Raw genomic sequence first — 115,343 nt, 5'->3', positions numbered from 1 at the left:
CATGCGGTTGCTCAGGGCCTAAATTACCTGCATAGGCAGAATGTATTAATTCTTCCAGATTTTTTCGAATTTTGATATCTTGTTGAAAATAGAATTCCACAGTAACCAGTCCCACGAGAACTCACAAAATTTTCCAATGAACTTTTTATATATGTTTCGGATTTAGCCCTTTGAGTAAATGTTAGCCATGAAAAGTCCAATGAGCAGGGTAAGGAATTATGGAACTCCCAACAAGTCTTCAACAATTCCTTCTAAAGTGTTTTCACAATCACTAAATTTACTTTCTAAATCCTTATTATTCTCGCAGACTCTTTCTTTCTGCCAAGAAACAAACAATGGAATAAACCAAAACCAACGATACAAATTCTCTGTTAATCTGAGTTTCTTTCTTATTGATTTTGATGCTTTTCAGTATCCCTAATGTTCTAAGATATGCTTCCTCATCAAAAATCCCTTGACGTAAGAGGTAAAAAAAACATTACCTACATCCCACTCTTTACCAATTGGCTCTACTGCCTCAGCTGGTGTCATCTACTTTTACTCAATTTGTAATTAGCATATTATTACTTTGGATGGTCTTCTGTTCGCGCTGACCCGTTTCATGGTTAAACGCCAGTCAAAAGAGTGTTTCGGAAAATATGAATCATTGTTGTTTATGATCGAACTTACAATTTTACATTTTCTTTTATTTCAAATGACTCTGCTGTAATTTTTACATTATGTCTCTCGTCTAGAAGAGCGATCCCTTCTCGACTCGATTCTAATTCAATTGTTTTTAAAATGATGCAGGAATCTTCCCATGTTGTCGGCCCACAAATATATTCAGGTCCAAGACAAGCTATAACCAGATTTTGACCATAACTATCACCGTGAATGACAACACTAAGAGAAGAATGACTACTGTTAAGTTCGTAGATTGTTGCTAAATGCCCTTGCCACCGTTTGAGCATCGACGCAGTTTTGTGAATTTCAGTATCAAGGTAAGTCATATTATCTGGCTTAGAAGGGTGAACTAACTTTTTCTCCCAATCTATAAAATGTAGTTTTGAGTAATAATTCTGGATTTCTTGAGAGACATTCTAATTCAGCATGAAGTATATTACCGTAAATATTTCATACTTTATTTTGAATTGTCTTCTTTCGCGATAAAACGATTTCTGTTTTAAAAGGCGAAGAATCGATAATAATCTTTTTGCTAATAGGAATATAATGATCATTATTTATTTCTTGTAGAATATTTGTAATTCTCAATGCATTTTCAGGATAATACTCGCCAATCTTCTTGATTCTTTTTTGTAACAAATTCTTATCTTCAACAACTGCCTCAATATTTCCATCAAATTCGTCTAATTGAAACTTGTAGTCCATCAAGAAAGTGTTTTGTGATTCTTTTAGTTCATTACGGACTTGTTCAAGGGAAATGGTAATTTGGCCTTCAATCGATGTAGTTTGTGTTATTGGGAGGCAGTTATGACGACCGAAATAAAAAGTAACCAAACAAAACAAGTTTTTGACAGGAACCCCTGCCTCATCTTTAAAACTGATGCGCAAAGAGTCTGGTATTTTCATCAGTTTGCTCCAATAAGTTTAACCAAAGATTTGGGATCTACTAAAATAGAATCAGCGGTAATCGCTTCATTTCCTCCACCAATTCCCCATTGAGGGTTATCACCTCTTCCCACTCTTCTTAATCTTGATATCCCAGTAACATTTTTGGATCTATTTAAATTTGAGATTTAGGTTTATTCGGGAGCTGAAGATGTGTTTTCGCTTTACCTGCTGTTTTATAATACCGAGAAGTAACATAAATATCTTTTGGATCATCACTTCCATCAGTATTGGGGATGTCTTCGGTGAAAATTAGAAATCTGAAGCTTATTCATTCTATTTATCATAAGAGAGGATTGGGATCGAACGCATCGATCATCATTTGAATATTGTTTTTCCAGTTTCTGTAATCTTCTCCCGAATCTGACCAGATATTATTTAACTCGGAATCTTCTGACAACACTCGTTTGAGGGAGTGAATACAATTTGACTTTAAATCGTTCACTGGAAGATCCTGATTTTTTTGAATCCACTCCTTAAACTCTTCAGGCGGATTGTCCCGGACCTGAAACAGTAATGAGAAAACCGTTTCTGCTGCTCCCAAAACTTTAGAGCAGTCAAGATCATCCAGAAAACCATCGCTTTGCCCAGGATTGAGGGATGAAAGCAGGAAACTATGGGGATCCTCGGCTTCATACAAATCATAGAGCCAGTCGCATGTGGTATCGTCTTCAAAAGTTTTGTATCCCCAGGATCCCATGACCAATACTACCTTCTTTATTCCTCGTTTATGGGTTTATAAAACTTACAATAACCAGTTTAAAAAACTATTGCCGTATAGACATATTCATGAATAGTCTAGCCATTTTTTTTTATTAATACTCGTTCTTCAAACAGAGCAAATTCTGTATTCGCTGCTTCCAGAACTGCTTCACGATATTTCGCTGGGATCTTTTTGTATACCGCATCATACCATTTTTCGAACGCTGCTTTGGTTTCTTCAAATTCTGATCTTCCAAAGCTTACACTTACACATTTTGGAAATTCTTGAGCAAGCAACCGAATACACTGAAGAGAAGCAATCATCGATTGTTCGGGATGTGGTTTGTCAATGACGACATCCACCGATTGAAACATGCGTTCTTTAATAAGATATATGTATGAACCAATCTGGTCAAAAGCGAAATCATTATCGATTGGCCTATTTCCCCAGTATGACATTTAGTATTCTCCTGATTTATTTAGTTTCCACCTAGAGTGCGTATGTTAAATGACTCACCTAATTCCTTTAGGAAATCTTTAGGATCAACGTCTATCCAGCGGCTTGGATCTGGGGGACCGCGGGGTATAATATTGGTAACTGTTGTGATACCGCTTAAACTCTGAAGCTGTTCGCCAATAGTCAGGATGTCTGCTCTGACGAACGCTTGTCGGTCGACTCTACTACTTCCTCGACTGAATTGTCTGAACTGCTTCAGCGAGTAGTCGCCAATTTGGGTCTAGTGATTCGTCTGATCTAGGCGATCGACAACGATCTTTTCTTTGTTCAGTACTTGCACCAAACAAAACGAAGTTAGCTTGTGCCTCTGACACCATCATCCCTTTATTTGCTGGAGACCTTTTGTCTTGTTCATCAATTACCAGCACATCGTCCTCCCAACAGCACACAGGACAAATATCCCAGTCACACCGTTTATCAAGTGTCCTATGCCCACAAACAAAACAGGTTACACGTCTATTCGTAGTCAAATTATTTTCTATTATTGAAGTCACGAACTGTAAGCAAAGCCAAATTTCAAACAAACTTATCGTGCGTCTGAATATTTTGACTAACGGGAAGTCTATTGGAAACTCTCACAACAAATGGATCAAATTAAGGGGAGCATGTCATCTATTAGATATTACTTATTATTTTCATCTTTTTGAGAAGCACTAATTACCTTGTCATATTTGTTTTTATATGAAGCAAGCCTATCAATTATATATTCCAAACCTTCGCAAACGTCTTCACTCCCTGTAAGTAATCTACATTCTTCAAGTGCTTCATTGAGATCGTCAATTAGAATATGTAATGTGTCTCCCTGGATTAGAACTCCAGGATATTGTCTATTAGGTAACTTCAAGACAGCCCCATTTTTTTGATCTGTATATAATTCCACAGTAATCTTTTTCATATTTCACTCTGGATAAAAAGTAATATGTGGTAAGTGTTCTTTAAGTGGTCCTTTAAAGAGATCTTGATTCCAAGCCTCGCCTCTTTGGATTGACTTTCCTCCTGGGAGTGAACGAGATGCACTTCTTCTGATTTTATTATTTGCTTCAATCACAAAATCCCAATCAGAATCAATTCTTGGCAGTTTGCTTCCTCCTGCACGGCTGCCTACAAGGTGAATGGGTTTACGGATACGATTTGCTGCATTCTGAATTCGACGAGCTTCATCCGACGTCATATTTTGTAATGCTCGGTTTATGTCAGCCCCACCACCAGCAGAACAAGGCGCTCTATTATGAACCAGCACACCAGTATCGGCAACATAGTAGGTATGTTTGACTTGAACTTCGAGGTTATAAACGGGTTCAGGAGGACCACGAGGGCTGATTTTAGTGATGGTCGTGATGCCCTTTAGGGTTTGCAAATGCTCTCCCACAGTCAGGCTATCTGCTCTCACAAATTCTTGGCGGTCGACACTCCAGAAGGGGTGGTTTGGCGTAGTGCCGATCGGTTTTGATTCGCCTTCGACGTTGATATCCAGAATCTTGGCAGCTTGATGTTGGAAGGTACCTGTGACGACCTGGAAACCGGGTCCGGGGTTGGCGGCGATGGGCGGACAGGCTTTAATTGCCAGCACTGTGGCGTTGCCGTCGATGCCACACTCAGGGACAGAGATATAAACGGTTCCGCCAACCTTAGCCGACTGTTGAGCTAGCCACTGTTCGGGGCGTAACAGACTGACGTCGGCGAGCGTACCATCCAGCTTGGGCGCTTTGAGCTTCAGGAGTTTCCAGGTGGCTGGATCAACATGTTTACCAAACTCCGTATCGTCTTCTTCGACAGGATTATCGGCTTTGACCCATTGGTGGGTTGGATGTCTTACTTGATATAGAGATGAGAAAAAAAGATCATTTGTTTTTTTCTACAAACTCGAGCATATATGGTGCAAGTAAATCAACAATTCGAAGAATCAATGTTTCAGATTCTGTACCACTATGCAGCTGAGACGAATATTCAAAAATAATTTGAGGGTCTGAAATAGATCCATATCCTAAGAAACCTTCAGATAAGTCGATGTCTGTGTCAAGCTCTTTATTTATTTTTGCTATTTGATTCACAAGTTCTCGAATACTTACGCTGTCTTGAGTAGAAAGTCTCCCATCAACAAGAATAATTCTATTATTTCCATGTTCACGAATTTTTACTTCTCCGTAGAATGAACCATCAGAACAAATACCACGGATATACCACGAAATGTTTTTATTAAAGTCTGGTATTGTTCCAGACCATCGTAATATTATATTTTCATCTATTATTTTCATCTATTATTCTTGAACCACTAATATGGAAGTAAAAGTGCCTTTGCAAGGTCCCCTAAAGGAATGTGAAACGCTGTGCATTCAGCACCATGATAAAAAGAATCATACTGTGACATCGAGCCATTTATTCTAACCTTAGCAATAACAAGGTTTTTCTCTCCAGATTTTTCCAAGAATTTCTTCCATTTCTCTGCTGAAGCCTTATTATCCCAAAACCATTTTTTACCTGCTTCGGCAGGGTCACCTTTTACTAGTTTACTGTCAGCCCACTTACCTTTACTAGCGTCCTTAAACTCATCCGGTGACATAACTCGATAACCAGTACACGTATTATGCGCTAAAACCGGTGGTCCGCGATAGCCATTTGCGGCGACGAAGTAGTTGTGTGGGCCTTTTACCTCAACGTTGTAGACGGTAATACCTTCGGGGTGAGGTTCGTAGTGGTTGGATTTGACGGTGATGAAGTGGCCGTTAGCTCCTTCCAGTTTCGTGCCGGGTTTCAAGGATTTGGCTTCAATGTAATCGTTGGCGGCAGTTGACCAGAAGGGATGTTCGTTCGTGGTTTTGATGGTTTGCGTCGAACCATCCTCGGCTTCGACTTCCAGAATGCAAAGATGATCGACTTGTCGTTTAAAGGTCTGAGTAACGGTCTTTTGTTCGCGCTGGCCGGTTTCATGATTGAAGGCCATGATGGTGTCGCCGACTTTGTAATCGGCCACCGACTTGAGCTTGAACTGTGGCTGCGGTGATTGCTCACTCGTAGCCGACATCGCGACCGCCGGCTGCTCGATTGACTGGCCGATGCCGGACTTAAACAGGCAAAACCCGCCTATCGAAAAGCAGAGCAAGATTGAGAAGACACTCATCATGCGTGACAGTGGTTTGGATCGTTTTTCTGGATGTATCATTGGTTCTCCTTTATTCGGAGTGGTTTTTGGTTGGTTGTGTGAATGGTCGTTGCGTATCATCGAGTGCTGTGGGCGCAAATTTGTGCGCTCATTGACGGGTAGGTGCAAAGAGAAAAGTTGGGGCTGCTTTGGATTGCAGTCTTGAGGCTTAAACAGAATCTCATCCATTACGCGGTGATCACTGAAAATATGATCGTGAGAGTTAGTCAGCACAGGCTGGAAGCGATTCGTTGATTTCTTCCTGAGACGGCGGACCTGCATCACGCCAAAACCAGTCAGAGTTAAACCGACGGCTAACCAGCACATGCCGACTTCTTCTTCCGAATGACTGGTGAGTTCTGTGGACCAGCCTGCATCAATAGCTACAACGGGACCTTCGTTAAAGTATATGTCTTCGATGAAAATCAGAAATCAGAAGTGAATCAATTCTATTGATCATAAGAGAGGATTGGGGTCGAACGCATCGATCATCATTTGAATATTGTTTTTCCAGTTTCTGTAATCTTCTCCCGAATCTGACCAGATATTATTTAACTCGGAATCTTCTGACAACACTCGTTTGAGGGAGTGAATACAATTTGACTTTAAATCGTTCACTGGAAGATCCTGATTTTTTTGAATCCACTCCTTAAACTCTTCAGGCGGATTGTCCCGGACCTGAAACAGTAATGAGAAAACCGTTTCTGCTGCTCCCAAAACTTTAGAGCAGTCAAGATCATCCAGAAAACCATCGCTTTGCCCAGGATTGAGGGATGAAAGCAGGAAACTATGGGGATCCTCGGCTTCATACAAATCATAGAGCCAGTCGCATGTGGTATCGTCTTCAAAAGTTTTGTATCCCCAGGATCCCATGACCAATACTACCTTCTTTATTCCTCGTTTATGGGTTTATAAAACTTACAATAACCAGTTTAAAAAACTATTGCCGTATAGACATATTCATGAATAGTCTAGCCATTTTTTTTTATTAATACTCGTTCTTCAAACAGAGCAAATTCTGTATTCGCTGCTTCCAGAACTGCTTCACGATATTTCGCTGGGATCTTTTTGTATACCGCATCATACCATTTTTCGAACGCTGCTTTGGTTTCTTCAAATTCTGATCTTCCAAAGCTTACGCTTACACACTTCGGAAATTCCTCAGCAAGCAACCGAATACACTGAAGAGAAGCAATCATTGATTGTTCGGGATGTGATTTCTCAATGACTGCGTCCATTTCCTCAAACATACGTTCCTTAATAAAATAGATATATGATCCAATACCATCAAAAGCGAAATCATTGTCGATGGCATTTTTCCCCCAGTATGACATCAAGTATTCTCCTGATTTATTTAGTTTCCACCTAAAGTGCGTATGTTAAATGACTCACCTAATTCCTTTAGGAAATCTTTAGGATCCACGTCTATCCAGCGGCTTGGATCACGTCCGCGGTTTTTATTCAACAATCCTGCTTTTTTCAGCTGTTCTGCAACCGGCTCAAATCCATTGATTAATCCTTTGGTACGTGCAGCGCGTAGCCTCTGTCGAATCAGCTTTGCCTCAATTGTTCTTGCTTGGTCATGTGTTAATTTATTGGTAATGGGTTTCATCGTCGTACCAGTTTTTGAGGCATCGAGTCGATGTGCACCAGATCGAGTTTTTAAATTGTTGGTAATACCAATGTAATTCACATTTCCGGCGTCGTCGGTATGTTGATACACACTTTCGCCAACACCACAATTTTTCCCATTATGAACCAGCACACCGGAATCAGCAACGTAGTAGGTGTGTTTGACTTGGACTTCGAGGTTATAAACCGGTTCGGGCGGGCCGCGGGGACTTATTTTCATGACGGTTGTAATACCGTTTAATGATTGCAAACGCTCACCTACTGTCAGGCTGTCTGCTCGCACGAATTCTTGGCGATCGACACTCCAGAAGGGGTGGTTTGGCGTGGTGCTGATCGGTTTTGATTCGCCTTCGACGGCGATATCCAGTATCTTGGCAGCCTGATGTTGGAACGTACCGGTAACGACCTGGAAACCGGGGCCGGGGTTGGCAGCAATGGGCGGACAGGCTTCAATGGAAAGCACTGTGGCGTTGCCATCAATGCCGCATTCGGGGACGGAGATATAAACGGTGCCGCCAACAGTGGCCGACTGTTGGGTTAACCAGTGGTTGGGGCGTAACAGGCTGACGTTGGCCAAAGTACCATCCAGCTTGGGTGCTTTGAGCTTCAGAAGTTTCCAGGTGGCTGGATCAACATGTTTACCAAACTCGGTGTCGTCTTCTTCGACAGGATTATCGGCTTTGACCCATTGGCCGGGTTGAATATCCTGAATTCGTTTGTGGGTTAAGGGAACGGTTGCTGAGGCAACGACGGGTGTCTTTGGTTCTGCCTTGGGAGCCGCCAGCCAGAACAGACTGCCTGAAACAAGAAACGTCCCCAGTAAGCAAAGTAAGCCAACAACGCTGATACCACCGGCCAGATGAGATCGGTTTTGTTTTTGGACAACATTATTTTGTAAATGCGGTCTGTGCATTTCAGTCTGCTTTCTAAGCTGATGCTGTGGTTCTTTGATTTTAGCAAATGACAATTCCTGGTTCGATAACAATTCGGTTTGTGAGCCTCGATTCACTGGAAAATACTGAGATCGACCATTTCGTGGAACATCCGATTGGGGATGCCAAAGTTCATGGAAATCATTCTCGGCGAAAAGATGATCCAATTTGGCAAACGGCTGTTGTTTCTTTTTCTTCTTTTCCAGTAACCCAAAACCAGTCAGGCCAACAGGGACTGAGATTGCTGCGAGCAACATCGTGGAAAAGTTCCACTCTGAATCTCGTTCGGGATCAGAGGCTAACCCCGCCACTTCAGATTGGAAGTTCATATGATCGGGAACGACCACCAGTGTGTCACCGACAAAACAAGCGCCTAATGCATTTTTCAAGCCGCCGACGGAGAGGACCGCTCCGGCGATATTGACCGCGTCTGAGAGACCAAAGTTTCCACTGGAAATGGATTTTCCTGCGGTTGCCAAACCACCAACGATGTCGGCGCCTTCATAAGCAATCAGGGCTTTCTGGCCCCAGGAACCACATTGGACCAAACCAGGTCCGAATACGGAAGCAGTGAGCACGATCGCCGTTCCACCGGCGGCACCGATGGCGTAGGCAGCGTCATAATCATCCTGATTACCGAATAGCGCTCCGATATCGGGGACGCTGATCAAGTCGTTAAATGGATTAACCGAATCGAGCATGCCATCGATGGATGCGGTAAACCGGTCAAACAGAGAGCCATCTTCAAAGTCATTTACGAGTTGATCGATGACATTGTTGATGGAGACGCAACCGGGCGCAAAACTCCCCCGGCTTTTTCACACGTCACTTGTTTCAACTGAACTTGTCATCCCCATTGACTGTTCAGGAATACGTGACCACCTCCAGCGGGTCACACGCGGCCGCTACCCAGTGCGGACATGGAAAACATCACAACAAGGCGCAGATTAAGACTGTGTGGCCTTTGGTGATGTAATGTGGTCGATGAAATCCCGACCATAGATAAAACAGCGGCGGCCTACTTTACGAACTCTGAGGCCATTTTTTCGGGCAGTATCGAGGGCGAATCGTTTCAGCCCTGTTACTTCCATAAAGCGTTCAATCTAATAAACTTTGTTGTGGTCGATCTCCCCCTCTGTTTTCATACAGCAGAATCCTCCATTGAAATTGAGTATATGCGCATCTTGCGTTTGAGATAAACCCAATATAGCGTATAAATAGACGCAGTCCATACTAAATATACAATATGTAGTGCTTTTGCAAGAATTTATATCACTGAAAAATAGAAGTGCATTAATGGCAACATCTTAGGCCGCAAACTTTTACGGATAGTGAGAGGTCAGCACTAAAATAAACAAAATGGATAGAATATATTGAATCTATTCTGTCCATCTTCGTAATCGAATGTCGGACTTAGCCTCTTCAATTTTCTCATCTACTTTTATTAATAAATCGTTCATAATTTTTTCAGAAATTTCTTTAGACGTATAGTCATTTAGCGAAGTCTCAATTTCTAGACGCACAGCATCTAAATTATTTGTGTAGGTTTTAATGTGGGTGTTTGCCCAACGATAAATTGTAATTAATCCTGTTGCAACTGAAACAGCAGAAAAGATTACTGTAGCTACAATACCAAGAATCCAATTGTTTATCATATTTGCTTGAGAAGCAATACTATCAATCTGCTTTTCTGTAGCAGTATCAACTCCATCAATCTGCTTTCCTAAAGTAGTCTCAACACCATCGATCTGCTTTGCTAAAGCTGTCTCAATGGTATCAATCTGCTTTGCTAAAGTTCTCTCAATGGTAGTGATATTTCTTTTATAACTGCCCAATCTAAAATCAACTGAATCCTTATAAGTTTTACGATCTTTTATTTCTTTCATTAAATTGAAGCTTGTTAATACTCGGTCTAGTTCTTCAGGATTAAGATTTTTAGACAACCTTGTGAATCTTTCCTGTAGGATTTTTAAATCTTCGACAAATTGAATAAACTGCTCAGACTCTTTAGACTTTGACCCGATTGTTTCAGTGACGACTTGATTCAATGCATCTACTCGACCTTGCAACTTTTCTGTTTTATCAGAAATTAAAATAGTTAATTTTTTCTCAATTTGGGCGGCCCTTGGATTGTTACCTGTGATTACATTTGTTTTTGCCACTGCTTCTAATTCTTGAACTCTGTGTCGTAGCTGATCGATCTGTATTTGTGGACCTGTAGTTCGAGGAGCCGGGCCTCCTTTAGAAAAGTCGATACATAGAAAACAAAAAGTAGCGAAAAGAATGACTGCAAGAATTCTCATGATTTCCCTCGTCTGTAATAAATCTCTTCAGTACTTAGAATTTGAGTATCAAAACGTAAATACTGAATGGGAGTTAAGCCTCAATGCTGTTAAAGAGGACTCTCTCCATTTATTCCGGATTGTTTGGTATAACAATAATATATGCACTGGTTCATCATATCCGACATTGCTAGTAATTATGGGAGAGTGGATTCCACACTCAAAATTTTCATTCTCGTTGTTGAGCATAGTAACTGTTTTTTATAGCTTTTTAGTGTTATTTTCTCATGAATCCCAAAACGGCTATACTCTCAACGCCAAACCGAATTGTTAATGCACGCCTGCTACAAATCATGCTACCAAGTGCGCACAGGCAGTCAATGATAATGCTGAGTGAGCGAGAGTAATTTAGCAAAGCGATTGCTACTCGGAAGATTGAGGCTGCACAGTGGGAGCACTAATAATTACGCTCTATCTTTCTTTAAATAGGACTTCCATACCGGTTCACCAAACTCATTCACAAACCCTAGGAATCCCCGCTCGTCTGAAGCCCTTCTAAACGTCGCTGTATCTGATACATTTCGTCTTTTAGTTCAGAAACTACTGACTGACCGGAGAATTCAATGTCCAAAAACTGTTTTCGTACTTCCGCCATAGCAGGTTTATCTAGGATTGTTGTTATCCGTTCCAGGTGAAACAGCTCCACGCCAATCGAATTTTCTTTAAGTGATTGAAGTTCTTCTCTTTCTGAAAGCCTTAGCTCTTGATTGGTTACAAATGCTAAACCTTGCGATGAATTTTTTGACACTCCTGCGAAATCCGCGATGAACTTTGCTTTTATTTCAGAGAACTCTTTTTGACCTCTTGGAAAGTAAACAGCCATTATCCAGCGTTCACTACCTTTTTGGCCAACTGCATCCTTACCACCATCTTTTCCGCCTAAGGGATGGCTTGGGTCGATAGATTTATAACCATCATCCAATAGAATTTGTGCCGTCAATCTTTCTGAATTTGCAGAACCATTTGTCCATTCACGTAGTCTGTGCCAAGTTTCGTCCCAACGATTTGTCATAGGAAGTTATTCCGAATTTCTAATTTTCTGTTGCCTTGATCGTTCGTAATTGCAGCATTAACTGTTCTCCCTTCGGGGTCAATGACCAAAAAAGAGCCATTTCCCCCTGGGTGGCTTTTTTGTATTCGACATTAATAAGTCCATAAGTAGATAGCTGAACTCTCACAGTCTCAAAATCTTCTTTTTCGACTTCTATGTGAAATGGAATACTCGAATCCTTTCGTTCTTTTTTGTACATGCCTTCTGCAAGAATACTGCTAACCTTTTGATCGAATGGATGTTCCATCAAGCTAGGAGCAATTATTGAAAAAAGTGTGGACCAACTAACCTTAAACGTTTCACTCCCTGCATATGTCCCTGACCACGAAACCCTGATTTCATAAAACTCATCCATTGACGCCAAATTTAATTCAGGTGGTGGTTCTACTGATTGGAGGTTTTTGAGCTTAAGTTTTAATGCATCATTTTCTTTTCTCATCGTATTCACATCAACAAGCAAATCTTCACTTGCGATATTATTTGCGCGTACCCATCCAATTGCTGGATAAAGTTTTATTGTTTTAGATAGGCTTAGTGAAACTAATCCAGGAAGTTCAGTCGCATGACTCCAAAATTTTACCAATCGACTATCTGAAACTTTTGTTCGAAAATCATCCAGCTTTTCACGCAATGCTTGATCGATCTCTGATTTACCAACGGGTATCTCCTCTGGTTTTTCATGCACAAAAGCTAAAACCTTTAATCCGATGGAGACGGCATACTCATATTCTTTTTCTGTGTAACTAATTCCTTCTGAAGTAAGGGAGCCGTATCTTCCCCCAATAATTAAAAGGTAATAATCACAGTCATCAATTATTCGTTTGATAAACTCAAATTGTTCTTCATCTGCAGCGGGGAACAATTCCATTCCCGCAGGGATACAATCCATTTCCATTAATGTTTGGATGACTTTTTGCCGTTCTTCTTTTAGATCTGCATATGTAGAACTGACAAAGATTTGAAATCTTTTTTGCATTTTGAATGCCTGCTATAAATTACGATTATTGACACACTTATCTTGCATCTTTGAGTCTTCCCAAGGAAAAGTGTATATATACGCTTAGACAATCCTTATTGTTGCAATAGAGGTAATACAATCATAAAAGTGTACATAACACAATTGTGAACCGTACTTATAAACAGTAAATTATCACTTCTATCTTAAAAATTTTAATCTTATTTTTGCAACTTGGATTTTCTAGGAATAGAAAAAGTAATGGATATTACGACTTCATTGGGACTCATTGCCTCTGGGATAGCTGTCACAACTGCGATCTACGGTGTTTGCAAATACATCAGAAACTTGATTATGTATTTGTCATTGCCTGATTATTTAACGGGATTATACACTGGCTTTTATATTCAAAACCAAACTTCAAAGATAAATTTTGACGTTGTTGAAATCAAAAAAAAGATCGGTGGATTGATGGGTAGAACAATATATGCACATAGTTTAAACTTTGACTATCATTTCACAGCGTACAAACTTCAAGGAACTAAAAACGTGTACGAGGGGAAATGGCATAACCAGCATACAAAAAAATATATGGGGTCATTTCAGTTCAGAATAATAAAAGAAGGAAGCAACGTACTCATTGTGGGTGGATGGATTGGTCCAAATGAAGAAGAGAGAATAAAATTTGGAGACTGGAAGCTTAGAAAATCTGAGATTCAAGAGCTGCCTAAAAAACTAGAGCCAAAAAAGAAAAACGAGCGAATTCTTGAGGATATTATAAGAAGACATGAGTCAGAGCCTGAATGCGTAGAAAGAATTAAAAATCTTAGATTCTCAATACCTAAAGGAGTATTCAATCCAATCAGAGGAAAGATAAGTATACCTCTTATGGAAAAAGTTAAAGATCAAGTAGGTTTTCCTGATTTAGTTCTCGACCTAGGTTGTGGGTGTGGGTTGTATGCACTTTATTTTGCTCAATATGGGGAGGCTACTCATGTTTTTGCTTCTGATTCAAATAGAGCTTCATTGAATGCAGCAAAATTAAATGCAAGCTATAATAGAGTTGAAGATAAAATCACATTCATAGAATCTAGGTCAGACCAAATTTATCATGGTATCCCTAAAGATAAAAAATTTGACCTTATAATTGCTAACCTACCTTTTACCGCAAAAGAAAACTGCATCAAATATGAAAACAGTCCTTACTTTCACTGCTTTTCCGCAGATAGTAAGCTTTACTTTAATCTTGTACTAGGGGCGCAGTTTCATCTTAAAGATAACGGTTTTCTTTTTTTTACTTTCGGAGAAAGTGGATATGAAGATGAATTGCATGATTTTTTAGGATTGGCAAATCTTCAGTATACCATTGTTGAAAGGAGAGTTGAAAAGGATGACGTGTTCCTCATTTATAAGGCGTGGATAAAAGAAAGTCTTTCTAAAAGATGGTCTTAATTTCAAAAGCAATCATCTACAATCTTTAATGTGGCGAATGGAGTCACCAAAAACGTCACCAACTCCCGCATCCAAACACCAATCAAACACTCATTGACAACCGGTCAAACAAAAAGAAAAAACACCAAACGCCTTAATGCATAGCGTTTGGTGTTTAGTGAATTATCGATGAGTGTTTTTACTCTCATTCGTAATGCGTAGGTCAGGAGTTCGACTCTCCTCGGCGGCTCTCTTCACTTGTTTCATGTCCTCTGTTTCTTCAGCCTTTTGCACTTTGTTCATCAGTCATTGATTTGGGAATAGAGGATTTCTCTTGACAAATTCGAGTCTCTTCCAGGTCCGTAGAAGCCTATTATTCCTGCTCATATCTGCAGCTTGACACAGCCGCGCCGTTCCCGAAACTCCGTGATCTGTCTCGCGCGCGAGGCAACGTTTTTCTGTGAGTAAATACTTTGTCACCTGCCGAAGAGAGCACTATAAAACCCACTAGGAATAGACGACTTTTACAGACTGACGGCAAAACTACTTCGCTGTGTGCAGTCTTGTTAGACCCTTTTCGGATCATTTTCAAAACAAAACGGAGCATTTTTGATTGTCGTTTTGCCATATCCGAGACACTAAGGCGCATAAGTCTTGGCTTGACCGGTATACGCCCCTGGCGATGATGGTGCGAAGTCACAAGGTACTTCTTTGAGATGTTAAGGCAATACACATACCAGAATATCATAAATAACAGTCTCCAATGACATACAAGCAATTCAGGACCACTCGGCAGAAAGAATGAGCCGATTGCACGCGAGTATTCTCCCGCCCGTAAACTCACATTCTACCTGATCTCAAAGATCAATTCAGAGATGAAAATCCGGAAGTAGAATAACCGGGGCGACATGATTGTAAAGACAGAAAAGGAGGTAGACCTGGCATCTTTTTCTTCCCGCCAGCAAACTGCAAGCAAGCTGCCTAATTATCACAGTAATTGTAGTTCACCAGTGATGGCATCGATTTTCTCGGCATCATCAGGACCGATTGCCAGACAGGTTTGCGTCGGCTCTCCATGGAATTCGGTCTTGCCACTGTCTGTGATGAGATGAACTTCCAGGTTAGCTTCGACGGCGCTGTCGTGAATGGCTATCAATTCTTCCTTGCTGTTCACCCGGCAGCAAACTTTTGCGAAGGATCCATTCATCCAGCCTTGTTCAACCTCTGAGAAATCGTCCATCGAGAATGAATCGCGCTGCTTTAATCGATGACAAATAAACGACATCGAAGCGTGCGAACCTTGGGCAATCTGTTTGCCTCGACGCATCTTCAAGTCGTGCCGCATGACGAGGACCTGTTTGGTTTGTCCAGATCGTTTCGCCGTCTGAAGGTGACCAGGATATGTCTTGTGCCCCGACAGTAGTGCAAGCTCTCGCCACTTCCAATTGCAATCCACGTCTTCAAAGCCAATCTCTTTCAGCCATCGCAATTGTGTTTCTACATCCAACAGTTTATTCGACGGGTCTTCGTCCTCGGGCGTCATGCCCATCTCTTGGAGGAATCGGTCGTGAACTCGCTGGGTCGGGGAAGAGACGTGTTCGAGGTTGCAAAATACGCCTCCTGCTTCCAACGATGAAAAGACCTCTTTATAAAGCTCCCGTTTCCGCTGATGTGAGCAGTGATGGATGGCGAAACTCGAAACAATGCAGTCGAATTCTCCGAGATCAAGTAGCTGGTCGTCCATGTTGTGCTCAACAAGCATGACTCGATCACTATTCCCGAAGCGTTGTCGAGCTTGCTCCAACATCGCCGTTGAAAAGTCAAGACCAACGCCGATTGCGTTCGGACAACGAGAGAGGATTAACGACATCAAATGACCGTCTCCACAGCCGAGGTCCAGTACCCGTTTCGTCTCCTTGGGGATTTCTGAGAGCAATGTTGCCTCTCCTTCGGTTCGATGGGGTATGCACTTCATATGGGCCAGATATGCTTCAACGTATTCCGGCTTTGTCCATTCGTTGGTCATTTGTGCTCATCCCTTCAATTTCTGCTAAAAGATCCCACCCGTTTGTACTGAAATGAGCAAACCTTGGATGCTCATTCCCCAAAACTAACGATGCGGGTTTACGCCATAAAAGGCAGTCTTTTTGCGACAATACTTCATGAGGTGTTTGCCGGAACCATATGGGCAGACACTTCCTCCCAACGCCGGATTACCGATCCAACAAGGTGACACCGGGATGATCATAAGGTTCATTTACTTTTGCTACGTCTTGAAAAAACAAAGCTGCCCTAATTAGGGTGGCTTATCTAGTAGATACCCAGGACTCATCAACTTTCTTTGACATCAATCATCCAGTTGGCACAGATCTCCGCGATCTTCTTCCATTCGGGTTCTAGAGTCAGATAATGGCCAAAACTCTCGGCCTCATAGAAGGTTGCCCGCGAACCATGTCGTTCGGCAATGAGGCGAGCTGTTGAGGGAGGAATTGCCAAGTCATCAGAGCCGGACACCATCAAGACAGGACAAGTAACTCCGTCGTAATCAATCTTTGTGGTCTGATTCTCATCGAACATCCAAAAGAATAGCTCGAACATTACGCGGCCTGATTCCGGTATCAAGCGATCGAAAACCCGTCGTTGCTCGGTCGAATCCAGCTTGTTGAGACCAAATTTGGCCATGGTATCGAAATCGGGCAGCAAAGTGTTTTCCCAGAATGAGCCCGCCGACATAAACATCTTGCCAAGTTCGCGCTCCTGCCTGGTCGTTGGAAGAACACCCCAATTAACGCTGCCATTCAGCAGCACTATGGCGCGGGCAAGGCCGATGGCCGCCAACTTTTGTGCGATCAATCCTCCTAGTGAATGCCCGACGAGGATCGGTGTCGTGTTCAAAGTCTTCACGAATCCAATAATGTCTTCAACATAATCCGCTATGCTCGTTCCGGCGAGAATCGCTGAGGAATCGTCCGAATGTGGTCTATCGTGATGGCGGTAAGCCGGGCTATGGCAACGAAATCCTCTTTGCTCGAAATACTCAGAGAAATTCGACATTGTCCAAGGCCCTGCGTTGGTGCCGTGAATCAGAACAATATGCTTTTCGATGATAGATCTCCTAACTCAAGTGAAATTCGTGAATTGTGGTAGCAAAGCCACTAACGCTGGCGTTTCTTATCCCAACTCAAAGTGCAAATCAATCGCCCGTTTCCCCAGCACTCTCCTACTGGCTTAACGCTTCAGCTTTTCGAAAAGTACAATTATCGTAAAAGTAACTGGTGGAACAGCATAAATAATGATGAAAGGCCAGAATACGTAAGACGCCCATCGCAAGAGTCGTTCATCGTTCAAAAGGAAGCCTGATAACAAAAGACCAGCGTTAGGTATCAGGAGTAACCAGACGGTCCACTTCCAAACTTTTACTGGATTTACAGGTCTTTTCATGTCTACCCTAACTCAAAATGCATCTTAATTGCCCGTTTTCCCAGCACTACCTCTGTTCTGACAGATCGTCGTATGAATCCCATTTTTCATCTGTGAAGAATGATTTCATTACTTTGATGCCTTCGACAAAATGAGAATCTAATTTCCCATCTATTACAACGTGTGCATACCAATCATCATCAGTTGAATACGCCGCCTCATCTAAAACGAACAATCTGCTATTCCTTACAATAAATGAAAATGCATTATGACTTATATACTCTGATAGCAATCTCATATTTATTTCGCAGTTTTCTTCTGTGGTAACCTGTGGGATCAGATAGATTAGTTCACTTGGGGTGTAGTCGTAATCATCCAATATTTTCAGAAGTTGCCTCAGATCATAAACACCTTTGAACGGTTCAAAAGACTCGCGCATATTAAAATGATTAAACAGTTTCATTTGTTTTAACCCAACTCAAAGTGTAATTCTACTGCCCGCTTCCCCAGCACTGTAGCTACTAGCTTTGCCTGTTCTGTGGTGGGTTCTTTTGTGGTGGCAAGGATCTTGTGAGCTGGTGAATCATACGGCAGGTCAAGCTTTGCTGACAGCTCACAGAGCCGATGGTAATACTCGTTTTTGCGATAGCCGTCTCTTCGCAAAAACGAGTGCGAGTAGCACGTAGTTGTAAACGTCCCAGTTGGGTTCAGTCACGATACCACTCCACCAAACCGCATTCGAATATCATTAATCATATCTGATCGCCAATAAACACCGGCTCCACTGCATTAGAAACACATCTTATCTGATACATCGCAGATATCATTATATTATTGAATCTCGTGCAATTTTAGCTTGAGATCGTAGATTACGATGTAGAGAAACCCGGAAATATGAGTGAAGGAAATGTTCCTCCAGTTGCGTCTATAAAACCACCGCCCGAAATTGTTCCATCCCAATGAAGCCTCCAAACACCCTGCTGACATGAAATAGACCACCATGAGCCATCTGGAAGAGCGAACCATTCTCCAATTTGATGGTTCAATGTTATTTCATCTCCATAGTAACCGCTAGATCCTTCTATATTTCCATATAAGGTGATGCTTGGAAATAATTTTGACAAAATTGGTTCATCTGCGGGATCACAATTTACATCACTTGGTGGCTGACAAGCAGGGTTTGAATTTGGCATTTTCGAATCCTTTCAAAATGGAATCTGAAAATAATAAATTGGCTCCATTTTATATCTGATATTAATGGCGAAGGTAATTCAAAAAATGTAATTTTCGGTGTTGGCACAGAACATGTGCTGACTGATATTCCAGAACATATGTCAAAAAACTACCTCAATTTATATCTGCTCACCAAAAAACACTGGCTCTATGTAGTAGACTTGACAGTTTGGTTGTAAGTTAAAAGATGTTCAAAGCGTACCATGTACCCCAAATGATAAAGAGAATCAATCCACCATAAATCAAGCAATTTAACCAGAGTGGTTTTGCTGCCTCAAGTATTTTCAGACCTATCGCTTCAAAAATACATGCGACAATAAATAGCAAAACAGCAACTGCACCCAATGCGATATATTGCCAAGTTGTCACGATACCACCCCACCAAACCACATTCGAAGATTATCAATCATATCTGCTCACCCAAAAACACAGGTCAATCTTGCATAATCTCTTTATACTTCGGCACCGCTAACCGCTTGTATTTCACTGTTCGCCAGATTTAAGCCGAGCATCCCGGGACACAACTCGACGATACTTCACCCCAGGGCTCAGCCGCTGAATATTATCACCCAATATATGATTTTCCCCAAGCGTGATAACGACCACCCCGCTACCTTTCAAAAGGTTCCGTACAATCGCGTCTTCTCGCTTCTCGTCAGCCTTCTTATCAAAGACAACCTTTCCATCAGACCGAACCGGATTTGCCGCTTCAAAGGCTTCTGAGTCCTCTGCAGGTAGCAATGTTTCAAGCTCTCCATTCACAACTAACCGACCAGCAGCACCAAGCTCTAGTAAATCGATTTTATTCTGTGCTTCCACCAATCTGTCGAAGTCACTTTCAGGCGGTGTCTTGGTCTTGTCATACTTCTTAAGCGTTTCTATAAACCGCATCGTGTCTTTGTAATTCTTCTCAGTCAGACCTTCGATGTAGACTGATTTTAACTTGTATCTTTTGATTAAGCGTCTGAGCAGCTTTACCTGCTCTTTCTGAAGCGATCCCCCTCTTTTCAGAAATTCAAAGTACTGCTTGTCAATTTGCTCCTGGGTAATCGTGCTGTCCTGGTCTTTCAAATCGGCTGCGAAGACTTCAGGTGAGACGTAATGATAGTTCAGAATGTGGATTATCGTTTTGGGTTCTGCATATAGGGGAGCCGGAAGCAGTGCGAAAAGAATTATTAGTCGACTCATTTTGTATTCCTTCTGCGGGATACATCCCAGTTGGTCGACGAACTAAAATTCGCCGTGAAATTGAAAATGTTGTATTTCTTGATGTGACCTGATGTAGTCAATTAACCCATCGACTACACTCAGAAACAGATCACTCATTTTATTCGCTGGATTTTTAACCAACTTGCGTCTGCACTGCTTGAGTTTCTTGAACTCCTCCCATGTGAGGATTAAGGCATCCCCGATAATATCTACATTTTGTTGCGGATGCTTGACATCAATCAGCTCGAATGATTCGTCATCCGGTGAAATAGGACTGACCAGATAATACTTTCCTATACCAAAAGAGACATGGATTTCCTGGAGTACTGATGGTGCGTAGTTACACATCACATGTTCGAAACAACCATCTTGAGTGTAGCAGTAAATAGCTCTACTCATCACCGAACTCCCGCTCGCCAATAAAAACTACAGGCAATAGACTTGTCAGTTGGGTTCAGTCATCTGAAAATTAGCCAATAAACAAAAAAATTAAAAGTGCAAGTAACCCGAACACCAAAAAGTTATTTCCAAGTAGCTTAGGAAAAATTAAATGATATTATTAATTGCTTATTTTACAGCTTTCCTCATTCCTTTAATATTCCACAGCTATGCACTGATCTACCGCAAACAAAAAAAAGCTGAGTTTAATAATATATTGGTACTTTCGTTACCTTTAGCAATTTCAGCAGAAGTCATGGCTGTGTATGGATATTCGCTAAGATTCGTAACACTAACCTGGGCAGCCTGGATACTCATTGCATGGGCATTCGTCCTTTTATCGATTGCGGTTGATGAATATTGTTATGCAGATGTGGTTGCAGGTATCAGGATTAAATTTGGGCTTTATCGAGATCAATCTAAAATTACTAATGCAGTGAAAAAGAAAGGTATAACCTATCGTCTATTTATAACACTTATCGCAATTTATTTGGTTTATTTAGCTCTCTACTTCTCGACAATGTTAATGTCCCGATGAGCATTCACCTGTAGAAGATTTTTACCATCAAAAACTACAGATGAACTGACAACAGTAGCACGTAGTTGTAAACGCCCCAATTGGGTTCTACATCATTTATTGGTTTGTGGTCTTCAATAAGAGCAGAAATAATGCAGTCGTGATTTCTTGTCGCCATAGAAAATACATAACACAGACCCCAACGACAAAAACGCAAGGCAACCAACGTTTTTTCTTTCGCGATACTAAAATGGTAAGCATGGTGCCTAAAACGATCAGTATATCAATAAGAATAATGATATAAATCGCTTGCATGACTGTCACGACACCACTCCACCAGAAAGTACAGACTAATATTCCATAATCTCTTCATACTTCGGCACTGCAACCCGCTTGTATTTCACACTCTTAGCAAGCCGTTTCAGGAGCTTGACGAGTTAGAAATTAATCCTTGTCGTTCTTAGTCTTGTCCCATTATTCGACTCCATCTTTCAGTCATTGCGTGAAACATCTCTGCTACATACTCCTCAGTCTCATGCTCGAAGGTCTTTTTAGCCCAATAGTAGTAGTCACTGAACCCCTCTTTGCCCCAATGAATTTTCTGGTATTCAACTTTTGCTGAATAGTTCTCATCACGTTCCAGATAAGAGAGACATGCCCTAATGTGATCTACGGCACAGTGCTCAATTTTATGGTCCTCGCAGAACTTCAACATTGCACGTGTTGTTTTCGTTTTAAGCTCATTATCCCATTGAGGTGTCATGTCCAACCAATTTCGTATCTTTGTAAACATCTCTTCTAATCCCAATCATTCACACTTCCCAACTTTTCGAATTTTAATCCGCGGACCGTCTCCATGCTGAACTGGTGCGACTCATTTGGTATTCCTAATGCGGTAATCGTCCCAGTTGAGTTCAGTCGTAAAACCATACCGCATTTTTCATTTTAGACATCTTACTGTGTGTCAACTATCAGGTTGTGATTTGATGAAAATGCTCTTTTTGATTAGGGACCGAAAATATCTGTCATCTAGTTTTTTCTGATCTTTAAGGATGCCATTTGGGGTACTGACCGGGTATCGAAAAACGGGGATAAGTTCAGGATATTCATAAACACTCCATACATCCTTTTCTGGGGGCTCTGCATATAGGGATGTTGGGATCAGTGCGAAAAGAATTAGTAATCGGCTCATTTTATACTCCTTATGTTGTATATGTCCCAATTGGGTTTAGGATTATTCATCCAAGCATCCGCTTCATATTCCATATCGCCCAAGCAATATATGTGACACCGGAACTGATTATCAATGCGTTTACCCACCGGTTTCTTCTTTGTAATACAGCAATATCAATGGTGGCGTAAACAATAACAATCACCACAAGAATAACACCGAAAATTATGACTTGAAACACCGTCACGACACCACTCCACCAAACTTCGTAATAACCATCTATTCGTCTTTTTGCTTTCTCCAAGTGATACACGACTTGTACTTTTCTGGGAGTGCACAACGGGTAAGCCACAAATAAATTGCCGCAAATAATGAGACAGAGAGACATGACCCAATTTGATATGTCACCCTTTGCCAAGTATGTAAATCAATATCTGATCTTAACGGAGCGATTTCAGCAAATATATAGTCACTCTCTGTTCCACCTGTTCTCCAGATACTGAAATTTGTTACTCCAATATATTGATTAATGAAGAATGTCGCTATTAATATACAAACCACAAGATCCCCAATTGAAATATTTAATTGCCGTTCCTCGTCTTGCCCTTTTTTAAAAGTCGCCTTTTTGTAATGGATTTCACATGCATTAATAAGTATGTAAAAGCCAATCATGAAATTTACAAAAAGAAACACAGCTCCTAGGGTCCATAAGTTAATCACGACACCACTCCACTAAACTGCATTCGAAGATTGTCAATCATATCTGCTCACCCCAAAACACAGGCTCCAAGTGATAGCCTGTCATCACTTGATAATAATGTGATGCAGGTTCTAAAAGCAAATACACGTATGGATTCTCGTTCTGATCTCCCACGACAATACCACGAATCCCTTGCGACACCTGATACCACACACCGCGCTCTATTGCGAATGTCACAAGTACCTCAGCCGGTTCTGCAGTGGGGGCTTTGGTGGTGGATAGAATCTTGTGGACTGGTGAATCTGGCTAAACTTTCTAACAATTCGCTCAGCGAAAATCGAATTCCATTTAGAGCGAGTCGGTAAATACTTCGATGCCAAGTTGTTTTGCATCTTGTTTGGCTCGGTGACGATCAATCTTATACTTTCGGGGAGCGTTAATTTCTAGCTCAGTGCGATTAACGGAGAATTGGCAGTTCATTGCCTGTTGATGAACCCATTTCAATGCACGCTCGATACCGTCCGGATAACCTCGAAACGTTTTTTCGACCTCATCGCCACCACGAAACTTTCCCCAAGCCCCAGTGATACCCGCGGCGAGCGTCTCCTTTTTGCCGCTTCGACTGGTCAACTCCTGCGGAGGATGAATACAGATGGCCCCAAGGAACGAAGTTCCCTTTCGGTCAAATAGAAATGCAAGCGTCCACGAATCGGCCTTTTCCAGTTGATTGACAAAACCACCCAACAACTCCTTGTCAATTTGGAACTTCTTGGAAACAGCAGAACTCTTGTTCGCTCTTTTGCTAGACGACTTCGCGTCAATGGGTTCCGTGTCAGTCAACTCAAGCACTGCGGCAGCTTGGAGGCCAGGTTTCAGATCTAATGGATTCTTTCGTGATTCTTTAATGATTTCAAAGTAGACATGGTCGCCAGCCACCCTCGTATGAGCAAGGTTATCCACTTTTCGTTTCAGTCGATCAATGCCAGGCCAAGTCTTTGGGTCAAATCCTTTTTCTGGTGCAATGATCACGTGTAAACTCTGCCTGGCCTTGCCTTCTCCAATTGTCAAAACCATAACTCGGCCCTCTTCGAAACCAAAACATTTTCGATCTTTGGGTTTCATCATGATTTGCAGCATACCAATCGAATCGACGTAGTTGATGGTCGTCTCGCAACGCCCTTGTTTCACCTTGAAACTTGGCTTCTGATCAGGAGGATCTGGCACGCCATGGATTCTCCGCTTCAGCTTTGCTAAATCCTGTTCAGGCGGATGAATGGGAACCGTCGTCGCTGTCGGTTGAAACGGGTGCTGCAACAACTCTGACTTCGTCAAATAGATGGCCAGATCGGGAATCTCCATTTTCTCACCACCGGGAAACGCAGAATCAAAAACACGTGTGAACACCGAAAGTTTGTAAAACCCTGGCAACAATTTGAGGCACTCTGTCTCGCCAAGCGCACCGCGCGCAAAAATTGTTTCGTCGTATGCGACACACAGCTTTCCACTTGGCAGCGACACAACGGCTTCGATGGGGTCATACCAAAAGCCGTCCTTTGGAGGCTTCTTTCGCAAAGATCGACAGGTGACAAAATCGACGCCCGGTACTCCGTCCGAATCAACAATTTCGGGTTCGTGATCAATACCCACTAACCAACCTTTTGATGCAAGCGTCGTCAACTGCTTTTTGCTTGTTTGTTGATTTGGATCTCCAAGAAACTTTTCGATATGCTTGCCATGAGCTTGCAGCATCTCAAAATAGGATTCATCAAAAAGCCAAGTTTTGATTCCTGGCTCCATTGAGCGGACACTTTTTGCTTTCGGATCGACTGCCGCAATCCGGATCTTCTTGGCACGAGGCATGTTGACACGTAGATGTTGAATTAAGAATTAGCGCGGTATTCCCCATTTGGATTGGTCCTGAAACGGTTTCAGGCATCGACTTTGTAGATTATAGCAAACATTCTTCACTGAGTTCCAGAACGGAGTGATTTTGGGCAGGGCAATCCAGACTTACTGTCATCAACGAACGAACTCGAAACGTCTTTCCACAGTTCATCGAAAGTCATGGCCATTGTTGTTGCTACCTTTTTTGTTCGGCTTATTATTTCTTACTGACGTTCGAATCCTCTTCAATAATGCCTGAAAACTGGAGTTGAATTGCTCTTTCTGTGATCGCGATGTTCTTGTTGACGAGTGCCTCCCGCTCTTGTGACACATTCTCAATCTCGATTCCTTCCAAAGGACGAACTGTATAGTCTTTCTTTGTCTCGTCCTTGTACTGTTTCATTACCCTCAAGGCTTTGTGTAAGGCTTTTCTCTGCGCTTTTGCTTGTTGGATTTCACTCTCTATCGCATCTCCAAATACCGCTCTCATACGTGCAAGCTGTAGATTATACGAATTCACAAACTCTTCTTCATAAGAATGATAATCAGCTGGTCTTGCGTGTTCGGCTACTACATTAACATGTTTTGTATATGCATCGCTCTTAACGATAAAGTCGTCGAGAATACCAACACGTTGTTCGAACATCTTGCCTTTGATTTGATTACCAAGTTCGAGCTCTAACTGTTTTATAGAATCTTGCAACTCATGTGGTTTAAAAATATAGAGGGTAGCCAGTGCGATGAAACTCCAGAAGACCACAGAGCGAAGAGACTCCCATTTAAACTTGTGATTGAAAACGCGAATATCTTCATCGGCTCTTTCTTTCTCCGACATGTTTCTTACTCCTGGTGATTGAAGCAAAGTGATAAACTTAAACTGGCATTTAACGTATCAAGTTTTGATTTTTCCAGGTCTGACCTTTTCTCCGTGGCATACTTAACCCCTCATTCTGTACAAGAGACATGAAAGAGGATTATTTCACGACGGGAAACTGTTTCATCAGATGAGAAGCTGCTTTTTTTGTCTCTTTCCAGTCGCCCGTTTCGTTGGGGACTGCTTTTACTATTACTGTGAAGTCCAGCTTCTCTCCCTTTTCAAATGACTGTCCGCTGTTATGACGGAGATAGTATTTGTGATATCGATCGAGGTCCCAAATGTGGCTGGCACTACGGTTACCTGCGATGACTTTGGGAGTATAACATAAAAGACCGAGTTGATTTTCCGGATCGTATTGAGCAACCCAACTCGTGTTTTTGCTGACTGCCATTTTCTTTGAATGTGACAACTCCCCTGTTTCGAATGATTCATCCGGGAGTTGGGCAATCCAGTTTGTTGTCGAGGGAGGGAAGCAGTGCATGAAATAGTAAAGTAAATCGGTCTTGCAATTTTCCAGAGCTTCCATCTCTGTTTGTTCTTCAACGAAGTCATTAGTAAGAATCACTTTGGCGCGGACTTTAAATTTCCAGATAGTCGATTCTTTGATGAATTGAATCCGTTTACCGGTAATGGTCTCTCCCGTTTTTGTGATGGGAACATTCTGACCATCCACAATCAGTGTTAATCGATGGACGACTTCTCGCCCCCCTTCTTTGTGTCCTGTTCCCCACCACTGCCCTCCTTGGGGCTTCAATACGGTTCCATAATGGCCGTTATTCAGACTAAAGAGGTGATCGCGATAGAACATCTTCTCAATCGTCCAACCGCTGGCAGCGTCTAAGGGAACCGTGTAGTTCTCTGTTTTGAGAGTCAGAAAACCAGTCTCTGGCACTCCCGCATCGTAGAGAGGCTGCGCAGTCTCTTTTTTGTTTGTGATTTCAGGATTGGCAGCAAGTCCTGCGTTTGCAGAAAAAAACACAACAGCAAGCCAACTGGCAAGAATCAGTTTGGTCATCGTCTGGAAATGGTTTCTGTTATGAATGGAGATGTTGGATATCAAAAGTGACAGAATTTTAAAGTCATAGGAATTTGATGGCTTAAAACGGCCAGTGAATTTACCCGTCGGGATTGCCTTGTTGAATCCCAAGATAGTAATATTTTCCCTCTTTGTGTTGATACATATGCCAGCCTCTCAAACCCATTGTGTCTCGGATCATTTTTTCTCCTGGCTTGAAAATATGCTCAGCCAGACCAATGGCAGGAAAATAGGCTTGCTGCCCGACAAATGTTTTAATGTTTCCATCCAATGGACCGCCGACACACTCAATTTGTTCTACCATCGGCTCACTTTTTTAACAAATACTTAAAGGAGGAGAAAGGATCAATGACTGCTACATCATAGTTTACACAGAAAACCCTTAGAAATGAGGAGCTTTTTGGAGCGTTTCAATTTTGGTAAGTGCATCCTTGATCTCTTGGTCTTCTGGCATTGTTTTTTGGAGCGTGAGATAGTTTGCTTCTGCTTCAGGAATTTTGTGGTAGAAGAGCTGGTACTTTGCCAGTAACTTTAATACCTCCAAATTTTCGGGAGCCAATTCATGCGCTTGAGCCAATAGTTTCAACGCCTTTCCGGGCACACCCTCTGCTTGATAAATAGAAACTAATTGAAAGAGGGAATCAAGTTGTCTCTGGTCTAGCAGTTGGCCTATTTCAAACAGAGAGGCAATCGATTTTTCGAGTTTGATCATATCGAGTAATCTGTTTGCTTCTTGATTCTCTGTGGATTGGATTCGATTTAGCTCTTCCAGTGCCTGTGCCGTACGCCCATTGATTAAATGAAGTCGAGCCATTAAGAGATGCGCTTTTTCAATTTCTACTTTGCTTGCATTATCTGAATCTAAAACTTTTTGTGTATATTCATGTGCCTTATCGAAGTGTGCCAGCTTCCAATACTCTTCCGCAATTCGCAGATTGTTCTTGGGAGTTTCTGATGGTGCTAATTCACCAGAACCATTTTTGTCAGCCAGCCGTTTTTCTGAGAGCATCATTCCACGCCGGATAGATTGACTAATTAATCTTTGTCCTGGCATCCGTGTCGCTTTGGTAAACTCTTGTAGAGCTTGTTTAAATTGGTGTTTACCGACATAAGCCCATCCCAGAAAATTGACGATTCGGACATCACTAACTTCGGGCAGTTCCTTAACAAATGAAATGGCTGCGTCATATTTTTCCGCCTGCAGTAACTGTTGAAGATAGTTTACCTGTGACGAAAGTCGATTGGGAAATTTGTCGAACGCTTCCCTGGCAATGTCCATTGGTTCGTCTTTCTGCCAGTATTGATGACGGATTGTTCCTTCATAATTCGGTTGTATTTCAATGATCACGACTCCTTTTTTTTCGTAAACCGGAGTCAGGCGGTAGACAAGATCATGATCCAGTAAGTGCCATGGGAACGCGCCTACTGTTGTTTTATCAAAGCTCACCAGATATTGCGGTGCGAATGTTTGAATTGCTGTATGCAACTCGTTTGGTCTTTTTTGTTCAAAGTGAATCTGTTTCTGGAATCGATGGCCGGTCGTGGCAACATCGTTTCGGCGTGTGAGAACTCGTGCATTCGCAGCAGTATTATTTTTGATCCAATTACCCGCTGCTACAAAATCGCTGTAGTGATTTGAAGGGAATTCAGTTTCATAAAATTCATCACCTTGGAAAATGAGCTTCTGATTTGCGTAAATCATACTATAGTCTGTTTTAGCCTGAGAGACGAATAGTCCGATACCGAGTAGCACCACGAGACCCATTATGACCTTTTTAGCTGTTTCGTTTTGTTTAGAAAGACGATTGACAATACACACAAACCCTACGGGGAGAAAAGCCAGAATGACTGGTAACAGCGGGAAGATATAGCGCGCTTGCATCCAAGGCCATATAGAGAGAATACCGAATGTAATGCACATATAGAAAAAACTGACCGCACCTCCTCGATTCCAGCATTTCAGCATACCATAAATGGCGATCGAAATAATGAAGATGCTGCCAAGATAATAGATGAATTGAGGCCCTGGTAAAACATGATTGCCATCGAGCACAAATCGTTCATAACTGGGGATCACTCCTGGCATACTGGGAAATAATTTTTGACACAAGCTTTCAAAGTGAATGAGTGATCGATTCAGCATGGAGAGAAACGTACCGAGAACACCCATCGATTTCATTTCTCCCATTGTTGCCGCAGAGTAAACATCGGATTTGAAAGAGTTGTTTCGCAGCATCCATAAGCCTGTTACTGCGAATGAACAGATTACACTTATCAGATAAGGCCAACGTTTCCGCTTCACGATGGCCCACATCCCCAGGGCCAGAACTAAGGCAACACCAATTGTACGAATCAATGGGAGGAACATTACTAAGCAGGTTAAGAGAACAAGCTTTCGTTTGTTGACCTGCTCTTCATCATGAGAAATGAGATACAGAATGGCGATGGTAAAAGCCATAAAAGGGATTTCACTCATGATGAGTGTGGAAAAGAGTAAAATATAAGGATTGGTCGCTAGAAGTAGAATGATAAACAAGGCTGGCCAGTGGAGAGATTGCTTTGTCTTGGGAGACGCTTCGCCTGCAAAATTCTGCAGTCGACACATAAATAGATAAAGCAGAGTCAGCATGATAATGGAGGTAAAAATGACCGTCACCTTAGCAAGGATTGCATTGTAAGGGGCGATCAAAGCAGCCGGGATGAGTAGCACAGACATTCCCGGAGGCCGCACTGTGAAATAAGGCTCTCCAGGAAAATCGAATTGGCGATACTCGAAGCTGGTACTCAGCCCTCGTGCCATTAAGATGTAGTCACCACTATCTGGAGAGACGAGATAAATATGATTTAATCGTGCACCAGTAAGAATGGCGAAACAAATCAAAATTGCAATCAGCAAGGTCCGTGAATGATGATTGTTTGATTGCAAAGCTTCGTTCATGATCATTCCAGATTCAATGACTGTGGTTTGGGTCCGTTGCGTAAATTTGTCTAAATCAGTGTTTTAAAACAGATTCTCAAGAATGGATCATAAAAGAGAACTACAGGCGCTCGCGAAGCTTTTTCCTTAGATTCTTGCCAATGATCCGATTCTTGAATCAGAGATTTATGGTTTTACTGGTTGTGAATTGGGTGAGGAAAGCAAAGTGTTTAAATGTGCACTTTCTTGGCTGGTTTCGCTGTGGTGACTAAATCAAAACGAGTCATTGAAATCGGCTCCCAGCGTCAGGATGCCCCTGAGCCCCGCTATGACAGACTGATTATTTTTATGTCAACCAAGGTAGTAGTGCTTGTGCGAATGACAGTACAAGGAAGAATCCGCACATGTCAGTTAGTGTGGTTAGTATTGGCCCAGAAGCCAATGCTGGATCGAGTTTGAAGCCTTTTAGTATCAACGGAATGACTGCACCCAGGCAGACCGCCATGAGCGTATTGAGCGCTAATGCTCCCCCCACGACGAGCCCCAATGCCGGTATGCCTTTCCAGAGATAGGCAACAGTTCCCAGCAAAACACCCAGAGCGATGCCATTCACCATACCGAGTACGAATTCTTTGCGGAAGATATAGAACCAGTCTCTCGGTCGAATCACCCCCAGCACGAGTTCGCGTGTACTGACAGCAATGGATTGATTTCCAGAGCAACCACTCATGTCAGAGACAATCGGCAAAAAGACAGCCAGTGCAATCACGCTGGCGAGAATGTCCTCATACATGGCGATCACACTGGCGGCGACCACGTTCAATACGATGTTAATACTGAGCCATGAGAGCCGCCGCGCGCTACGCGTTTTGAGCGGAAGGCTGCGAAGTTCTTCACCACCCATAATTCCGGCAAAACGGAGAAAGGTTCGACCGGCCTGTTCTTCTCCCGCTTGTTCCACGTCTTCACGACGAATGACTCCCACAAGTTTGTTATTTTTATCGACAACCGGAAGACCAAATAAAGGATGAGCGTCAAAGAAATGTTGCAGATCCTGCAGTCCCGTAGAATCCAATACGCTGGTTGGATTGGTAATCATCATTTTTGATATCTGCCGCTGAGGTGGTGCGAGTAACAGATCTCGCAAACGCAGTACTCCAGTCAATTGGAGCTCAGAGTTGATGACATAGATGTATTGGACATTATACGCGCCGTACTTCTCTGCATTTTGACGCAAATTAGAGACGACATCATCGACTGACTCTGATTCTTCAAACGCAAGCAACTCTGTAATCATCAGTCCGCCAGCAGAGAGTTGATCGTACTGTGCCAGAAAACGGACATTCTCTGCCGCTGTGGGGTCCATCTCCTCAAGGATGGCTGCGGACTGTGATTTCGGAAGCTGATCAAGCAGATCGACCTGTTCATCACTATGCATCTCGTCGAATATCGGTGCAGCCTGCTCTGGAGGTAAAGCTGAAAGCAATTGCCCTGCTTGCAGCTCTGGTAGCGACTCCATCAGGCGAGCGGCGTTTTCATCAGAGATCAGCGTAATGAATTCCTGCTGTTCGGAATCTGACAATTGAGCCATTACCCGCGCATCTTCACCGGGAGGCAGCTCCTTCAAAAAGTCGTGAGCGGCTTCGGGATCCCCGGCTGCAACAATCTGATCGATCTGTTCCCAGGCATCCTGACTTTCTTTGACGACACCCTCTGTCGTTTCGGGCGATTCTTCCATGTCGTATTTTCCGTTGTAGGATAATAGCCATTTTTAACGAGTTACTAACAATCCTAAAATAAATATTATCAATATGTCGCAGAAGGCAATAAAATGGCGAATTCTAAATGGTGATGTTTATGTTCTACTATTGTTGCCGCAAATCAATCAAGTTCTAACTCGATTTTATTCTGGAATCCCTCCATGTCATGGTTTTCTAGGCAATTTGTTTTTATGGGTAGTATACTGGCCCTCTGGATTGATCTCCCCGATACAGCCTCGGCACAGTCAGCGTCCACTTTACGCCCTGATTCTAATGGCTATCAAAAAGTCGTCGCCCCATTTTTAAAGCGGTATTGTCTGAAGTGCCATCAAAAAGGAATCGAGGACAATGAATTTCGTGTGGATTCCAGTCTCGAAAACAATTTTTTAAAACCTGTTGCAAAAGGGAAATGGGGTGAGATCGTGAACGTTCTCAACGGGCACGAAATGCCGCCTGACGGAGAACGAAAGCCGACGACAACAGAAGTTGCAAAAGTAGTTGACTGGATCACCAGTCAAATGGTCAAAGCCGAATTAGCCAATCGCGATTCGGCGATTGTGCTGCGTCGACTGAATCGAGCCGAATATCGAAATACGATTCGCGATTTGATCGGGCTCGATTTCGATACCTCCGGTTTCCCACAGGATCCGCCAGCGGGAGGCTTTGACAATAACGGGGGGGCCTTGACGCTCTCTCCGCTGCATCTGGAACTTTATCTGGAAGCCGCGCGTAAGATTTTGGATAAAGCACTGGTTCAAACAAACGCACCACCGACTTTGAAATGGCGTATTCAACCCGATTCAGGAGATTCCGATCGAAATCGAGTTGTCTATGATGGGCAACGAATGATTGTGAATGGGGGGAAAAACAAAGTTGAAAATGGTTTTAAAGTGATCCACCACGCCAATTGGGACAAAAAACTAAATGCGCGGGACTTTCGCATGCCTCATGCGGGTAACTATATCATACGAATTCGCGCAGCGGGGAAAGTGCCGGCAAGAACAGCTGTCGTCGCATCTGCCAAGCTGGCACTGCAGCACAGAATGGATCGGCAGAACCGTAAGAATCCTCGTGGGGCAAAATGGACGAAACAACAGTTCGAACGGGACCTCAAACATTTTCAAACCGATTCGATGTATGACTATGGGTTTCCTCGTTTGAAGTTCACCCAACATTTGGGAGGACAACCCAAAGTCCTGGCTGAGCTCGACATTGATGCTCCGCTCTCTAAGCCTCAAATTTATGAGTTCCAGGGATTTTTCTCGACACAAAAAGCGGGGGTCACCATTGAATATGCTTATGATATTCCCCGTGTTCTGGAAAATTTCTGGATGCAGACAGGAGACCAGTTTGCGCGTCCCGAACTCTATGTGGACTGGATCGAACTGGAAGGCCCCTACTATGTGTCCTGGCCTCCCCCCAGTCACAAACTGATTATGGGCAGTATTAAAGCGAACCCACATAACGAACGTCAGGCTGCCACAGAAATTATTTCGCGAATGATGAGTCGCGCCTATCGTCGTCCCGTTACACAACAGGAAATTGACAGCAAGCTAAAGCTGTTCCGTCAGGTGCGTAAGGATGCCTCTTCTTTTATAGAAGCCATCAAAACTCCTCTGACAGCGATTCTGGTTTCACCTCATTTTCTTTATCTTACCGAAGCCCCTCGCACAATGACGACTGGTTCCAGTAGTCAATCAACCTCGCGAAAATTGAATGACTATGAACTCGCCTCGCGACTGTCTTACTTTCTTTGGTCCAGTATGCCCGATGAAGAACTCATGGAAGTCGCGAAAAATAAAAAACTAAGCCAGTCATCGGAACTCACGAAACAAGTTGACCGGATGTTGGCTGATCCCAAAGCCGGCGCCTTGACGAAAAATTTTGCCGGTCAATGGCTCGGGTTACGTGAAGTGGGTGCCAACCCACCTGCAGCCGATTTATATCCCCGATATGATCGACATCTGGAAATCTCAATAGTCAAAGAATCTGAAGCGTTCTTTGCAGAAATTTTACAGAATGACTTAAATGTGATGAATCTGGTGAAATCTGATTTCGTGGTCATTAACGAACGTTTGGCTCGCTTTTATGGAATTTCGGGAGTGAAAGGCGACCATTTCAGAAAAGTGAGTGTTCCCGCCGGTGTGCACCGTGGTGGGATTGTGACCCAGGCGTCCGTTCTCACAATCACATCCAATGGAACCCGGACTTCACCCGTAAAACGAGGGACATGGGTGATGAAAAATCTGCTGGGTATTGACCCCGGATTGCCCGTCGCCAATGTTGGTGACATTGCCCCAAAGGTTCCCGGTATCGATAAAGCGACGGTCCGAAAGCGATTAGAAATTCATCGGGAATTACCTCAGTGTGCCCGTTGCCATAATAAAATCGATCCCCTTGGTTTTGCTCTGGAAAACTTTAATGCTGCTGGAGAATGGCGCGTGCAGGAAGGATTTGGCTATAAAGGCCGTATTGGTCCCAACGATCCGAAAATCGATGCTTCTGCCAGCATGCCAGACGGAACACGTTTCACCGGTGTGGATGGTTTGCGTAATTCTCTGATGAAACAGGAAACGCTGTTTCTGAAATGCCTCAGCGGTAAAATGCTCACTTATGCTTTAGGGCGGGAATTGGGCATCGCCGATAATCCGACCATTGACCTGGCGGTTACGGAAATGAAGAAAAACAATTATACATTGAGATCATTGATTAAATTTGTTGTGCTCTCAGAGCCGTTTCAATCAAAATAAAATAACAACACAGTTGATCAAACCATAGAGGTGCTGTGATGACTTCCTTTCCGAAACAACCACTCTCTCGAAGACACATGCTCAAAGGGCTTGGTGTCTGTCTCAGTTTGCCTATGCTGGAGGCAATGATTCCTTCTGCTTCGGCCCGGCCTTCGACATTTAAAGCCTGGAATCGCTCGGCCGGTCAGCATCCCCGCATGATTTGCTGTTATGTTCCCAATGGCGTGAATATTTTAGAGTGGGTTCCCCAAACCGCAGGAAAGTCATATCAACTGTCACAGACACTTTTGGCGCTCAAAGCACATCAGCGGGATTTTACAGTTGTTTCCGGAATCGGACATCCCGCTTCCAAAGGAGGTCACTCGGGCGCTGATACCTGGTTAACGGGCGCAGATTTATCGGCGGTTCCGGGAAGTGACTATGCAAATACGATTTCTGCCGATCAGATCGTCGCCGAATATCATGGCAAAAAGACACGGTTCTCTTCACTGCAAATTTCTGACTCTTCAGGCACAGGAGGCGCGGGGCATAGTCATACTCTCTCATTTGATCGCAGTGGTACTCCCATTCCTGCTGAGAATTCTCCACAGCGACTGTTCGAACGATTGTTTGTACCTGAAACGAACGCAGGAAAACAAGCGACATTAAAACGCTATGCAGAAAGAAAGTCGATTCTTGACAGTGTACTGCAGGATGCAACGACTCTGAACAAAAAACTGGGAAAGAAAGATCAACAAAAACTAGATGAATATCTAAACTCCGTCAGAGAAACCGAGCAACGTGTAACACGCCTGGAATCATGGATTGATGTTCCCAAACCAAAAGTAGATCCTATAGGGTTACAACTGGCAAGCCAACCACACAACGCGCATGATCGACCGATGTGGATCGATGTGATGCTGGAAATTTCTTATCTGGCGTTTGCGACCGACGCCACGCGTGTCATCACGTTTGAATGGTCACGAGAAGCGGGAGGCTTTGGTGGAGGAGGTGAAAATCATCACGAACTTTCGCATCATGGTGGCGATGCCAGTATGTTGAAAAAGTTGGCAGTCATAGATCGCTTCCATCTCTCCAAGCTCGCACGGTTCATGGATTTGCTCAAATCAACAACAGAGGACAATGGTAACATGCTCGACCACACGATTGTGCTATATGGTTCTGGTATGAACTCAGGAAAGGGAGGAGAACATTCTCCCAAAAACCTGCCGACGCTGATTGCAGGTGGACACAAACTAGGTTTGAAACAGGGGCAACACCTCGCATTTGATGTTGAGAAGCATCCACCACTCAGTAACTTATTATTGTCAATCATACAGGCGATGGGAGTGGAAGCTCCCAGGTTTCAGGATTCGACTTCGACGTTAACAGGACTCGTCTAACTCTACTTCATGGAGCAACTGCTTTTTAGACAATTAGGATGTAAAAACGGATCGAACCTGATATTTTTGTCGTTTTGGGGAAATCACTCGTGTGATAACAAAGTTTGAACAATCAATGTCGGGATCGAAATATAGAAATTCTAAAAAGATCATTTAAAGAGAAAACAAACATGCAACTGACTTCTGTTGTCACTCCATTCACAGAGGAAAACCTGCAATTACTCTCTCAGATTGGAGTCACCCATGTCACAATCCGTTATCCGGGCAAGGGGCAAGATCGGCTGGAATCTATCAAAAAACAGGTACAATTATTTGGTTTAAAGATAGCTGCGATAGAAGGAAATCTTCCCATCGAAAACATTAAGCTGGGAAATCAGCACTTCGATGCTGAGATTCTTGAAATGAAACAGTTGCTACAGAATATGCACAGGGTCGGCATCCCGTTTCTCTGTTATAATTTTATGGCAGGAACCGACTGGGTACGCACAAAACTGGATGAACGTGAACGGGGTGGTGCGTTAGTGACTCGATTTGACGTCGATCAGGCTGAGCAAGCCGTCTCCCTTTCTGAAACAACCCCACAGCAAGATTCAAACACGATTTCAAGTGAGCAACTTTGGAATAATCTGGAGCGATTCCTTGAAGAACTGGTTCCTGTTGCTGAGGACTGTCAAGTAACATTGGCCATGCACCCTGATGATCCACCTCTTGATTCTTTTATGGGAAAAGCACGGATCATGAACTGCGTGGAGAGTTTTGAAAAGCTAATGAAAATGGTACCCAGTCCAGCGAATGCAATCTGCTTTTGCCAGGGAACCTTCGCTGAAATGGGTGTTGATATCCCGGGTACGATTCATCAACTGGGCCAACATATCAAATATGTGCACTTCCGTGACATTAAAGGCACGCGCGAGCATTTTGTCGAAACGTTCCACGATAATGGGGCAACCGATATGTACTCTGCTATCAAGGCATATCAGCAGGTCGGTTTTACAGGTCCGATCCGTCCTGATCACGTTCCCCAATTTGTGGGAGAAGAAGCAGGAGAACCCGGTTATACCATGTTGGGGCGGTTACATGCCTTTGGATACATGCAGGGACTCATACAGGCAGCCAGTCATGAATGAGATGGTTCAATTCCCGCCGGACATCGGAAAACAAGTACTTATCACAAGTCATTGATTTGTATTTCGATAGTGTCCATTTTAACCATAGCGGCTTCTACACTATAATACTTGGCTCCAATGCCTTGATGACGCTGCAATCAACCTGAAGAACCAGCTAGTAAAAAACTTTAACTAGCCGGTAGATCTAGGGTGCATTCCTTGTATAATCGTTATTAACGGTGCAACTTACCCAAGCGGATATTGAAACTGGTGACTCGCAGGGAAGTCGAAGTTGGAATCAGCCCATTGCTGATGGTCAGGCAGGATGTCTTGTTGCTGGCGGTTGAGTTGTATTGCTGAGAGTGGCTTACTCTCACTTTGTTCCAAATACGATTTCCCACTCTTTAGGAGTCAGTCCCATGCGTGTCCGATTAATGTTAGCAGGAGTAGCCGTTGTCGCTAGCCTGTTCCTGATGTCCAATGTTTCCGAAGCAGGTGAGCGCATTGTCACTCGTTACCGTAATCCGTTTCCTTATGTAGGCCCCGCACCAGTTTATGCTGTCCCTGCTCCGGTAACCACGACGATGTACTATGCACCAGCTTATGTGCCTGCTCCTGTGGTGACTCCGGTTTATTATCAGCCCGCTCCTGTTGTGGTACAGCCAGTTACAACCTACTATGCGCCAGTGACACCCTATTATTATTCTCCTCGCAGGGTCGTTTATAAAACGCGGGGACCAGGATTATTTTCTCCCTATTATCGGTCTGTGGTCAGATATCGATAATAGACCTGAAACGAAAACAGCCTGCTGAATCTAAGATACAGAATTCAGCAGGCTGTTTTTATTTGTCGAGAAGCAACCTTCTCTAAGCCTCTTTTAAAGCGTCCAGCCTTTGCGGTATTCGCGTTTGACGTACTGGGCCGCTTCGGGAACATTGGTCACTTTGAGATTTTCGGCATCCCACTCCAGTTTCTTTTGTCCCACTCGATAAGAGACATTGCCCAGGAGCACTGTTTCGGTCAAAGGACCCGCGTATCCGAAGTTACTACCGGTTGGGGTTCCGTTTCTGATCGCGTCCAGCCATTCAATGTGGTGGCTCTTGGGTCGTGTCAGGAATGGTTTGACTGGATTCGCATCTTTACCGGCTTCCATAAATAATTTATTCGTTCCATAGTCAGCCAGTAAGCGACCATCGTCACCTTCAAACAAGACGGCACTCCCTTTTTCATAAACTTCTGCCCCTTTGGGCTTCCAGCCACCGTGGTACCAGGTCATATGCACGGGCGGCAGGTCCTCACGCGCTCCGAATTCGTAATCCACTCGCATCTGACTGGGGCAATCGTTCTCTCCGGCATGCCCTTTTTTGCCGACAGCGACGACGGTTTTGGGATACTTCAATTTTAAGGCCCAAAAGGGAAGATCCATATAGTGACAACCAAAGTCACCGAGTTGGCCATTCCCAAAGTCCCACCAGTAACGCCAATTGAAATGAAAGTGAGATTCATCATAGGGACGGAAGGGAGCGGGACCGATCCATTGATCATAGTTAACGTGTGCGGGAGGATGATTTTCCTTTGCCCTCTTGCCTTCAATACGAACTCCACCACCCAACCAGACATGCACTCGTCGAACAGGGCCGATCACACCAGACTGCACCGTTTCGACTACCGTACGATAGTTATCTGTGGCATGAATCTGATTCCCCATCTGAGTCGCAACACCAGCTTTGGCTGCCAGGTCGGTCAGTACACGGGCTTCATAGACTGAGTGTGTTAATGGTTTTTCACAATAGACAGGCAAACCTTTTCGCAGAGCCGCTGCGACCGCCGGAGCATGCATATGATCGGGCGTACTCACCAACACAGCGTCCAGATCATTTCGATCGAAGACTTTTCGATAGTCATCATAGGTATCGGCGTGAGGAAACTCTTGAGCCGCTTTTTCCAGCCGCTTTGAATCGATGTCGCATAAGGCCACAAAATTTTCTGATTTTGTTCCTTTAATATTGGAATACGCGCGGGCAGCGACTCCGATGGTTGCCAGATTTAATTTTTCGTTAGGTCCCTTCTTTTTCGTTTCATTTTCAGCAGTAGCAAACGGCAAGGAAGTCGCTAAAGCGGGCACAGCGGTTCCTGCGATCAACGCTTTTTTGAGAAACTCACGACGGTCGACAGAATTTGACATCAAAATTCTCCTTAGAGGTAATTCAAGATGCTTGAGGAATGATTTATCAAAAATTTTGGCTAGCAAGCAGTGAATAATGGAAAATAGACCCCATCATTTTTTGGTTGCAGATCAAGGTGGGTGAATTTATCTCAAATATATAAACTTTTCTTAATATATCGCATCCTAAAACGCAAATCGAGCTAATTGTGAGAAAAGATGGGAGATGTTCGGAGATAGTGATCGTTGCGAATCACCACAGAAACAAGGGGAATGGGGGATCAATACTTTGTGATTGAGATTGCGTTCACAAGCAAACAGTTTTGTTTTCATGCTGGAAATGAAAAGAGCCACTTCTCTCAAGTAATATTATGAACTTGAAAGAAGTGGCTTATGAAAATACGGAGAGAACGGGATTCGAACCCGTGGAACCGTTTACACGGCTCACCGGTTTAGCAAACCGGCGCATTCGGCCTCTCTGCCATCTCTCCAAGTCTTAAGTGATCCACAGATTGAGTGGGCCATCAAGAACTCTTTATGCTGATTTTTGCATGGAATGTCAACGGAGTAAAGCTCTGATTATGCAGAGACTTCGGTAAATTCACTCCATGCCGGAAAGGGAGTGTATCAAACCAAAATCTCAGCTGCAATGGTTTCCTCATTTTGAATTGTGAATGTCCGAGACCAAAGAGGTGAAACGTTGAAATCACAGAATAATCCAAGTGACTTTTCTACTGTATCATCATTTTTGCCTGATAGTTATTCGCTTATAAGTCGTTTTCATATAAATGCTTATGGCGATATAAAAAACTATGATTCCAAATAGGTTTGCAAAGCCTCTTTCCAATGCGGAAGTGAAAAGCCAGTTACTTTTTTGAACTGAGCACAATCCAGCACGCTGAATCGAGGGCGTTCAGCGGGCGCGTTATATTGTTCCGTTAAGATGGGGTTCATTTTCACAGTTAGTCCGGCGAAATCGAAAATGGTTTGAGCGAATTCGAACCAGGTGGTTTGACCCTCGTTAGTGACATGGTATAAGCCCAAGCGATCAGTCTGAATCAGATTTTTGATTGCCGCTGATAGATCAAGAGTGGACGTGGGCGTGCAATATTGATCGTTAATGATAGAGAGTTCATCTCGTTCCTGACCCAGGCGTAACATGGTTTCGACGAAATTGCCATTTCCAGATTTACCCGCTGTTCCATAGAGCCCGCAAGTACGGATCACAAAATGTTGAGCGCAAATCGCACGTACAAAGTATTCACCCGCTAATTTACTTTGTCCGTAGACACTTATGGGACCGGGCAGATCCGTTTCACGATATGCTGACTTGCGTGTTGAATCGAACCCAAACACATAATCAGTGCTGATATGCACTAACCGGATTTTGTGTTTCTGGCAATACAATGCCAGATTACGCGGACCCAGTGCATTCGTAGCAAAGGCCACTTCCGGAGTTGATTCTGCCTGATCGACTTTGTTATAGGCGGCCGTATTGATTATCAGTTCGGGCTGACTCTCGGTAAGGGCAGATTCCACACTGTCAGCATCTTCAATTGTTATTTGTTGATGTGTCAGACCTGTGAGTTGATGTCTATCTGAACTCAGAGTCGACATCAGATCGCATCCCAGTTGTCCTTGAGAGCCGATGACAGTGATGCGCATTTGCTATGAACCTGACTGAAAGTAATAAATTGAACCAAGACCTTGTTCTGTTCTCGCACAAAGGTAATCGCAGAAAGTAATCAGGGGGACGTTGTCTCTTACAGAATTGGTTTTAGCGGTTGGTCTTTTCAGAATCAACAGCGAATCCAATTGGTTTTGGGGGCGGGATATACGCATTCAATCTATCTCTCTTCTCACTCAGAGTTTTAAACAATTTATCTGTGACACTTATCTGAGATACGAGTATTAGATACCGAGTGTTTTAAGGGTAAATGTGTACCTTTAGTAGGTATGAACAAAAAGAAACTCTCCTATTTCATCAGAGTTTGCGCGTACTTGTCTATAAAAAATATGTTTTTGAAACACAGCAATTCATGAAGCGAACTAAGGCATTTCTGGTCGAATCGTGGTCTGAAATATTTTGATAATATTAACATAATAATCATTTTGTTTTTGACACGTTAATGTCCAGTAAATATCATAAGTTTGTTAATTAAATTAATATCTAACCTTAATTAATTGAGCGTTCGAATATGCCCCCGTGGTATTTCATACGGCTTTCTAAGCTTTAGATTCTCGTGGTGATGTATTGCTTCCGGCTGATGGGTTGGAATTTTTAAATTCTGTTTCATAACTTTCTACCACAGGAGAAGACCATGAAAAGTAACCGTCGTGGATTTACACTCATTGAACTGTTAGTGGTGATTGCAATCATCGCAATTTTGATCGCTTTACTGCTTCCGGCTGTTCAGCAGGCGCGTGAAGCAGCCAGACGCAGCACTTGTAAAAATAATTTGAAGCAAATGGGATTAGCCTTACATAATTACCATGATACACATCGTGTTTTTCCAGCTTCCGTTTATAACAAAGGAGTTTGTGGCACCGCCTATACTGCGCCTGGGCATGGTAACTGTCTGGTGATGAATACAAACGGTTTGCTGATGCTACTTCCCTTTATTGATCAAACTGCCCTCTACAACCAATACAACTTTAACTCTGCGATGGGAGAAGCAGTTGCTTCAACACCAGGCTACTCGGCACAAACGGGGCCTTCGGGTAGTTGTTCACAAACTGTCTTAGGTAACCCGGCCACTAATGGAAACGGCGCACTTCATCAAACAAAAATCGACGTATTGCATTGTCCTTCGCAACCTAAGACCGAGGAGCTTACAGCAGACACTCCGACGTACAGAGCTGCCAGTGGCGTAGTCGGTCGAAAGACCAACTACGATTTCATTGTGTATGCGAACTACAGACATGCAAATTGCAATGATTGGCGAACTTCCGCTTTGACTGCGTTCACGAATCGTAGAATGTTTGGTGACAACAGCTATTGTTCTCTTGCTGACATCATCGATGGGTCGAGTAATACCCTGGCGATGGGTGAAACAAAATACGATGTTTACAATGGAAGCGCTGCACCCTGGGGTTACCGGGGGTGGTTACAGGCTGGTATTGATCCCCATTTCGGAATTAACAACCATATTTATTCTGGAGTCGATAGATCACCAAAACTCGCCAGTTGGAGTTACGCGGGAAGCTACCACGAAGGGGGGGCACATTTTCTGCTGGGAGATGGCGCTGTTCGTTTCCTGAGTGAGAATCTGGACCGGACTCTGGTCCTAAATCTGGCCCGCATTTCCGATGGGCAGGTTGTAGGCGAGTTTTAAACCTAAGTCCTTCAGGAAGTGCGAATTGAAGGCAACAACACTGAGTATTTTACTTTCCGCCGGATCAATTTCAGATTGATCCGGCGAAGGTTAGCTTTGTGATTTTAACATTTCATGAAATTCCGAATCACCGTTTCACCTCTACTTATTCAAATACACCATCAAAAAGAGATTTATCAAATGTATATTAATCAACTTATCTGGATCGTAATTTTGAGTTTCATGACTTTCACCGGTTGTAGCGGTGGACAGGATATCGCAAAGTTCAAGGAAGGTCTTGTCCCAGTGAAAGGGATCATCAACATTGATGATAAACCGGTGGAAGGGACTCAAATTACTTTCACACCTGAAGAGACTGGGGCTGGGCGGTTTGCGATTGGGGTTACCGACGAGACAGGAAAGTATCATATGATGTCACCACCAGGAGGTTCCAATATAAAGCCTGAAGATTTTCCAGGTGTCAAACCAGGTAAATATCGTGTTACATTCAGTCGCTTTTTACTGGAAAATGGTTCGGTGTGGGATTCTCGGAATTCGGAAGAGGGACCCATGAATGTTGGTGCCAAAGAAACGATTCCTGTGAAGTTCACTAATGCAAATACAACATCATTTACTGCGGATATCAGCCCGACTGGGAATGAAGCTTTAGATTTCAGAGTGAAATCAATGGCGAAACGTTAAGTGTATCGCAGAATCTTAATCAGCGAGTTCAATTGGTAAAAGACTAATTTTCATCTGTGGAAGATGTTGAAAGCGGGGCCACGAAGTGAACCTGCTTGACGATTTCTTTGAAACCAAGTGATGTATAAAGGTGGTTGCCAATTGCGTTTTGTTCCAGTGTTTCGATTTTCGCAAGCGAAAGATTTAACTTGCGAAAATGATCGAGCGCGAATTCAAGCAGCTTACGTCCCATGCCCTGCCCGCGGCATTCGGGAACAAACGCCATATTAGGAATATAGCCAATACTCTCTTCGGGGTCATGCCACGTCGAGATATATCCGACGATTTTCCCTTCCCATTCTGCAACGAAGATGCCTTCCGGTTCGCGGCAGGCGTCTGCTTCCACATGCCGTGCTTTTCGCCATTTCCAGTCATGGTCGTTAATGATTCCAAATTCTTTTTCGATACCATGGTCTATGGAAACACCTTGAAACGCTTCCACGGTGATTTCTTTCAATACCGCGAGATCATCTGGATGGTAGGGGCGAATTTTCATGGCAGTAAATCAATTGTGATTGCTGGAGGGAAACATCGGATGAGACTGACGAGCGAACCGGCTGTATGCTATGATGTTTGCATGGAAAAATAAAGGAGTGTTAACAAAACCTGCTTTAGGGCGGTTTTAAATTAATATAAGTGTACGTTGATGGGAGAGTGGATGGCTGAATCACCAATTTACACCGCCGAACAATTTTTAGAAGCCCGGCTTGAATTGCCTGATGCAGGTCGCTGGACTGAGCTCGTCCAGGGAAAAATTGTAACGCTGGACCCTCCCGATATTGAACATGGGACGATTGTGCTTAATTTGTCGAAAGTGCTCTCTCTCTATTTGCATCAAGTCGATCAAGGGTACGCTTGCTTTGAGTTAGGGCTGCTGGTCAATCGCGGACCCGATACAGTACGTTTTCCACCGGCTGCTATTTTTAACAGTGGGAATCGATTTGAAGAGACTGACAAAGTCATTTCAGAGCGAAAACCCACGGTGATTGTGGAAATTGCATCAACTCATCAGCGGCGTCAGTTAATGAGTGACCATGTCAATGACTATGTTCAATGGGGTGTTGACCTGATTTGGGTGATCGATCCCCCCAAGCAGGAAGTTCTCGAATATGTGGCTGGAAGTGAGAGCCAGGTGATTGATATTAATGGAAAAATGACTGGAGGCACAGTATTGCCTGGATTTGCTATGAAGTTAAAGGACTTGTTTGCAGAACCGGTATGGTGGTAATTTATTGTTTTCGTAATTTTTAATCGTAGTTTTAAATTCATCACATGTTTGCTGAGAAATGGTTGCTCGTTTCAGTTGTGTTTGATGAAAAGAAATCAAGGAAACTTCAGGGATGTCTGATTTACATTTTAATGTCGCAGTGATCGGAACCGGCCCCGGCGGCGAAGGGGCGGCGATGCAAGCCATCAAACAGAACAAATCTGTGATCGCGATTGAGAAATTTTATGAAATTGGTGGGAATTGCACACATACTGCAACGATTCCCAGTAAGGCACTCCGGTATGCCATTCTGCGAATGTCGGAAGTCAATAACTACATGCGTCAGATGAGTCGTCCCGGTATGACGATTGACTTAGAGTTTCCGGAACTTCGAAAGTCTGCGGCCTCGGTGATTCAAAAGCAGGTTGCCATGCGACGTACGTTTTATGAGCGGAATGGCGTGGAACTGATTGAAGGGGCTGCCCGGTTTATAGACCCACATCGCATGCGTATCGATACGCCCAACGGTCTGACCGAAGAGATCACGTTTGATTATGCTGTCATTGCCACTGGTTCTCGACCTTATCGGCCCGATGATATTGATTTCAGTCATCCTCGTGTCTTTTGTAGCGATACGATTCTCAATCTCGATTTCACGCCACGCTCCATCACAGTCTACGGAGCTGGGGTGATTGGTTGTGAGTATGCTTCAATGCTGCGAACGATGGGTATGAAAGTCAATTTAGTGAATACTCGCGATTCCCTCCTGGATTTTTTAGATGATGAAATCAGTGATGCGCTAAGTTATCATATGCGCGAAAGCGGCGTCTTACTGCGACATCGTGAATATTATGAATCGATTGCAGGAACCAACGATGGTGTGATTACGGCACTTCAATCGGGGAAGAAACTGAAGACGGATATTTTGCTGTTTGCCGCTGGTCGGACTGGAAACTCGGAAGATCTGGGATTGGACACGTTAGACATCGAACCAAACTCCCGTGGACAGATTGAAGTGAATGATGATTTCCAAACGAATTTGCCACACATCTATGCTGTGGGAGATATCATCGGTTATCCCTCACTCGCCAGTGCTGCGTATGTGCAGGGACGCTACGCAGCCAGCCATCTGGATAATGGTGAATGTGAACGCGCTCTGATTCGCGACATTCCGACAGGTATTTATACCAGCCCCGAAATCAGTTCACTGGGAAAGACCGAGCGAGAATTGACAGAGGCAAAAATTCCTTACGAAGTAGGGCATTCCATGTTCAAGCATCTGGCACGAGCACAGATTGTGAACTGTCCGACAGGAATGTTGAAGCTATTATTTCATCGCGATACGCTGGAGATTCTGGGGATTCATTGTTTTGGACCAAATGCCTCCGAAATTATCCACATCGGTCAGGCGATTATGTCGCAACCGGGTGAAGCGAATACACTGCTGTATTTCATCAATACGACATTTAATTATCCCACAATGGCAGAAGCATATCGCGTGGCTGCGTTGAATGGTTATAATCGATTGTTCTAATAAAATTTTTTAGATCGGTGAAAATACACATGTATGAGCTGCCGTGATCCCGTATTCGGATCGAGGCTAGTAAAAGACTTTAGGAGAGGGATAGGAAATGCATTTCCGAGAAATCTTTCGTAAGCGTCTTTTCTGGGCCTTTGCATTATTCTTTCTGCTGTTTGCAGGGCTTATGTTTCTGATCACCCGGGTACAAAAAGCCCAACAAGCCGCATACGATTCAATGGTGATGGGGCAACTAAGCTATCTTTCTATCTCAGCCTTGAATTACAAAGATCTAAAAGGAAGTTCAGTTTTTAACGATGCCCAGAAGCAGGGAGTGAGCTGGCGAGTTTTGCTTGCTGAAGCATTGGGTAAAGAACTATTAGAGGGGGTTCAGGGGAGTGGTAACGATCGTACTACTCCTAATTTTCTTCGAGACCGTGAGAAACCCGGATTGTTGCGATTGTTGACTGGAAGTTCTTCTTCTGCTCGCCTCACAAGTTTTCGGGCTGTGAAATTGAATGCGGAAAGTAATCAAAGAGACCGCAATGAGTCGGCCTGGATGTTTGCTTATTTACCGATGAAACAAGATCATTGGCTCTCAACGACAGTCATCCCTCAAGCGGAGCTCGAAGGATTAATCATGCTTGATAACGGGCAGGCTATTTTATGTAAGATACCTGAAGAACGTATGTCAATGCGGGGGGCTCAGTTTTTAAATCGTGTTAAAGCAGATACATCAATCAAGTAAGTCAAAAATCATACTGTTTGCATTTAATTTCTTTTGAAGAACCTCTCAAACCACATATAATCGACAATTTCTGAAAATGTGCACTTAATTAAAAACTCAGGAGAGCTAATTAATGAGCCGTTCGATCATTGGTATCTTGTTTTTTCTGTTCGTGGCAATCGGTTTGGATACAGATGATTGCCAAGCAGAAACAGAACGGCTGAATGTTCTGTTCATCGCCGTCGATGATTTAAATGACTGGATTAGTTGTCTGGGAGGTCACCCCGATTGCAAGACTCCTAATATTGATCGTCTGGCTGCCCGAGGGACCTTGTTTACGAATGCGCATTGTGCCGCACCTGCGTGCAATCCTTCACGGGTTGCTCTCATGACGGGAATTCGTCCCTCTAATTCGGGTGTCTATTTGAACTCGCAACCCTGGCGACCCGTCATGCAGAAAGCAGTGACGCTGCCCCAGCATTTTCGTAAACATGGTTACCATGCCATTGGATCAGGAAAAATATTTCATGGTCGATATACTGATCCAGATTCGTGGGATGACTATTTAAAACAGACCGGTGATCCCAAACCAACGTTAGCTGTTTTGAACGATCCGCACAGTCGTGCGGGGTCAATCATCTGGGGAGTGCTCGATGTCAAAGATCAGGAAATGAGCGATTTCAAAATGGCTAATTACGCCATCGACTATCTTGGCAAAAAACATGAGAAACCATTCTTTTTGGCGTGTGGAATCTATCGGCCGCATATGCCCTGGCAGGTACCTCGCAAATATTACGACAGGTATCCCCTAGATCAAATTCAACTTCCCAAGGTGCTGGAAAACGATCTGAAAGATATCCCTGATGCGGGTGTGCGAATGGCTAAACCGGGTGGTGATCATGCCAGGATTTTGAAAACTGACAACTGGCGTCATGCTGTGCAGGCATATTTAGCAAGTATGGCCTTTGCTGATGTGCAGGTGGGGCGTGTTCTGGATGCATTGGATGCCAGCCCTCATGCCAAAAATACGATTGTGATTCTATGGGGAGACCATGGCTGGCATTTAGGGGAAAAGCATCATTGGCGCAAGTTTTCACTCTGGGAAGAAGCCACCCGTGCGCCCTTGGTGATGTTCGTACCGGGAGTCACTAAGGCAGGATCGCGTTGCGGACAGGCCATTGATTTCATGAACATTTACCCGACGCTCTGTGAATTATGTTCGCTTCCTGTAGGAGAACATCTGGATGGCATCAGTTTGGTGCCTTTATTGAAAGATCCTGCCAAGACGTGGGATCGCCTGGCGTTAACGACACATGGACGACTTAATCACGCCGTGCGTAGTAATCGATATCGTTTGATCCGCTACAAAGATGGAAGTGAAGAACTCTATGACCATCGCAAAGATCCGATGGAATGGAAGAATCTCGCAGACGACCCCGCATATGCAGAAGTCAAGCAACAGCTTGCCAAAGGATTCCCACGTAAAAACGCAGTCGATGCACCACACGATCAATCCCGTAGAGGTAAACAGAAGAAGAACCAGAAAAGGAAAGCGAAAAATAAAAGGAACAACTCGACAAAATAGATATGCTGTTACGAAATGGGAATCGATTCCCATTTCAAATTCAGTGCAAGCCTTATTCTAATTCGCGCACAACGCGGAAACCGACGTTGTCGCCGCAGCTTGTCAGTGGAAGTTTGGAGCGATAGGCAGACCGAACGTATTCAGGGAAGAGATACCACGAGCCGCCACGCACAACATGTGTAGAGCCAGACTGAGGTCCCTGGGGATCTATCGCTGGCTTTCCTGCAAATTGATCGTAATAGCTTTCCTTGTAAAAGTCGCTGCACCACTCTGAAACGTTTCCATGCATATCGAACAGCCCCCAGTTGTTGGCTCGATAATTTCCCACAGGAGACGTAAAAGCAAAGCCATCTTCCGTTAAAATACCAGTCACTTCCGGGTAGTTTGTCTTGAATGTTTCTTTGGCGGTTCCATCCCAGATATTTCCAATTTCAGATAATTTTTTCGGATCATTTCCATGATAATACAACGTGTTCGTTCCTGCGCGACAGGCATATTCCCATTCGGCTTCAGTGGGCAAGCGGTACTGCACTCCCTCCTGACGACTGAGCCATGCGCAAAAAATCGTCGCATCGTTCCAGGTAACATTCAATACCGGATGGTAACGAGTACTCCTCCAGCCTGAGTCTCTCCAGCTGAATTTGGGTGAAACGGAGACAAAGGTTTCAGTCGATTCGTTCCAGCCAAAACCACCTTTACGAGTTCGTTCAACGTCGGTCTTGTAACCCGTCATTTTTACAAATTTTTGAAATTGCTCATATGAGACTTCATGTACGCCCATATAAAACGATTTTGAAATTTGTACCCGATGTTGAGGAAATTCATCGCTGTGATCATCATCGTATAACTTGAACTGTTTCGCGCTTACAACCTCGGATTTACTGCTTCCCATCAAAAATTCTCCTTCAGGAATCAATGCCAATTCCATTCCGAGTGAATTCTTGATGCGAATTTTTTTATTGAGCTTCTTCGCCAATTCATTCTGTCGATGTTTGACTTCATGCTCTGTAAGAATTGTGGGACCGGGCTGAGTCTTCTTCATTTCTCCTGCCATCTGAATCAGCAATTTATGAACTTGGCCTGATTGACACCCGAGAATCAACGTTCTGTTATCGGGGCTAATCGTGATATCTCGAGCGATATCGTCAATAATATAAGTAGTAAGCAACTTTCCTTTATGAAGGTTCCACAGTTTGAGAGTATTACCTCTGGCAATGGAAACAGCCCACTTTGCATCCGGTGAAACGGCCAAGCAATTAATATCTTGAGTATGACCTTTCAGTGAGTGAAGAATGTTTCCATTGGTAAGATCCCAGACTTTAATATCATGTGTTCTGTTTCTCACTGTGCTTGTCAGGGCTCGCTTTCCATCTTGCGATAATGCCAGACAATGAATGTTTCCGATTTGTTTTTCAAACGTGCGGAGCAGCTTTCCACTAGTCAGATCCCAAACTTTCAATTCATTGGGAGCTCCTGAAAAAACTTGCTTTCCATCTGCAGATACATCCAGACAAGTAACTCTTTTTTCATGGCCTTCAAGTGTATGGAGCAGTTTGTTTGTGGTGAGATCCCACACTTTTAATTCATCCCGTGTTGTCCGTTTGTTTTTTGAACTCACAATACATTGTGTTCCATCTGGTATTACTGCCACAATCCCGAAGGCAATCTCAGGTAGGAATTCGTGGCTTATCTTACCTGTCGTCAAATCCCAGCCTAGCAACTGGGAGTATGATTTTGAAATCACATATCTTTTATCTGGCATATATGAAAGCCAGTTATCGTTAGAAAACCCAACTCCTTTATTGAGATCTTTAGATAATGTATCGTTAACAAGATCCCAGACCTTCAGTTCATGAACGGCACCTGAAATTGCTTCTTTCCCGTCGGAAGAAACGACCACGCATTTTACTTCATGTGAATGCATTCCTGGCATCTGGATTTGACTGCTCACTTCAGACGCCCAGAGTTTCAATGTTTTGTCCCTCGATCCTGAAATGATCTGTTTCCCATCGGGTGATATCGCGACACAATTTACTCCTTCGATATGCTTTTTGATCGTTCGAATCAATTTACCGCTGATGAAATCCCATACACAAATTTCTCGATTCGACCCGGCAATAATTTGCTTTCCATCCGATGAAACTGTGAGACAAGAAACATAATCAGAAGGTTTTTCAAGAGTCCGAAGAAGTTTGCCACTAGAGAGATCCCAGATCTTGGGTTCACCACCACCCGAAATGGCATATTGTCCGTCAGGTGTCATTACAACCTGATCGAAGTCATATGATCTGCTTTTAATAACTCGCATCTGTTTGCCAGTTTTAAAGTGATTTAATACGATGCTGTACCCTGATCCGGAAAGAATCCGCTCTCCGTCCGATGAGATCGTAATAGATTTAACACTATGTTTGTGCCCCTTTATTGTTTTAACAATTTTCCCCGAAGCGAGTTCCCAGATTTTGACAGTCTTGTCTCTTGATCCTGAAACAACATGCTTCCCATTCGGGGACACTGCGATACTGAAAATGGAACCAACATGTCCTTTGAATGTTTGAATCAGTTTTCCAGTAGCAAGTTCCCATATTTTCAATGTTTTATCATCCGATCCTGAAACGACATATTTTGCATCCGGTGTCACTGCTACGCAGAAAACAGCACGGGAATGTCCTTTCAGTGTATGGAGCGGTCTGCCAGTAGAGAGGTCCCAAATTTTTAATAACCTATCGCGTGCCCCGGAAACGGCATGCTTTCCGTCATGAGTCATAGCCACACAAGAAATACTTTGTAAATGTCCCGAGAACGTTCGTATGAGTGTCCCGCCTGCTTGATTAAATGTGGGCCATTCAGAACGAACTCGGATACGCTGTTTGGGGAGTACCTGGAACTTTGCTAAGGTTGGTTCCTGTCGATTTAGCAACCGAGCCTGCAATTGTTCCCGTAATGCTTCGGGATGATCGCGCAGAATATGTCGAGACAAATCGAGCGCAGAATAAACGGCTTGAATATCTGGGGCCTTAACGTTCTGGTATTCTTCGATCATTTTATCGATGCCAACTTGTTCCAAACGCTGCTCAAGCCACTCCGGATTTAAATATTCTGGCTCGACTGCGACAGGAATCGTCAGGGTATGCGACAGTTCATTCGGAAAGCCGTCCAGCCTGCGTTCCCAGCTTTCATTGTCCTTTGTTAACTTGACTAGAAATCTTCCTGTTTGTTCTTTCGGTGTTAACTTCACCTCTAATTGTCCCTGCCCCTTATCGTCTGTTTTTATCGTCCCCAGGACAAACCGTTCGTTTTTATCGCGGCCCGGTTGGTATATCACATCAACGGTGACATCCTCCAGTTGTTTCCCCATCTCTTTTTTGATGGAATCCGCTCGTACTGTAAATTGTCCCGTAAACGCTTTGGCTGCTGAAGGGATTTCTGCTTTGGGTTCCACAATCGCTTGCATTTGTTTTTTAGCTTGCTTCCTGTTTTCACGAGCAGAATTTTGTTGCTGAGCTTTAGTCTCCTGATACGTTTGAACTGAATTCGTTTCTGGTTTTGCTGGTTGTTTCGTGTCTGCAACTTGAGATTGGGGACTGGATTCTTCTCTGCCACCCATAAAGAGCGCATAGAACATGATCGTGAGAGACAAGAGACTAACAATACCCGCAATTGCCCACCGAGTACTGAAATGGAGCCCCAACAGCTTTAGTTGGGACTGATTTTTTCTTGTTTGTATTGAAGATGTGATAGACGGTGATTCCACCTGGATTGCCTGCGAATTTTCAGGCATTTGTGATTGTAACGTTCTCTGTTTGTGGTTTGCCTGTTGTATCTGTTTTTCTGTGGTATCAATCTCTGACGTAGAAATCCCCAGTTTGGCTTTCAGCTTTTTGTCATATTTTGCTTTGTGAGGGGGAGACAACAGGTATGCGGAGACTTTCTCAATATTTTCCAGCAACTTTTGTGACTGTTGCAATTCTTCACCAAAGGCATTTTGCTGGATGAACGCGATGGCATTCTCGGCAGCTGCTTTAATGACTTCGGGGTCGTCTTCAAACAATTCCAGACCCAGCAGGCGATAAAAGTGGGGAGGCTGATCTTGAGGTGGAATACCAAGCCATCTTTGATAAGGATCAAATTTTGTCATTGCACTGGTTACGGAAGGATCCTAGGGAGCTCAATAGCAATTTTAGCTATTTGTCTGGTCTGGCGATGTGGGTAGTGCCCCCCCGCATCATGAGGACATCAATACTAATCAGTATTCAAACCTCTAATCAACCGAAATTAATCTAAATTGACCAAATGTTTTAAAGGATCCTTTATCAAAACCACAGTGCATGCTGTGTTATTAAGAAGAGCGCAGAAAGGGATGCTGAGTGCTTATAGGTGAAAGCACCAACTAATCCTTTTTCTTGGTTTGAGATTTTTCGATCATCGTGGCGAGTTCATCGACGGTCACGATGGCGTCTTTATCTTGATCTGCTTTAAAGAAGAGGGGAAGTTCGCGCAGTGGAACTTCAGACTGTTCCAATTTGCCATTGGAATTTTTATCGCGGCGGCGAACGAGTTTGAAGGCAACAGACTTGTATTCACTTTCGACTGTTGCATTTTCGATAGGAATTGCCACGTTGAAATATCCGATCATCATTTCGTTCCAGGTTTGATCGCCCCAGGAGACCGCTTCGTTCGGATTTGGATTTGAAAGATTACTGTCTGAATTGTTAAAGTGCGCTACACAGTGGATGTAATCACCAACTTCAAGTGGAATTGGTTTCTGAATTTTGTAAGCTGTTTGCCAGTTGAAGTCGAAGGCAGGGATGTCAATCAATACTTCGCCGGGCTGATCAGGAGTTTTTCGGAGTTCATAACGAAACGACTTTCCCCGCAGGTGCATGTGCGGCATAAAGCCCAGGAGCAGCGCATTACGATCATTGGCGGGAGAGGTTCCTTCAATTTTAAAATGATCATCATTGGCGGGAATCGAAAATTTGCGACGCACAAATTGTTCATTAATCACTTGTGCCGTCACGACTTGATGTGTGACCTTGGATTTGTCAGTAAAGACCAGACCAACTTTACTGCGATCTAATTGTTCGGTACCAATGGGGGTGTAATGCATTTGAAACACTAATTTAGAACCCGCGGGTACTTTTTTAGCCATACCTTTGGGTAGCATGACTTCTCGGGAACCGGGAACATAACCAACGAGGAACTGGTCACCTTCGCCAAAGACACGTACGCGTTTACCTTTTGGAGCGCGGGCGAATACGAGAATATGGTGTACGACAGCACGATTGCCGGGCAGCGCTTCGGCGCCTGCCAACCATTTATCTTCCGTAAACCCAGGATCAACGGTGAAGTATTTATATTTCACACCACGTTTACCTGCCTGTGCAGGAACGGTGAAAGGCTTATCGTCCATATAATAAACTTCATCTGGTTCCTGGGGTAGTTTCCAACCAGAAACGAATGTTCGTGGCTCTGGCAGGTCTTTCGGATTCCCTTCCGGAGAACCATGTTCAACCCATTGATAGATGAGTTCTTTTTCTGCTTTACTCAAACTGCGATCATTTGCGAATGTTCCATGTTTAGGACTTGCATGCCAGGGAGGCATTCTCTGGTCACGAACGACCTCTGCAATGGTTTCCGACCAGCCAGCGACTTCCTGATAATCGGTGAGCTCAAAAGGGGCAATTTCACCTGCGCGATGGCACTCCACGCAATGTTTCTGAAAGATACGGGCAATTTGATTCGAATAAGTGACTTTGCTGTTGGCATCCGGTTCTCGAACGCGCCCAATAAAACAGCCAACAGGTTCCGTTGATGCCACACTGACGGGTTTTCCTGCGAGTAACTCAGTCAGCGCCTGCTTCAGATCTTCACGTTTCGGTTCATCTCTGATGTAACCAACACCATACTGGTCATCAACTCGACCGTGATATCGGATTTTGCGGTCTTGGTCCAGGACAAATATTTCGGGTGTCCGTTTCGCACCGATTTGATCCGCGACACGGTTACCAGCGTCTTTCAGTACAGAGTATGTAATTTTATGTTTCCGCGCATAGGCGGCAATTTCCGTGAGCGAATCCTGCTGGTTGGACATGATGGCGATGAACGTGACGCCTTGTTTAGAATAAGCAGCGGAAAGTTTTTGTAACCGACCACCGTAGAGTTTCGCTAGTGGGCATTCTGTTCCCATAAAGGCGATCACGACAAGTTTCTGGTCTTTCGTGTCACTCAGTTGAACGGTTTTACCTCGAAAATCCTTGAGACTAAAGTTCTCTACTTTTTTTCCGAGAAGAGAATCAGTTGATTCGGCCAATACCGTTCCTGTGAACAGAATGGCGGACATGAAACCCAGAATTAGATAACAGAAGCGTTGCATTCGACCTTGAACTCCTCTTTCAACTCATATTTAATGACATTCTCTCATTTTATGTCGAAACGGTTTCTCCACACTAGAGGAAAGTACCCTAGTAGTAGTACCTATGTTTCAAGTTTCATATAAAATTTAAAAAGAACTACACATGGGCGAAAACTTATGTGTTCAGAGGTAAGTGTGCACCAGTGATCGTGGGATTGGGGACAGATATCATCGAGATTTCACGTATCGGTCAAATGATTGAGCGTCATGGCGATACATTTCTCAATCGGGTGTTCACTGAGGTCGAAAACGAATACTGTGGCTCCAAGAAAAATAAAGAGCAACATTATGCGGGACGTTGGGCTGCGAAAGAAGCGGTGATGAAGACGCTGGGAACCGGCTTCATTAAGGGGATTGGCTGGAAAGAAATCGAAGTCATTAATCTGAAAAGTGGCAAACCAACGATCGTCATTTCAGGGGGCGTAGAGCGTCAAGCTGAGGAAATGGGGGTCGATGAAATTCTAATTACGATTTCACACAGTCGTGAATTTGCGACCGCCACGGCTATCGCTCTAGGCAAGATGAGTTAGATCCCACCAGTTGAGATTAGATTTGTTCGGGGTCGAGGAATTTTTCAATCACGGGAAGTTGATGCCGTTCCAAATGATCGATCAACGTTTCGGCAGTTTCATTGGCAATGATCAATTCCCGGTATTTGGGTTTGATAAATTCCGTTTCGATACAATGTTCAACCATAGTTAATAAAGGGTCGTAGAAGCCGGCAATGTTAAGTATGCCCATCGGTTTAGAATAAATTCCCAATTGCACCCAGGAGACCACTTCGAACAGTTCTTCCAATGTGCCAAAGCCGCCAGGCATGGCAATGAAGGCGTCTGAGCACTCTGACATCTTCGCTTTGCGGGTATGCATATCTTCGACAACCAACATTTCTTCCACGCCTGGATGAAGTAGTTCTTTGGTTGCCAATTGTCGGGGAATCACACCGATCACGTTGCCACCAGATTCCAGAACGGCATCGGCAATCACGCCCATTAAACCAATGCTCCCCCCTCCGTAGACCAGCGTGATGTTCCGCTGTGCCATGCTGCGGCCCAGTTCGATTGCTGCCTGCTGATACAGCTGGTCATTTCCCGATTTTGAACCACAAAAGACACAGATGCTTTTCAGCGTGCTCATGCTCCGGTTCCATCGGCTGACTGGTCATTCTCGGCCTGAGGTTCTTCGTTCTCCTGATCATCGCCCGTTTTTCCCTCGGGTGCATTTTCCACAAAGGTACCGGGTTTAATCTGAGGTCCACGTTGGTGTTCTTGCAGAATGGACTGAAGCTGCTCCATGTCCATCACTTCGCATTCCAGTAACTCTCGGGTGAGATGTTCTAATAACTCACGGCGTTCGTCCAGAATTTCATAAGCGGTTTTGGAGCATTGATCTATAATGCGTCTGATTTCCAGGTCGATCTCACGTAAGGTATTTTCACTGTGTACGCTTTCCGCTGATGACTGTGAATCTCCGAGGAACGGGGATCGACGGGTTTCGCTATAATGCACGCGGCCCAATTTGGGGCTCATTCCAAACTCCGTCACCATACGACGGGCCATATCTGTGGCGCGTTGTAAATCGTTCTGGGCTCCTGTGGAGGTTTCTTCATAAATAATTTCTTCCGCGGCAATACCACCCAAAAGCACGCAAATACGGCTTTCCAGCTCACTTTGCGTGACAAGCTGCTTCTCCTCTTCAGGGCGCTGTAATGTATAACCCAGTGCACCCAAACCACGGGGAACAATGGAAATTTTATGAACCGGATCAACGTTTGGTAACGAACAGGCAACCAGAGCATGTCCACATTCGTGATAGGCAACACGGTTTTTCTCATCTTCATGAATCAGTCTGGTTGATTTCTCCAGACCGGCCACGACTCGTTCGACTCCTTCTTCACATTCGAGCATCGAGACGGCGTCTTTGTTGTTTCGGGCAGCCAGCAAGGCTGCTTCGTTGATGAGATTAGCGAGGTCTGCGCCCACGAACCCAGGTGTGATTTTGGCAATGTGTTGCAGGTTAACCGTTTCATCCATTTTCACTTTGACACTGTGAACTTTAAGGATGGCTTCGCGACCTCGCACATCGGGCCGATCGACGAGTACATGTCGATCAAATCGACCCGGACGCATTAAGGCGGGATCTAATGTTTCCGGACGGTTAGTCGCGCCCATGACGATAACACTCTGATCGGAACCAAACCCGTCCATTTCAACTAATAGGGCATTGAGTGTTTGTTCTCGTTCATCATGGCCGCCCGGCATTCCACTGCCACGTGTTTTGCCAAGCGCGTCTAACTCGTCAATGAAAATAATGGCCGGTGATTTCTGAGCGGCTTGCTGGAACATGTCTCGCACGCGGGCAGCGCCCACACCGACGAACATTTCCACAAAGTCAGAACCTGACAAGCCAAAAAAGGGAACACCCGCTTCGCCGGCAACCGCTTTGGCAAGCATGGTCTTACCGGTGCCGGGGGGCCCTACTAATAAAACACCTTTGGGAATCCGACCGCCGAGTGCCTGATACTTGGCAGGTGTTTTTAAAAACTCAACGACTTCACGTAGTTCCTCGACAGCTTCCTCGATGCCTGCGACATCATTGAAGGTAACTTCGATATCTTCCTGTGCATACATGCGGCCACGGCTGCGGCCGAAGGACATGGGAGAACCGGCGCCCCCCATACGTCGAAACAGATAGATCACAAAAATTAAAAGTACGATGGGAAAGAATAAAACCGCAATCAGTGATTCCCATTCCGATGGACGGCTTTCAGAATCGACAATGATATTCTTGGCTTCGAGTTTCGATTGCAGTTGGGCACGGACTTCGGAAGGAATCCCCCAGACAGGAATGTAAAACTTCTTTGTGGTTTCCGGTAATGAACTTTTATCAGGAGACTCTGGTTTAGGCTGATCCTGAAATACGATATAGTCACTGCCGAATTTCAATTCATGAACGTTGGTCTTGTTATATTTGCCATCGTCAAGCCCTTTGACGAAGTCTCCAAATTTGATTTTATCTCCTTTCGTGTTATTCGAAACCACCGAAAGGGTAATCACCAGAATCAATCCACCTACAACCAGATACCAGAGCACATTATTTTTGGCCCCTTTGGGTTCAGGTCGGCGACCATCACCTTTAGGAGGCTGGTCAGATGAGGAAGGACGTTCTTTTCTGTTCTGATTGTCGGAATCCATGTTTGGCATAGAAAAAGTTCTTTTCTGAGTAGTGCGTTCGTCTCGTGATTTATCTTAAATACGCACGTAACAAAAAGTTAGGTAACGAAATCCCTGGAAAGAAACCGTATCTGAAGCAGCACGATTCTTCATATGGAATGCATCTTAGCTTTATAGTTAATGTATGTCGTTTCGCCAGAGGGGTCAATCACACGTTTTTACGAGAAATCCAGGTTCAGCTCAAATCACTATCTGAAAAGGGCCTCTTGAGTGAGGAATGCCCCTTGTCATGTTTAATTATTACGCCTAAAATGCGGATTCGTTGGTGGTTAGGCAAAATATCGAACCGAAGAATGTCTTTTTTCCGCTCTCTAATAAAATCGATGAAACAGTCAATTTAACCGACTGAAGATGAGAAAACAGGGTCGAATGAAGCGAATAGCCGTTCTTGGGTCTACCGGTTCGATTGGTACGAATACTCTCGATGTCATTGCCTCCCACTCAGAGGAAATGCAATTAACGGCGATTACTGCCCATAGCAGTTGGCAGCAGTTAGCTAAGCAGTCCCAACAATTTCACCCACGGTGGACTGTAATCAGCGATCCCAAGTTGAGTTCGGTCGTGACGCGAGATTCTTTTTCTAATGCAACCGAAGTTCTCTTCGGTGCTGATGAGATTGAACGAGCCTCATCTTCAGATGACGTGGATATTGTGATCTGTGGAATTGTGGGAGCGGCTGGTTTAAGAGGAGCCTGGGCAGCAGTCGAGGCGGGTAAAACTGTAGGTATTGCGAATAAAGAGACGTTAGTGGTTGCAGGACCATTGATTATGGAGCTTGCAAGACAAAATCAGGCGACGTTAATACCAGTAGATAGTGAACATAATGCAATTTTCCAGGCGTTGCAGGCAGGAAATCCTAAAGATGTGAAACGAGTGGTTTTGACAGCCAGTGGGGGCCCTTTTCGAGGGGCGACTCCAGCGGAGCTAAAAGAAGTCACGCCTGCAAAAGCGCTCGCACATCCTACCTGGAATATGGGGCCGAAAATCAGTGTCGATTCTGCGACGATGATGAACAAAGCTTTGGAGATTATTGAGGCAAAGTGGCTATTTAATCTGTCAGCAGAGCAGATTTCAGTTGTTGTGCACCCTCAATCGGTTGTGCATTCGATGGTGGAATTTGTGGATGGTTCGGTGATCGCTCAGCTTTCGCCACCTGATATGAGGCTTCCCATTCAGTACGCACTTACGTATCCTGATAGGAGAGAAGGCTTAAATATTCCGATGGACTGGAGTCAGTCTTTTGAACTAACCTTTGAACCGCCCGACAGGGAAGCGTTTCCTGCATTGCAACTCGGATACGAAGTTGCAGAAAAGGGGGGAACCTGTGGTGCGGTATTAAATGCGGCTAATGAAGCGGCGGTTGAACGTTTTTTGGCGGGCGAATTGCATTTTTGCAATATTGCGATCTCTTGCCAACAAGTTTTAGAGTCCCATCAATTCGATCCCAATCCAACTCTGGAAGAACTGTTTCTGCTGGATGAGTGGGCTCGCAAGGAGATAAAAAAGTGGAAGTAGAGCTAAGCAGCCTGTTGTTAGGAACATTTACAAGCAAAATTATCAACATCGCCATGGTTGCTTTGGGGCTGGGTCTGGTGATTTTCTTTCACGAGTTAGGGCACTTCGCCGTTGCCAAGTGGTGCAATGTAAAAGTCGAGCGGTTCAGTATTGGCTTTGGACCGATTATTTACAGCTTCAAATATGGCGAGACCGAGTATGCACTGTCCATCATTCCCTTTGGTGGGTATGTCAAAATGCTGGGGCAGGACGATGTTGATCCGAGTCAGTTAACCAGTGAAGAAATTGCCCTCGATCCTCGTTCGTATTCCGCCAAACCCGTTTATCAAAGGATGGGGATCATTTCAGCGGGCGTCATCATGAATATTGTAACTGGGATGTTGTTCTTTGCATTCGCTTTTCGGATGGGTGTGGAATCGATGCCGAGCGTCATCGGCGCCGCTATTCCCGGAATGCCTGCCTGGGAATCGGGGATTCAGCCAGGAGATGTCATCGAAGAAATTGATGGTAAAAAAACGAGTTCTTACATGGATATCATCCGTAGTAGTGCGTTTAGCGATGGTGATATCACGATGGCGGGCACGCACCTGGATGGTCAAAAGTTTGATATCAAAATTACTCCGGATCAAACGGGAACACGGCCGCAAATAGGTACGATTCCTTCTAATAGTCTGCGTATTCCCGTCTTTCAGGACCCGGCACAAAGTGTGGCCAGTAAAGGGACCGCAGCCGCCAAAGCAGAACCGGGTTTCTTGGGAGGTGACACCTTCAAAACCATTGATGGCAAAGCGATTAAAAACTATGCCGAACTTCAAAGGACATTTGCAGCAAAAAGCAACCAGACATTAAAAATTGGTGTCAATCGGAAAGGAACGCCGCCCACAGAGATTGTTGAAATTTCGGTTGGAAATAATCCTTTCCGTACATTAGGACTCCAGATGGATATTGGACCGATTGAATCGATCCAACAGGGGTCACCTGCGGAACGGGCTGGCTTGAAAGTGGGGGACAAGATCACACACATTGATAATCAAGATGTCGGACAAGCTTTGAATCCATTGAAGTTGCCCAACTATTTTTCAGGCAAAGTAGGTGAAACTATTCCGATCGTAGTGAAGCGGCAAGAAGCCGGAAGTGATCCTACCGAAGTGAACTTGAATGTTGTTCCCATCGATAATCCTGCCTGGCTCGAACATCCTTATAAAACGGATACACCTTTAGCCGTTGGATCGATTGGAATTGCCTTTCATGTGATTCCAACGGTTTTGAAAGTAGAAGAAGGGAGCCCCGCTGCTAAAGCAGGAATCAAGGTGAATGAGCGGATCAAAAAGATCAAAATCATGCTACCGGGCAAAGACACGGCCGCTGATTGGAATAATATTCCGGAAGTGACTTATGAATTCGATGATAAAGACAAAAAAATGAACTGGGCCAGTGCGTTCTGGGAGATGCAGGTGCGTCCGGGTTGGCCTGTGGAATTGACCGTCAGTAATAAACGTCAACTACGAGAAGTCAAAATGACGCCCTGGGTCAATCCCAATCAAGAAAAGGGAGAACAATGGTCATTGCCTGTTCGAGGAATCAGGTTAGAGTTATTGCGGGAAACACAAAAGGCCGACAGCATGGGACAGGCGCTGGGAATGGGTGTCAGATACACTTCGAACTCAGCCAAAGATATTTATCTGACCTTGAAAAGTTTGTTTACCGGGCGCGTTTCCCCTCTCGAATTGAGTGGCCCCGTCACGATTGCGACTGTTGCCTATGAAGTCGCCCATCAGGGATACTCCGAATTATTATTATTCCTTGGTTTTCTGAGCGTGAATCTTGCGGTTTTGAACTTTTTGCCGATTCCTGTCCTGGATGGCGGACATATGGTGTTCTTGTGCTGGGAAGGGATTACTCGCAAGCGTCCCAATGAAAAAGTACTGGCCGCAGCCACTTATGTCGGAATGATTTTTGTGTTAGGTCTGATGCTGTTTGTACTTTATCTAGACATTTTCCTGCGAGCTTTGTCTTGATTTTTTCCATCTCGCAGATTTCGTTTTGCCCTCGCCGATGATTTTGTTATTCTAGTATTATGGCTTTACCTGTTGGATGATGTGTCTGCATTCAAGTTTGTTTGGTGCGACACAACATTTTGGAAATCGTTTTTTCCATTTAGACTGAAACAGGTAGTACTGCGGAGAACTCATTCATGGCAGCAGGACGATCCCCTCATAATTCGGGAGATCAGGCTTCAGCCTGGCTAGCGACGGTGTTTACACTCGTCGGGGGATTGTTAGCGTGCGCTTTTGTGGTTGTTACCAGTGGTGAGCCACCTGGAAAACCAATGATGATCGCCTTGGGTGTCATCACTGTGCTCTTACTAACGCTATGGCTGCTTCGTGAAAAACCACCTGAGACTCAACAGCAATCACTCCGTTTATGGTACTGGTGGAAAAAAGAAGACTCAGACCAGGTTGAGTATCAACCCCGACCTAGAAAACGTTCCAGCTTCGTTGATTATGGGAAGCAAAAGCCACCCACTCTGGATTCGATTCGCGAGATCGTTGATGAACAACGAACCTGGGTTCCTTCGGTCAGGAATCTCAAAGAGGCCCCCAAAGAGTCTAAAGATAAAGACTCCTCAGAATAAACCTCTCGTCAGTCTGTTATCGAAATCGAGAGAACGAACGACGACGTGCTTGTCGGGACCGATATTGATTTGAGTTGTTCTGGTACTGCTGGTATCGTGACTGATTATTATATTGAGCCGCTTTCTGTTGTTGCTGATTCAAAAACTGTTGTGAGTAACCAGGAATCGGAGTCGAAGGTTCCGGCTTTGCAAAGTTTCTTTGTTTTGCCAGCAAGTCAAGCTCTTCGGCGTATTGAGGACGGCTGCGTTCGCGATAAATGACGAGTGAGTCAATCGCATGATACATTCCACCCGGTTCCAGTGGCTGCTTTTTGTGATCGATCAGATCTCTGGCAATACGGGTCACGGCATTTCTAACCCATTGTTCATTCAATCTATTTTGTGGTAAGCCTTCCATAATGAATTCCAGAGTATGGCCGGTTGTTGAGACTCGCTTATTAACATCGTTTGAGTATTCAGGTCCGGCAAAGTAATTCGCAGAGAAGGATCCATCCCGGTTTTGCATTGAGCGAGCATATTCAATATATTGACGAACTCGCATATTCGCTTCGAGCCAGGTGCCTCTTAAGTGTTTTTGATCCTTCACATAATTATTCACGGCACTCGCTAATGCAAACAAACCATGTGTGCCTCCGCAAGCAGACTTGGTAGGCTCTGATTGCATTTGCACACGAACGAGAGTTTCCATACTCCATTGTTCGCCTCTGTCACTAACCCATTCGGTATTCCAGGGCAGGTAGCGAGAAAAGGCCCACAGAGTCCAGGTAATTTCTTCGTCCGTATTCACTTCTGCTTTGGCATTGCGAATCATGTCTGCAATGGTAATGGTTTTTTCACCAGCTTTAAATTTGTGATCCAGAGGAATACCCGCCATTCCGTAGAAAGCGAGGAACTGATTCGGGTGTCCTTCAAATGCATAAGGTTCAGTGAAAGGGTGACCTTTGCCACCTTTGGGAGTGGTAATAAACCAGGGACGACCACGAAAATTGGGTCCGGTGGAAATCCAGTCGATTGCTCTGACTTGTTTCTTGTTTTGATAGAGCGTGTATTCCCAGCGAAGCGCCAGAATTCCATGTGCGATTTGCCACGGAGTATGCACATTGGTTGAAAGCATGCGGCGATGAGAAACTTCAATTGCTTCATCGACAAGTCGGTCAAGTGGATCGACAATTTCAGGTACTTTTGGTGCCATAGGTTTTTTCATGGGAGCCGTTGGATTTTTAGCGATTCCCGGAAATGGTTTTGGCTCGGGTGTTCCCTTCATTTTTGTTTTTTGATCGGGTGCGATGTTTTTTGAATCTTCGACTATCAAATTTGGTTTACGGGCCTCTATGCCTAGATTTGGTTTGCGAGCGACCAGTGGTGCTTCCGCTTGCAGTTGTGTTTTTTTCTTTTGAAGAATACGAACAGGTTGACTACTTAAGTTTGGTTGAAGTAATTTCGGTCCAGGGTCTGCATGAACCTCACAAGCAGCTTGGATAGCGGTTGTGAATACAATGAGTGTTGAACATCTAATCCAAAGATGGTGGGTCAGCCTTGAATTCATTCCAGTATTCTTTCCAAATCAAGATGTATGCTGATTAGTTCAGGAAACGATTTTGAGGCTTAGTGTTTCCTTGTATAACGATCGAAATTTCTATCTGTCCGTAGGGAGAAAGAAGCTTCCAAACGCGAAACGAGGGCATAATCTCCATCTGCATCGCTTTGATATTGGGACCGTATAGATAGTCTCAATAATCACTTCTTTTTAGACTCTTTCGAATACGAGGAGATGGAGTTTTGGGAGAATTGATTCGTATCCGAAGAAGTTTGAGGGATTCTCATATTTGAGATATATAGATTATCGGTAGATGTAATTAGATCAGTTAACCGGGGTTTTTGAGAAAGCAGGATCTCGACGAATTTTTGGAATTGACAGATACTAATTACGTAAAATGGTGCATGTTTTTTTGATCCGAATATAATTATGATGCTGTGAATTAATATGGTTGTATTTTTGCGCCTGCTTTTTCGGATTTATTGTACTAAGGGAATTGTGCAAAATGATCAGATCTGTACTCTTTGCATAAAGTTGATACAGTAGAATTAAAAATATTTGATGCTGGAAATACCTCCTCTGTGTCGAAGGGAAGTCCCGAACAGTTCGGCTCACATAAAACCAGTCTCATAAAACAAGAGATACGATAGATCGACCTTTTACAATGCAACTGATGTTAGAATATTCCGCGAGTATCAACTGGTGGGTTTTGGAGGTTTTTACTGCGGTCTGGTGCTTCGTCTTGGGATCGGTCATTGGTAGTTTTTTAAACGTTGTGATTTATCGGATGCCGTTGGGTCTGAGTCTTTCCAAACCCAAGTCCCGTTGTCCAATGTGTGAAACACCGATTTCTACTCGAGATAACCTTCCTATTCTGGGTTGGCTATTACTCAAGGGAAGGTGCCGAAATTGTCAGGCACCAATTTCGATTCGCTATCCGATTGTGGAAGTCCTGGTTGGCGTTTTTTTTCTGCTACTTTATTGGTCGTTAGTATATTCGGGAGGTCGCTTTTTGCCTTATCGATTTCCCAACCGTGAGTGGGGCGCGTATCAAATCATCATGGGACGGACCTGGGATCTGATCGCCCTTTATGTTTATTACTGTTATTTGTTTGTCGTTGTACTTGCTGCTGCTTATATTCAGTTTGATCGCCAGACCATTCCGCGTCGACTGTTGCTGTGGTGTTTCTTATTTGGCATATTGATTGGCGCGTTCATTCCAGAATTGCATCCGGTTCCTGCTGTGATCTCGGTACAACCTGATTCCGTTTCTGTAGTTCTTAATGAGGTAGTTCTCACAAAGACAACATATCACAGTTCTTTGCACTGGGGCGTTGAAAAGCAGACGCTCATCACTCTAGGGTGTGGGCTCGTATATGGGATGATTATCGGTTTTTTGTTTACCTGGCCTTTTCTGTTGCAAAAAGAAAAATCAAAGTGCGTTTTTCAACCAAAGACGTTTTTTCTATTAATTTTGATCGGGCTCTACTTAGGTTGGCAGCAGGTGATAACGGTCGGCTTTCTGGCCGCTTTCTGTTTAGCCTGTTCTGAGTTATTCAGCAGGAACCAGCGTTCGGAATATTACAGGTTGCCTGCCTCCACTTTTCTTGTGGTTGCATTAGCAATGCAAATGTTATTGGGGAAATATCTCACAGTGCTTTCACATGATATGGAAACTTCGTTTTACCTCATTTTTATGGGAGCACAGATTACTGCGATTCCAATTCTGACTGGTTTTGCGCAACACATTTATCACAACCGAGAATTCCAAGAGACTTTACAGGATCCAATTCCATTCGATGAAACATCGACCATCACATCTTGAGTCAACATTACCGACTGAGGTGATCCAAGCACTTAAAGACGGTGCCTGCATTCAGTTGATTTTGAGTAAACCAGTCGAGAAAAATTCGTCTGCCTGGAAAAAGTTATCAGTACGTCCTGTCACCATTAAAGAGAAGCCTCATTTTCAAGTCGCTCTTTCCAGAGGGCAGCAGGAAGTACACGAGAATCTGCTTCTCGCTGAGATGATTCAGCGAGTTACAGAACTATGGTCAAATCAGTTTCGGGAAGGTTATCTCTATACGCAAGCAGCCGACTATCATTTTCAAAAATCTGCCAAGGGAACGATTCGTCTGAAAAAACAGGCGCCCACGAAAGCCGACCTCATACAAGCTGCAGCCCATGATCGGACCAAACATTATTTGATTCCTGAGGGAACTCCCTGTGATTTTCTAGAAGCGATTGGTGTGATGACACCCGCAGGGAAAGTGAAATCTGCTCAATACCGAAAGTTTCGACAAATCAACCGTTATCTCGAATTCGTCAATGATATTGTTCCAGCTCTTCCCGCAACGGGCAAATTGAATGTTCTGGATTTTGGTTGTGGTAAAAGTTATCTCACATTTGCAACACACTATCTATTGAGGGAAGTCTTGCAGCGTGATGTCAACATTCTCGGCTTGGACCTGAAGCAATCTGTGGTTGAAGATTGTCAGAATATCGCCGATCAATTGCACTGTCAGGGACTTTCGTTCCAAACGGGTGATATATCCCAGTTTGACGCTGGTGCCAGCAAATGCGACCTTTCCATTTCGCTTCATGCTTGTGACACAGCCACCGATGCTGCCCTTGCGAATGCGATCAGGTCAGAGGCTTCCGTGATTATGGCGGTTCCCTGTTGCCAGCATGAAATCTTCCAACAGATCGCTAACACACGCATCGACTCATTACTGCAACATGGAATCCTGAAAGAAAAAACAGCCGCGCTGGTTACAGATGCTTTACGGGCACAGGTGTTAGAAATTTGCGGATATCGGACTCAGGTGATAGAATTCATCGATACCGAACATACGCCTAAAAATATTCTGATCAAAGCAGTCAAACGTCACGCGGCATTAAGTCAGGTTGAGTTTTTGAAAGCGGTGGAGCAGTATCAGGCATTAAAGGCGCAATTTGGAATTCACTCATTTTACCTTGAACAAACTTTGGGAAAACCGTTTCAGGAATTGTGTACAACGTCAAGGAAAGACGGGACCGATTAAATGATCTCAGAGGAATCTGAAAACCATAGTCGAAGAGTGAGACGAATCAAACCGGGAGTTGTGCTGGTTGTTTTTATCATAACAGTCTCAGCGTTCCTGATTTACAAGATTCAAAATCGTTCACAACGCGCCGCGCAGTCCAGAAGTGAACAGTCGGGTGAGTTGAGACAACCACATCATTCATCAGCTCAAGCTCATGATGCAGAATGGCTTAAAGAGACTCCGATTCCTGTTTTGGATCCAGTAACGCCTCAACCTGATACAGAACTCGTGCTCACACAAACCGTGAATCGACGGCCACTTTTGCCCGATGTAAAAACAGTCGAGGAAGGCGAGCTCACATCCACGAGTTGGCAAAATCCATTTTATAAATTGTTCTGGAAAAATAAGGGCTGGCAGTTTAAGGAAGACGGAATGAGTTCCACTGCCAATCAATTTTCTGCTGCAACGTTTTTGCGTCCGTATAAAAGAATTAGTGTCAGTTTTCGTGTGGAAGTAGAAAACAAATTCCCCGCTTTCACTTTACAGCTGCTCACGAGAGATCCGACAGATCCCGACAAAGTTCTCGTAACCAGCGCGATTCATTTTCAAGCTGATGCTGTGGAAGCTTCTGCAGTCGTAAAGGATGCATTCCAAAAACTCAAATCCGCAAAGTTGATTTTGGACAAGTCAAAGCCAGAATCAGTGGATATCCGACTTGTTGGCACCGGCAATCGATTCGTGGTGAGTGTCGGGAAACAACGTGTCTTAACCTGCGCGCAACCAGCCCAACAGTCCGGAAAAGAATGCTTTTTGAGTTTTCTTGCGCACTCTGATCAGGTTCAGATTTCCGCCTTACGCATTGAGGGCGAATAACGCGAAGCTCACAAAAAAGAGCGGTTCGCATTTCTGGTATAATTGGTCTGTTTTCTGCTGCGTTTTCAACAAAAACTTGCAAACTGACCCACCTGTTGGTAACTTAATAATTAAGATACTTTTAAAAATCAGGACCTTCCGAGCTTCTTCAGCATACCTGCTTTCTAGTATCGTGATCGATAGGTAACACGCTATAGATTGATGATCGCACCAACTCGGCTGACTTTTGATTCAGGTTGACCAATGTGGAATAGTTCAAGACACCTCATGACCGTTGTATTTGCCATGCTGGCGATTGTGCAGACTGGTATCGCCGCTGAAAAAGAGAAGGACATCAATTTTGAAAAACAGATTCGTCCTTTGCTGAAACAGCATTGTTATGATTGTCATTCACAGGGTGGCGAAGAATCCGGCCTGCGTCTGGACTACGGGGCTAATATTCTTAAGGGAGGCGATCGTGGACCAGCGGTGATTCCCGGAAAGAGTATAGAAAGCCCTCTCTTTTTGAGCCTTTCGGGTCAGGGAAACATTCCGCAAATGCCGCATGACTTGCCAGCCTTGAAGCAAGCGGAAATAGCGCTGATTCAAAAATGGATCGATCAGGGAGCGAAAATTCCAGAAGCAGAGCAGACTTTAAAAGTCACTCAGAAAACTTCAGATCATTGGGCATTTCATCCAATCAAGCAACCGAAGCTGCCGGTCGTCAAGCAACAAAAGTGGGTCAGAAACTCGATTGATAGATTTATTCTAAGCCGCCTTGAACAGAAACAATTAAAACCTTCTCAAGAAGCGGAACGCAGCACGTTAATTCGTCGTTTGAGTCTGGATCTGACAGGTCTGCCTCCCTCTCTTAAAGAAGTGCAAACATTTCTAGCTGATAAACGGCCAGATGCTTACGAGCGACTAGTGGATCGGCTTCTGGCTTCTCCTCATTATGGAGAACGTTGGGCACGGCATTGGTTAGATGTTGCGCGATACGCCGATTCGAACGGTTTTACCATTGATGGTCCGCGTTCCATTTGGAAGTACCGTGATTGGGTTATCAAGTCCGTCAATGAGAATATGCCCTTTGATCAATTCGTGACTGAGCAACTAGCCGGCGATTTATTACCAAACCCCACTACCGATCAGTTAATCGCCACTGGTTTTCACCGAAATACATTGATTAATCAGGAAGGGGGGACCAATCCCGAACAGTTTCGTGTGGAAGCGGTCGTGGATCGTGTGAATACGACGGGAGCGGCATTCCTCGGTTTAACGGTAGGGTGCGCACAATGTCATAAGCATAAATATGATCCGATTACACAGCGAGACTTCTACCAGCTCTATGCGATCTTCAACAGTACCGCAGACATCAACAGTGCCTCACCAACGTTGCCACTACCCACGGCGAAACAAAAAGTGAAGCAGCAGGATCTTAAAAAAGAAGTTGCTGATTTTACGAAACAGTTGGCAGGGCGTAAAAAATCATTGAAATCGGAGTTCCAGCAATGGAAGCAGGAAATCCAGCAAAGTTTGCAATCTAAAAATCAACATTGGTCGAATCTCAAAACACGCACTACAACATCGCAGAATGGAGCAACGATTACCGTGTTGGAAGATCGTTCGTTATTGGTGGGAGGCAAGATTCCTAAGAATGATACCTATGTCATCGAAACAGCTGCCATTCCATCGGGCACGACAGGCCTGCGGCTGGAAGTCCTCACACATGACAGCCTTCCCAAAATGGGGCCTGGCTGGGCTGCAAATGGTAATTTTGTGTTAGATGAAGTAACAGTCGATGTCACTCGCCAGACAAAGTCTGGTTGGTCAAAGTTTGAATCCGTTGGTTTGTCTCACGCATCCGCGGATCACTCTCAGGAGAAATTTCCTGCCAGTTATCTGGTTGACGGCGATCTCAAAACGGGCTGGGCCATTAACGTCAAAAAAGGCAATATGAATGTGAATCGTCATGCCATTATCAGATTGAAAGAGCCATTAACTTCTTCAGGGCCAATGAGATTACGGGTGATGTTAAAACAGACCCGTGATTCGAAATATAATGTTGGTCGTTTCCGTCTTTCAACGACGACGGTGCATCCGCGCGTTTTGAATATTGACACTGCTGTGGCGGCGATTTTGAAGCAGCCGGAAGAAAAATGGAATGCAAAACAGAAGACGACTTTAGAACAAGCATTTTATCAGTCGGATGCCCAATGGTCTGATCTGAATCAACAACTGACAAAGCTAAAATCAGAACAGACGAAGTTGAATAAGAGTATCGTGACAACGATGGTGATGAAGGAGTTACCCAAACCACGCGAAACGTTTATTCTCTTGCGAGGAAATTTCCTGTCGCCGGGAGCACGAGTGACACCTGGCGTTCCTGCAGTATTACCGCCGATGCCTCCGGCTGTAAAATCACCAACGCGCCTTGACTTTGCAAAATGGCTCACCAGTAAGCAGCAACCGCTGACGGCCCGTGTCACTGTGAATCGTTATTGGCAACGTTTCTTTGGTAAGGGACTTGTGGAAACGGAAAATGATTTTGGGACTCAAGGTACAATGCCTTCGCATCCACAGCTTCTCGATTGGTTGGCACATGAATTTATGCGGGCCGATTGGAATGTAAAAGGCTTACATCGGTTGATTGTCACATCAGCCGCCTATCGTCAGACCTCAGACTTTAATCAAGAATATCAAAAACGAGATCCTCGTAATCTCTTACTATCCAGACAGAATCGATTTCGGCTGGAAGCAGAATCAATTCGAGACCTTTTTCTGGCCAGTAGTGGTTTATTAACCAGGAAAATTGGAGGTCCTAGTGTTTATCCACCGCAACCAGAGGGAATCTATGTTTTAACTCAAAACAAAAAGAGTTGGCCAGAGGAGAAAGGTGAGAATCGATATCGTCGTGGCATGTATACCTATTTTTGGCGATCAAGTCCGTATCCCATGTTGCCAACGTTCGATGCACCTAATAGCAATACGACATGCACACGTCGGGTCCGTTCAAATACTCCTTTGCAGGCCCTCACGTTAGCCAATGATCAATCACTGTTTGAACTGATTCAAGGATTCGCTGTTCGCATACTGCAGGAAGGTCCTGGTTATGATGAAGGCCGACTTCGTCAGGCGTTCCAAATTTGTTTAGCGAGAACACCTACAGATCACGAACTGGAAGTTCTGGTACGATATCTCTCAGAACAGAGAACGTATTTTGAGAAATCAAAACAGGAAGCCGCAGAGGTTGCTGCAAAGAAGTTACCGAAAAAAGTCACTGTCGCAGAACTCGCCAGTTGGACGGCTGTGGCGCGCGTCTTAATGAATTTGGATGAATATATCACCCGCGAATAATCAATTCCTCAGAGTGAATGTGGTCAAGAAAACAGAGATCAGCATTCAAGGAGAATCGGATGAGTTTTAATAACTGGGCATTACGCGACCAGACACGTCGTCACTTTTTTGAAAATTGTGCTGTCGGCGCTGGTGCCATCGGGTTGGCAACTTTAATGCAGTCTGAGCAAAGAGCAGTGGCGAACTCTCCCGCACTGGAAAAAACGCATCACCCAGCCAAAGCCAAGAATGTCATTTATCTCTTTATGGCAGGGGGACCGAGCCAGTTAGAGATGTTCGACTTTAAGCCGAAACTGCAAGAGCTGGAAGGCAATGTCATTCCGGAATCTTATGTCGAAGGCAAGCAGTTTGCGTTTCTCAAAAAAGATGCCAAGTTGTTAGGCACCCGGCGTAAATTTAAAAAATATGGCGAATGTGGCGCCCAGATTTCGGATGTTCTGCCTCACCTTGCTACGGTCGTTGATGACATCACGATCTTAAAGAGTATGAAGACTGATGTTTTTAATCATGGACCAGCCAAACTATTTATGAATACGGGAACTCAGCAGTTTGGGCGACCCAGTATGGGCGCTTGGATCACATATGGAATTGGTAGTGAATCGCAAAACTTGCCCGGCTTTGTGGTGCTGCAGTCAGGACCGCGCGGTCCCCGTGGAGGAGCCCCTTTGTGGGGAAGTGGCTTTTTGCCAACAACGTACCAGGGAGTTCCCTTCCTGAACGGTGCTGATCCCATTTTGAACCTGTCGAGTCCCAAAGGGATTAATTCCGAACGGCAGTCGGACTTCATCAACACGGTAAATCAACTCAACGAGCTACGTTTAGAGAAAACGAGAGACCCTGAAATTTCTACGCGGATTTCCGCCTATGAAATGGCCTACCGAATGCAATCCAGTGCACCAGAATTGATGGATCTTTCTGGTGAGACCAAAGAGACCCTCGATCTCTATGGCGTGGATCCTGCAAAGCCTTCTTTTGCTCGCAATTGTCTCTTAGCGCGACGATTAATCGAAAAAGGTTCTCGCTTTGTACAACTTTATCATACGGACTGGGATCATCATGGGAATAAAGGGACTGATTTGGAAGAATCGCTGGGAGCACGCTGTCTGGAGACAGATCAGGCATCTGCCGCTCTTGTGAAAGATCTTAAGCAGCGTGGACTCCTGGAAGATACGCTGGTTATCTGGGGAGGCGAATTTGGGCGTACACCACAGGGAGAGCCTCGTGATCTGATTGGACGTGACCATCACATCGATGCATTCTCAATGTGGGTTGCCGGGGGAGGTTCCAAGCCTGGTGTCACAATAGGTGAAACTGATGAATTGGGATATTATTCTGTCAAAGACACGATTCATGTCCGAGACTTTCATGCGACCGTATTACACCTGTTAGGCATCGATCACCATGAGCTTTCCTATTTTTACCAGGGGCTGGATTTTCGCTTAACGGGCGTCGAAGAAGCTCATCTTGTAAAGAAAATGCTGGCTTGAATGGGAGGTGTCGGCTGCTACTGGAGAAAACTTGAATGAAATATTAAGAAATCCTCTGGACAGAATTTAAAGATTTCATTATCACTCGCCTCACTCTCTCTCACATCTCAGAATCCCAATAGTTCACTTCACTACCTTTCTGTAATTCCTACTCACTTCCTTCACTACATAGAACACGGAGGCATGGATGCCACCGGAGTCCAAAACCGGTCTAGCCGGGATGTTGATGCGCAATACCGGACTGATCTTCCCACTAATTATAGTGAGTTCAGTTCTGGTAATCATTGCGCCATTGCCTCCCTTCGTGATGGACTTTTTGCTGTCGTGCAATATTACCGTTTCAGTCGTGATTTTGCTGACGACGATCTACGTCAAACGCCCTCTTGAATTTAGCGTCTTTCCTGCAATTCTGCTGGGTACAACATTAGCGCGGCTGGTTCTGAATGTTGCCAGTACACGGCTTATTTTACTGAATGGTGCCAGCGATGGAACTGCTGCCGCAGGGGGCGTGATTGAAGCCTTCGGTCAATTTGTAGCTGGTGGCCACTTGGTTGTGGGTTTAATTCTCTTTGTGATTTTGGTGACCATTCAGTTTATGGTCATTACCAAAGGGGCGACTCGTATCAGTGAAGTTGCCGCTCGTTTTGCTCTGGATAGTATGCCAGGTAAGCAGATGGCAATCGACGCCGATCTCAACGCGGGACTGATCAGTTCTGAAGAAGCCAAAGCCCGTCGTATGGAGGTCACCGAACAAGCGGACTTCTATGGAGCGATGGATGGTGCCAGTAAGTTCGTCCGTGGCGACTCGATTGCCAGTATCATCATAATTCTCATCAATGTGGTCGGTGGTTTGTATGTGGGCATGGTCGATCACGGCATGGAAATGGGGAAGGCGGCGTTAGTTTTTACCACACTGACAATTGGCGATGGTCTGGTGACTCAGGTTCCCGGCTTTTTGATCTCATTGGCCGCTGGTTTGATCGTGACACGTACTTCAGTTGACAGTGACCTGCCTCGTGATGTTGTGAAACAATTTTCAGGGCACCCAGAAGCGATGTTCCTGGCATCCACATTCTTGTTTGCTCTAGCGTTTACAGGTTTGCCAGCAGGACCAATGATTGCATTGGCTACGGGATGTACGGTTACCGGCATGATGCGAAAAAAAGGACAAGAAATCGCCGAAGTGCAAAAACAAACCGAAGCAGAAAAACAACAAACTCAAAACCGTCCGGAGCCCAAGCCAGAAGATCATCTGTTTGTCGATCCCCTCGAATTGGAATTGGGTGTTGGTTTACTGCGATTGGCTGATCCGGCAACAGGTGGCGATTTACTGGATCGGGTGACTCGTATCAGACACAAAATTGCTCAGGAACTCGGCCTCATTCTGCCCAAGGTTCGCATTCGGGATAATATTCGACTGGGACAACGCGATTATCAGATTAAGATTCGCGATGTTGCCGTTGCCTGGGGTTCTCTCCATCCCGATGGATTACTGGCTATAGATACTGGTGCCGTTAGCGGCGAAATTCCCGGAATCGATACGGTAGAACCCGCGTTTGGACGACCGGCAAAATGGATCGAGTTCGGACAAAAAGAACGCGCGGAACTCATGGGATATAATGTAGTCGAACCTTCGGCTGTTGTTATTACTCATCTCACTGAAGTCGTTCGTGAACACAGCAGCGAATTGTTAACGAGAGAGCAGGTACATGCCCTCGTTGAGAATTTGAAAGAGAACTCTCCGAAAGTCGTCGAAGAACTCATTCCAGATGTTTTGAAAATTTCACAAGTACAGCACGTGCTTTCGAACTTGTTACGTGAACGCGTTCCCATTCGTGATCTGGAAACGATTTTGCAATCATTAGGTGACTATGCAGATCGAACGAAGGAACCAATGATTCTGACCGAGTATGTTCGAAACGGCCTGGCACGTACGATTTGCCAGCAGTACCGAGACAATAAGCGGTTAATGCGAGTCGTGACTCTCGATCCCGAATTGGAAGATGTCCTCATGTCAGGCATCGACTACAACGAGCATGGTTTAGTCATCAAGCTGGCGCCACAGACAGGCGAAATGATTACACAGGCGATTGCCGATCACATCGAATCTCTGGTTGAAGCAGGCGGACATCCGATTGTTTTATGTAACCCACAAATCAGAGCCGGTTTGAAACAGATCACAGCACCCTTATTACCACGTCTGGTAGTCTTAAGTCTAAATGAAGTAACCCGCGATACCGATGTTGAGGCTATCGGACAAGTTTCCGCGAGCCATCTCAAAACAGAAGCAGCCGTGGGAGCAGCCTGAACAAAGAAATAACACAAACAATAACAAACGTAATTTAAAACTGAGACTTTGAGTCTAATAATCATAAAACGAGATACGTACTGATAAGTTAAGTAGAGGAAACGTGAATTATGTCAGATGTTCGCACTTTTAAAGCGGAATCAATGCAGGACGCTTTGAACCTTGTTCGCCAAGAGATGGGCAGTGATGCTGTCATTTTGCAAACCAAACAGATTCCGGGGCGAAAAAGTCTACTGCCCTGGTCGAAATCTAAGGAAGAGTATGAAATCACAGCTGGGCTGGGTATTAATGTGCGGACACCTTCTGCAGTTCAGAAAAAGACGCGCTCTGCTGGAGTACGACACCGGGCATCTAATCTGAAACCGGTACAAAGTCATTCTGAATCGGCTGCGTTACCAGAAACCTCTTATCAGAATGCACCCTCTGTCCACCAGAATGAAACGCCAAATACTCGACATGAGCGTAATAGTTTTGCACCACGCAGGCAGTTTGATCAGCGGGCTCATCAGAATCCAGCGACTCACAACAAGTTTGAACAGATTCAACAAAGAAGAACAGAATATGAACCCTACGACCCCACAAAACAATTTGAAGAAAAGCTGAATGCAATTCAAGAGATGCTGGAATCATTAGATCGACGTACCCGCTCTCAGCCTCAGCTTTCAACAGACGTGCCTGCCGAGCTATTCCAGATTTATACAGACTTGATTGATTCAGAGGTTGATGAGAATATTGCCCATCAATTGATTTCAAGGCTCAAAGAGAATTCGACTCTTGAACAATTAAAGGATGTGTCTGCCAGTAAATCGCTTTTGGCAGCCATGATTGAAGCACAGTTAGTATGTGCACCACCGATTCGACCTGTTTCCGGTCAACGAAAAGTCGTGGCCTTAGTAGGACCAACGGGAGTCGGCAAAACAACGACGATTGCCAAACTGGCTGCTAATTTTCGGTTACGTGACAATATCAAGATGGGGCTCGTGACTGTAGATACCTATCGGATCGCTGCCGTCGAACAGTTACGTACTTACGCTGAGATTATTGATCTTCCGATGAAAGTGGTCAGCAATCCTCAAGAGATGCAGCAAGCTTTAGATGAAATGGTTGGCTTGGATCTGGTTCTCGTAGATACAGCGGGGAGAAGTCCCAGTGATGATCTCAAAATTCAAGAATTGGAACAACTATTTCGTGAAGTTCCCATCGATGAAGTATCACTGGTGATGAGTATGACATCCAGCTCCAGAAGCCTGGAAGCCATTGCTAAACGATTTCAAGTTGCGAATCCCTCATCGATGATTCTAACCAAGCTGGATGAAGCCCCTGTGATGGGCAGTCTACTTACATTAAGTCAGAATACAAAACTTCCGATCCGATATCTGACCACAGGCCAGGATGTTCCCGATGATATAGAACCCGCGAATGCTGCCCGAATGGCGCGTTTAGTTTTGGGAGAAGATCGCTTGTTATGAGCTAGAAATTTTCGAATTCGGTTTTTAAAAGTTAGAAGACAAATCATTTTTAACATGGATTTAAGATAGAAGGTGAGTCAGATGACTCCAGCCATCAACGAGTTCAATTTGAATCAGGCAGAAAAAAGTTCTGCTGTCCTGTCAGCTACAGGGCAGCGACGGTCTCTCACGTCGCGAGGAGATCAGGCGAAGGTTCTACGCGGTTTAATGGAAAAACGACAACCGGGAATCGTTGAGAATGTAAAAACCAGTGACTGTCGTACGATTGCGGTTTGCAGCGGTAAAGGAGGCGTTGGCAAATCGATTACTTCCTTGAATCTAGCATTAGCATTGGCGCAGTCTGGAGCATCAGTTTGTCTGATGGACGTGAATTTGGCATTGGGTAATATTGATTTACTGTGTCGTTTAAACGGTTATTGGAATCTGTCTCATGTTGTGAGCGGAGCGCGTTCTCTCAAAGAAATTCAATTACAAGGCCCGTTAGGAATCAGTGTGGTGACAGGCGCCAGTGGACTGACAGATCTGGCGGATTGTTCGAAAGCAGTTCGCAAAGATGTTCTAGAACAAATGCAGGAACTCGAGGCCACTCACGATTATTTAATTCTAGATAATGGAACGGGTATTCATCGAAGTATCAGAGAGTTTGTCATTTCTGCCGATGACGTGTTGATTGTAACAACTCCTGAGCCAACGGCGATTGCCGATGCTTATGCGACGATCAAATCATTATCCACAATTGAGTCACTGGAAATACAAGCCCTCATAAATCAATACACTTCTGCTGACCAGGCTGAAAACGTATTTCTGCAATTAAAGAAAACGACCGAACTATTTTTACATGCTGGTTTATCTCAGGCAGGTCAGATTCCCCATGACATGAATGTTGTCCAGTCCGTCTACGATCGGGACCCGTTTGTGTTAAGCCATCCAGGTTGTCCTGCTGCAGAAGCGATCATTCGACTGTCCCAACATTTAATCGATCAGAACAAAACAAAAGAACATAAAAGCAAACAAGAGTCTTACTTTCCGCGGCTTTGGAGGCGCTTGCTTGGTGAAGCCGCATAATTCTCAGGAAACAAAGGCAGAATAGACAGAAAACAGTATCTCTCATCTCTCATGTTTTCTTTTGTTCTCCATTCCTGAGTCACATCACTTACTAATACCTTAACAATTCATTTTCGATCTGCCATTAGACGTCTCGTCTGATGAGCGGTGATTCAACTACTGGTAGATCCTAAAGTTAGGGCTCTACCACACGGTTCGATTTACGTAGAGAGCAAAATGAAATGTTAGTTTTTAACGATTAATTAAATTGTAGGAGAAAGGTTAAATATTCTGAAGTAGGGAGCCGATATCAAAAGATAGAGGAGCGAAGGTCTCTTCAGAGTGAAGTGAAACTTCGATTGGAAAGCTTTTTCAAACACTATCTGGGATGATTCTGTGGCCCTGCATTATGCATTTCGATTATCGTTAATCGCTTTTGCGACTGAATCAGTCAGAGGGATTTTCTCTCATGCTGATTTTATTAGTGCGATTCAATCCGCATTTTTGGCTGCAGTCATATTTTTTTGTCTTGGTCTGATGTTAGGAGAAGTCGCCACTCGTTTGGTTGAAGAATCATCACGAGCGAGTTTTGAAAAATGGAAAAACAATCTTGATTAAATATCAAAATTTTTATCAATCATGCTTTTCATTTGAATAGTTTGAATAGACTGTAAGTTGATCACGGAGGAGTAAATGGCCATCAAAGCCAGTGAAGAAATCGCAGAAATCTGGAAGGTATTCAAGCAGGATCAATCCAACCAGGAGTTGCGTAATAGGCTAATCGAGCAATATGTTCCCTTAGTTCGTTATAATGCAGAACGAGTTTGGGCCAAGCTACCTGAAGGGGTAGATTTGAACGACTTGATTTCGGCTGGTGTGTTTGGGCTGATGGATGCGATTAATGCATTCGATCTGGAGCGAGGAGTCAAGTTTGAAACTTACTGCGTGCCTCGTATCCGTGGTGCAATGTTAGACGAATTACGTACGATGGACTGGGTGCCTCGTCTGGTTCGGAGTAAAGCCAGTAAGCTGGAAGCGGCTCGAAAAGCGGCTGAAGCCGAATATGGTCGTCCCCCGGCAGATGAAGAAATTGCAGGGAAAATGCAATTGTCACGCAAAGAGTTTGACAAACTCAAAAATGAAGCGAATGCCGTCGGTCTGGTGAGCTTGAATAAAAAATGGTATGAAACTGACAGCTATAAAGATGTGCGTGAAGTGGATATTCTCCAGGATGCGAAGGGAGAAGATCCTACCAAAAGTATCCAGAAACGAGATTTGATGCGTTTGGTCACCAAAGGGTTGAACCGAAACGAACGTTTGATAATCATCCTTTATTACTATGAAGAATTGACGATGAAAGAGATTGGCAGTACTTTAGGTCTCTCTGAATCTCGCGTCAGTCAAATGCATTCAAGTATCGTCAACCGTTTAAAAGAACAATTGGGGCGAAGACGTCCTGAATTTGCTTAATACAGCTTGTCATAATAAAGATTCACATCAGGCCTCCATACCAATGGAGGCCTTTTTTTACGTGCACTGTTCTCTCAGGCGAGTTCAATTTCAAAAAACCTGACAGTTATCGACTCTGATACTCGAAATTGGAACCGGATTAGATTTAGAATAAACGGCGTCAGAGGATGCCGATTCCGGATTAGCGGTTTTATAGATCGCTTTTGATTTTACTTACTTCAGATAGACAGTCAGGGCTACGGTTCATTCATGGATGTTTCTCAAATTGAAGATTACTATCATCGCTCACTGACCGAAGTGGGAAAAGCACTCATGGGTCAGGAAGATCTGGTGGAAGGAGTTTTGATTGCCTTATTTTGTGAAGGAAATGTACTGATCGAAGGTGTCCCCGGACTTGGTAAAACTCTCCTGGTGAATGCCCTCAGTCGCGCTTTATCTTGTCAGTTTAAACGTATTCAATTCACACCTGATTTAATGCCTTCGGATATTACCGGGCATTCCGTGTATGACATGCATGAGAAAACTTTCACGTTCAACCAGGGGCCCTTGTTTACTAATCTTCTTCTGGCAGATGAAGTCAATCGCGCTCCTGCCAAAACACAGTCTGCACTACTGGAGGCAATGCAGGAACGGCAGGTATCCGTCGATGGAAATACATATCAGTTGGAACGCCCTTTTCTGACGATTGCGACTCAGAATCCTTTGGAACAGGAGGGAACGTATCCCCTGCCGGAGGCACAACTGGACCGGTTCATGTTCAAACTCATCGTGGACTATCCGACACAGGACCAGGAAAACGAGATCCTCAATTTGTATGCTAGCGGTAAAGATAATCGCAATCTCGATAGTTTTGGTATCGAGCCAGTTCTTAACACGGAAACAATTTTGGCCATTCAGAAACGTGCGACAGAGATTATTGTAGAGCCTTCGATCATTCAATACATCACATCAATTGTCTCGCGTACGAGAGGCTGGCATACAATCGAAGTGGGAGCCAGTCCACGTGCCAGTGTGAACCTGCTGATTGGAACACGTGTGTTGGCTGCGTGTCGAGGACGAGATTTTGTTGTTCCCGATGATGTCAAAGAGCTGTCGTTACCTGTGATTCGCCATCGAATCCGTCTGCATCCCGAAGCGGAAATTGAAGGCATTGATGTCGATGACGTCATCCGTGAAATTCTGGAGAGTGTCGAGGCCCCTCGCCAATGATGCCACGTCTTTCACTTTTGTTTTTGTTCGCGACTGCCATCATCCCGTTTGCACTCGCAACGTTCTGGCCAATGGCGGCACAAATGGGTATTTTGATTTGTCTGGGAGCATTTCTGCTGGCATTGATCGACTTGGCCATCACGCCTTCGTTGCTGGTTATCGAAGTTCACAGAGACGTCAAAGAGGTGCTCAGTGTAGGCACTCCCAATAGTGTGAAACTCTGGTTTACGAATCGAGGCTCAGTTGCCTTGAAAATCGAGGTACACGATGAGCCGCCGACTCCCTGTCATTACACTGATCTGCCGTTTGAAATCGAATTGTTTCCGAATAAGCATCAATACAGCATCTATCATGTGGAACCACATCACCGAGGCGACAATCGGTTTCGCCGTGTGTTTCTACAAATGAAAAGTCGATTGAAACTATGGACGATTTATGATGAACGGGATATCCATCAGCAGGTCCGTATCTATCCGGATATCAAATCAGTGCATGGTGTCGAGCTATTAGCCCGCCGCAATCGATTGGCAGCGGCGGGAGTGAAACTTTCACGTTTAAGAGGCAGAGGTACCGATTTTGACCGTCTGCGGGATTACCGTCGAGAAGATGAGCTGCGTAGTATTGATTGGAAAGCCACTTCACGTCATCAGCAATTAATCAGTCGTGAATATGTCGTTGAAAAAAATCAGAACATCATTTTTTTGCTCGACTGTGGCCGATCAATGTGTAATGCCGATCAAGGTGTAACACACTTTGATCGCGCCTTAAACGCTGCTATTCTGTTGAGTTATGTGGCACTCCGACAAGGAGACTCCGTTTCACTTTTGGCCTGTTCCAATAAGGTCGAACGTTGGGTTCCTCCAATCAGAGGCGCTGGTTCGATTCAGAAGCTGATTAGGCAGGTTTACGACCTGGAGCCAATCTATGAAGCTTCAGATTATCAACTGATGGCAGAGCAACTCCAGGTGCGCTACCGTAAGCGTTCGCTGGTCGTGGTATTGACACACGCACTTGATGAAGTTCACATGAGTCATTTGGGCGATGCGATTCGACTTATGCGCTGGCCTCATCTGGTACTTGGGGCGTTTTTGAGAAATGTTCCTTTGCAGGAGCGCATGTATTCCATTCCAGAGACAGACCGAGAAGCATTCCAAATTGCGGCAGCCGCCGAGATCGTCTCGACACAATCCTCTCAGATCGCGGGACTGCAACAGTCTGGTTTACTGGTGCTCGATACATTACCCGAAAATCTATCGGTCAATCTCATCAGTCGCTACCTGGATATCAAAGCGCGTCAACTGCTTTAGTGCTGAGGTTTTTTCATTAGAAACGGTAGCAGGTCGGTGTGATGTCCGATCATTTTCCATTTACCGTTCTCTTTACGAAACAAACTTGTCGCGCGAATTTTCACGTTTCGTATCTGTCCTTCTGGTCCTTTGTTTTTGCCGATTTCATAGTTGCTGACAATCGCCAACTCAGGCCCAACCGTGATTCGCATTTCCTGTGGCATGACTGTCCCCCCCAATTTCATCGCGGCTTGTTTTTCCCAGTCTGCTACGACCTGTTTCCAGCCATGATGAAAGCCTCCATCGGGTCCCATGTAGGTGACATCCTCTTTGTGTGACCATACGTTTTTCATAAGATCTAAGTCTCCGGTAAACATCTGATTGAGGGCAGCATAGAATTGCTTTGCTGCCATGCGTACTGCTTTCTTTTCCTGATTCGCAGCAGAGACGGTATTCGCAAAGATGATACTGGTAGCAAAGAATACGATCAGAGCAAGTTGGTTTTTCATTTCAAAATGTCCTCTCTCGGTCAGGTATTGAATGACTTTTGATCTCTAAAAAGGCGTCTTCAGAGCAGATATACATAATATACTATCGTATGTTTTTTATCGAAGATAGCAATTACAAGGATTCTAAGTGCTTGGTCTGATTCATAATTGGTGATATTAATTTTGTGAGTATTCTCCCTGTAAATGTGAGATCCAACAGGACTCTATCTTGTGCATATCTATAAATAGCCGATACTTATATGTACTTGCGATTTTTCATTTTTCGTGCGACTCAGAATGAGATCGCCTCGATTCTATTAAGTCTTGCAAGGCCTGCAACTTTTTTCTTTTACTTGGTTCAGCACGACGGGTATAATTTAAATTAGTTGAGTTTATTAAAGCATCTCATTGGAGTTCTCCATGGCAGTCTGTTTAGTCCCCGTAAATCAAGGTCGCCCGATTGTTCTCGACAAGGCGATCATTCTCGTAGGGCGTCATCCAGACTGTGATATCGTCATCTCTGATAGCCCCAAGATTTCTCGAAAACACTGTTGCTTGGCGATTGTGAATGACCGTCCTGTCATTCGTGATTTAGGAAGCATGAATGGGGTTTATGTTAATGGAGAAAAAGTAGACCGGCAGGCATGGCTCAAACTAAGTGATGAATTGAAAATCGGTAACGTCGCATATCGTTTAGAGAATATTGGCGCAGACGTCCAGAAAAATGATGCCACCGATAGTAAAAAAAATGGTGATGAAGCACCCACGAAAGCACCTTCAGTGCAACACTTCAAAAAGCCAACTAAAGACATCGATATTTCTCAACAATTTCCGGTAGCAATTTCCGAGAGTGGCGAGAATGTAAGTATCAACGAAGTTGAATCCAACGAAGATTTGGAAGGCGAAAAAGAAGCAGACGAAAATTATTCAGACAGCCACAATTTTGAAGGCACTGGCTCAAACGTCGAGTTTATTTCCACTTAGTCTGATACTGTTTCTTGACCGTGATTCTCCTTTTATCTATCGCGATCTCAACTCAATCAGGCTTTACTTCCATAGTCCTGTTTTTCATTTGAAGTAACAGCGGATGCCAGAACCGGAAGTGGGCAATCATCAATAGGATCAAAAGTGTCAGGCAACTGATGATCCCTGCAATCAAGAAATACCCAGATTGATAATTCCAGATGACCTGATGTTTGCCGGCAGGCACTTTGACGCCGCGATACATGCCGTCAATCAACTCAGCTTCTGCAGGCTGACCATCGACATACACTTTCCAGCCGGGGTAATAGAGATCTGTTAGGATTAAGGTATCCTCAGTGGGAGTTTCCGCTTCGATAATTACTTCATTTGCTCGGTATGTTGAAATATTTGCTGACTGGCCTGCCGCTGGTTTTGCCCAGGCAACACGACCACGGCTACCCTGTAGCTCATAAAAATAGAGTGGTTCTTTAAAGCGACCCCAGGCGGGATTGATGACCTCGTCGAAGCCACTCCAGACGGGCTTGACCGGCCATAAATTGAGATCTAGCGGGTGCTGACTGAGAACATGTGTGACTCCTGCTTTCTGCAACCATTCGATCTGATCGGCGGTCGGCGGTTCTTTGAATGGCAGCGGCTGTGGCATCGCAGTTTGGGGATTGAAATATTGTTCGGGACCAATCCCCAAATAAACGGGTGTCGAAGCAACGCCGATCAAGGTGGGTAAGTTGGCACCAGGGGCAAACAGACGCACGGGTTCACCATATTCCTGACAGATTTTTTTCAACTCGCTCTGCTCAATCTGATTAATGGGTGGATTGGGAATGATGGCAGCATAAGTGACATAACGACTGACAACCCAGAGATCAGCGATGGTAAACAGACAGACGATGGCAACTGTCAAGAATTTCAGATTGGCATTCCAGTTTGCCGTCAATCGTTCCAGACTGACCCCTGCAATCACGGCCACGGCGAACGTCGTTACAATTCCATATCGTCCCGGGCCGGTAAAGAAACTGAAACCGGGTAAATGTTTTGTGATTGGTAGGAACCAGCCGGGTGTATAGAGCACAGCCAGCAGTCCGATGACCGACAGCAAAACGAGCCTGCGGTCTCCGGTCCACGTGCGTAGCCATGTTCCGATCGCGATCAGAATTACGGCTGCGATTCCAAAATAAAGGTGTGCTTCCACTTGATTGGTCGCGTCAGTACCTGGTGCCAACCCCGCATCTAGATTGACTTCATAGGGATACCAGGCCCAGGGTGCGACAATCTGTGAAAAGTACCAGGCAGGAATATGCCCATAACCGGGTTGATGCGATCGTTCACCGACTTCCGCACGTTGGCTTAACTGTTTTAATTCCCAGGTTGGTCCCAGTTGCACAGCCGATAGTGAGTATGCTGATATAAAAGCAAGTAGTAGTAAGATGATTGTCCGACGACGATACGGTTTTAGTTGTTCGGTCGTTTCATCGCGACTGAACCAGATACGCGCTGGGATATAAACGAGTAACATCAACTGTGTGATGAATGCGAGATTGAAGTGCCCCGGCAAGATCTGCATTGCTAAAGCGAAGCAGAGCAGAATCGGGTAGCGCCAATAACGCGTTTGAAAAAATGATTCCACACACCACAGTGTTAAAGGCAGCCAGGCCCCTCCGATGATGGCCCATTCCAGGCAGATACGGGAGGGAAACCAGCCATAAGTATATACAAGGCCTGCAAACAAAGCCGCGATGAGTGAATATCCCAGACGTTTCACATAGAGTCCCGTAAATACAAACGCCAGGATGTAATGTAGAATCTGGACGAAGTTATAAGCAGTGTTGACGGGCAAAGAACGGTAGGCGAAATAATTGAACGGGTAAAACGCCCCTGTCTGGCTCTCTGCGACTAACGGGAAACCATGCCCAATATTTGAATTCCAGAGTGGGAATTCGCCGGCCTGCAAGCGATCGGCAAAGAAAGTTTTTTGTGGAAAGAAATACGTATAGAGATCCCCGCCAATCAAACCACCGCCTGCCCAGAGCCCTTGCCAGAAGATCCATGTCAAACCGACAGCCGCGATTAAAACAACACCGGCAAACAAAGAGGCACTGGGGGGAGAAGGCTTTTCAGGTCGAACCAACTTGGTTTTCTTTTTCGAGGAACGGCTCAAGTGATGGACCTTGTGTAGACGAGTCGGAGTGAGGCGAAAATACAAAAAGTATTCTAAGCTGCTCGATATGATGTCTCAATACACATGGCAGGAGATCTTACTCGCCAAATACGCGATTCAGACGATCTCGGTGATAGGCCAACCGCTGTTCAGAAGTCATAGCAGCAAAGTTGGGCGGTTCATTTGCAGTTTCTGCTGACTTTATCTTTCTCGTTTTGCTCAATTCATTTGTAGAGGGTTTGCCATTCTTCTTTTGTGCTGGAAAGCTAAAGGTTTTGCCATCTTCTCCACCATAGCTCATCACGGCGGTCTGGTAGGTCAGATCGACATCTAAGCTGCGTGTCGGCTTGATATCTAGTTCTTGCAGCACGCCATGATAGGCTTTGACGGCTTCAACCGGTTGGATTTTACCTTCAACCAGATAGCGTAAGAACTGGATGAATGCCAATTGGTGCTCAGCCTGATTGATCTTTCGACCAAATAACGCAACACGCCCGCCATATTTCTGGGCGTCGTGGATGAGTTGGAACGCGTCTAAAGTTGTGCCCGCCGAGCCTCCCAAAATTCCTACAATCAGATGCGGGTCGTAGGCGACCAGTTCTTCCATGGCCTGTGGACCATGATACACCATTTTGAGAAAGACAGGACGTCCCGCAGAGGCAACTCCTGCCAGGGTCCGGGCAATCAAGTCATTGATAAAACCAGGGGCGACATCAGCCGTGACTGCGTTACTAATATTAGGGTCAAAGATTTCCAGGAAGTGACGGAATTTTTTACGCTCGGCCTCTTCACGAAATTCTTTATAACGTTCAATTGTAGCCAGATCTTCTTCAAGATTATTGTTGAAGGTGACAGAGTATAATCCGAGGTCAGCCCCGTAAGCTCGCTCTTCCGGTTTGCAGTCCAAGTGACCACATTGAATGTGGTCCAGACTGGCAGAGCGGAATGGCTTAGCAGGCGGGATATGTAGTTTTCCACCGCGGGGTACATGCACATCAGTGGTATCGTTGGCACGTGCCGCGGGTGTGATAGGTGAATTGTCAAATAAGCGTTCGTCAATCGTCAATTTTTCGCTAGTGCTGGCAGACATCAAAACGATGTCTACCACTTCCTGTTGAATCACTTCACGAATCTGTTGTCGATATTCCGCCAGCGTTTTGTATTTGAGTTCCTGATCATGCCGCTCTGGAGACAAGCCGGGTGCACCGATGCCAAACGCCATATCAGCATCTTTGGCATCCGCGATGATAAACTCTTTCGAGCCGCTGGGATCAGAGTGAATCGATTGAAGTTTTCGATCAAGTGATTTTTCCATCAGACAATCATTTCAAAGTCAAAACGTAGCTTTAAGCGGAACGCAATCAGGATTAAAGAATCATAGACGAGTTGTTGATCAGCCGAGAACTTTGTCAACGGTTTCTCTCAACACTTTCCCAGACTGAGTGAGAGCCATTTGTTCTTTCGGCCAAAGTTCAATCTCCAAGTGTTGTACAACTCCGGAGCGTCCCATTACCGTGGGCACGGAAATACAGACATCTCTGAGACCAAAGGCGCCATCCTGAAGTGAAGAAACAGGCAGAATGCGGCGTTGATCAAGGGCAATGCAATGTACGACATCAGCGATGCTGACGCCAACCGCAAAACCGGCTCCCCCTTTTTTCTTAATGACTTCCGCTCCGCTGCCTCGTGTTTTCTTTTCGACTTCAGCAATCAGAGCAGGATTCGCACCAGGGAATTTATCCAGGGGTAATCCACCCACTTGAGCGGCTGACCAGATGGGAACCATGCTGTCGCCGTGTTCGCCAAGAATCAGAGTGGAAACCTGAGTCGGAGGCACATCCAGACGTGCAGCCAGCATGCTGCGTAGTCGGGTTGTATCTAAAACCGTTCCGAGGCCAATCACCTGTTGCGGTGGCAGTCCCAGTTCTTTCATGGCCAGATAAGTCAGAACATCAACTGGGTTTGATACAACAAAGACAATCGCTCCCGGCTTCGTCCCCACACGTTTGACGTCAGCCAGAATGTTTTTGAACAATTCGACGTTTCGATTGATCAGGTCGAGACGGCTTTCATCAGGTTTGCGGCGTAGGCCAGCAGTGATCACGATCACGTCACTGTCTTTCACAAGCTCAGTGCCACCGGCGTAAATTTTCTGATCGGCCGTTAACGAACTACCATGCAATAAGTCGAGTGCCTGACCTTCTACCAGATCCTGATTCACGTCAACTAAAGCGATTTCTCGAACGATACCACCAGCCTGCAATGCGAAGGCGGCACAGGAGCCAACGAGACCGCCGCCGCCAATAATACTTACATTCATGATCGATTCTTTTCTTTATGATTATGTGATGTGAGTTCTATCACAGAGTTTTAATTAAGATTATTGTCCCAGTGCAGACATGACCTGCTCTGTAATCGCTTTGACCAGTTGCTCAGAGTGGTTGCCATTATTAGTGGGAGTCGGTTGTGTAGATGGTTTCTGCAAGTATCCCGGATAGCTGGGAGCAGGCTCGAATGCCGTTTGCTGTGGGATTCCCTCTTTGTATCCATCGCGGAACGCACTGTTACCACACAAGTCGCAGTCTTCAACGTGGAAACGAGGATCATCGAATCCGAGTTTCTGCTTGAGTTCAAGCAGTTCACGGGTTTCTGTTTCGGTAAAGTAGTTGATGCGTCCCATTTGCTTGGACAAGAGTAGGATCTTGCAGTAAGCGTCCAGGATTTCGGTTTTCCAGTAAGCATCTTCCAGAGATTTACCAAAAGTGACGGTTCCGTGTCCGGTCAGAATAATTGTGTTCGTGCCCCCTTTGAGGAACGGTACGACTGTGTCGGCAAATTTCTGACCGCCGGGTGTTTCATAAGGAGCCATCGGAACTTCACCCATGAAGACTTCGACTTCGGGAAGTACACATTGTGGAATCGGTTCGCGAGCCACAGCGAATGCCGTCGCGTGAGGTGGGTGACAGTGCACAACGGCTTTGACGTCAGGGCGTTCTTTCATGATTGCCAGGTGTAACAGAATTTCGCTGGTTCGCTTACGTGTTCCCGCAATTTGGTTTCCATCTAAATCGACGGCACAAATATCTTCCGGTTTCATGAAACCTTTGCAGATCATGGTCGGCGAACAGAGGACTTCATTTTCTCCGACACGTATGGAGATGTTTCCATCATTGGCTGCAGCAAATCCTTTATTATAAACGCGACGTCCGATTTCGCAGATTTCTTCTTTCAGGTTTCGGTCGTGAATTCCACTGTTCCATTGATTTGACATTGTCTAAGGCTCCAAACGTTAAATAAAAAATGTGTGTTTCAGTAATAGTGATTCGATTAATAAACTTCGATCTGATCCAAAATCGCTGACACATATGCGTCAATCGGTTTTACATCAGGATGAAAAGGAGCCGCTGCTTCTGCACCTTCGCTCACAGCAATCTGGCTGCCAGAGGAAGCCCCTAACTCATCGTAAATAACAAAAGGTTCTGTTTTCTTTTTCTTATTTGAGTTGAGTTCATCCGTCTTTAAAGGAGTCGCAATCAGCCATCGGGCACCATCCAGACTGGGATGCTTGCGTGAAAGTGTCACTTTTCCGATCACTTCTGCGATTTTCATGGTTCATTTCCTTTAGCAGGTTAACTTCCCTCAGTGGGATTGCCTGCATTGACAAACGTCTTAACTAAATTTCTCAGCTCGATAAACGATTTCTGTTCCGGATTCACACAAATCAGATTTGGGTTCATTTGCGTGATGACGGTTCGTAAATGGTTCACATCCTGAACGGCGGCAGCTCGAATTTTCTGATTTCGATTCGCCAGACAGGCTGCTTTTTCCGCGGCTTCGGCAAACAGAACCACGCCTGTTGCATCGGCTCGACAAATACTGCTGATTGTCTCCTTAACGGCTTCTTCCAGTGAAGAACTCAACTCCTGTGACCAACGTGAATTGGTCTGTTGTTCGATTTTTGCCAGTGCATTCTCAACGGCTACTGAATGAGAGAGCACAATGGCCCGCCATGGTGCGCCCTGCCCTTTTGAGGGAGACACGACCGATGTGGGACGATGGACACTCACTTGAAACTCGCGCAGATAATCTTTCGCAGAAGGAGTCAAAAGTGATCCTGCTGCAATACCAATGGCAGTTTGTCCTTTTGTCTTTTCTGCTAATAAATCGGCAGTGATGACTTTCTCGGTCAAAACCATTGAAGAGTCAGGTGTGGAAACAGGTGGTACATTCCCCGTTGCTTGCCTGTCATTGCCCTGCTGGGAAAGGACCGACAAAACATTGTCGACAACCTGATTAACCAACTCTTCAGAAAACTGCATCAGTTTCAAATTAACTCTATTCTTAAATTTATCATTAACGATCGATGACACCCAGAGTCGCCCAGCGAATGGGGGTGTTTTTCACGCCCACCATCTCTCTGACAGCAGCTCCATCAGAAGTCAGCAGTACGGTATCTCCTTTGCCGCACCCCAGTTCATCGATTACCAACTCAGGAAAACCCTCTGCATTGCTTTTAATGTCGAGGGTTTGAACCAGCAATAAGCGCCAGCCATCCAAACTGGGATGTTTGGATGTTGCGGTTGCTCGTCCGATCACTCGACCTGTCAACATAAGATTTTAATTCCTGAGATAGTTTTGATTTTGATTAACAGAATTTCGATTCTGCTAACGTTGCTCAATTAAATAATTCGTAAGTGTCCCACTGTGGTGGAACGTCGGAAACGAGTGAATGTCAGTGGGTTGGTAACCCCTTCACCTGTGGGAGTGGCAATGCTGAATGAAGCGTAACCTTCTCCGCCGTTACCTAAAGCGGCTCCACAAGGACCGTTCTGGACAAACAGTGTAGTGTCCATGATGCGGCCCATCTTCGTAATCACTTCAATGTTTCGTGAATGAATCATGCTGGTGTGTCGGAATCCGTGTTCGAATTCCTTGGCCAGTTCAATTCCGTGGTCTGCGTTGCGGCAGCGAACGAATGGTACGAAAGGCATCATTTGCTCTTCCGGTACGAAGGGGTTGTTCGTATCAGTTTCGCCATAAAGAAGCTCTGTTCCTGCTGGAACACTGACGCCAATCATGCCGGCCAGGACCGAGGCGTCTTTCCCAATCAGATCACGATTGAGAACAGCGTGCCCTCCTGGTTCTTTCGGAGGCGAGAATGCCAGAGCAGTCAGTTGCGCGACCTGCTGAGAATTGAGTTGATAACCACCATGCCGTCCCATAGCAGACATCAACTCGTTAAAGATACTGTCAACGGCGAAGACTTCTTTTTCGCCGATGCAGAGTAAATTGTTATCGTAGGCAGCTCCAATGATGATCGATTTCGCAGCATTGTCGAGATCTGCTGTTTCGTCAACAACAACAGGTGGGTTACCAGGTCCGGCAACAATCGCTCGCTTCTTGGCACCCAAAGCAGCACGAGCCACTCCCGGACCACCGGTCACACATAAGAGTGGAATTCCCCGATGGTTAAAGATTTCATCTGCCGTTTCCAGTGTTGGATTTTCCAGAATCGTGACCAGATTTTGCAAACCGGTGGCCTGATAGATGGCTTTGTTGAAACGTCGGACCCCTTCACAGGCAACTTTTGCTCCGCCCGGGTGTGGATTCACAACCAGCGTATTACCTGAGGCAACCATGTTGATGAAGTTACAGGCCAGAGTTGGCAGGGAATGCGTGACAGGAGTAATCGCGCCGATCACACCAAAGGGGGCAAATTCTGTCAGACTGACTCCGTTATCTCCTGAAACGGACTCGGTCTTCATAAATTCCATGCCGGGTATGTCTTTGATGAGGTGTAGTTTTTCGATCTTATGATCCAGGCGACCAATTTTGGTCTCTTCGAGTTCGAGGCGACCCAATTCATCGGCCTGGGTATCACAGATCTGACGCACAATCTCGAGTGCCTTGGCCCGGTCTTCCAGAGAAGCATTCAACAGTTGTTTTTGCCCCTCAGTCGCGGCAGCGACAGCCTGGTCAACGCAATTGAAGACACCCCAGTCACCATTTTGATGCGCTGTGGAAGAAGCGGAACCGTAACCGCCTCGATTGTTGAGTTGTGATAACACTTCATGTACGACACTTCGAATGGCATCTTCTGTCGCCTGCATAATAGGTTTCTCCCGGAGCAGATCAGTTTTGAGCTTGAAAACTCAAGACGACTGTCTCAGTTATTAAAATTTCAGTTTTGGTTTTCTAGGTTATAGTTTTCCATCTGGTTGCGAATCCATCCGTCGAGTTTTGATTTCGTTGGTACTGAGGCAATCATTGCCAGTAATAAAATGGCAACTGGCACAAAGCCCAGTGGCTGGTTTTCTGCCATTACGGCGACAAGATTGAGAAAGGCGGCACCTTCCAGTAATGCCATTCCAATTATTAGACGCGTTAAGAATATCTGGTAGAATTTTCCCAGCATCTCTTCTTCATCTTCGTTGCCTTCTGCTTTGGCAGTTTGCATGGCTTGTTTAAACTGGTTACGGGCCATCATGTCCGGTACAAAAAATCTGAGGACCAGCATCAATGCTGCTATGCCTATCCCTCCGTACGTGATGACCGGTAAATCCTCGCCGGGAGCCCCTTTGAGGCCAATCATAATGACCACAATTCCAAATGTAACCACACCCATGATGAGCGCAATCCAGATGACCATCATGGTCATGCGCATTTGCTGCAAATTGGCTTGTGGTAACTGACTGGACATGGAATGCTTCCGATTCAGATCGTTTTATTTCTCTTGTGAGTTAAAAATTTCATTCGAACCAATGTGGACTTGATCAACAATGCCAACAATGGCGGCATCGATGGGCAGTGTTTTCGTCTCTGGTGTGAAGCGGGCTGATGACCCTTGTACACACAGTACGACTTCACCCTGCCCTGCTCCGACTGTGTCCACAACGACAAATGAGCGTCCCGTGGGAGTCAGATCGCTTTGGTCTTTTTCGTTGACGCGCAACGGTTCGACAATGAACAGCGACTGTCCTACCATTGTCTCAACTTTCTGCGACGAAACGATGCTACCGGTAATTCGTCCTATAAACATCGAACCAACTCCTCAAAAATCCTAAAAGGATGGCAGTCCTCTCAGGCGTTACGAACGCCCTTCGATGACTTCCACTGTTTGTCGTCCGACGACAATCTCCTCATTCGTCGGAACCACCCAGATTTGTACGTTACTGTCATCTGCCTGAATGGCCGTTTCATCTGAGGCTGACTTATTCTTTTGAGCATCCAGACAAATTCCCGCCCATTCCAGATTGGCACACACTTTCTCTCGTAAACTCACGCTGTTTTCACCGATTCCACCCGTGAAAACAATCGCATCAGCGCCACCAAGTACCGTCAGGTAAGCTCCCAGGTAATGTCGGATGGCAGAGTGGAACACACGGAGTGCTAACTCTGCTCTGGAATGACCGTTGGCTGCCGCTTCTTCCAGATCGCGACAGTCGCCACTCAATCCACTCATTCCTAATAAGCCACCCTTGCTCGACAGGTCTTCCAATAGTTCTGCCAGGGACTTCCCGGTGGCTTTAATTAGAACTGGTAGAGCAAACGGATCAAAATCACCTACACGATTATTATGAGGCAATCCTGTTTGGGGACTCATTCCCAGACTGTTGGCTTGTGAGACACCACCTCGCATGGCACACAACGAACTACTTCCTCCCAAGTGGCAGGAGATTACCCGCAGGTCATCTCTGCCAGTCAACTCGGCCATACGAGTGCCGATATAACGGTGACTGGCACCATGAAAGCCCCAACGTTGAACTTCGTATTCTTCCTGCCATTGATGTGGAATGGCATAGGTACGATTTTCGGCAGGGATGGTTTCATGGAACGCCGTTTCCAATGCAGCAACCAGCGGGATTTCAGGAAACGCCTGACGCAGTTGTCGCATCGCTCGGGCATACGGAGGATTGTGAGCAGGAGCAATATCTGCTAACGCCTCCATCTTGGTCAGTAATTCTTCGTCTACCAGACGCACACCACTTAAGTTTCCGGCAAAGACCGCTTTAAAGCCAATTCCCGCAACTTCGTCAGCCGAACTGAGACAACCCCATTCGGAATTGGTCAATTGAGACAAACATAAGTTGACGGCGGCTGCATGGTCGGGCACATGGTCTGTGTTTTCTTCCCGATGCGAACCAATTTCCACAAAGCAATTACTTTGCTTTTCGCCGATACGATCAATGCCACCTCGTGCAAGTTGCACTTCAGCGGGCATATCGAACAAGCGATACTTGAAACTGGTTGAACCTAAATTAGCAACTAGAACTTTCATTGCAGGAATCCATTCTGTGACAAAAGACTGGTGTTTCAACATCCTGTTCCCCGCTCATCACAATTTATGAATCCCGGGAAGAACCAACAGTACGTTTGATTAAATAAAGTGTGACAATAAACTTTCGGCAGGACGTGCTATCACGTGGGCGCCAACCAGTTCTCCTACTTGAGAAGCAGAGGCAGCACCAGCGTCAACCGCAGCACGAACCGATCCGATATCTCCTTGGATGACTGTTGTCACATAAGCACCACCAATTTGAACCTGGTCAACCAGAGTCACGTTGGCAGCTTTCAGCATGGCATCGGATGCTTCAATTTGAGCAACCAATCCTTTTGTTTCAATAAGACCAATGGCTTCAGAACTCATTTTGTCCTCTTTATATTTAGTTGTGATGGGTTTGGCTGAAGGACCTGTTGACTCGTACCAGTTGAATGTCAACTGGTTCTCATCATCGATACGATCGGATTCAGGAGTTTCAGCCGTCAATGTTGGTAACCCGTTATGTTATTTCTTGGCAGCAGTTTTATTTGGCAGAATGCTGGCAAGTTCTTCGTGAGGACGTGGAATCACTTGAACGCTGACAACTTCGCCTACTTTGCTAGCAGAAGCAGCACCGGCATCGACGGCAGCTTTGACAGCAGCGACATCACCGACAACAAATGCAGTGACCAGTCCACTACCCACTTTTTCCCAGCCAACCATTTGTACGTTGGCAGATTTCAACATTGCATCGGCGGCTTCAATCAGGCTGATGAGCCCTTTTGTTTCCACCATTCCCAGGGCTTCCATTGCTTTCGCCATGAGTCAGTTCTCCTTTTAGAGATAGTTAAGAAAAAAACAGTTCGTCATTTAAATCAGAACCAAAGTCGGTTCTTCAACAATATTAAAGAGATTCTTCTAACTTTATCGTCAGAGGAATTTACTTCTCATTTCAAAATTAGCTGTGTTTGCATTTACAGCCTTCAGGAACAAACAGTTTGACTGAAGTGGCGTGATCCAGATCAACGGCGTTCCCTTCATCAGTATCAATGTGTACTTCGAGTTTCACTTCCGGGTTTTCGCGTACGACGACGTCTTCCAGAACTGTCGTACAGCCATTTGATTCGATCCTCAGGTGCAATTTGTCGCCGTTGGCACAACCATAATGAGCACAATCTGCGGGCGACATATGTACGTGGCGAGCCGCACGGATGACACCTTTATCCAGTTCGACGACTCCTTTAGGACCCATCAATACACAACCAGGCGTGTTTTCCAGGTCTCCACTGATGCGAATGGGGACTTCCAGGCCAAGCGAAATCGTGTCGGTAAAGGCCAGTTCCACTTGGGTATCACCACGGCAAGGGCCCAAGACCCGAACATTGGGAATCATGCGACGTCGTGGACCCACGATGGCGACGGTCTGCGTGGCGGCGAAGTAGCCTTCCTGGTAGAGGTCTTTTTGTATTTCTAACTGAGCACCTTTGCCAAACAGTACTTCGAGGTGTTCTTGTGAAAGATGTATGTGTCGAGCGGAAATATTCACTACTAGGGGGTTAGGTGCAGAAGAAGGCGATGCTGCACTTCCAAGTTGCTGTCCTAAGGCCTGACGAACCAGTTGCTCAATCTGGGAACGTGATATGGAGTTTGTAAGTTGTGTCATAATATCGGGTCTCAATTTCTTGAATTGGATAAGTTATCTGTTTTTGTATGGAGTGTTTTATGTTTCAACGACCGTTAACTCGATCCCTGCATCCTGGATGACTGACTTCCATTTCTCTGAAATACCATCATCGACAACGATGTGATCCACTGCACTGAGAGGGCATAAATGGGCCAGTGCTGAATGACCAAATTTGGTACTGTCTGTGACAACAATGACTTCTTCTGCCGCTGCAAACATTTGTTGTTCGGTTTCCACTAAGAGCATGTTGCTGTTGTAAAGTCCATCTTCTGTAATACCGCCTACACTGATAATCAAACGTCGAACATTGACACTCTTGAGTGACTCTACTGCTGTCTTGCCTAGTGCGACGCCTGTTTTGGGGAACAGAAATCCTCCGATTAACATCAAATCGATATTGGGTTGATTGACCAACAAGTTGGCAATCGGCAGTGAATTCGTAACGACCTGTAGTTGTTTTCCCGCCAGTTGGCGGGCCACTTCCAAAGTGGTTGTGCCTCCATCCATAAGCACTGCTTCTCCGGGAGAGATCATGTTGGCCACAGTTTGTGCAATTAGCCTTTTTTGCCCAGAAGACATAAAAGACCGATCTTCAAAAGTAGCTAATGATTCTCCACTGTAAGCGGCCCCACCTCGGGTCCGTCGAATCTGACCGATTCCGTCAAGATACTCCAAATCCCTTCGAATGGTCGATTCAGAAGCACCCACAGAATCCATCAAATCCACAAGGGACACAAAACCCTTGTTTTCAACAATCTTTAGGATGCTTTCCCGTCTTTCGTCAAGCAACATTGACATGCAAACTCCTCCTGAGACGATATAATTCCCTAAAGAATATGCCTTCCAAAGTGCTTCATTTCAATCATTATTTGCAAAATAACATCAAATTCTTTCAAAATCAATCATTATCTGTCAGTTGTTTTGAATTTTCCTAAAGACTTCATCTTTCCTAAAGCAAATATTCATTTTGAACCGGAATTCAGTAAAGTTTCGCAAAACAACCTGTTTTGAACTCTGTTCAAAGTCCCAGTTTCGTTTTGCTTTCGCTCCTGTTGTTCGTTTCAGGAACGATTTAAAAACTGGCTAAGATCAAGTGCCGTTTCAGCTTTCAACGTTTACATATGAAAGAGCCTTCTTATTCGAGTGTAACGGTTGTCCTTATTTGACCGATTTTGCGTGTTCAAATCATCTCTGCTGAGTAGATTCGAATGAAACGATGACACATCCGAGTCCGTTGATGTCGATCTAAGTTGTTAGGGCTGCGCACAAGGACTGTGCGTTGAATAACTGTCAGGGAGGATCACGGTGAAACGAGCTATTCAAATTGCCGTATCAATTGCAATGGTTATGGTGAGTGGTTGTGCCACTGGACCGGAGCGTCATCTCTCAAAACTGAAGAGCGCGAAACCGGGTGTGAGCCGCGCTTCAGAGCTAGAAGAGCCTCCCTATGTTCTCGCGCTAGACGATGATACTTTCTCAGAGCCTGCTAAAAACGTTTCCCAGTCAATGACACGGCAGGTAGCCCATGATCAACAGCTTGCCACGCCTATTGAGCCATCAGAATCCCTCCTTCTGCCTGCGCCTGATGAAGTTGACAACGAACAATCTATGGGGTTGACGTTAGAAACGCTGGAAGAAATGGCGTTGTCCAACAATCCTACTTTAGTCCAGGCGATGGCACAGGTTGATGCAGCCTCTGGTTCTGCTTACCAGGCAGGTCTCTATCCGAATCCCGTAGTGGGATATGCCAGTGATCAAATTGGTATTGCAGGCACTGCTGGCGAATTACAGGGTGGTTACGTTTCACAAGAGTTTGTGACGGGCGGTAAATTGCAACTGAGTCGTGCGAAATGGTCGCAGGCAGCACGGATTGCAGAAACGAATCGGTCTGCTCAATATGATCGCGTGTTGAACGACGTTCGCATGCATTTCTACAAGACACTGGCGGCACAGCAGCTTGTGGAAGTTCAAAAGCAACTGGTTGCGAATGCAAAAGATAATGTCCAAACTCATAAAGAGATGCTGAATCTCGGACAAACAAATACGCCGGGTCTTCTGCAATCAGAAATCAACTTGCGACAGAATCAACTGAACTTGCAAACGGCCGAGAATGATCTTGAGCAAGCGTGGCGAAATCTGGTTGCGATGGTAGGCACGCCTGAATTATCTCGTACCACGTTACATGGTACTCTTGAACCAACTGAAGAAAAGTTAGATTGGGAATCAGCGTTTCATCATCTTTTGCAAAATAGTCCTGAATTGGTGGCAGCTTGGGAAAAAGTTTGCCATGACGAGATCACGGTGGAGCGAGAACGGGTTCAGCCGATTCCCAATATTCTGGTCAATGTGGATTTTGGTCACAATTTTGAAACGGATAATTCTGTCGCGGGGGTGACTGCCGGTGTTCCTCTTCCCATTTTCGACGATAACAGTGGTACTATTGACCAGGCAATGGCCGATCTCAACCGATCAAGGGCTGACGTGAAGCGGCTGGAGTTAACTTTGAGTGTCAAGCTTGCTGATCAATATCGAAATTATCAGACCAACTGGCAACACATTCAGGCTTACCAGAGTGAGATGTTGCCGAAGGCCAAACAGGTTTATGAACTGTTGCACAAAAGTTACATCATGCGGCGAGCTACCTGGCCCCAAGTGCTCATGGCACAAAAAAACTATCTTGATTTGCAGGCTCAGTACATTGACGCATTGTTAGCGTACCGTGAAACGGATATCTCTATTCGCGGGATGTTATTGACGGGTGGGTTAACCGAACCTCCAGCACCGCTGAGCGGTGGTCATATCAACTCCGTTCCCAAGCCACGGTAACCATAAATTTTATTAACAAGAATCAAACTCTCAACAACACAACGATTCGTTATTTGATGAAAGGCCTTCTTATGGGCACTCCCAAAGATCGCAGAGACTTTCTTGTGCAAGGAGCGGCAGCCACAGCTGGACTATTCGCCGCGGGTTCGGTCATGGGGCAACAGCCTGAAGGGGTCTCTCATTCTGATGAATACAATGGTCAAGGTGGAGAATTTCCTCGTACGCACCCCGGTCGAGGTGGCCCAGTTGGTAGTCCGACTGATCGTGGCAAGCTGGTACCCGGGCTTCGAAAATCAGGGCTCCCGCCTGTCAGAGTCACTGCACCTGACTTGGAAAAGCAGAGTGGTAAAATCGTAAATGGTGTTAGGGAGTTTCACCTGCAGGCAACTCCTGTGCGTCGCGAATTGTTACCTGGTATCTGGATGGATGCCTATGGATATAATGGTCAATTTCCAGGGCCTGTATTGGAATTGTACCAAGGCGAGCGAGTGCGAATTGTATTTCGCAACGATTTGCCGGAACCAACCACGCTGCATTCGCATGGCCTCGAATTACCGGTTTATATGGATGGCATTCCGGCGGTGACGCAAAATTTAGTCAAGCCCGGTCAAACATTTGTGTATGAATATGACGTGCACCAGGAGGGCAGCTGCTTTTTACATCCCCATGTCGCGATGCAGGAAGCCATTGGCATGGTTGTTCCTTTCGTCATTCATCCCAAGGTTGCCTACGAACCAGTGGTGGACCGTGATTTTGTACTGGTCACCCAACAATTCTCTATGTTGCCTAACGCAGAGATTCCCGACACTCAGTCGATGGACTGGAACTTTGTCACGATCAACGGGCGGTGCGGACCTTATACAACACCTCTAGTATGCAAGTTAGGGGAACGTGTGCGTATTCGATTTATGAACTTTAGCACGTTACACCAGCATCCGATGCACCTGCACGGCCACACTTACTGGGTGACAGGAACAGAGGGCGGCCGCATACCTGATTCGGCCTGGGTGCCCGGCAATACTGTCATCCTTGGTGTGGCACAGTCACGGGATGTGGAATTCATCGCCAACAATCCGGGCGACTGGGTACTACATTGTCACATGTTCCACCATATGATGAACCACATGGTTTCCCAGGTAGGTCCAATCATTCGTAAAAAGAAAAATGATCCCGGTTTTGATGTTCCCGGATATCCACAGATGATGTCCAGCGCGAAGTGGACGAAGGAAGACTTGCATAAACTAACAAGTCGCCGCGAAACACAGGGGATGCGCGAGGGTTGGTTTCATGGTGTCAAAGGGCTCTTCACAGTGCTTCGCGTTCTCCCGCCTGAATTGTACGATAAAGTCATGCTGACCAATGATCCGGTTCCTCCGAATTCGAGTTCACCACTTAATCCACCACCGGGAAGTCAGTCGATTTGAGAGGATCTTGTTGAACCTGAATTGTTGTGGGAGCAATCAGATCACATGTGGTTGACTTACTCTTCGATGACAACACGCCGCTCAACAATTTTGATTTTCCCGGCAGCGAAGAGTCGAATCATGCGGGGGTAGAGTTCACATTCAGACTGGAACACATTGGCTGCTACCTGGTCTGGTGTGTCAGTGCCTTTGACGGGAACCGCTGACTGGCCGATGATGGGACCATGATCGTATTCGTTATCGGCAAAGTGAACGGTGCAACCACTGACTTTGACTCCGCGTTCGACGACAGCTTCATGAACTTTATGGCCGTAATAACCCTTACCGCAAAATGCGGGAATGAGTGCCGGGTGAATATTCATAACTTTGTATTGGAAATCATCGGGAATATGAATCAGAGCCAGCCAGCCAGCGAGTGTGACCAGATCAACTTCTGCACTGCGACAAAGATCAAAAATTGCTTCGCTAAAATCATGAATGTTTTTGTAGTCACGTCGACAGATCACTTCACAGCGAAGACCCGCGGCTTTCGCTTTGTCAACGCCACCACAGTCGGGACGACTGGCAATGACTAAAGGAATTTCAATTTTGAGTTCGCCAGCAGCCTCTTTTTCGAGAAAATTGGTCAGGGTTGTTCCACCACCGGAAATTAATACTACCAGTTTCAAGGGGCGATTCAGGATGGGAGACAGAGTGCGATCCGCGTTCATGTTTGTGATACAATACTCTTAAATAGTAAGATTCATTTTAACTTTGATGATCGGACTTTGATTCCGGATTTGATTCTGCTTTTGAAGGTTCCGATTGTGATTCAAGCCGGTCAAAACTAACCTGGTCCTGATTTGCCTGTAAACGTTTTTCTTTGAACTGCTTATCTTTTTGCATTGTTTTCCACATCACAATCGCAACTCCCGCTATGAGGATGATAAAAGCACCAGCCATGAGTTGCAAAAACGCCTGGCTCCCTTTTTCATCGGTGATTGCAGGAGACCATTCTAGTTGCCTTGCTAAAATTAAGGGAGCGACTCGCGTCGTGTCTTGTGCATTATAGGCATACATTTTAAAGAGGTAGCCAGTCACCGTTACATTATCGATTACATCAGTGCCTGCTGGCAGACCATTTTGTAATGCCTCTGGTACTTCTGTGCAAACCACTACTGTCGGATTCTGTTGGGAGTCGTCGGTAAACAGCCAGGCTTCATAAAGCGTCTGAATACCATACTCATTTTTTTCTGCCGGATAATGCATCAATTTACGAACCCGGCCCTTCAGAGTGACCAATCTGCCTTTATAACGACTGCTGTTTTTGAAGATATCTCGAAATAGTGGCAGTGTGAGTTCAGGATGTTCTTGAAAGGTTTTCAGTTCTGCCCGTCTTTGTTGTAGATTAAATTCTGCAGCCAGTTTTTGATCTTTCAAACTGGTTTCGCGCAGATGCTTAAGCACGTAGTAATACAATGCTTTTTCTTCGGGAATGATGCCTCGAAAGTCACGATCCTGAACTTCGTTAAACAAAGAAGGGGCGAGTTGATCCGGGAACGGCTTAAATGGATCCGTGGCTGTTTCTTGAGCAATCACAAATAAGGGGGGGAACGTTCCAACAAGTCCGGTCAAAATCAGGATTTTGAGATAAGACTGCATGATTCACCCTCTTACTTTTGATTCATTAAGTTGTTTTATAGAAATCAATTATGACAATTGACAGATCACTCTATTTTGTCGGAAGTGTAATGATTTGTCGAGCTTAAAAAAAATCGGGCTTGAGTCAATCTTCGTGGCGCAATCCCTTATTTGATAAGAACTTTTGTCGATTACATCTTCTGAGAGAGCATTGACACAAAATAGAGGATCTCTATAATTCTCTTGAAATACAGGACGAAGTAAATCCAAGTTTTTCTTGTATTTCTTTGGGGTTAGAGCGATCTCCCCATTTAGAGACGATGTCAAAATCTGGGCACTCGAAGTATATTTCTCTACTTCAAGTTTAAATATTAATCGAATTCAATTGTAATGGAGACAACCAGTAATGGCTGAAAATGTATTGGAATTTACTGATGCAAACTTCCAGTCTGAAGTTTTGGAAGCATCTGAACCTGTATTAGTAGATTTCTGGGCGCCTTGGTGTGGTCCTTGCAAGATGATGATGCCAACCATTGAAGAAATCGCCAATGATTACTCAGGTCGTATTCGCGTTGGAAAACTGAATACAGATGAAAATCCAGGCATCGCTTCTTCAAGCAACATCAGTGCGATTCCTACTGTTAAACTTTATAAAAATGGTGAAGTGGTTGAAACGTTCGTAGGTGTGACTCCCAAAGATCGATTTGCGACTTCATTGGATAGCCAAATATAATCGTAGTGGAAACCTGCGGTATTATTTCATAGTGGGCAGAGAGGATGGTAACTTTATCCTCTTCTGCCCTTTTTGTCGTTTTACTGATTTGCGTTACCGACTGTTCAAAGTGATTGATAAGAAACGGATTTCTGTACTTTGAACTTGATAGGGTTATAGGGTGAAACGCCGTTTGGGAAAGGAATCCCGGCATGAGTGATGGTGCCAAGTCTGACCAGAAACCACAGTCTCCCCCTCCCTTTGCTGGGTTCAAATCAACGAGCCATGAGCAAGCAGATTCGCTTCCATTGCCTGGTCCAGGCGGAGTTGAACGTCGGGCGGATCAGCCCCATTCATCGGCTGAATCTGATAAGGTAGAAGCGACTTCTTTTTTCAGCGATCAGAAACAAGCCGAACTGGAAAAAAGTTTTGCCTATGCAGCGACCGCTCAGAACTTACAGAGTGCAGGGGCAGAAGAAGCAGGTGCTTCTCTGACGGGGGCCGAGCTGTTATCGCAAGCTGGTGACATCGCTAACTATCTAAAATCACAGTTTGTGGAAATCAATCGGCGCGAACAGACTCTTAATACTCAATTAGGAGAAATCGACAATGAGCGTCGCAAGATTCGCATGTGGATCAGCCAGATTGAAGAACAATATGACGAGCGTGAAGCAAGTATCCGCGACAAAGAAACGGAATTGATTCGTAAAGCTGTCGAATGTGAAAAACTGGCCAAAACCTTGCAACATGAACAGGAAAAGCTCTTCGAGTCTCAGGATATCCTGGAACAGGAACGTTCAGAAATGCGTGACCAGATCCTGATGGAGTTTGCGCAGCAAAGAGAAAGTTTGGAGCGTGATCGGCTGGATTTGATTAATGAACGCAATCGCATTCATGAACAGGTTCTCGAAACACTATCCAGTCAGCGTAGCGATTTAGATCGGGATCGAGATGAGTGGCAGGGAGTGAAACAGACTGAACTGGATCACCTGAAAAAAGAGCGAGAATTTCATGAGCAGACGATAAAAAAAGTCGAAACAGAATTAGCTTCTCGAAAAGAGAAATTTGAGCTTGAGCAGAAAACATTACAGGCAGAATGGCAATCACAAAAACAGACTGATGAAGCGGAACTGGAGTCACGCAAAAGAGATTTTGTGATTCGTTCAGAAGAAATTGAGCACCAACTCAAAATACAACGTGAAGATCTGCAGCGCGAATACGCTTCACGTGAAGATGCTTTCGAACAAAAACGAACTCTAATCGAAAACCGAATTAAGTTTCAGGAAAATCATTTGTTACGTTTGCGAAGTCAGATTGAACAGGATCAGCATGATTTCCAGCGCCAACAGCAAGTTCAACAACAGCAACACGAACAGAACGAGCGGATTCATATCTTAAGAATGAAGCAGCTTGATCGGTTTCGTGATTTGTTGCAACAGCGTGAGCAGTCCCTTGAAAAAGAGCGGGCTTTGCACATCGAACTTCGTCGCTCGGTCGAACGTTATGAGCAGACCCAGAAACAGAGAATGACAGAAGAGCACGAGCTCTGGCAAACGGAACGAGAAGCACAACAAGTAGAACTACGTCGTCAACAGGATATGCTGGCACTCCATGCGGAAAATCTGGAACGCCGCCGCGAGAGGTTAGATACCTTACGAGCGGAAGTGGAAGAAACCCATCGTGGAACATTGGAAATGCGCCTGGCGTTGGAAGAAGGTTGGGCCCAATTAACACAGACGGAAGGGGAAGATGCCGCCCGCGAACGGTTGGAAAAAGCCAGAGAGGCGCTTGCCACGCACTACCGCCAATTACGGGAATCATTGTCAGTAGAACGACAGGAACTCGATCATTCTCAAGAGTTATTTCATCGGCACCGCGATGAATTTCGTCAGGAACGACAGAATGTTTCAGATTGGATCGCAGAACGTGATGAGCAGATCAGACAGAGAAGCGAACAATTGCGTTTCGAAGCAGAAAAGCTGGCGATTCGAGATGCGACCTGGGATCAGAAACGTGAAGTCTGGCTTCAAGAAAAAATACAGGCCGAACAGATCATTCGTGATTTGTTACAGCAACTAACCGATTTGACAGGAATAGAAGGAACACTAGAAGAAGGGGTCGCATTTTCGAAAACGAAAGCGACAGACCTGCTCGAAGAAGAATTATCTGAAACGAAGCTTGATGAGCCAGTTGATCAACTGACGGAAGCAGGTGACGATGAAGCGGAGCTTGATCGGTTGGATTAAGCTATCCGCCTTGTCAGGGGAAAGTTAACGCAGGTCTTTCCAAGCATCCCAGCAGAGAAATAATACGAGACCGGCAGAGATGAGGAACATGATGTCCATCACGGTACTGCCGCGAAAGGGCATGCCAATAATCATGTCAACCAGAGCGAGTACCGCCACTAGTCCGGAGGCGGCCATTGAGCCTATGATCATTTTCTTGGGTGCATCCGTCATTGAGACTTTCATTCCTCTCTACTTTATTCTGTCGCTCTACCATATTTATCTGGAGGCCAACCGGTTCTTCTGTTTTCTTTCTGTTCTCTGAAACAGGATTTATTGAACTCTGATTTGCATCCTTGTTTTAGTATACCGTACCGATCGAGGGAATTTCCAGTCGATTCTTGGCCTGAGTCATTTCTAAACTTTATGTTGTGTGCTGAACGAACACCTGAAAAACCGTTAAAACTCTAATATTCGGTTTGACGAATGAGTCTCAGGAGAGCGAACAGAGTTCGATAATATGGCCATCAGGATCATTCAGGAATGTTTGAGTCGCTCCATCAGGCCGCGATTTGGGAGGCGAGACAATGGGAATACCCTGGCTGACCGCCTTATCATAGGCTTGTTTTGCATCATTGACCTGAAATGCAAAATGGTGCGTGCGTGTGTTTTGATCGGGGTCAAGTTGCCCTGCCTTGCCTGACTGATCGTGTTCGAGAATCAAATGAATTTGCTGATTTCCAATTTGGAACCAGTGTCCTTCAAAAGAGAAAGCAGGTCGCGGAACGTGTTCCATACCTAAAAAGTCAACATAAAACTGGCGGGATGCTTCCAGATCTTTTACGACAAGCGTAATGTGATCGAATGATTGAACGCAAACCTTATCTGAAACGACAGAATCACTCATAGGTCAATATTTCTCCTGATTGATAGTGGTGGTTTAGGAAGCGGCGGAAGTCAGGATGGGTTCTCCCACACTCCAGGTTGCTCCCTCCCTCACAACGTGTCGATAAAGTGTATCACGTTCGACGGGAATCCGACCGGCCTCTTCAATCAGTCGGTGTAGTTGTTCTACAGTCAGGCCTTCTGGTGTTTTGGCGCCGGCATCGTGATAAATCAGTTCATGGACAACAGTGCCGTCCAGATCGTCTGCTCCAAAACTCAATGCTGTTTGTGCGGTTTTCTCGCCTAACATAATCCAGTAGGCTTTGATGTGGTCAAAATTGTCCAGCATGATTCGCGACAGCGCAACGACTTTGAGATCCATCATGCCGGAAGCTTTTCGGATTTCTGACATGCCTGTATTTTCAGGATGGAAGGCCAAAGGAATAAAAGTCTGAAAGCCTCCTGTTTCATCCTGCAAGTCTCTAAGGCGGCACAAGTGGTCAATGCGGTGTCTGGCTTGCTCGTAGTGGCCGTATAGAATCGTGGCATTGCTTCTTAAACCGAGACTATGTGCTTCGCGATGAATGTTCAGCCAACTTTCGGCATCAGCTTTGTGCTCACAAATTTGTTCGCGGATTTCAGGATGGAAAATTTCAGCCCCGCCTCCGGGCATACTGGAAAGCCCTGCTTCCATCATTTGCTCTAAAACCCAGCGTGTTGGCTTTTTTGTCAAAAAACTAAACCAGTTGATTTCCACGGGAGTCCAGGCTTTGATATGCAGTTCCGGATATTCTTCTCGAATCACTCGTACCACATTTAAATACCAGTCAAATTTTTTCTGATGATGTAATCCGCCGACGACGTGAATTTCAGTGGCTCCAGTAGCCCGTGCTTCCTGAACACGCTCGCGAATCATCTCGTCTGTGAACGTGTAACCTCGGGGTGATTTCAGATCGGACCGGAATGCACAGAACTTACAGCGATAGACACATACATTTGTGGGATTCAAATGTATGTTCGTATTATAAAATGCAAAGTTGCCGTTCTTACGTTCGCGAACCTGATTGGCGAGTTGCCCCAGCGTGAGAATATCCACTTTCTCATCCAGAAAAACCCCTTCATCGAAGCTGATTCGTTCTCCGGCTTCTACTTTGCGGGTAATGACTTCTAACTGTTCCTGTTCGTTTTGATTTAAATTCATCAGACTGACTGTTGATTTTTTTAAGTAATTCTTTTGCTTTGCAGCTCTGTATCGAAAACATGCGAGCTGACCCTGTTAATCGCTCTCTATGAGCACTTCTATTATGACGATTCAGACAGTCTTATGCGAGCCAGACGTCAATCAATCCCACAAAGAACAAACCAATACTGATCAGAGCATTGACATGAAAAAATGCCAGATTGACGCGTCCCAGATCTTCCGGATTTACAAGCAGATGCTCGTACACCAGTAGACCGGATACGACAAGAATTCCCAGTAAAAAAGGGATTCCCAGGTTGGCTACATACCACAGACTGAAAAGGCAGACAATGGTCATGAAGTGACTGAGCATGGCAAAGCGGAGTGCTTTTTTGATGCCCCATCGGGAAGGGATGCTGGAAAGTCGCTTTGCCTGGTCAAATTGCACATCCTGGCAGGCGTAAATGATGTCAAAGCCTCCCACCCAGAAAAATACAACGGCCCCCAACAGCAGTGGTTCAATCGAAAGGCTGCCTCGAACGGCAATCCATGCGGCAATCGGAGAGAGCATGAGAGCCGTGGAGAGCCAGTAATGACACCAGATGGTAAATCGTTTGGCATAAGAATAACCAAGCAAGAAGAGCAGAACGGGGACCGAGAGATAAAGGGGCCAGCGATTCGGAAGAAAGAGGAGTGTCGATGCAATGAACGCCAGCGACGTGATCAGAGTAAAGAGAAATACCGCACGCACACTAATCAACCCAGCGGGGAGGTGGCGGCCTTGAGTGCGCGGGTTTTGTGCGTCGATTTCGCGATCAACGAGTCTGTTAAATGCCATCGCCGCTGAGCGGGCAAACAGCATACATAACAGAATTCCCACTAACTGCTGCCAGCGAACTTCGTGTCCGCGCCAGGCCAGCACTGCTGAGAGTAGTGCAAAAGGGAGTGCAAAAATGGTATGGCTGAAGCGAATTAATTCCAGCAGTAGACGCAGTCGGGCCAACATTTTTAAGTCCAGAAATGGGGTTTGTCTTCAGACACACAAGGTTATGAATGCATATTTGCTGTGGTTTATCTTAGCTGATTGCGAGACGGCTCCCAAGTCAGCCGGCCGCGAAACTGAGTGCAAGGCCAGGGAAATCTACATTTCTTAGATTACCTCGATGGGAAAGTGTTGAGCGAAGCGACATAATTCAGAAAACGCTCATCGACTCCAGGGATATCGCGTGGAAGACGCGCACTTAACACTTCAGGTTGATCGTCTGTTTTGAGTTCTGCCAGATAGTCCAGTAGCGTGGCGCGTGCATCGGGGTTACTGTTAAGCATGAAATGAACCCAGGCCCAGGCTTCCTGATAGTCTACCCGCTGCATCTGCGAGACTTTTTCAAGCTGTTCCAGCCGTTTCATATCGGGCTTCCAGCCATTATCAAGTGCTGCCGTTAAACGCGACGCATGATCGCGGTTGATTTGCCCTGGTGTATTCCCAGCAACTTCAAAATATTCCGCAAGTCCTTCATCCAACCAGAGTGGTACTGTTTTCAGGCTGGCATGTAGTAGTCCATGTGTAAATTCATGTCGCAAATCTTCCTGAATACGCTCCCCCCAAAACGTGTACACGGCTAATTCTTTCGGCGTTCCGACAAAGTAGGCGCGCCGCGGAGGCAAACCCGGGTAGGTGAGATCCAGATAGTTGCGATATTCTTCTTCGTTCGAGAAGAGATACACAGTCACTTGCTCGCTGTTAAGCGGGATGTTTAATGTCTCGGCGACATCTTCACGCAGTTGAATTAAGTCCTGAAACAGTTCATGGTCCTGGCCCAGTTTAAAATCACTCAAGACAATTAATTGTTCTGCACTGACGCTATGTCGGGCCGGCAGATGGACGGTTTGATTTTTTGCCGCGCTATGACATCCTTCAGTCAGAAGCAGGCAGAAAGTCAGACAAACACTCAAAGCCATTGATTTGAGTGCTGTCAGACAATGCGTGTCTGAAATGTTACCAAAACTAGTGAGTGATTGTGGTTTCACGGTGGGTGGGTATTATCTTATTGAGCGGTAAGTGGATCAAAACCTGGGGCTATGGTTTATTAAAGTTTGACGGAAGTCTCTTCTTTCTCAGCAGAACGTTTCTTGTTTGGCAGTTGGAACACCCCATCAAGCAGTCCATTTGAGGCGGATTGAATGATGAGATTTCCTTTGCCGTCATCAATCAATGACTGCGCCAATCTTGGGTGCTCTTTCCAGTTCGCTGCACGCCATTCTCTGATGTCAACATAAGCATCGCGGAGCCCGGCTTGTGATTTGGGGACCACTAACCAACCTTCTTTCGATTGGATTAAATGATATTCAAAAGCGGCGTACATGCCTCCGGCTCCAATCAGCATGAAGAGCAGAGACGCTATAATTCGGCGCATCTTAGCACAGTTCCTTGTATTAAATAGTAGTCCATCGTCTTAGATCAGGGGCGGGATCATCTCAGAAACAGGGAAATGCAGCAAGAGTGAACTTGTGGTCTCAGGATAGGATTGTATTTGTTTGTACATTATGGGGGGGCTGGTTAATTGAAGTAGTCACCCGGACTGATTTTTTTGCCACACAGGAACTGAGCAATCTGCATGGCGCGTTTCCCCTGTGGCTGTACCTGTTTCAGCTCCAGGAACCCATCACCGGATCTGATTATCACCCGTTTTGTATTGGCAAAAACGACTGTTCCGGGAGACGAATCTTGTTGTCCTTGATTGACGTTAAGTGATTTCAGCTCGTCTGTTGTGACATTTTCGACATCCAGAACGAGCAATCTTAATGGTTCTTGTCCGGATTGGTGTAAAAATGAGAAAGGGCTTGGCCAGGGCTGCATGGCTCTGACATGACACCCGATTTGAAAGGTGCTTTGATTCCAGTCAATGGCACCTTCCCCTTTATCCAGAGTGGGAGCTAACGTTGCTTCTTCATGATTTTGAGGAGTTTCCACCAGCGTACCCTGCTCAATGCTATCGAGCACTTGCATCGCGAGTGGGGCAGCAAGTGCCGCCAGTCGTTCTTGAACTTCGCCTGTGGTTTCTTTGGGGCCGATTGGCGTTTCGACCATGGCAGCCACAGGACCGGAGTCAAGAGAACGCTCGATCCGAAACAGGGAAACACCAGTTTTGGTTTCTCCATTCCGAATCGCATACAAAATTGGGGCCGCCCCACGGTATTTAGGCAAGAGTGAGGCATGTAGATTGAAAGCCCCCTGCTTCGGGATGTCCAACAGCTTTTGTGAGAGAATCTGACCATAAGCGGCTACCAGGAAAACATCTGCCTTTAGATTTCGTAGTTCATCGAGCGATTCTGATTGGTTAATTTTGGGAGGTTGAAAGACTGGAATCTCGTGCTCGAGTGCTAATTCTTTCATTGGATTATTGTGCCGATGATGCCCACGGCCGGTGCGGTCAGGCTGAGTATACAAACCGAGAACCTGATGATCGGAATCGATGAGCGCCTGAAATGCGGGGATGGCAAACGTCCCGGTTCCCATCATCACAACTTTTAATGGCACTGGTATTTCTCCTCAATCTAGACTAACAATCAATCATTTCTAAGCTGAAAACCACTCAATTGCGATCAGGTTTCCTGAAAAACCTCGTATTGATTTTCGACAATGCGCGAACAAACTTCAGGAGTTAACTGATTTTTTTTAGCCCAGATCGAGTTCCAATTGAGATAGTTGTTTGCGAATTTCCTCATCAGACGGGTATTCGCCTTGTTGCTGTTTATGCAGGAATTCAGATTCAAAATCTGCAATTTGCGCTTCCAGCTCTTCGCGCTTTGCTTCAACCATTCGATCGGGAAACAAAATTCCTTCCAGATGATCATGCTCATGCTGCACAGCACGGGCGGCCAGATCATCCAGAGTGATTTCAAACAATTGACCATCCAGATCATAGGCTTCGACCGTGATTTCTTCCGATCGTTTGACATCTCCATAAAGCTGCGGAAGACTTAGACAGCCTTCTTCGCCTTCAGTGGTCCCTTTGCGTTTTGTGATTTCCGGATTAATGAATACAAATTCTTCTTCTGTTTCATTGGGGTCCGATGTCAGGTTGATCACAAACAGACGATACGGAAGTGCCACCTGATTGGCAGCTAAGCCGATTCCCCGTGCCTCATACATCAGATCAAACATCGTTCGCACCGTATCACGTAAATCTGGTGATATGCTTTTGATGGGCTTCGAAACCCAGCGGAGAGCGGGGTGGGGATAGTTCACGATTTGTAGAGCAGCCATAACTATTGATGTTACCCCTGGCAGGGTATTTATACAGTGGGAGTTCTCATAAAAGTCTCATTTATCCCGGCGAACGCAATGCGCAGGCGAGTCGATAAATGACATAACTACCTGTATATCAAGGCTGAAAGCGAGATACAATCCATATGTCCGCGAACAAATGCATTGTTGCAGTTTTTTTGTACAATGCTTCCTGCCCTCATGGCAGGAAACGATTGATAGATCCTGCCCTTCGGCCTGAATCAGGCCGAGTTGACAAGACTGCAGTGAATCACTTCTTTGTATTTGGCTTAATACATGGGAAGTGGATCAAGTGGTGCATAGGCTGTTGTAGGAACAGTCCCTTGAATCACAGGAGCACCAGCCGTCGATTGATAGGTGTTGTAGCTGTTATAAGCTCCCTGTGGTGCGTATGTAGGAGCACCAAGGCCTGTTCCACAATTACCAGATGAGCATCCACCTCCACTGAAGGGAGCTGTGGGACCATAGTATCCACCACAACGTGATCCGCAGTGACAGCCTGTCGTCATGGTAATTAACGCAAGACCCAGAAACATAAATCCAAAACGTTTCATTAGAGTAATCCTTTTCTTCAACAATGACGCGATAAAAAGTTTATCGCTGATCTTCAATTTGTGATGTGGAATAGTATCGATAGGTTATGAAGCAACCGAAGTTGCCGATTTGTTTAAGTTGATAGGAACTTGACTGGAATTCAGACCAGCCCAGTGTGCGGTAAATCCACCAGGATGCCGCTGTGGATTTGTAACAAAAGCAATTGATTCATCTCGGATTTCATTGACTCCTTCGGTCAATGAGACCGTGGCGGAGTGCTGTCCCCTCCAAATTTGGAGACCGGGTCCAAACCCTTGAAACTGACCTGAGATTACGGTTTCCCAACCGGATGAAATTCGACTGATGCTGACACCCAGCTGACGCCGTAAATTCCACCAGCGAAAAAACGTTTCCAGGGAGGTGACCCAGACAAGCGGTATTTGCTTTCGATCCAGGTTGATGTTTTGTAACAACAGGTCGAGTTCTTTCCGCGATGGAACTGAAGGGAGCGATACAGGCAACCCTTTTCGGTATCTGCTAATCAAATCCACACGGAATTTACGTTGTATTTGAGAATCGAATTTTCCATGCCAGTCGTATTCTGATTTCAGGTGCAACAACTCCAGGGGAACCGGTAAGGGGCTCATCACATTGGAGTACTCACGAAATTCTTTTCCTAAAGCAGATTCGCCGTAGCAGATCACACCCTGATAAGGGTAGGGATAGTCGGCTAATCTGATCCAGGCGCCTCCCGTCTGTTGTAAACGCTCTTTGAGCTGTATGACAAACTGGGAATGAAACTGTTCGACTTCGACATCGGCTTGTTTACCCAGTTCACTCTTCTGGCGACCAGTGGCAGAGGGGCTGGCAAATTCAGAAAGGTCAATCAATGGAATATTGCAGTGAGAGAGAATCTGCAAGTCATGCTCATTGAAAGTTTTCTGAGATCCTACCAGTAACAGGTTCCACCGCGATGGCTGGTAACCTGAAAGCTGAGCCAGGTCATCCTGAAGTTCGATAACCGAAAGTCCCATTTCGCGCAAGCCCTCTCTAACAGGAGTGGAAACCCCTGCAAGAAGAATAGGGTATTCTGGTAAATGACGCGAAACGGACATGGATTAAGTTGTCTTTATATGTGAAACAAATAATGTTGATGCATCGTTCAATATCATTGGAAATGAAACAACGCAACTTGACACGAAAGGTAATCTAGTGAATCAATTGATGGGTAATCAGTGTGGGAGGTGAGTGACAGGCCCATAGAACAGGCGCAAGAATCACTAATGTGAGGCGGGAAGATATTGCTTTTTGTAAGTCAGGTCAATACGAATGCAAAGAATGAAATAAGAAAGTACAAAAACCTTTAACCTTTTTTCTGATTTGGTCATTTTTTACCAAAAATATTTCTGAAATCTGATTCTTGCCGGATGGAATTCGCCTCCTTGGAAGGAATGACAGTGGAGATATTTCATACGAGTTAGATCAAATATCATCTGAAATTTGTGGTTCACAAAGGGAATTTCAGAGCCAATTTACGATTTTCAAATTCCCTTAAAAATTGGGGTTGGTGAAAATCATGAATCCCAACTATACTCCCCCTCTCGCGAAACAAATGGATTGGTTTGTGAGAATGATTTTCGAGAATTTGAAAAGGAAGCGATTCTTAAAAATAAGAAGCTTCTTTCAATATTGAGCGAAGATCAAAGTACTGACTGATATTATACAACAACGTCATAGCATGGAGGCGCGGCGTGGAAACAGTTCTGGTTGTTGGACTTGATACGGTTGCCGGAGCAAATATCGCAACCTGTTTATCCAATCGATATCGGGTTATCGGATTAACTTCATCGACACCAGTTTCCATCCAGGGATGTGAAACTCATACTTATCTGGAAGATGACGTCGAGACCGCCGAACATTGGCTCTCAACAATTCGTCCACAGTGGGTCGTCTATTGTGGCGTTGCCGCTCACTCTGCCTGGTCTGTTGATCCGGCGAAATTCACCTCGAACGATCCTGTATTGGCAGTCCGTAACTGGGTGAATGCATCGGAGTTGCACTGTGCACGCTTTACACATATTTCATCTGACGCCGTTTTCACGGGACCTTGGATGTTTCACGAAGAAGACTGTCAGGGCGTGTGTGAAAGCCAGGAGGCAGATTTAATTCGTGCTATCGAACGTGAAGTCAGCCTTTGTGATAATACTCTGATTATTAGAACGAACGTGTTTGGCTGGTCACCGACTGCTCATGGTACAGGTAGCATCGAAGAAATCGTGCAGACATTGGAGGCAGGTACATTTTCTCAAAACGATTGTTATCGGCATGCGACGCCTTTATTAGCAACCGACCTGGCTGCAATTATCGAACATGCTTATCAGGAACGTTTGACAGGAATTTTTCACGTCGCAGGTGGCGAACGTATCAGTCCTGCAGATTTCATTCAACGACTCGCAAAAACGTTTGGACTTTCGGAACCGGCATTTCCCCGGGCTGAAGTGTTGAATGAAAGACCCACTGGTTTCGCCAATGGAGAAACGTCACTTCATACTCAAAAAATTCGTCGTCAGTTGAGTATTTCAATGCCCATGCTTGACGATGGTTTGAAACGACTTTATGACCAGCAACATAATGGCTTTCTCAATCGTTTGAATAATGAGCCAGCCAGGCAGTTCGAACAGGAAATTGCTGCTTAGGCAACATAAGGTAATCAAAATCAAACCCTCGCTAAAAGCGAGGGTTTTTTATTGATTGGCTGATCGATGTTTTAAGCCAGGATTTTCTTGACGATCTTGGCTTGATTGACCCCAATCAAACGCTGATCCAATCCCTGGAAGCGGTAAGAGAGTCGTTCGGGATTCAGTCCCAGAAGATGCAAAATCGTGGCGTGTAAATCATATACGGGAACTTCATCTTCAATCACGTTGAACCCGAAATCATCGGAGCGTCCGATCGTAGTTCCCCCTTTGATGCCACCTCCTGCCAGCCACATGGTAAACGCATTGGGGTGATGGTCACGTCCGTCATTTCCCCCCTGCACCATGGGAGTACGACCGAATTCTCCTCCCCAAATGACGAGGGTATCTTTTAATAAACCACGTTGTTTGAGATCTTTAATCAAAGCTGCTGCGCCTTGGTCGGTGGCTTTACAGTTATTCTTCAAACCACCTACTAGACCGCCATGCTGGTCCCAGGATTCATGGAACAACTGCACGCAACGCACACCTCGTTCAACGAGTCTGCGGGCGAGAAGACAGTTATTTGCAAACGAGGTTTTGCCAGGTTCGGCGCCGTACATTTTGAGCGTTTCTTTAGTTTCCTGGGCGATGTTCATGACATCGGGGGCACTGGATTGCATACGGTACGCCATTTCAAACGAGTTGATGCGTGTGGCAATTTCCGGATCGCCCACTAGATTCAAGCGATTTTGATTCAAGGCTTTTAACGTATCGAGCGAGTCACGTTGTAATTGCTCGGAGACTCCTGGTGGATTTTTTAAGTAGAGTACGGGTTCCTGTCCGCCACGGAACATGACCCCCTGATGAACTGTCGGGAGAAAACCGCTGCCCCAGCACGAATTTCCACCGCTGGGTCCTTTGTTACCGGAACTGAAAACAACGAAACCGGGTAGATTTTTTGACTCACTTCCTAATCCATAGAGCGTCCAAGCCCCCAGACTCGGTTTTCCAAAAAGTTGTGAACCGGTGAGTGCCTGAATTTGAGCGGGTGCATGATTGAAGGCATCGGTTTTCATACTTTTGATGATCGCGATGTCGTCGGCGACTTCTGCCAGATGAGGTAGCAGTTCAGAGAGTTCCGCTCCCGATTCACCGTGTTTCGCAAATTTGAATTTCGGACCTAAAAATTTTGATTTAGGATCGATAAACGCGGCGCGATATCCCTTCAATAAATCTTCAGGAGGGAGTTTTCCGTCAAATTTCCCTAATACAGGTTTGTTATCAAACAGTTCCAGATGACTGGGACCGCCACCCATGAACAGAAAAATGATATTTTTCGCTTTGGGAGGATGATGCGGTTGTTTGGTAGCCAACGGGTCCTGAGCCACGGTGTTATTTTTGGGGGCGGCATAACCAGATTCCAGCAAGAGTTGATTCACTGCGATGGCACCCAGGCCGACTCCGCATTGTTCCAGAAACCAGCGTCGTGCGATGTGCTGTGATGTATGAACGGGATGATTATTCATAAGTATTACCTGTTTTGAAAAAAGAGAGCCGCTTGTCAGTTCTGTTCGGTGCGTAGCTGGTAAACGTGGGTTATTCTTTTGTAATCGTTTCATCCATATTGAGTAGTACGCGTGATAAAGCTACCCAGGCTGCAAACTCGGTGTTGGGAATCTTTGTTTTTTGGGTAGCAGCAATCTGTTTTGCTTCATCTGAATGTTTGGCAAAATAGTTACGTTGTTTTGTCAGGAACCGGGTGAGTAGTTGTTTCTCTGAATCAGAAGGTCGACGTGAAACACAACGACGAAATGCGGTTTCAATTCGTCCTTCATCTGTATTTTCCTGCTGGGTCAAGATGATTTCCGCAAGGCCACTCGCGCATTCTAAAAAGAGTGTTTCGTTGAGTGTGGTCAGTGCCTGTAAAGGCGTATTCGATCGAGAACGTCTGACTGTCGAAATATCACCATTGGGCGCATCAAAGGCTTGTAGCATGGGATAAGGGACCGAACGGAAACGGAACGTATAAATGGCGCGGCGATAGCGATCCTGGTCTTTTTCTTCATTCCAGGTTTTGGGACCGTAACTGGCCGGTTTCTGAAACAGAAACGCGGGTGCCGGTGGATAAACAGAAGGGCCGCCGATTTCCGTGTTTAAAAGCCCACCAGCTTTTAAGGCGATATCTCTCACAATCTCTGCATCCACTCGATAGCGGGGGCCACGGGCGAAGAGCCGATTATAAGGATCTTTTTCATAAAGTTTCGGACTGACTTGTGATGATTGCTGATAGGTTCGTGAAGTGACGATCAGCGTATGCAGTTTCTTCAAGTCCCAGCCTTCGTCCATAAACCAGACTGCCATCCAGTCCAACAGTTTACGGTGTGTCGGTGCTTCACCTTGTGAGCCGAGGTCTTCGCTGGTACTGACGAAGCCTTTGCCAAAGTAAGCCTGCCAGGCTCGATTCACGATTGCGCGGGCTGTGGTCGGTGATTTACGATCCACGAGCCAGCGTGCAAATGTCAGTCGATTGATTGGTGTTCCTTGAGGTAAGGCATGGAGAAAATCGGGAACTCCAGGATCGACGACTTGTTTT

At 45.1% G+C, this 115,343-nt stretch carries 103 protein-coding genes and 1 tRNA gene (2 of these 104 running past the window's edge); 34 read left to right on the top strand and 70 right to left on the bottom strand.

Translation table 11 applies throughout. The features are described 5' to 3' along the window. The 16 genes from V202x_RS07440 to V202x_RS07365 all read right to left on the bottom strand — a co-directional run. Positions 1–100: the beginning of a hypothetical protein gene (locus V202x_RS07440; RefSeq protein WP_145172620.1), read on the bottom strand. It extends 296 nt beyond the left edge of the window; the window shows 100 of its 396 coding nt (coding positions 1–100); its start codon is at positions 98–100; the stop codon falls past the left edge of the window. Positions 101–665: 565 nt separating this feature from the next. Further along, positions 666–989 carry a hypothetical protein gene (locus V202x_RS07435; protein WP_145172618.1) on the bottom strand — a complete coding sequence of 108 codons (324 nt, stop codon included), beginning with the start codon at positions 987–989 and terminating at the stop codon, positions 666–668. Between the two features lie 124 nt (positions 990–1,113). Continuing rightward, positions 1,114–1,569, bottom strand: a complete 456-nt coding sequence (locus V202x_RS07430; RefSeq protein ID WP_145172616.1) for a hypothetical protein — start codon at positions 1,567–1,569, stop codon at positions 1,114–1,116. Positions 1,570–1,891: 322 nt separating this feature from the next. After that, entirely contained in the window at positions 1,892–2,308 is a 417-nt protein-coding gene (locus V202x_RS07425) for a DUF4259 domain-containing protein (RefSeq protein ID WP_145172604.1), read from the bottom strand. A 98-nt stretch (positions 2,309–2,406) separates the two neighbouring features. After that, positions 2,407–2,769 (bottom strand): hypothetical protein, encoded by a 363-nt coding sequence (locus V202x_RS07420; RefSeq protein ID WP_145172614.1) that lies wholly within the window; start codon positions 2,767–2,769, stop codon positions 2,407–2,409. 222 nt (positions 2,770–2,991) lie between these two features. Next, entirely contained in the window at positions 2,992–3,321 is a 330-nt protein-coding gene (locus V202x_RS28105; protein ID WP_409996674.1) for a CPCC family cysteine-rich protein, read from the bottom strand. 128 nt (positions 3,322–3,449) lie between these two features. Continuing rightward, positions 3,450–3,722: a DUF6959 family protein gene (locus tag V202x_RS07410; protein ID WP_145172612.1), complete on the bottom strand. Its 273-nt coding sequence runs from the start codon at positions 3,720–3,722 to the stop codon at positions 3,450–3,452. A 3-nt stretch (positions 3,723–3,725) separates the two neighbouring features. After that, positions 3,726–4,397, bottom strand: coding sequence for a polymorphic toxin-type HINT domain-containing protein (locus V202x_RS07405; protein ID WP_197993271.1), 672 nt, complete (start codon positions 4,395–4,397; stop codon positions 3,726–3,728). 271 nt (positions 4,398–4,668) lie between these two features. Continuing rightward, the gene (locus tag V202x_RS07400) at positions 4,669–5,082 is read right to left on the bottom strand and encodes a hypothetical protein (RefSeq protein WP_145172608.1); all 414 of its coding nucleotides are present in this window, start codon (positions 5,080–5,082) and stop codon (positions 4,669–4,671) included. 17 nt (positions 5,083–5,099) lie between these two features. Next, entirely contained in the window at positions 5,100–6,293 is a 1,194-nt protein-coding gene (locus V202x_RS07395; RefSeq protein ID WP_145172606.1) for a polymorphic toxin-type HINT domain-containing protein, read from the bottom strand. A gap of 129 nt (positions 6,294–6,422) precedes the next feature. Beyond that, a complete protein-coding gene (locus V202x_RS07390) occupies positions 6,423–6,839 on the bottom strand; it encodes a DUF4259 domain-containing protein (protein WP_145172604.1) in 417 nt (138 codons plus the stop codon). A gap of 98 nt (positions 6,840–6,937) precedes the next feature. Next, on the bottom strand, positions 6,938–7,300 hold the full coding sequence (locus V202x_RS07385; RefSeq protein WP_145172602.1) for a hypothetical protein: 363 nt from the start codon (positions 7,298–7,300) through the stop codon (positions 6,938–6,940). Positions 7,301–7,320: 20 nt separating this feature from the next. After that, on the bottom strand, positions 7,321–9,231 hold the full coding sequence (locus tag V202x_RS07380; RefSeq protein ID WP_145172600.1) for a polymorphic toxin-type HINT domain-containing protein: 1,911 nt from the start codon (positions 9,229–9,231) through the stop codon (positions 7,321–7,323). Between the two features lie 678 nt (positions 9,232–9,909). Further along, on the bottom strand, positions 9,910–10,833 hold the full coding sequence (locus tag V202x_RS07375; protein WP_145172598.1) for a hypothetical protein: 924 nt from the start codon (positions 10,831–10,833) through the stop codon (positions 9,910–9,912). A 505-nt stretch (positions 10,834–11,338) separates the two neighbouring features. Next, positions 11,339–11,884, bottom strand: coding sequence for a hypothetical protein (locus tag V202x_RS07370; RefSeq protein ID WP_145172596.1), 546 nt, complete (start codon positions 11,882–11,884; stop codon positions 11,339–11,341). A gap of 19 nt (positions 11,885–11,903) precedes the next feature. After that, entirely contained in the window at positions 11,904–12,899 is a 996-nt protein-coding gene (locus V202x_RS07365; protein ID WP_145172594.1) for a DUF4062 domain-containing protein, read from the bottom strand. Positions 12,900–13,139: 240 nt separating this feature from the next. Here V202x_RS07365 and V202x_RS07360 point away from each other — a divergent pair, with 240 nt between their 5' ends. Beyond that, positions 13,140–14,330 (top strand): methyltransferase, encoded by a 1,191-nt coding sequence (locus tag V202x_RS07360; protein ID WP_145172592.1) that lies wholly within the window; start codon positions 13,140–13,142, stop codon positions 14,328–14,330. A 967-nt stretch (positions 14,331–15,297) separates the two neighbouring features. On the opposite strand, the gene pth2 is transcribed toward V202x_RS07360, so the two are convergent. The 7 genes from pth2 to V202x_RS07320 all read right to left on the bottom strand — a co-directional run bounded on the left by pth2 (position 15,298) and on the right by V202x_RS07320 (position 20,570). Beyond that, a complete protein-coding gene (pth2, locus tag V202x_RS27405; protein ID WP_197993270.1) occupies positions 15,298–16,335 on the bottom strand; it encodes an aminoacyl-tRNA hydrolase in 1,038 nt (345 codons plus the stop codon). 305 nt (positions 16,336–16,640) lie between these two features. Next, the gene (locus V202x_RS07345) at positions 16,641–17,396 is read right to left on the bottom strand and encodes an alpha/beta hydrolase (protein ID WP_261343779.1); all 756 of its coding nucleotides are present in this window, start codon (positions 17,394–17,396) and stop codon (positions 16,641–16,643) included. A gap of 400 nt (positions 17,397–17,796) precedes the next feature. Beyond that, the gene (locus V202x_RS07340) at positions 17,797–18,192 is read right to left on the bottom strand and encodes a hypothetical protein (RefSeq protein ID WP_145172588.1); all 396 of its coding nucleotides are present in this window, start codon (positions 18,190–18,192) and stop codon (positions 17,797–17,799) included. 406 nt (positions 18,193–18,598) lie between these two features. Beyond that, positions 18,599–18,922: a hypothetical protein gene (locus V202x_RS07335; protein ID WP_145172586.1), complete on the bottom strand. Its 324-nt coding sequence runs from the start codon at positions 18,920–18,922 to the stop codon at positions 18,599–18,601. Between the two features lie 220 nt (positions 18,923–19,142). Beyond that, positions 19,143–19,331: a hypothetical protein gene (locus V202x_RS07330; RefSeq protein WP_145172584.1), complete on the bottom strand. Its 189-nt coding sequence runs from the start codon at positions 19,329–19,331 to the stop codon at positions 19,143–19,145. A gap of 114 nt (positions 19,332–19,445) precedes the next feature. Beyond that, positions 19,446–20,150: a hypothetical protein gene (locus V202x_RS07325; RefSeq protein WP_145172582.1), complete on the bottom strand. Its 705-nt coding sequence runs from the start codon at positions 20,148–20,150 to the stop codon at positions 19,446–19,448. 42 nt (positions 20,151–20,192) lie between these two features. Next, complete coding sequence (locus V202x_RS07320; protein WP_145172580.1) at positions 20,193–20,570, bottom strand: hypothetical protein; 378 nt, start codon at positions 20,568–20,570, stop codon at positions 20,193–20,195. A 151-nt stretch (positions 20,571–20,721) separates the two neighbouring features. Here V202x_RS07320 and V202x_RS07315 point away from each other — a divergent pair, with 151 nt between their 5' ends. Next, entirely contained in the window at positions 20,722–21,147 is a 426-nt protein-coding gene (locus V202x_RS07315) for a hypothetical protein (RefSeq protein ID WP_145172578.1), read from the top strand. 439 nt (positions 21,148–21,586) lie between these two features. On the opposite strand, the gene V202x_RS07310 is transcribed toward V202x_RS07315, so the two are convergent. Next, positions 21,587–21,919: a hypothetical protein gene (locus V202x_RS07310; RefSeq protein WP_145172576.1), complete on the bottom strand. Its 333-nt coding sequence runs from the start codon at positions 21,917–21,919 to the stop codon at positions 21,587–21,589. 657 nt (positions 21,920–22,576) lie between these two features. Further along, complete coding sequence (locus V202x_RS07305) at positions 22,577–23,017, bottom strand: hypothetical protein (RefSeq protein WP_145172574.1); 441 nt, start codon at positions 23,015–23,017, stop codon at positions 22,577–22,579. A gap of 30 nt (positions 23,018–23,047) precedes the next feature. On the opposite strand from V202x_RS07305, the gene V202x_RS07300 reads away from it, so the two are divergent. Next, a complete protein-coding gene (locus V202x_RS07300) occupies positions 23,048–23,362 on the top strand; it encodes a hypothetical protein (RefSeq protein ID WP_145172572.1) in 315 nt (104 codons plus the stop codon). Here V202x_RS07300 and V202x_RS07295 read toward each other — a convergent pair. The 6 genes from V202x_RS07295 to mgtE form a co-directional block, all read right to left on the bottom strand. Then, positions 23,346–24,857, bottom strand: a complete 1,512-nt coding sequence (locus tag V202x_RS07295) for a hypothetical protein (protein WP_145172570.1) — start codon at positions 24,855–24,857, stop codon at positions 23,346–23,348. The two genes, V202x_RS07300 and V202x_RS07295, sit on opposite strands and share 17 nt — an antisense overlap. Positions 24,858–25,098: 241 nt before the next feature. Next, on the bottom strand, positions 25,099–25,716 hold the full coding sequence (locus tag V202x_RS07290) for a hypothetical protein (RefSeq protein ID WP_145172568.1): 618 nt from the start codon (positions 25,714–25,716) through the stop codon (positions 25,099–25,101). A gap of 139 nt (positions 25,717–25,855) precedes the next feature. After that, positions 25,856–26,773: a hypothetical protein gene (locus V202x_RS07285; RefSeq protein WP_145172566.1), complete on the bottom strand. Its 918-nt coding sequence runs from the start codon at positions 26,771–26,773 to the stop codon at positions 25,856–25,858. Between the two features lie 100 nt (positions 26,774–26,873). Beyond that, a complete protein-coding gene (locus tag V202x_RS07280) occupies positions 26,874–27,098 on the bottom strand; it encodes a hypothetical protein (protein WP_145172564.1) in 225 nt (74 codons plus the stop codon). Positions 27,099–27,176: 78 nt separating this feature from the next. Next, the gene (locus tag V202x_RS07275; protein ID WP_145172562.1) at positions 27,177–29,732 is read right to left on the bottom strand and encodes a hypothetical protein; all 2,556 of its coding nucleotides are present in this window, start codon (positions 29,730–29,732) and stop codon (positions 27,177–27,179) included. Between the two features lie 325 nt (positions 29,733–30,057). Further along, positions 30,058–31,449 (bottom strand): magnesium transporter, encoded by a 1,392-nt coding sequence (gene mgtE / locus V202x_RS07270; protein ID WP_145172560.1) that lies wholly within the window; start codon positions 31,447–31,449, stop codon positions 30,058–30,060. Positions 31,450–31,632: 183 nt separating this feature from the next. Here mgtE and V202x_RS07265 point away from each other — a divergent pair, with 183 nt between their 5' ends. The 4 genes from V202x_RS07265 (at position 31,633) to V202x_RS07250 (ending at position 37,494) form a co-directional block, all read left to right on the top strand. Further along, complete coding sequence (locus tag V202x_RS07265; protein WP_197993269.1) at positions 31,633–34,221, top strand: DUF1592 domain-containing protein; 2,589 nt, start codon at positions 31,633–31,635, stop codon at positions 34,219–34,221. Between the two features lie 38 nt (positions 34,222–34,259). Then, the gene (locus tag V202x_RS07260) at positions 34,260–35,603 is read left to right on the top strand and encodes a DUF1552 domain-containing protein (RefSeq protein ID WP_145172558.1); all 1,344 of its coding nucleotides are present in this window, start codon (positions 34,260–34,262) and stop codon (positions 35,601–35,603) included. Positions 35,604–35,773: 170 nt separating this feature from the next. Next, on the top strand, positions 35,774–36,730 hold the full coding sequence (locus V202x_RS07255; protein ID WP_145172556.1) for a mannonate dehydratase: 957 nt from the start codon (positions 35,774–35,776) through the stop codon (positions 36,728–36,730). A gap of 398 nt (positions 36,731–37,128) precedes the next feature. Further along, positions 37,129–37,494, top strand: a complete 366-nt coding sequence (locus tag V202x_RS07250; protein ID WP_145172554.1) for a hypothetical protein — start codon at positions 37,129–37,131, stop codon at positions 37,492–37,494. A gap of 93 nt (positions 37,495–37,587) precedes the next feature. Here the strand turns inward: V202x_RS07250 and V202x_RS07245 are convergent, their stop codons facing one another. From V202x_RS07245 to rfbD, 3 genes are all read right to left on the bottom strand, one after another. Further along, positions 37,588–38,895: a Gfo/Idh/MocA family protein gene (locus tag V202x_RS07245; protein WP_145172552.1), complete on the bottom strand. Its 1,308-nt coding sequence runs from the start codon at positions 38,893–38,895 to the stop codon at positions 37,588–37,590. A 381-nt stretch (positions 38,896–39,276) separates the two neighbouring features. After that, a tRNA-Ser gene (locus V202x_RS07240) sits at positions 39,277–39,365 on the bottom strand. A 319-nt stretch (positions 39,366–39,684) separates the two neighbouring features. After that, the gene (rfbD, locus tag V202x_RS07235; protein ID WP_145172550.1) at positions 39,685–40,539 is read right to left on the bottom strand and encodes a dTDP-4-dehydrorhamnose reductase; all 855 of its coding nucleotides are present in this window, start codon (positions 40,537–40,539) and stop codon (positions 39,685–39,687) included. 656 nt (positions 40,540–41,195) lie between these two features. On the opposite strand from rfbD, the gene V202x_RS07230 reads away from it, so the two are divergent. Both V202x_RS07230 and V202x_RS07225 read left to right on the top strand, forming a co-directional pair. Beyond that, positions 41,196–42,209 carry a DUF1559 domain-containing protein gene (locus V202x_RS07230; protein ID WP_144982490.1) on the top strand — a complete coding sequence of 338 codons (1,014 nt, stop codon included), beginning with the start codon at positions 41,196–41,198 and terminating at the stop codon, positions 42,207–42,209. Between the two features lie 180 nt (positions 42,210–42,389). After that, complete coding sequence (locus V202x_RS07225; protein ID WP_145172549.1) at positions 42,390–42,890, top strand: carboxypeptidase-like regulatory domain-containing protein; 501 nt, start codon at positions 42,390–42,392, stop codon at positions 42,888–42,890. A gap of 43 nt (positions 42,891–42,933) precedes the next feature. Here V202x_RS07225 and V202x_RS07220 read toward each other — a convergent pair whose 3' ends face one another. Then, positions 42,934–43,425, bottom strand: coding sequence for a GNAT family N-acetyltransferase (locus V202x_RS07220; RefSeq protein WP_145172547.1), 492 nt, complete (start codon positions 43,423–43,425; stop codon positions 42,934–42,936). Between the two features lie 162 nt (positions 43,426–43,587). On the opposite strand from V202x_RS07220, the gene V202x_RS07215 reads away from it, so the two are divergent. The 4 genes from V202x_RS07215 to V202x_RS07200 all read left to right on the top strand — a co-directional run bounded on the left by V202x_RS07215 (position 43,588) and on the right by V202x_RS07200 (position 47,967). After that, positions 43,588–44,157 (top strand): Uma2 family endonuclease, encoded by a 570-nt coding sequence (locus V202x_RS07215; RefSeq protein ID WP_197993268.1) that lies wholly within the window; start codon positions 43,588–43,590, stop codon positions 44,155–44,157. 112 nt (positions 44,158–44,269) lie between these two features. Beyond that, positions 44,270–45,670, top strand: a complete 1,401-nt coding sequence (gene sthA, locus V202x_RS07210) for a Si-specific NAD(P)(+) transhydrogenase (protein ID WP_145172543.1) — start codon at positions 44,270–44,272, stop codon at positions 45,668–45,670. Positions 45,671–45,767: 97 nt separating this feature from the next. Then, positions 45,768–46,403 (top strand): hypothetical protein, encoded by a 636-nt coding sequence (locus tag V202x_RS07205; RefSeq protein ID WP_145172541.1) that lies wholly within the window; start codon positions 45,768–45,770, stop codon positions 46,401–46,403. 112 nt (positions 46,404–46,515) lie between these two features. Continuing rightward, positions 46,516–47,967 (top strand): sulfatase, encoded by a 1,452-nt coding sequence (locus tag V202x_RS07200; RefSeq protein WP_145172539.1) that lies wholly within the window; start codon positions 46,516–46,518, stop codon positions 47,965–47,967. 52 nt (positions 47,968–48,019) lie between these two features. Here the strand turns inward: V202x_RS07200 and V202x_RS07195 are convergent, their stop codons facing one another. Beyond that, on the bottom strand, positions 48,020–52,102 hold the full coding sequence (locus V202x_RS07195; RefSeq protein ID WP_145172537.1) for an SUMF1/EgtB/PvdO family nonheme iron enzyme: 4,083 nt from the start codon (positions 52,100–52,102) through the stop codon (positions 48,020–48,022). Between the two features lie 252 nt (positions 52,103–52,354). Next, a complete protein-coding gene (locus V202x_RS07190; protein WP_232098900.1) occupies positions 52,355–54,340 on the bottom strand; it encodes a redoxin domain-containing protein in 1,986 nt (661 codons plus the stop codon). A gap of 158 nt (positions 54,341–54,498) precedes the next feature. On the opposite strand from V202x_RS07190, the gene acpS reads away from it, so the two are divergent. Beyond that, on the top strand, positions 54,499–54,909 hold the full coding sequence (acpS, locus tag V202x_RS07185; RefSeq protein WP_232098899.1) for a holo-ACP synthase: 411 nt from the start codon (positions 54,499–54,501) through the stop codon (positions 54,907–54,909). A gap of 16 nt (positions 54,910–54,925) precedes the next feature. Here acpS and V202x_RS07180 read toward each other — a convergent pair whose 3' ends face one another. Both V202x_RS07180 and ftsH read right to left on the bottom strand, forming a co-directional pair. After that, positions 54,926–55,516 carry a TIGR00730 family Rossman fold protein gene (locus V202x_RS07180; RefSeq protein ID WP_145172535.1) on the bottom strand — a complete coding sequence of 197 codons (591 nt, stop codon included), beginning with the start codon at positions 55,514–55,516 and terminating at the stop codon, positions 54,926–54,928. Continuing rightward, positions 55,513–57,582, bottom strand: a complete 2,070-nt coding sequence (gene ftsH / locus V202x_RS07175; protein ID WP_232098898.1) for an ATP-dependent zinc metalloprotease FtsH — start codon at positions 57,580–57,582, stop codon at positions 55,513–55,515. Before ftsH ends, V202x_RS07180 begins: the two co-directional genes overlap by 4 nt. Positions 57,583–57,981: 399 nt before the next feature. Between ftsH and dxr the strand changes: the two genes are divergently transcribed. The 3 genes from dxr to V202x_RS07160 all read left to right on the top strand — a co-directional run bounded on the left by dxr (position 57,982) and on the right by V202x_RS07160 (position 61,762). Beyond that, positions 57,982–59,127, top strand: a complete 1,146-nt coding sequence (gene dxr, locus V202x_RS07170) for a 1-deoxy-D-xylulose-5-phosphate reductoisomerase (protein ID WP_232098897.1) — start codon at positions 57,982–57,984, stop codon at positions 59,125–59,127. Continuing rightward, complete coding sequence (rseP, locus tag V202x_RS07165; RefSeq protein WP_145172531.1) at positions 59,118–61,145, top strand: RIP metalloprotease RseP; 2,028 nt, start codon at positions 59,118–59,120, stop codon at positions 61,143–61,145. The genes dxr and rseP overlap by 10 nt, the downstream gene beginning before the upstream one ends. 176 nt (positions 61,146–61,321) lie before the next feature. Further along, entirely contained in the window at positions 61,322–61,762 is a 441-nt protein-coding gene (locus tag V202x_RS07160; protein WP_145172529.1) for a hypothetical protein, read from the top strand. Between the two features lie 16 nt (positions 61,763–61,778). On the opposite strand, the gene V202x_RS07155 is transcribed toward V202x_RS07160, so the two are convergent. Beyond that, positions 61,779–63,308 (bottom strand): hypothetical protein, encoded by a 1,530-nt coding sequence (locus V202x_RS07155; RefSeq protein WP_145172527.1) that lies wholly within the window; start codon positions 63,306–63,308, stop codon positions 61,779–61,781. Between the two features lie 664 nt (positions 63,309–63,972). Between V202x_RS07155 and V202x_RS28050 the strand changes: the two genes are divergently transcribed. The 11 genes from V202x_RS28050 (at position 63,973) to V202x_RS07100 (ending at position 80,828) form a co-directional block, all read left to right on the top strand. Beyond that, the gene (locus V202x_RS28050) at positions 63,973–65,124 is read left to right on the top strand and encodes a prepilin peptidase (RefSeq protein ID WP_145172525.1); all 1,152 of its coding nucleotides are present in this window, start codon (positions 63,973–63,975) and stop codon (positions 65,122–65,124) included. Beyond that, positions 65,099–66,343, top strand: coding sequence for a class I SAM-dependent methyltransferase (locus V202x_RS07145; RefSeq protein ID WP_145172523.1), 1,245 nt, complete (start codon positions 65,099–65,101; stop codon positions 66,341–66,343). The genes V202x_RS28050 and V202x_RS07145 overlap by 26 nt, the downstream gene beginning before the upstream one ends. Then, the gene (locus V202x_RS07140) at positions 66,344–67,198 is read left to right on the top strand and encodes a hypothetical protein (RefSeq protein ID WP_145172521.1); all 855 of its coding nucleotides are present in this window, start codon (positions 66,344–66,346) and stop codon (positions 67,196–67,198) included. 267 nt (positions 67,199–67,465) lie between these two features. Further along, a complete protein-coding gene (locus tag V202x_RS07135) occupies positions 67,466–70,534 on the top strand; it encodes a PSD1 and planctomycete cytochrome C domain-containing protein (protein ID WP_197993267.1) in 3,069 nt (1,022 codons plus the stop codon). A gap of 59 nt (positions 70,535–70,593) precedes the next feature. After that, the gene (locus V202x_RS07130) at positions 70,594–72,021 is read left to right on the top strand and encodes a DUF1501 domain-containing protein (RefSeq protein WP_145172517.1); all 1,428 of its coding nucleotides are present in this window, start codon (positions 70,594–70,596) and stop codon (positions 72,019–72,021) included. 187 nt (positions 72,022–72,208) lie between these two features. Then, the gene (gene flhA, locus V202x_RS07125) at positions 72,209–74,329 is read left to right on the top strand and encodes a flagellar biosynthesis protein FlhA (RefSeq protein ID WP_232098896.1); all 2,121 of its coding nucleotides are present in this window, start codon (positions 72,209–72,211) and stop codon (positions 74,327–74,329) included. A 110-nt stretch (positions 74,330–74,439) separates the two neighbouring features. Then, positions 74,440–75,798, top strand: a complete 1,359-nt coding sequence (gene flhF, locus V202x_RS07120) for a flagellar biosynthesis protein FlhF (RefSeq protein WP_145172515.1) — start codon at positions 74,440–74,442, stop codon at positions 75,796–75,798. Positions 75,799–75,879: 81 nt separating this feature from the next. Continuing rightward, positions 75,880–76,863 (top strand): P-loop NTPase, encoded by a 984-nt coding sequence (locus tag V202x_RS07115; RefSeq protein ID WP_145172513.1) that lies wholly within the window; start codon positions 75,880–75,882, stop codon positions 76,861–76,863. 672 nt (positions 76,864–77,535) lie between these two features. Further along, positions 77,536–78,312 (top strand): FliA/WhiG family RNA polymerase sigma factor, encoded by a 777-nt coding sequence (locus V202x_RS07110; RefSeq protein ID WP_145172511.1) that lies wholly within the window; start codon positions 77,536–77,538, stop codon positions 78,310–78,312. Positions 78,313–78,561: 249 nt separating this feature from the next. Then, on the top strand, positions 78,562–79,521 hold the full coding sequence (locus V202x_RS07105) for an AAA family ATPase (RefSeq protein ID WP_145172509.1): 960 nt from the start codon (positions 78,562–78,564) through the stop codon (positions 79,519–79,521). Continuing rightward, the gene (locus V202x_RS07100; protein ID WP_145172507.1) at positions 79,518–80,828 is read left to right on the top strand and encodes a DUF58 domain-containing protein; all 1,311 of its coding nucleotides are present in this window, start codon (positions 79,518–79,520) and stop codon (positions 80,826–80,828) included. Before V202x_RS07105 ends, V202x_RS07100 begins: the two co-directional genes overlap by 4 nt. Here V202x_RS07100 and V202x_RS07095 read toward each other — a convergent pair. Beyond that, complete coding sequence (locus V202x_RS07095) at positions 80,825–81,316, bottom strand: YybH family protein (RefSeq protein ID WP_145172504.1); 492 nt, start codon at positions 81,314–81,316, stop codon at positions 80,825–80,827. The two genes, V202x_RS07100 and V202x_RS07095, sit on opposite strands and share 4 nt — an antisense overlap. Positions 81,317–81,715: 399 nt before the next feature. Here V202x_RS07095 and V202x_RS07090 point away from each other — a divergent pair, with 399 nt between their 5' ends. After that, complete coding sequence (locus V202x_RS07090; RefSeq protein ID WP_145172503.1) at positions 81,716–82,279, top strand: FHA domain-containing protein; 564 nt, start codon at positions 81,716–81,718, stop codon at positions 82,277–82,279. 52 nt (positions 82,280–82,331) lie between these two features. On the opposite strand, the gene V202x_RS07085 is transcribed toward V202x_RS07090, so the two are convergent. The 15 genes from V202x_RS07085 to V202x_RS07015 all read right to left on the bottom strand — a co-directional run bounded on the left by V202x_RS07085 (position 82,332) and on the right by V202x_RS07015 (position 95,176). Next, on the bottom strand, positions 82,332–84,434 hold the full coding sequence (locus V202x_RS07085) for a YfhO family protein (protein WP_145172501.1): 2,103 nt from the start codon (positions 84,432–84,434) through the stop codon (positions 82,332–82,334). Positions 84,435–84,531: 97 nt separating this feature from the next. Then, positions 84,532–85,749, bottom strand: coding sequence for a hypothetical protein (locus V202x_RS07080; RefSeq protein ID WP_145172499.1), 1,218 nt, complete (start codon positions 85,747–85,749; stop codon positions 84,532–84,534). Between the two features lie 78 nt (positions 85,750–85,827). Next, entirely contained in the window at positions 85,828–86,754 is a 927-nt protein-coding gene (locus V202x_RS07075; RefSeq protein WP_144982567.1) for a malate dehydrogenase, read from the bottom strand. A gap of 60 nt (positions 86,755–86,814) precedes the next feature. Next, positions 86,815–87,705 (bottom strand): class II aldolase/adducin family protein, encoded by an 891-nt coding sequence (locus tag V202x_RS07070; protein ID WP_144982570.1) that lies wholly within the window; start codon positions 87,703–87,705, stop codon positions 86,815–86,817. A gap of 56 nt (positions 87,706–87,761) precedes the next feature. Further along, complete coding sequence (locus tag V202x_RS07065; RefSeq protein WP_145172497.1) at positions 87,762–88,043, bottom strand: EutN/CcmL family microcompartment protein; 282 nt, start codon at positions 88,041–88,043, stop codon at positions 87,762–87,764. Positions 88,044–88,063: 20 nt separating this feature from the next. After that, the gene (locus V202x_RS07060) at positions 88,064–88,753 is read right to left on the bottom strand and encodes a hypothetical protein (RefSeq protein WP_145172495.1); all 690 of its coding nucleotides are present in this window, start codon (positions 88,751–88,753) and stop codon (positions 88,064–88,066) included. A gap of 34 nt (positions 88,754–88,787) precedes the next feature. Next, complete coding sequence (locus tag V202x_RS07055; protein ID WP_145172493.1) at positions 88,788–89,045, bottom strand: EutN/CcmL family microcompartment protein; 258 nt, start codon at positions 89,043–89,045, stop codon at positions 88,788–88,790. Positions 89,046–89,113: 68 nt separating this feature from the next. Beyond that, entirely contained in the window at positions 89,114–90,544 is a 1,431-nt protein-coding gene (locus V202x_RS07050) for an aldehyde dehydrogenase EutE (RefSeq protein ID WP_145172489.1), read from the bottom strand. Positions 90,545–90,615: 71 nt separating this feature from the next. Then, a complete protein-coding gene (locus V202x_RS07045) occupies positions 90,616–91,134 on the bottom strand; it encodes a hypothetical protein (RefSeq protein WP_145172486.1) in 519 nt (172 codons plus the stop codon). A 24-nt stretch (positions 91,135–91,158) separates the two neighbouring features. Next, positions 91,159–91,473 carry a EutN/CcmL family microcompartment protein gene (locus V202x_RS07040; RefSeq protein ID WP_145172484.1) on the bottom strand — a complete coding sequence of 105 codons (315 nt, stop codon included), beginning with the start codon at positions 91,471–91,473 and terminating at the stop codon, positions 91,159–91,161. A 48-nt stretch (positions 91,474–91,521) separates the two neighbouring features. Continuing rightward, complete coding sequence (locus tag V202x_RS07035) at positions 91,522–92,712, bottom strand: acetate/propionate family kinase (protein ID WP_145180430.1); 1,191 nt, start codon at positions 92,710–92,712, stop codon at positions 91,522–91,524. Between the two features lie 99 nt (positions 92,713–92,811). Further along, entirely contained in the window at positions 92,812–93,081 is a 270-nt protein-coding gene (locus tag V202x_RS07030; RefSeq protein WP_145180428.1) for a BMC domain-containing protein, read from the bottom strand. Positions 93,082–93,219: 138 nt separating this feature from the next. Beyond that, entirely contained in the window at positions 93,220–93,516 is a 297-nt protein-coding gene (locus tag V202x_RS07025; protein ID WP_144982592.1) for a BMC domain-containing protein, read from the bottom strand. Positions 93,517–93,652: 136 nt separating this feature from the next. Continuing rightward, positions 93,653–94,357, bottom strand: coding sequence for a phosphate propanoyltransferase (gene pduL / locus V202x_RS07020; RefSeq protein ID WP_145172482.1), 705 nt, complete (start codon positions 94,355–94,357; stop codon positions 93,653–93,655). A 57-nt stretch (positions 94,358–94,414) separates the two neighbouring features. Then, a complete protein-coding gene (locus V202x_RS07015; RefSeq protein ID WP_232098895.1) occupies positions 94,415–95,176 on the bottom strand; it encodes a DeoR/GlpR family DNA-binding transcription regulator in 762 nt (253 codons plus the stop codon). 507 nt (positions 95,177–95,683) lie between these two features. Between V202x_RS07015 and V202x_RS07010 the strand changes: the two genes are divergently transcribed. Both V202x_RS07010 and V202x_RS07005 read left to right on the top strand, forming a co-directional pair. After that, entirely contained in the window at positions 95,684–97,204 is a 1,521-nt protein-coding gene (locus V202x_RS07010; RefSeq protein WP_145172480.1) for a TolC family protein, read from the top strand. Between the two features lie 56 nt (positions 97,205–97,260). Further along, the gene (locus V202x_RS07005) at positions 97,261–98,628 is read left to right on the top strand and encodes a multicopper oxidase family protein (RefSeq protein WP_232098894.1); all 1,368 of its coding nucleotides are present in this window, start codon (positions 97,261–97,263) and stop codon (positions 98,626–98,628) included. A gap of 56 nt (positions 98,629–98,684) precedes the next feature. Here the strand turns inward: V202x_RS07005 and purN are convergent, their stop codons facing one another. Both purN and V202x_RS06995 read right to left on the bottom strand, forming a co-directional pair. Next, positions 98,685–99,338 (bottom strand): phosphoribosylglycinamide formyltransferase, encoded by a 654-nt coding sequence (gene purN / locus V202x_RS07000; protein WP_145172478.1) that lies wholly within the window; start codon positions 99,336–99,338, stop codon positions 98,685–98,687. A gap of 37 nt (positions 99,339–99,375) precedes the next feature. After that, positions 99,376–100,269, bottom strand: a complete 894-nt coding sequence (locus tag V202x_RS06995; RefSeq protein ID WP_145172476.1) for a hypothetical protein — start codon at positions 100,267–100,269, stop codon at positions 99,376–99,378. A gap of 385 nt (positions 100,270–100,654) precedes the next feature. On the opposite strand from V202x_RS06995, the gene trxA reads away from it, so the two are divergent. Further along, a complete protein-coding gene (trxA, locus tag V202x_RS06990) occupies positions 100,655–100,981 on the top strand; it encodes a thioredoxin (RefSeq protein WP_144982607.1) in 327 nt (108 codons plus the stop codon). A 191-nt stretch (positions 100,982–101,172) separates the two neighbouring features. Continuing rightward, positions 101,173–103,206 carry a hypothetical protein gene (locus tag V202x_RS06985; RefSeq protein ID WP_145172474.1) on the top strand — a complete coding sequence of 678 codons (2,034 nt, stop codon included), beginning with the start codon at positions 101,173–101,175 and terminating at the stop codon, positions 103,204–103,206. Between the two features lie 24 nt (positions 103,207–103,230). Here V202x_RS06985 and V202x_RS06980 read toward each other — a convergent pair whose 3' ends face one another. The 10 genes from V202x_RS06980 to V202x_RS06935 form a co-directional block, all read right to left on the bottom strand. After that, positions 103,231–103,398 (bottom strand): hypothetical protein, encoded by a 168-nt coding sequence (locus tag V202x_RS06980; protein ID WP_232098893.1) that lies wholly within the window; start codon positions 103,396–103,398, stop codon positions 103,231–103,233. Between the two features lie 280 nt (positions 103,399–103,678). Next, positions 103,679–104,092, bottom strand: a complete 414-nt coding sequence (locus V202x_RS06975) for a VOC family protein (RefSeq protein ID WP_144982617.1) — start codon at positions 104,090–104,092, stop codon at positions 103,679–103,681. Positions 104,093–104,125: 33 nt separating this feature from the next. Beyond that, complete coding sequence (mqnE, locus tag V202x_RS06970) at positions 104,126–105,271, bottom strand: aminofutalosine synthase MqnE (RefSeq protein WP_145172472.1); 1,146 nt, start codon at positions 105,269–105,271, stop codon at positions 104,126–104,128. Between the two features lie 121 nt (positions 105,272–105,392). Further along, on the bottom strand, positions 105,393–106,256 hold the full coding sequence (locus tag V202x_RS06965) for a UbiA-like polyprenyltransferase (RefSeq protein WP_145172470.1): 864 nt from the start codon (positions 106,254–106,256) through the stop codon (positions 105,393–105,395). Between the two features lie 149 nt (positions 106,257–106,405). Next, positions 106,406–107,278, bottom strand: coding sequence for a DUF1570 domain-containing protein (locus V202x_RS06960; protein ID WP_232098892.1), 873 nt, complete (start codon positions 107,276–107,278; stop codon positions 106,406–106,408). 59 nt (positions 107,279–107,337) lie between these two features. Continuing rightward, positions 107,338–107,664 (bottom strand): hypothetical protein, encoded by a 327-nt coding sequence (locus V202x_RS06955; RefSeq protein WP_145172468.1) that lies wholly within the window; start codon positions 107,662–107,664, stop codon positions 107,338–107,340. Between the two features lie 143 nt (positions 107,665–107,807). Further along, a complete protein-coding gene (fmt, locus tag V202x_RS06950) occupies positions 107,808–108,788 on the bottom strand; it encodes a methionyl-tRNA formyltransferase (RefSeq protein ID WP_145172466.1) in 981 nt (326 codons plus the stop codon). A 138-nt stretch (positions 108,789–108,926) separates the two neighbouring features. Beyond that, the gene (def, locus tag V202x_RS06945; protein WP_144982632.1) at positions 108,927–109,517 is read right to left on the bottom strand and encodes a peptide deformylase; all 591 of its coding nucleotides are present in this window, start codon (positions 109,515–109,517) and stop codon (positions 108,927–108,929) included. Positions 109,518–109,807: 290 nt separating this feature from the next. Next, complete coding sequence (locus tag V202x_RS06940) at positions 109,808–110,092, bottom strand: hypothetical protein (RefSeq protein WP_145172464.1); 285 nt, start codon at positions 110,090–110,092, stop codon at positions 109,808–109,810. A gap of 84 nt (positions 110,093–110,176) precedes the next feature. Beyond that, positions 110,177–111,187 carry a hypothetical protein gene (locus V202x_RS06935; protein ID WP_145172462.1) on the bottom strand — a complete coding sequence of 337 codons (1,011 nt, stop codon included), beginning with the start codon at positions 111,185–111,187 and terminating at the stop codon, positions 110,177–110,179. Positions 111,188–111,823: 636 nt separating this feature from the next. Here V202x_RS06935 and V202x_RS06930 point away from each other — a divergent pair. Then, positions 111,824–112,768, top strand: coding sequence for a sugar nucleotide-binding protein (locus V202x_RS06930; protein WP_197993266.1), 945 nt, complete (start codon positions 111,824–111,826; stop codon positions 112,766–112,768). A gap of 71 nt (positions 112,769–112,839) precedes the next feature. On the opposite strand, the gene V202x_RS06925 is transcribed toward V202x_RS06930, so the two are convergent. Together V202x_RS06925 and V202x_RS06920 are read right to left on the bottom strand one after the other, a co-directional pair. Then, positions 112,840–114,276, bottom strand: a complete 1,437-nt coding sequence (locus V202x_RS06925; RefSeq protein ID WP_145172458.1) for a DUF1501 domain-containing protein — start codon at positions 114,274–114,276, stop codon at positions 112,840–112,842. A 70-nt stretch (positions 114,277–114,346) separates the two neighbouring features. Next, positions 114,347–115,343, bottom strand: the end of a protein-coding gene (locus V202x_RS06920; protein ID WP_232098891.1) for a PSD1 and planctomycete cytochrome C domain-containing protein. 2,114 nt of this gene lie beyond the right edge of the window; only the last 997 of its 3,111 coding nucleotides appear in the window; the start codon falls outside the window, past its right edge; it ends in the stop codon at positions 114,347–114,349.

The organism is Gimesia aquarii (assembly GCF_007748175.1).
In the GTDB taxonomy this organism is placed as follows: domain Bacteria; phylum Planctomycetota; class Planctomycetia; order Planctomycetales; family Planctomycetaceae; genus Gimesia; species Gimesia aquarii_A.
The sequence above is the reverse complement of the archived record's forward strand: the minus strand, read 5'-3'. Positions and strand labels throughout refer to the sequence as shown.

Coding starts and splice junctions, on each gene's coding strand:
- V202x_RS07435 (WP_145172618.1), bottom strand. CDS start 989: ATGACTTACCTTGATACTGAAATTCACAAAACTGCGTCGATGCTCAAA.
- V202x_RS07430 (WP_145172616.1), bottom strand. CDS start 1,569: ATGAAAATACCAGACTCTTTGCGCATCAGTTTTAAAGATGAGGCAGGG.
- V202x_RS07425 (WP_145172604.1), bottom strand. CDS start 2,308: ATGGGATCCTGGGGATACAAAACTTTTGAAGACGATACCACATGCGAC.
- V202x_RS07420 (WP_145172614.1), bottom strand. CDS start 2,769: ATGTCATACTGGGGAAATAGGCCAATCGATAATGATTTCGCTTTTGAC.
- V202x_RS07410 (WP_145172612.1), bottom strand. CDS start 3,722: ATGAAAAAGATTACTGTGGAATTATATACAGATCAAAAAAATGGGGCT.
- V202x_RS07400 (WP_145172608.1), bottom strand. CDS start 5,082: ATGAAAATAATAGATGAAAATATAATATTACGATGGTCTGGAACAATA.
- V202x_RS07395 (WP_145172606.1), bottom strand. CDS start 6,293: ATGTGCTGGTTAGCCGTCGGTTTAACTCTGACTGGTTTTGGCGTGATG.
- V202x_RS07390 (WP_145172604.1), bottom strand. CDS start 6,839: ATGGGATCCTGGGGATACAAAACTTTTGAAGACGATACCACATGCGAC.
- V202x_RS07385 (WP_145172602.1), bottom strand. CDS start 7,300: ATGTCATACTGGGGGAAAAATGCCATCGACAATGATTTCGCTTTTGAT.
- V202x_RS07380 (WP_145172600.1), bottom strand. CDS start 9,231: ATGCTCGATTCGGTTAATCCATTTAACGACTTGATCAGCGTCCCCGAT.
- V202x_RS07375 (WP_145172598.1), bottom strand. CDS start 10,833: ATGAGAATTCTTGCAGTCATTCTTTTCGCTACTTTTTGTTTTCTATGT.
- V202x_RS07370 (WP_145172596.1), bottom strand. CDS start 11,884: ATGACAAATCGTTGGGACGAAACTTGGCACAGACTACGTGAATGGACA.
- V202x_RS07365 (WP_145172594.1), bottom strand. CDS start 12,899: ATGCAAAAAAGATTTCAAATCTTTGTCAGTTCTACATATGCAGATCTA.
- V202x_RS07360 (WP_145172592.1), top strand. CDS start 13,140: ATGGATATTACGACTTCATTGGGACTCATTGCCTCTGGGATAGCTGTC.
- pth2 (WP_197993270.1), bottom strand. CDS start 16,335: ATGACCAACGAATGGACAAAGCCGGAATACGTTGAAGCATATCTGGCC.
- V202x_RS07340 (WP_145172588.1), bottom strand. CDS start 18,192: ATGAAACTGTTTAATCATTTTAATATGCGCGAGTCTTTTGAACCGTTC.
- V202x_RS07335 (WP_145172586.1), bottom strand. CDS start 18,922: ATGCCAAATTCAAACCCTGCTTGTCAGCCACCAAGTGATGTAAATTGT.
- V202x_RS07325 (WP_145172582.1), bottom strand. CDS start 20,150: ATGAGTCGACTAATAATTCTTTTCGCACTGCTTCCGGCTCCCCTATAT.
- V202x_RS07320 (WP_145172580.1), bottom strand. CDS start 20,570: ATGAGTAGAGCTATTTACTGCTACACTCAAGATGGTTGTTTCGAACAT.
- V202x_RS07315 (WP_145172578.1), top strand. CDS start 20,722: ATGATATTATTAATTGCTTATTTTACAGCTTTCCTCATTCCTTTAATA.
- V202x_RS07310 (WP_145172576.1), bottom strand. CDS start 21,919: ATGTTTACAAAGATACGAAATTGGTTGGACATGACACCTCAATGGGAT.
- V202x_RS07295 (WP_145172570.1), bottom strand. CDS start 24,857: ATGCCTCGTGCCAAGAAGATCCGGATTGCGGCAGTCGATCCGAAAGCA.
- V202x_RS07290 (WP_145172568.1), bottom strand. CDS start 25,716: ATGTCGGAGAAAGAAAGAGCCGATGAAGATATTCGCGTTTTCAATCAC.
- V202x_RS07285 (WP_145172566.1), bottom strand. CDS start 26,773: ATGACCAAACTGATTCTTGCCAGTTGGCTTGCTGTTGTGTTTTTTTCT.
- V202x_RS07280 (WP_145172564.1), bottom strand. CDS start 27,098: ATGGTAGAACAAATTGAGTGTGTCGGCGGTCCATTGGATGGAAACATT.
- V202x_RS07275 (WP_145172562.1), bottom strand. CDS start 29,732: ATGAACGAAGCTTTGCAATCAAACAATCATCATTCACGGACCTTGCTG.
- mgtE (WP_145172560.1), bottom strand. CDS start 31,449: ATGGAAGAATCGCCCGAAACGACAGAGGGTGTCGTCAAAGAAAGTCAG.
- V202x_RS07265 (WP_197993269.1), top strand. CDS start 31,633: ATGTCATGGTTTTCTAGGCAATTTGTTTTTATGGGTAGTATACTGGCC.
- V202x_RS07260 (WP_145172558.1), top strand. CDS start 34,260: ATGACTTCCTTTCCGAAACAACCACTCTCTCGAAGACACATGCTCAAA.
- V202x_RS07255 (WP_145172556.1), top strand. CDS start 35,774: ATGCAACTGACTTCTGTTGTCACTCCATTCACAGAGGAAAACCTGCAA.
- V202x_RS07250 (WP_145172554.1), top strand. CDS start 37,129: ATGCGTGTCCGATTAATGTTAGCAGGAGTAGCCGTTGTCGCTAGCCTG.
- V202x_RS07245 (WP_145172552.1), bottom strand. CDS start 38,895: ATGTCAAATTCTGTCGACCGTCGTGAGTTTCTCAAAAAAGCGTTGATC.
- rfbD (WP_145172550.1), bottom strand. CDS start 40,539: ATGCGCATCACTGTCATCGGCTCTCAAGGACAACTGGGATGCGATCTG.
- V202x_RS07230 (WP_144982490.1), top strand. CDS start 41,196: ATGAAAAGTAACCGTCGTGGATTTACACTCATTGAACTGTTAGTGGTG.
- V202x_RS07225 (WP_145172549.1), top strand. CDS start 42,390: ATGTATATTAATCAACTTATCTGGATCGTAATTTTGAGTTTCATGACT.
- V202x_RS07220 (WP_145172547.1), bottom strand. CDS start 43,425: ATGAAAATTCGCCCCTACCATCCAGATGATCTCGCGGTATTGAAAGAA.
- V202x_RS07215 (WP_197993268.1), top strand. CDS start 43,588: ATGGCTGAATCACCAATTTACACCGCCGAACAATTTTTAGAAGCCCGG.
- sthA (WP_145172543.1), top strand. CDS start 44,270: ATGTCTGATTTACATTTTAATGTCGCAGTGATCGGAACCGGCCCCGGC.
- V202x_RS07205 (WP_145172541.1), top strand. CDS start 45,768: ATGCATTTCCGAGAAATCTTTCGTAAGCGTCTTTTCTGGGCCTTTGCA.
- V202x_RS07200 (WP_145172539.1), top strand. CDS start 46,516: ATGAGCCGTTCGATCATTGGTATCTTGTTTTTTCTGTTCGTGGCAATC.
- V202x_RS07195 (WP_145172537.1), bottom strand. CDS start 52,102: ATGACAAAATTTGATCCTTATCAAAGATGGCTTGGTATTCCACCTCAA.
- V202x_RS07190 (WP_232098900.1), bottom strand. CDS start 54,340: ATGCAACGCTTCTGTTATCTAATTCTGGGTTTCATGTCCGCCATTCTG.
- V202x_RS07180 (WP_145172535.1), bottom strand. CDS start 55,516: ATGAGCACGCTGAAAAGCATCTGTGTCTTTTGTGGTTCAAAATCGGGA.
- ftsH (WP_232098898.1), bottom strand. CDS start 57,582: ATGCCAAACATGGATTCCGACAATCAGAACAGAAAAGAACGTCCTTCC.
- dxr (WP_232098897.1), top strand. CDS start 57,982: ATGAAGCGAATAGCCGTTCTTGGGTCTACCGGTTCGATTGGTACGAAT.
- V202x_RS07160 (WP_145172529.1), top strand. CDS start 61,322: ATGGCAGCAGGACGATCCCCTCATAATTCGGGAGATCAGGCTTCAGCC.
- V202x_RS07155 (WP_145172527.1), bottom strand. CDS start 63,308: ATGAATTCAAGGCTGACCCACCATCTTTGGATTAGATGTTCAACACTC.
- V202x_RS28050 (WP_145172525.1), top strand. CDS start 63,973: ATGTTAGAATATTCCGCGAGTATCAACTGGTGGGTTTTGGAGGTTTTT.
- V202x_RS07145 (WP_145172523.1), top strand. CDS start 65,099: ATGAAACATCGACCATCACATCTTGAGTCAACATTACCGACTGAGGTG.
- V202x_RS07140 (WP_145172521.1), top strand. CDS start 66,344: ATGATCTCAGAGGAATCTGAAAACCATAGTCGAAGAGTGAGACGAATC.
- V202x_RS07135 (WP_197993267.1), top strand. CDS start 67,466: ATGACCGTTGTATTTGCCATGCTGGCGATTGTGCAGACTGGTATCGCC.
- V202x_RS07130 (WP_145172517.1), top strand. CDS start 70,594: ATGAGTTTTAATAACTGGGCATTACGCGACCAGACACGTCGTCACTTT.
- flhA (WP_232098896.1), top strand. CDS start 72,209: ATGCCACCGGAGTCCAAAACCGGTCTAGCCGGGATGTTGATGCGCAAT.
- flhF (WP_145172515.1), top strand. CDS start 74,440: ATGTCAGATGTTCGCACTTTTAAAGCGGAATCAATGCAGGACGCTTTG.
- V202x_RS07115 (WP_145172513.1), top strand. CDS start 75,880: ATGACTCCAGCCATCAACGAGTTCAATTTGAATCAGGCAGAAAAAAGT.
- V202x_RS07110 (WP_145172511.1), top strand. CDS start 77,536: ATGGCCATCAAAGCCAGTGAAGAAATCGCAGAAATCTGGAAGGTATTC.
- V202x_RS07105 (WP_145172509.1), top strand. CDS start 78,562: ATGGATGTTTCTCAAATTGAAGATTACTATCATCGCTCACTGACCGAA.
- V202x_RS07100 (WP_145172507.1), top strand. CDS start 79,518: ATGATGCCACGTCTTTCACTTTTGTTTTTGTTCGCGACTGCCATCATC.
- V202x_RS07095 (WP_145172504.1), bottom strand. CDS start 81,316: ATGAAAAACCAACTTGCTCTGATCGTATTCTTTGCTACCAGTATCATC.
- V202x_RS07090 (WP_145172503.1), top strand. CDS start 81,716: ATGGCAGTCTGTTTAGTCCCCGTAAATCAAGGTCGCCCGATTGTTCTC.
- V202x_RS07080 (WP_145172499.1), bottom strand. CDS start 85,749: ATGGAAAAATCACTTGATCGAAAACTTCAATCGATTCACTCTGATCCC.
- V202x_RS07075 (WP_144982567.1), bottom strand. CDS start 86,754: ATGAATGTAAGTATTATTGGCGGCGGCGGTCTCGTTGGCTCCTGTGCC.
- V202x_RS07070 (WP_144982570.1), bottom strand. CDS start 87,705: ATGTCAAATCAATGGAACAGTGGAATTCACGACCGAAACCTGAAAGAA.
- V202x_RS07065 (WP_145172497.1), bottom strand. CDS start 88,043: ATGAAAATCGCAGAAGTGATCGGAAAAGTGACACTTTCACGCAAGCAT.
- V202x_RS07060 (WP_145172495.1), bottom strand. CDS start 88,753: ATGCAGTTTTCTGAAGAGTTGGTTAATCAGGTTGTCGACAATGTTTTG.
- V202x_RS07055 (WP_145172493.1), bottom strand. CDS start 89,045: ATGTTGACAGGTCGAGTGATCGGACGAGCAACCGCAACATCCAAACAT.
- V202x_RS07050 (WP_145172489.1), bottom strand. CDS start 90,544: ATGCAGGCGACAGAAGATGCCATTCGAAGTGTCGTACATGAAGTGTTA.
- V202x_RS07045 (WP_145172486.1), bottom strand. CDS start 91,134: ATGTCCAGTCAGTTACCACAAGCCAATTTGCAGCAAATGCGCATGACC.
- V202x_RS07040 (WP_145172484.1), bottom strand. CDS start 91,473: ATGTTTATAGGACGAATTACCGGTAGCATCGTTTCGTCGCAGAAAGTT.
- V202x_RS07035 (WP_145180430.1), bottom strand. CDS start 92,712: ATGAAAGTTCTAGTTGCTAATTTAGGTTCAACCAGTTTCAAGTATCGC.
- V202x_RS07030 (WP_145180428.1), bottom strand. CDS start 93,081: ATGAGTTCTGAAGCCATTGGTCTTATTGAAACAAAAGGATTGGTTGCT.
- V202x_RS07025 (WP_144982592.1), bottom strand. CDS start 93,516: ATGGCGAAAGCAATGGAAGCCCTGGGAATGGTGGAAACAAAAGGGCTC.
- pduL (WP_145172482.1), bottom strand. CDS start 94,357: ATGACACAACTTACAAACTCCATATCACGTTCCCAGATTGAGCAACTG.
- V202x_RS07015 (WP_232098895.1), bottom strand. CDS start 95,176: ATGTCAATGTTGCTTGACGAAAGACGGGAAAGCATCCTAAAGATTGTT.
- V202x_RS07005 (WP_232098894.1), top strand. CDS start 97,261: ATGAAAGGCCTTCTTATGGGCACTCCCAAAGATCGCAGAGACTTTCTT.
- purN (WP_145172478.1), bottom strand. CDS start 99,338: ATGAACGCGGATCGCACTCTGTCTCCCATCCTGAATCGCCCCTTGAAA.
- V202x_RS06995 (WP_145172476.1), bottom strand. CDS start 100,269: ATGCAGTCTTATCTCAAAATCCTGATTTTGACCGGACTTGTTGGAACG.
- trxA (WP_144982607.1), top strand. CDS start 100,655: ATGGCTGAAAATGTATTGGAATTTACTGATGCAAACTTCCAGTCTGAA.
- V202x_RS06985 (WP_145172474.1), top strand. CDS start 101,173: ATGAGTGATGGTGCCAAGTCTGACCAGAAACCACAGTCTCCCCCTCCC.
- V202x_RS06980 (WP_232098893.1), bottom strand. CDS start 103,398: ATGATCATAGGCTCAATGGCCGCCTCCGGACTAGTGGCGGTACTCGCT.
- V202x_RS06975 (WP_144982617.1), bottom strand. CDS start 104,092: ATGAGTGATTCTGTCGTTTCAGATAAGGTTTGCGTTCAATCATTCGAT.
- mqnE (WP_145172472.1), bottom strand. CDS start 105,271: ATGAATTTAAATCAAAACGAACAGGAACAGTTAGAAGTCATTACCCGC.
- V202x_RS06965 (WP_145172470.1), bottom strand. CDS start 106,256: ATGTTGGCCCGACTGCGTCTACTGCTGGAATTAATTCGCTTCAGCCAT.
- V202x_RS06955 (WP_145172468.1), bottom strand. CDS start 107,664: ATGCGCCGAATTATAGCGTCTCTGCTCTTCATGCTGATTGGAGCCGGA.
- def (WP_144982632.1), bottom strand. CDS start 109,517: ATGGCTGCTCTACAAATCGTGAACTATCCCCACCCCGCTCTCCGCTGG.
- V202x_RS06940 (WP_145172464.1), bottom strand. CDS start 110,092: ATGAAACGTTTTGGATTTATGTTTCTGGGTCTTGCGTTAATTACCATG.
- V202x_RS06935 (WP_145172462.1), bottom strand. CDS start 111,187: ATGTCCGTTTCGCGTCATTTACCAGAATACCCTATTCTTCTTGCAGGG.
- V202x_RS06925 (WP_145172458.1), bottom strand. CDS start 114,276: ATGAATAATCATCCCGTTCATACATCACAGCACATCGCACGACGCTGG.